The following is a 115343-nucleotide window of genomic DNA, read 5'->3' as shown; positions in this document are numbered from 1 at the left end:
GTGGTCGGGCTGCGCCATCCCCTCGTCACCGCCAAGCAGTACGCGACCCTGGACCACCTCAGTGGCGGCCGGCTGATCCTCGGGGTCGGGGCCGGGCACGTACGGGAGGAGTTCGAGGCGGTCGGGGCCGACTTCGAGCGCCGGGGGCCCGTCCTGGACGAGACCATCGACGCGCTGCGGGCCGCGCTCGGGCCGGAGGAGTACCCGTCCTTCCAGGGGGAGCGGTTCGCGTTCGAGGGGCTGGGGCAGCGCCCCCGGCCCGCACAGCGGCGCGTCCCGATCTGGGTCGGCGGATCGTCCCCGGCGGCGGTCCGGCGAGCCGCGCTGCGCGGCGACGGCTGGCTGCCGCAGGGCGACCCGAGAGATCAACTCCCGCAGCGGATAGCCAGACTGAAGGAACTGCGCGAACAGGCCGGGGTGGACGAGCCCATCGTGGTGGGCGCGATCACCGAGCCGCTGTACGTCGGTGAGCCCGGCTGGGACACCGGCCGACGCACCCTCACCGGCAAGCCGGAGGCCCTCGCCGAGTCGCTGCGCGCGTACCGCGCGATGGGCGTGGACCAGATCCAGATCCGGTTCCGCTCGCGCGGCCGGGTCGAACTGACCGACCAGATGGCCGCGTTCGGGGCCGAGGTCGCACCGCACCTCCATGACTGATACCCCCGATCACCAGGAGTCCGGTATGGGCAAGCTCGATGGGCGCGTCGTCTTCATCACCGGCGGCGCGCGGGGCCAGGGCGAGCAGGAGGCCCGGCTGTTCGCGGCCGAAGGGGCGAAGGTCGTCGTCGCCGATGTGCTGGACGAGCAAGGAGAGGCGCTGGCCAAGGAGTTGGGCGAGGACGCCGCCCGCTTCGTCCATCTGGACGTGAGCCGGGAGGAGGAGTGGGTGGCCGCGGTCGCGGCCGCCAAGGACGCCTTCGGGAGGATCGACGGGCTGGTCAACAACGCGGGGATCCTGCGGTTCAACGCGCTGGTCGACACGCCCCTCGACGAGTTCATGGCGGTCGTGCGGGTCAACCAGGTCGGCTGCTTCCTGGGGATCAAGACCGTGGCGCCGGAGATCGGGGCCGCGGGTGGCGGCACCATCGTCAACACCGCCTCGTACACCGCGATGACCGGCATGAGCGCGGTGGGCACGTACGCGGCCACCAAGCACGCGATCCTCGGGCTCACCCGGGTCGCGTCGATGGAGCTCGCGCATCTGGGGATCCGGGTCAACGCCGTGTGCCCGGGGGCCATCGACACCGCGATGTCCAACCCGGCCCAGCTGGACCCGACGGCGGACGCCGCGGAGACCTCGGCGGCCCTCGACGAGCTCTACCGCAAGCTCGTGCCGCTCGGCCGGGTGGGCAGGCCGCAGGAGGTGGCCGCGCTCGCGCTGTTCCTGTCCTGCGAGGACTCCTCGTACATCACGGGCCAGCCGTTCGTCATCGACGGCGGCTGGCTGGCCGGGGTCTCGCTGTTCTGAGGGCGCGCGGGGCGGGCCGCCGGGGTTCCGAGGGTGCGTCTTGCCTGACTATGCGTCAGGTATTGACGGTCCTGGCGGCCGGTGGAACAGTCGAGCTCGTCACAATCTGACGATGCGTCAGAAACTCGTGATATCTCATGAAGGAGAAGTCCCTTGGAATTCGGACTCTTTGTGCAGGGATACGTGCCGGCAGCACGGTCCGCGGTCGACCCCATGGCGGAGCACAAGGCGCTCATGGAGGAGACGAAGTACGTCATCCAGGCCGACCAGTCCGGCTTCAAGTACGCCTGGGCCTCCGAGCACCACTTCCTGGAGGAGTACTCCCACCTCTCCGCCAACGAGGTCTTCCTCGGCTACCTCGCCCACGCCACCGAGCGCATCCACCTGGGCTCGGGCATCTTCAACCCGCTGGCCCAGGTCAACCACCCGGTGAAGGTCGCCGAGAAGGTGGCCATGCTCGACCACCTGTCGGAGGGGCGCTTCGAGTTCGGCAGCGGGCGGGGGGCGGGGTCGCACGAGATCCTGGGGTTCATACCGGGTGTCACCGACATGAACTACACCAAGGAGATCTGGGAAGAGACCATCGCCGAGTTCCCCAAGATGTGGCTCCAGGAGGAGTACCCGGGGTTCCAGGGCAAGCACTGGTCGCTCCCGCCCCGCAAGATCTTCCCCAAGCCGTACGGGAAGTCGCACCCGGCCATGTGGTACGCCGCCGGGTCGCCCTCCTCGTACGCCATGGCGGCGCGCAAGGGGCTGGGGGTGCTCGGCTTCTCCGTGCAGAAGGTCTCCGACATGGAGTGGGTCCTGGAGCAGTACAAGACGGCCATCCAGGAGGCCGAGCCGGTCGGTGACTTCGTGAACGACAACGTGATGGTGACGTCCACGGCGATCTGCGCGCCGACGCACGACGAGGCCGTGCGGATCGCGGTCGAGGGGGGTCTCAACCGGCTCCAGTCGCTGGTGTTCCGCTACCACGACACGTTTCCGCGGCCGGAGGGGATTCCGGAGTGGCCGGAGACGCTGCCGGAGTACAACGCGGAGATCATCGAGCTGCTCATCTCCGAGGAGCTGATGATCTGCGGTGATCCGGACGAGGTGACGGCGCAGTGCAAGCGGTGGGAGCAGGCGGGGGCCGACCAGTTGTCGTTCGGGCTGCCGATCGGGGTGCCGTTCGAGGACACGCTCCAGACGATTCGGCTGATCGGGGAGCATGTGATTCCGAAGATCGATACGGATCCTGTGCATCGGTCCTCGCGGTTCAGGGGGGTTGCGGGGGGTTGAGCGGGGCCCGGCCCAGGGTGGAGCCGCCCCCCAACCCCGCCTGTCGCAGGACGGGCTGAGGTTGCCCCTGCGGGCCAGCGCCATGCCGCCAAGGGGCGCGGGGGACTGCGCGAGTGACCCAGCACGGTCCGCGGGCGTCCTGGGGCTCTGCCCCAGACCCCGTTCGCGCCTGAACGGCGCTCGTCCTCAAACGCCGGACGGGCTGAGGTTGCCAGAGTGGTCCAGCACCGTGCTGCTGAGGATGTCCATGCTGGCCAGCATGACCCTGTCAGGGGCGCGGGGAACTGCGCGAGCGGCCCAGCACGGTCCGCAGGGACCCTGGGGCTCTGCCCCAGACCCCGTTCGCGCCTTGAGGGCGCTCGTCCTCAAACGCCGGACGGGCTGAGGTTGCTCATGCTGGCCAGCGTCATGCCGCTAAGGGGCGCGGGGAACTGCGCGAGCAACCACGCACGGTGGGCGGACGAGAACGGGTTCAGGGGCGCGGGGAACTGCGCGACAAGCCACGCACGGTCCGCGGGTGAAGGGCTCGCAACCGGACCCCCCAACCCCCGGAGGGTTTGGGGAAGGGGCGGGGAGGGGCCCCGGGGTCTGGGGCGCAGCCCCAGGAAGGCCCGAGCCACCCGATCCCGCGCATACGGGCGGTGGGTGGGAGAACACCCCCGGGGGCCACCCCAACCCAGGGGGCGCCGGGGGCAGAGGCCCCCGGGCAGAAAGACGCGGGGCGGTGTCTTCCCGGACCGCCGCCCCGTAACCGGCCCCGGCCGGAGGCCATTCGCGGCGGCCCCCGACCGGGGCGGACCCACTGGCGGGACCGGGGAGCCCCGGGCAGGGGGACCGGGTAGCACCAAGGCACCCCGGCCGGGGTGCACAGCGCACCCTGCACTGCGCCGACCGGGGCGGACCCACTGGGCGGGACCGGGGAGCCCCGGGCAGGGGGACCGGGTAGCACCAACGCCCCCCGGCCTGGCCGCACAGCGCACCACCCCCGGCCAGGCAGCCGCGGCGCACCCCGCACCCCCGCCCAGGGGACCGGGGCGCACCCCGCACCACCCCGGCCAGGGAGCCGGGGCGCACCCCGCACCACCCCGACCGGGGGACCGGGGCGCACCCCGAAACGCCCCCGCGGCAGCGACCCCGCACCATGACAAGGAAAGGGATCCCATGCTCGACCACCTGATCAAGGGCGCCACCCTCGTGGACGGGACCGGTGAACCCGCGCGGAGCGCCGACGTGGGGATCCGGGACGGCCGGATCGCCGTCGTGGCCGCCCCCGGCACCGTCACCGAGGGGGCCGCGACCAGCGAGGACGCCACGGGGCTCGTACTCGCCCCCGGGTTCGTCGACCCGCACACCCACTACGACGCCCAGCTCTTCTGGGACCCGTACGCCACCCCGTCCATGAACCACGGCGTCACCACCGTCGCCGGCGGCAACTGCGGCTTCACGCTCGCCCCGCTCAACCCCGCGCGCCCCGAGGACGCCGACTACACCCGCCGCATGATGTCCAAGGTCGAGGGCATGTCCCTCAAGGCCCTTGAGGACGGGGTGAGTTGGGGGTGGTCCGGTTTCGCGGAGTACCTCGGGGCGCTCGACGGGCGCATCGCCGTCAATGCCGGGTTCATGGTCGGGCACTGCGCCCTGCGGCGCCACGTCATGGGCCCGGACGCGGTCGGCGGGCAGCCGAGCCCCGAGCAGATGGACGCCATGCTCGCCCTGCTCCACGACGCGATGGACGCCGGGGCCTGGGGGCTCTCCACCACCCAGTCCTCCACGCACTCCGACGGCGACGGCAGGCCCGTCGCCTCCCGGCACGCCCTGCCCGCCGAACTCCTCGCGCTCAGCCGGGCGGTGGGCGAGCACGAGGGCACCCAGCTCGAAGCGATCGTCGCCGGGTGCCTCGACCAGTTCGCGGACGAGGAGATCGACCTCCTGGTCGAGATGAGCGCCGCCGCCGGGCGTCCCCTCAACTGGAACGTCCTCACCATCGACGCCGCCGTACCCGAACGCGTACCCCGCCAGCTCGTCCCCAGCGAGCGCGCCCGCAAGGCCGGAGGCCGGATCGTCGCCCTGACCATGCCGATCCTCACGCCCATGAACATGTCCCTCGGCACCTTCTGCGCCCTCAACCTCATCCCGGGCTGGGGCGAGATCCTCGGCCTGCCCGTGCCCGAGCGCATCGACCGACTGCGCGACGCGGGCGTACGGGCCGAGATGCTGCGCCGCGCCGACAGCAAGGAGGCTGGGATCTTCCGGCGCCTCGCCGACTTCGGGCGGTACGTCATCGGCGACACCTACAGCCCCGAGAACGAGGGGCTCTCCGGCCGGGTCGTCCGCGACATCGCCGCCGAGCGCGGGCTCGACCCGTTCCACTGCCTCGTCGAGATCTGCGCCAACGACCGGCTGCGTACGGTGCTCTGGCCCATGCCGACCGACAACGACCCCGCCACCTGGGCGCTGCGGCGCGAGACCTGGGAGCACGAGGACGTGCTGCTCGGCGGGTCCGACGCGGGGGCGCACCTCGACCGGATGTGCGGCGCCCCGTACACCACCCGCTTCCTCGGGGACTGTCTGCGCGGCCGCAGGCTCGTCCCCCTTGAGCGCGCCGTGCGGATGCTCACCGACGATCCCGCCCGGCTGTTCGGGCTGCGCGAGCGCGGCCGCGTCGAGGTGGGCTTCCACGCCGACCTCGTCCTCTTCGACCCCGAACGCATCGAGGCCGGGCCCGCCACCCTCGTCCACGACCTGCCGGGGAACAGCCCCCGGCTCGACTCCAAGGCGATCGGCGTCGTCTCGGTCCGGGTCAACGGCGTCGAGACGCTCCGCGACGACCGGGTGACGGGTGCCGTGCCCGGCACGGTGCTCCGCTCCGGACGCGACACCAGGACGGTGAGCACCAGGTGAACGTGCCTCAACTGCCCTATGGTGAACGGAAGTTGTTCATCGGCGGTGAGTGGGTCGAGCCCGACGGCGGGCACTGGCCCGTGCTCGACCCCGCCACCGAGGAGGAGGTCGGGCTCGCGCCGGAGGCCAGCCGCGAGCAGGTGTACCGGGCGGCCGCCGCCGCGAGGGAGGCCTTCGGCTCCTGGTCGCGTACGCGTCCCGAGGAGCGGGCCGCGATCCTGGACCGGGCGGCCGACCTCATGCAGCGCGACTTCGCTCCCAACGCCGAGCTCGCCCGCGCCGAGACCGGCGCCACCGCCGCCACCGCGCGCGGCATGCAGGTCGGGGTCGCCATCGCGCGGTTCCGCCGGTACGCCAAGGGCGCCCTGGAGCCGGTGGAGCAGGCGCTGGTGCCGCAGGTGAACGAGGCGGGGCCGATGGGGCGGGCCGGGGTCTTCGGTGCGCTCGCGGTGCGCCAGCCGGTCGGGGTGGTCACCTGTATCACCTCGTACAACAACCCCTGGGCCAACCCGGCGGGCAAGGTGGCGCCCGCGCTCGCGATGGGCAACACGGTCGTGGTGAAGCCCGCGCCGCAGGACCCGCTGTCGGTGTTCAAGATGGCCGAGGCGCTTCAGGAGGCCGGGGTGCCGCGCGGGGCGGTGAACGTCGTCACCGGGTCCGCGCCCGCGGTGGGCGAGGCGGCCGTCGACTCGCCCGACGTCGACATGGTCAGCTTCACCGGCAGCACGGCCGTGGGGCAGCGCATCGCGGAGGTGTGCGGGCGTGCCATGAAGCGGCAGCTGATGGAGCTGGGCGGCAAGGGGGCCGCGGTCGTCTTCGCCGACGCCGACCTCGACTCGGCGGTGCAGGGCATCGGCACGACCTTCTCCTTCTACAGCGGCCAGATCTGCACCGCGCCGACCCGCGTCCTGGTCCAGCGCGCGGTCCACGACCAGCTGGTCGAGAGGCTCGCGGGGTACGCGGGCTTCCTGAAGGTGGGCGATCCGACGGCGCCGGACACGGTGGTGGGGCCGGTGATCTCGGCCGCCCACCGGGACCGCGTCGAGTCGTACGTGGAGCTGGGCCGCAAGGAGGGGGCGACCGTGGTGGCAGGAGGCGAACGCCCCGCGTGCGACCGGGGTTTCTACGTCGCCCCCACGCTCCTCGCGGACTGCACCAACGACATGCGGGTGGCCCGCGAGGAGATCTTCGGGCCGGTGGTCGTGGTGATCCCCTTCGACGACGAGGAGGAAGGAGTCGCGCTGGCCAACGACAGCGACTACGGCCTGCTCGACTACGTGTGGTCCGGGGACGTGGCCCGCGCCTTCCGGGTCGCGCGGCGGCTGCGCGCGGGCGGGGTCGGCGTGAACACGATCGGCCGGAACATGGAGGCGCCGTTCGGCGGCTTCAAGAAGAGCGGGGTGGGCCGCGACGTCGGCTCGTACGCGCTGCACGCGTACAGCGAGCTCCAGTCGATCGTCTGGCCCGGGTGACCGCTACTTCGGCGACAGCTCGGCCATCCGTCCCCAACCCTGGCCGGGCACCTCGACGTTGATGATCTCGGGCGTGGTGGCGATGGCACCGGCCATCGACTCCATGCCCGCGCGGAAGTGGTCGGAGTCGACGTGCGCCGCACCCGCGGCCGCGTCGGCGAAGGCTTCGAGCAGGGTGTACTGGGTGGGGTCGTCCACGCTGCGGGACCAGTCGTAGAACAGGTTGCCGGGCTCCGCGCGGGTGGCGCGGGTGAAGTCGTCGACGATGGTGAGCCAGTTGTCGGCGTGCTCGGGGCGGACGGTGAAGCGGACGGCGATGAAGATCATGCCTCCACCGTGCCGGGCGGGACGCGCTGGTGCAAATCGCGGATTTCGCCCCCGCCGGCCACTGGCACCCCGGCGCCGGGCGCGACCCGCGGCCCCGGCCGTCTCCGCCCGCGCTCGGCCGCGCGGTACGGCGATGAGCGCGGTGACGGGGACGCGCCCATTGACGGGGACGCGCCCGGCTCGCGTCGGGCGCGGCCGACGCGAGCCGGGGCGGGCTCGCGTCAGCGGCCCAGGAAGACCGGATTGGTGAACGCCGTCAGCGGCCCCGGCAGACCCGGGACGAGCGGGGGGTGGCGGAGCTCGGCCCGGATGTACGTCGCGTACGCCGGGGTCGTCTGCCAGGTGGCCGTGCCGGTGCCCGAGGCGGGGAGCTGGGTCGTGTACAGGGTGCCCTGGTCCGTCACGAAGGCGGCCGAGCAGCCGGGGGCGCCCCGCACCTCCAGGCGGGCCGTCACCGGCTCGTCCGGGGCGGCCCGCAGGCGGTCGCCGATGCCCGCGTGCTGGCCGTGGCCGCCGGAGACGGTGAAGGACAGGGACACCGCCGCGGACTCCGCCACGTAGGAGTGGCCCGCCCTCAGGCCCGCCTGGATCGCCTCGCGCGTCAGGTCGTCGGCCAGGACCACCGTCTGGGGGCCGCCGACGCGGTCCGGGTCGCGGTGGGCGTCGCTGTTGCCCATCGCCGGAGTCCACGGTCTGCCCGAACGGGCCGCCACCGCAAGGGAGTTGTCCCACTCCTGGAGGGTCACCTCGTCGTCCGGGGTGTACGGGCCGTTCCACACCTCCACCGCGTCCGCCTCGCCGAAGCCGAACTTCCAGCCGCAGCCGACGCAGGTCGCGTGCGGGTGGGCCGGGACCACGAGGCCGCCCGCCGCGCGGACCTCGCGCGCGAAGTGGCCGAAACGGTTGTCCCGGGCCCGGTAGCGCCAGTCGATGAACGTGCCCGGGTCCGTGCCGAGGGCCACCACATGGCCGTTGCGGGTGGTGATCTCCTCGCCCGTCATGATCAGCAGGTCGTCGCCCCACAGGCCCTGCCACGCCCGGTGCGCCGCATTGGTGTTGTGCTCCGAGGTGTTGATGAAGTCCAGGCCCGCCGCCCGGGCCAGTGCCGCGATCTGGGCCGGGGTGCGCCCGCCGTCCGAGTACACCGAGTGCAGGTGGCAGTCGCCCCGGTACCAGGCCCGTCCGCGCCCCTTGGCCCGGGTCGGCGGATGGACCGGCGCCGGGGTGGTGCCGGGCTCGCCGTACTTCAGGGTGATCGTCACGGTGTACGGCAGACCCTGCGGGGCCACCGTGTACGGGCCGAGCGCCACGTGCCAGGTCCCGGCGCGCACCGGGCCGGGCAGATAGCCCGGGGTCGCGTCGTCGGCGCGGAGGAAGAACTCCTTGCGCGCCCCGCCGGACCAGCCCCGGAAGCCCTCCCCGCCGAGCGCCGTGCCCCGCTCGTCGAAGATGCCGATGTCGAGCGCGTTGTTCTGGGTGCCCGCGGGCACGGTCTGCTTCTCGTACGCGTACGAGACCGCCAACTCCCGTACGCCGTGCGGAACTTCGACCGGCAAGTACACGAAGTCGGGCGAGCCGGGCGGCAGGGTGCCGCGCACCACTCTGGTCTCGTCGGGGCGGGCGCCGGCGCCGCCGGCGGGGGCCGCGTTCGCGAAGCTCACGGTTCCCAAGGTAAGGGCGGTGGCCGCGCCCGTCACGATGAGTCCTCGCCTGCCGATGGATCCGGATCCGTTCTCGGTCATGAGCGGAGCTCCCAGGGTGTGGGGGATGGGTACGGGTGGTTCGGGAGGGGCGGCGCGGGGCGCCCGGCCCCGGCCGGGCGTGTGCCCACTGTCGTACCCGCGTGTGAACGCCGGGAGTCCGGGAGTTGAGGGGACGTGTCCGATTCCCTCGGTCCCCGGACACCGGCCCCGGACGGCTCTTGCGGCCGCGCGGTGCTGGGGATAGGAAGTGATCCCCACCGCAGACCGACCGGAAGGTATGCCGATGCGCATCGCCGTCACCATCTTCCTGACCGACCAGACGATCACCCCGGTACGCCTGGCCCGCGAACTGGAGGGGCGCGGGTTCTCCGGGCTCTGCCTGCCCGAGCACACCCACATTCCGGTGGAGCGGGTCACGCCGTACCCGGCGGGCGGCGAGCTGCCGCCGGAGTACGGGCGCACCCTCGACCCGTTCGTCGCGCTCGGGCAGGCCGCGGCGGTCACCGACAACCTGCACCTCGGCACCGGGATCACGCTGATCGCCCAGCACGACCCGATCGACCTCGCCAAGCAGATCGCCACCCTCGACCACCTCTCCGGCGGCCGCTTCACGCTCGGGCTCGGCTTCGGCTGGAACAAGGAGGAGGCCGCCGACCACGGCGTCGAGTGGACGACCCGGCGCGAGCTCGGCCGGGACCGCATGGCCCTCATGCGCGCCTTGTGGGCCGAGCAACCGACCTCCTACGACGGCGAGTTCGGCTCGGTGCGGGCCTCGTACGCCTTCCCCAAGCCCGTCCGCGGCGGCGCTCCCCGCACCCTGATCGGCGGGGCCGCGGGGCCGAAGCTGTTCGCGCACATCGCCGAGTACGCCGACGGCTGGCTGCCCATCGGCGGGCGCGGCCTGACCGAATCGCTGCCGGTGCTCCGCGCGGCGTGGGAGGCGGCCGGGCGCGACGCGCGGGAACTCCAGGTCGTCCCGTACGCCGTGCTGCCCGCCCCCGGCAAGCTCGCGCACTACGCGGAGCTCGGCATCGACGAGGTCGTCCTCCAGCTGCCGCCCGCCGACGAGGCCGGGGTGCTCAAGGTGCTCGACGATTACGCCTCGTACCTCTAGCCGACGGGACGCGGGGGCGCCCGGTCCGGCCGCCCCCGCGCCTTGCGTCAGCTGAGCGGGACCTCCAGGTAGGAGGGGTCCTCGTCGGGCGAGGTGACGGTGATCGTGCCGGGCGTCTCGGCGGCCGGGCCGTAGAACGGGTCCACCGAGTCCAGGACCAGCATCAGACGGTGCCCGGCCCGCACGTCGTACCCGGTGACCTGGAGCGCGATGTCGACCGTCACGGGCTCTTCCGGAGCGCTCCCCAGCAAGGTGTACGGCGCGTGCGTGACGATGCGGGCGAGGCCGTGCGCGTTGACGTCGAAGAGGTACGCCACGAACGTCGTGTCCGCCTCGCTTGCCGCGACCGTCACCCGCAGCCGCGGCACGCCGCGCAGCTGGTGCCGGGAGGGCAGGGGCGCGCTCGTCCACACCCCGGCCACGGCCCGGTCGATCCTCCCGGTCCGGTACACCTTGGGCAGCCCGGCCAGCTCCGCGTACCCGGTGAGCAGGATCCGGTCCGCGACGGTGGCCGGGGTGTCGGTCCCCGTGGTGAACGTGGTGTGCCAGCCGTTGGTCGGCTTGTCGAGGAGGCCGCCGTCCGCGCCGCCCTCGGCGGGCCCGGCGAGGTAGAAGCGCTCCGGGTTGCCGGTGGCCGCGTGCCAGCTGGGCCGGGACTCCAGGGCCCGGCCCCACATGACCTCGCTGACGACCTGGTCCTCGGCGCCGGACTCGGTGTCGAAGGCGGCGGCCGCGGCCTCGTCCCCGTCCGCTTCGAGCAGGTGCCGGTCGAACCACCGGTGCGCGTCCTGCCAGATCCGGTTGGGCAGTCCGACCAGGCCGGTCATCTCGGGGCCCGAGTGGTCCCCGATCGACCAGAGCAGCCGCTTGGGTCCGCTCAGCGCGTTGAACATCTTCAGCGTCTGGTTGCCCGGGAACAGCGTCTCGTGCCAGGCCTGCGCGAAGAGCACCGGCACCTGACGGTCATTCAGCTTCTGGGCGCGGTGGTACGGCGAGCGCTCGGCGGCCCACTCCAGCGTCTCCTCGATGTTCCGGTTGGCCAGGACGTCGTCGAAGGCCTGCTGGGTGCGCGCGCTGAGCCGGGCCGTGGCGGCCGCGCCCAGCAGGGTCTGCACGGAGGCCACGTGCCGGGTGCCGTTCTCGTAGAACGCCTCGCCCAGGTCGCCCCAGGTGCTGAGCGCGACCACGGCGTGCACCCGCCGGTCCTCGGCGGCGACGAGCTGGCTGATGCCGGAGCCGTAGGAGTCCCCGAGGAAGCCGATCCGGCCGATCGAACCCGGGCCGCCCGCCTGGGAGATGAGATGGTCAAGGGCCTTGACGCCGTCGGCGACGTCGGCCTCGCCGGCCACCTCGACCTCGCCGCCGGACTCGCCGAAGCCGCGCGCGGTGTAGGCCAGTACGTGGTAGCCGCGGCGCGCGAAGCGCATGGCCTGCACGGTGTAGAGCGTCCAGCCCTGCTTGGCCCACGGCGAGGGCATCACGATCAGCGGGTGCGGCCCTTCCCCCTGGTGCAGCCACAGCGCGGCGTCGAGCTCCACGCCCTCGCCGACCGGCACCTTCACGCCGTCCAGGAAGGTGGCCACCTCGCGCGTCTCGGCGACCTCGGCCGCCCGTGCGGGGGAGAGCCTCGATGTGTCGCCGGTGCGCAGCGCCCGCGCGACCTGGTCGAGCGCCTCTTCGTCCAGCTCCGGGTAGAGGCTCACCACGGCGTCCGGTCGCGTTCCCTGTGAAGTCGTCACGTCGGTCCCATCCGTTCGTCGAACGTGCACGGGTGTCGCCGCTCGGGCCCGGAGCGACCCCCAGTATCGACGCGGACGCGCAGCGTGGTACCGCCCTTTCGCGCAGATCGGCCGGAAATGCGCGGCTGGTGCCGGGGGCGGTGCCCGCCGCCCGGGTGCGAGCCCCCGCGCTCGTATCCTCGGAGGATGACTTCCAGCGCGCAGCCCCCGCAGGCAGAAGGACCGGACCCTGCCTCGCAGCAGTCCGCCGCACCGACCGCCAACTCGATGCGGCGCGCGCTGAAACGCGCCAGGGACGGTGTCGCGCTCGACGTCGCCGAGGCGGCCGTGCTGCTCCAGGCCCGCGGCGCCGACCTCGACGACCTCACCCGCTCCGCCGCCCGGGTCCGCGACGCGGGCCTGGACGCCGCGGGCCGGCCGGGCGTCATCACGTACTCCAAGAGCGTCTTCATCCCGCTCACCCGGCTGTGCCGGGACAAGTGCCACTACTGCACCTTCGTCACCGTGCCCGGCAAGCTGCGCCGGGCCGGGCACGGGATGTTCATGTCGCCCGACGAGGTGCTCGACATCGCCCGCAAGGGGGCCGAACTCGGCTGCAAGGAAGCCCTGATCACGCTCGGCGACAAGCCCGAGGACCGCTGGCCCGAGGCCCGCGAGTGGCTGGACGCGCACGGCTACGACGACACCATCGCGTACGTGCGCGCCATGGCGATCCGCATCCTGGAGGAGACGGGCCTGCTCCCGCACCTCAACCCGGGCGTCCTGTCGTGGACCGACTTCCAGCGGCTCAAGCCGGTCGCGCCCTCCATGGGCATGATGCTGGAGACGACCGCGACCCGGCTCTGGTCCGAGCCCGGCGGCCCGCACCACGGCTCCCCGGACAAGGAACCGGCGGTGCGGCTGCGGGTCCTGGAGGACGCGGGCCGCTCGTCGGTGCCGTTCACCAGCGGCCTGCTCATCGGCATCGGCGAGACGTACGAGGAGCGGGCCGACTCGCTGTTCGCGCTGCGCCGCATCTCGCGCGCCTACCACGGCATCCAGGAGCTGATCATCCAGAACTTCCGCGCCAAGCCGGACACGGCGATGCGCGGCATGCCCGACGCGGACCTCGACGAGCTGGTGGCGACGGTCGCCGTGGCCCGGCACATCATGGGCCCCGCCGCCTGCCTCCAGGCGCCGCCGAACCTGGTCGCGGGCGAGTACGAGCGGCTGATCGGCGCGGGCATCGACGACTGGGGCGGCGTCTCGCCGGTCACCATCGACCACGTCAACCCCGAGCGGCCGTGGCCGCAGATCGACGAGCTGGCCGCCCGCTCCGGTGCGGCCGGGTTCTCGCTGCGCGAACGGCTGTGCATCTACCCGGAGTTCGTCCAGCGCGGCGAGCCGTGGCTGGACCCCCGGCTGCTGCCGCACGTGCGCGCGCTCGCGGACGGCGCGACCGGCCTCGCGAACGAGAGCGCCGAGGTGCGCGGGCTCCCCTGGCAGGAGCCCGACGAGGGATTCACCGCGAGCGGCCGCACCGATCTGCACCGCACCATCGACACCGAGGGCCGCACCGGCGACCGCCGCGACGACTTCGACTCGGTGTACGGCGACTGGGCCGAGCTGCGCGAGGCGGCCGCCCCGGGCATGGTGCCGTCCCGCATCGACGCGGACGTGCGCCAGGCGCTGGCGACGGCCGCCGACGACCCGACGAAGCTCACCGACGACGAGGCGCTCGCCCTGCTGCACGCGGACGGCGAGGCGCTGGACGCGCTGTGCCGGGTCGCGGACGACGTCCGCAGGTCGATGGTGGGGGACGACGTCACGTACATCGTCACCCGGAACATCAACTTCACCAACGTCTGCTACACCGGCTGCCGCTTCTGCGCCTTCGCGCAGCGCCGCACCGACGCGGACGCCTACACGCTCTCGCTGTCCCAGGTGGCCGACCGGGCCGAACAGGCCTGGGACGTCGGCGCGGTCGAGGTCTGCATGCAGGGCGGCATCCACCCCGACCTGCCGGGTACGGCCTACTTCGACATCGCGCGGGCGGTGAAGGAGCGGGTGCCGGGCATGCACGTCCACGCGTTCTCGCCGATGGAGGTCGTGAACGGCGCCACCCGCACCGGCATGTCGATCCGGGAGTGGCTGAGCGAGGCGAAGGCGGCGGGCCTGGACTCGATCCCGGGCACGGCGGCGGAGATCCTGGACGACGAGGTCCGCTGGATCCTCACCAAGGGCAAGCTGCCGACGGCCACCTGGATCGAGGTCGTCAGGACCGCCCACGAGCTGGGCATCCGCTCGTCCTCCACGATGATGTACGGCCATGTCGACCAGCCCCGCCACTGGCTCGGCCACTTCCGCACGCTGGCCCGCATCCAGCAGGAGACCGGCGGCTTCACGGAGTTCGTGACCCTCCCCTTCATCCACACCAACGCCCCGGTGTACCTGGCGGGCATCGCGCGCCCCGGCCCCACGGCCCGGGACAACCGCGCGGTGACGGCGATGGCCCGCCTCCTGCTGCACCCGCACATCCCCAACATCCAGACCAGCTGGGTGAAGCTGGGTCAGGAGGGCGCCGCCGAGATGCTGCGCTCGGGCGCGAACGACCTGGGCGGCACCCTCATGGAGGAGACCATCTCCCGCATGGCGGGCTCCAGTTACGGCTCGTACCGCTCCATCAAGGACCTGGTGGCCATCGCGGACGCGGCGGGCCGCCCGTCCCGCCCGCGCACCACGCTGTACGGCGAGGTCCCGCAGGAACGAGTCCACGCGGCCCGCACCTCGGACGGCCACCTGCCGGAGCTGCTGCCGGTGCTGGGCGACTAGTCGAGCGCCATCGTCCCCCGCGTGTACCGCATCCCGTACCGCTCCCCGACAGCGCTGGCCCGGCCCGGGCCAGCGTGCCCCCGGGGGCGCGGACGGCCGATCCCGCGTGCGCCACACCGCTGCGCCTGTACTGTGCGAAGCCCGTGTCGGCCAACCGTCTGTTCCGGAGGTCTTGTGAGCGCCCAGCCCGATGGTCCGTACGGGCCGCTGATCCCGATGCCCGAGCTCACGCCCGACGCCTTGCGGGCCGCGGTGGGGCGCATCGCGCCGAGCCGGGTCCCCGCGCTCACCCAGCATCTGTTCGAGGCGACCACGAACGCACAGCAGACGCAGAGCCTCGCCCCCCTGAGGGCGTTCGTTCACTCCTGGGGAGTGTTCGTGGCCATCGAGCGGCACCCCGCGCGCGCGGCACGGCTGCGGGATCTCGAACACATCGTGGACGCGGGGGAGGAGGACCCCACGGAGGCCATCGCCGAGATCCGTGGCATCCGGCAAGCGGCCGAGGACGAGGCGGGGCTGTGACGGACTGGGCCTGGGACTACAACCCGAGCGCGGAGTACATCACCGACGGCCTGCCCGCGGGCGTCGTGGCCGAGGTGGAGCGGCTGGCCACCGAGCTCGCGGCGCTCGGCAGGGACGCGGTGAAGGTCGGAAGGCCGCTCGACCGGGAGGGCGGGCTGCGAGAGTTCGACCTGCTGGGCGGGCGGGGGTTCATCAGCTTCCTCGCCGTCCCGCGTCATGCGTGCGTATACGTCTGCAACGTCACCTGGTACGGCTGACTCCGGCCGGATGGCCGATCGGCGGCCCCGTGGTGCGCGACCCCCGGGTGCGCGGGCTTCAGCGGGCGATCATCGCCGCGCTGGACGAGGGGCGGGCCGAGGGGGTCGTGCGGGCCGACATCACGGCGTTCGACCTGATCGGGGCGGCGGCGATGGCCTGCCGCCCCATGCCGCACCTGCCGCGCGAGGCGGCCGGGGCGCTCGCCGCGCGCCATGTCGCCGTCTACCTCCACGGCCTGCGGCCCCAAGGCGCCCTGGCGCTCCCCGCTATGGTCGAGGTGGGGGAGCATCTCGGGCTCGACTGACGGGGAGTGGTGGGGGCGTGCAGCCTTCGATGCAGGAGCTCATCCGGCGCCGCAAGCGGGCCGGGTTCGTGGGGCGGCGGGATGAACTCGCCGTCTACCGGCGCAACTTCGACGTCCCCGTCGACGACGAGCGCCACCGCTTCGTCTTCCGCGTGCACGGCAACGCCGGGGTCGGGAAGACCTCGCTGGTACGGGAGTTGGAGCAGGCGGCCCTGGAGCGCGGGGCGCTGACGGCCTACACCGACGAGGGCGTGGACAGCGTCCCGGAGGCGCTGGGCGCGATCAGCGCGCGGTTCGCCCGGCAGGGCTTCCCGCTCAAGGCGCTCGACCGGATACTGGCCACCTACCGCCAGCGCCGGTACGAGGCCGAGGCGGCCGGTGCCGGGACCGGCTCGGGCCCCTCGGTCGGCGCGGTCGTCGCGGCGCGGGCGAGCCTGGCCGGGGTGGGCCTCGTGCCCGGCGTCGGGGCGATCGCCGCCGCCGTCGACCCGGCCCAACTCGCCGAGGGAGCCGACCGGTTGAGGGCCGCGCTCAGCGCCCGGCTCGGCCGCCAGGAGGACGTGCAGCTCGTCCTCGACCCGCTGCGGGTGCTCACCCCCGTGTTCGTGGAGGAGCTGGGCCGGGTCGCCGCCCAGGCCCCGTGGGTGGCCCTCTTCTTCGACACCTACGAACGCACCGGGGCCTTCCTGGACGACTGGCTGCGCGACCTGATCACCACCGACCGCTACGGCGGGCTCCCGGCCAACGCGGTGGTCACGCTGTCCGGCCAGGGCAGGCCCGATGCCACGCGCTGGCCCGCCGCCGCGGACTACGTGGCCGACCTCCCGCTGGAACCCTTCACCGAGGACGAGGCCCGCCAACTCCTGGCCGGAAAGGGGGTGGTGGACGAGGACGTCGTACGCGACGTGCTGCGCCTCTCGGGCCGGCTCCCGGTGCTCGTGAGCACCCTCGCGGGCAGCCGTCCGGCGACCCCCGGCGACATCGGCGACCCGAGCGCCACGGCGGTGGAACGGTTCCTGAAGTGGGAGCCCGACCCGGTGCGCCGGTCCGCCGCGCTCGAAGGCGCGCTGCCGCGCCGCCTGGACGAGGACACCTTCCGCGCGGCCGTCAGCGGGGACGCGGCCGGGATGTTCGAGTGGCTGCGCTCGCTGCCGTTCGTACGGGACCAGGGCGGCCGGATCAAGTACCACGACGTCGTCCGCGCCCCGATGCAGCGCCTCCAGCGCACCGCGTCGCCGCAGCGCTGGCGGGCCGGACACGAACGGCTCGCCGCCTGGTACGCCCAGGAGCGTGCCGCGGCCGGAACCGGCGCGCACTGGCGCGACGAGACCTGGCGCGAGCCGCGCCTCGAAGAGCTCTACCACCGGCTGTGCGCCGACGCCGCGGGCGCCTTCGGGGAGGTGCTGCGCGACGGCATCGAGGCCTGCCGGCAGGGCACCGTCACCGCCCGCCGCTGGGCACGGGTGATCGCCGAGGCCGGGGAGGACGCCAACCGCGAGCCCCTGCGCAAGTGGGGCGCCGCCTGCCTGGCCGCGCTCGCCGCCGAGGACCGCCACGGCGTCGACGTCCTCGGCATGATGCTCGCGCGCCCCGAACTCACCGACGAGGACCGGGTCGCCGTGCACACCGCCCGCGCCTGGGGCCACTTCAGGAGCGAGGCGTACGAGGAGGCGCTCGCCGACTACCGGCGCGCGCTCACCCTGGACCCCGCCAGTGCGGACGCCCTCCACGGGCGGGCCGTGGCCCACCGGGCCCTCGGCGACCACGCGGCCGCCCTCGCCGACCTGGACCGGCTGGAGGAGCTGGAGCCGGGCCGCCCGCGTGCGTCCCGCGAGCGCGGTGAGACCCACCGGCGCGCGGGCCGCTACGAGGAAGCCGTCGCCGAACTGGGCCGGGCCCTCGCGCTCGACCCGGGCGACGCCCTGATCCTGGGCAGCCGGGGCCAGGCCCAGGCCCAACTGGGCCGTCCTGCCGAGGCGTTGGAAGACTTCGACCGGGCCCTGCTCATCGACCCCGACTACGGCTGGGCACTGGTGCGGCGGGCCCATGTGCGCGGGCTCCTCGGGGACACCGAGGGCGCGCTCGGCGACCTCGACCGGGCCGAGCGGCTCTCGCCGTCGTGGGCGTGGGTGCTCGGCGAGCGCGGCGACGTGTACCGCTTCGCGGGGCGCTACGAGGAGGCCGTCGCCGCGTACGGGCGGGCCCTCGCGCTCGACCCGGGGTACGCGTGGGCGCTGGGCAGCCGGGCGGTGGCGCTCGCCGAGCTGGGGCGCGGCGCCGAGGCCCTGGCCGATCTGGACCGGGCGGTGGCCCTGGTGCCGGGCTATGTGTGGGCGTACCGGCAGCGGGCCCGGCTGCACCGGGCCGAGGGGCGAGAACAGGCCGCGCTCGCGGACCTCGCGCGGGCCGAGCAGGCGGGCGCGGCCCAGGGCATCCCGCCCGGTCCGCTGCCCGCCGACGAGGGCGACCCCGCCTACCCGGGCAGCCCGCCCGAGCCGGGGCCCGCCCCCCGAGCCTGAGCCGCGGGCGCCCAGGGTCGGTCAATTTGCCCCCTTAAACGGGCGCATCCGTTCAGGTACCGTGCTGCCGCATGAGCGCAGCAGCCGGAGCCACCGCACCCGTCTGGGGCCGTGCCGAACAGCAGGACTTCCGCAGCCGGGTGCGGGGCTGCCTGCTGGGCGGGGCGATCGGGGACGCGCTCGGCGCGGGCGTCGCGGGCCTCGCCTTGAGCGAGATCCGCGCGCGGCACGGCATGGACGCGCTGGGCGACCTCGTCCCCGCGTACGGCCGCGTGGGCGCGGTGAGCGCGGCCACCCAGCTCACCCTGTTCACGGTCGACGGGCTCATACGGGCCCAGGTGCGCCGCGACACCGGGGCCTGGCACCCGCCCACCGATGTGCACCGGGCGCATCTGCGCTGGGCGGCGACCCAGCGCGACTGGGGGCCCGACGAGCGCCGCGAGGACAACGGCTGGCTGGCCCGCGAGGAGTGGCTCTACGCCCGGCGCGACCCCGCGAAGGCGTGCCTGGTGGGGCTCGGCGACGACGTCATGGGGACCCTGGAGCAGCCGAAGAACCCGGGGGCGGACGACCCGGCCGCACTGACCCGGTCCGCGCCGTTCGGTCTCCTGGTCGGCTGGGAGCCGCAGTTGGTGCTCCAGCTCGCCGTGGAGTGCGCGGCGCAGACCCACGGCGACCCGGCGGCCTACCTCTCGGCCGGCGCGCTCGCCGTCATCGTGCACGGGCTCGCACGCGGCGAGTCCATGGACGGCGCGGTCCAGCGGGCCCTCGCGCAGCTCGCCGTGCGCCCCGGGCACCAGCGCGTCACCGAGGCGCTCAAGCACGCGCTCGGTGCCGTGCGGCAGGGCATGCCGAGCCCGAGCCTGGTCGCCACGCTCGGCACCGGGCACACCGCGCCCGAGGCGCTCGCGATCGGCGTGTACTGCGCGCTGGTCGGCGAGGACATCCGGCACGGCCTGCTGCTCTCGGTCAACCACGACGGACCCTCGGACGCCACCGGCACCGTCTGCGGCAGCCTGCTCGGCGCGATGCACGGCGAGACCGCGCTGCCGCCCGCCTGGCTCGCCCAACTCGAAGGCCGGGCGACCGTGCTCGAACTCGCCGACGACTTCGCGATGGAGATGACCCAGGGCCCCGCCCTGCACGGACCCGCCGTCAACACGGCAGGCTGGCTGCTGCGCTATCCGAGGGGCTGAAACCACCCCTGCGGGCGGATGACCGGCCCCGGCGCCGCGTGTCCCTCGCGCGCGCACGCGGGAGTTCGCCAGGGTCGTCGTCATGACCCCCCTTCCCGTGGCCCGCACCGTGGCCGCCCGCACCGCGTCGGCCCGCTGGTTCACGGCCCCGCTGGTCGCCCTCGCCCTGCTCGGCACCGGCGCGGGCAGCTCCGTCGCCGCCCCGGCCGACGACGCCGACCATCCGCAGTACGTCCAGAACGAGGACGAGCCCGCCTTCACCGACCCCTCGGCCCGCGAGGGCGAACTCCCCCCGTACGACGCGAGGGACGCCCAGCACGCCGTCGACCAGATGGTGATGGAGGAGGACGAGGACGCCGGCGGCCAGCACTGCCCGCCGGGCGGCGGCGACGACTCCAAGGGCCGCCGTCCCCGCCTGGGCCCGCACCGCGACGGCGCCTACCCGGCCCCGGGCGGCGACGGCTTCGCGCCGGGCGAGACGGGCGACCCGCAGGTCGTCGGCTGAGGCAGCGGGCCCGAGCGGCCCGCGAGCCCGCGCACCCCGTGGGCGCGCCGTACGCACCGACGTCAGTCGGCCGTCGCCACCTTCGTCTCCCCGGCTTCGGAGGGAGCCGGTACGGAGGCGGCCGCCGAGGCCGAACCGGGCCCGCCGTCATCGGAGTTGATACGGGCGAGCAGCGCGTCCCGCTCGGGGGTGTCCTCCGGCCTGAGGAGGCCGATCAGGACGTACAGGACGAGCGAGATCGCGAGCGGCACCGACACCTGCCACTGGAGGGCCACCCCGGTCCTCTGCGAGCCGTCCAGGTCGTAGTTCACGAAGAAGAACGCGAGCAGCCCGGCCGCCCAGCTGGTGAGCGCCGCCGTCGGGCCGGACCTCCGGAACGTCGTGAGCATGCCCAGCATGAACGGGATCGCGATCGGGCCCATCAGCCCGGCCACCCACTTGATCACGACGGTGATGATGTCCTTGAACGCGGGCGAGTCGACCTGCGTCGCGATCGTCATCGACAGGCCGAGGAAGACCAGCGTCGACAGGCGCGCGGCGACGAGCCCGGCGCGCGCGTTCCAGCCCCGGGCCGACTTCGACAGGACCGGCATGATGTCGCGGGTGAAGACCGCCGAGATGGCGTTGGCGTCGGAGGAGCACATGGCCATCGTGTGCGAGAAGAAGCCGACGACGACCAGGCCGAGCATGCCGTGCGGCAGCAGCGTCTCGGTCATCAGGGCGTACGAGTCCGAACCGTCCGGCTTCTTCGCGTGGACCAGGAGCGGCGCGCACCACATGGGGAAGAACAGCACGGTCGGCCACACGGCCCACAGGATCGCCGAGAGCCAGGCCGACCGCGTGGCCGAGCGGGCCGAGTCGGTGGCCATGTAGCGCTGGGCCTGGTTCCACATGCCGCCGTTGTACTCGAAGGTCTTGATGAACAGGAACGCCATCAGGAACGTGACGGTGTACGGGCCCGCGGTGGCGTGCGCGTGGCCGCTGGGCAGCTTGTCCCACACCGTCCACAGCGTGCTGAAGCCGTCCAGCCTGCCCATCACGGCGATCAGCATCGCGAGTCCGGCCGCCAACTGGATGACGAATTGGCCGAGTTCGGTGAGCGCGTCCGCCCACAGCCCGCCGACCGTGCAGTACACGGCGGTGACGCAGCCCGTGATGAAGATGCCCTGGGTGATGGTGATCCCGGTGAACACCGACAGCAGGGTCGCGATGGCGGCCCACTTGGCGCCCACGTCGACGATCTTCAGCAGCAGCCCGGACCAGGCGAGGGCCTGCTGGGTCGGGATGTCGTAGCGGTTCTTGAGGTATTCGAGCGGGGAGGCCACGTGGAGCCCGGAGCGCAGCCGGTTGAGCCGGGGCGCGAAGAGCCGGGCGCCGATGCCGATGCCCACCGCGATGGGGAAGGACCAGGTCACGAAGGACGTGACGCCGTACCGGTAGGCGATGCCCGCGTAGCCGGTGAACATCACCGCGCTGTAGCCGGACATGTGGTGCGAGATGCCGGACAGCCACCAGGGCATCCTGCCCCCGGCGGTGAAGAAGTCGGAGACGTCGTCGACCCGCTTGTGGGACCAGAGGCCGATCGCGACCATCACGCCGAAGTAGCCGATGAGCACGGCCCAGTCGAGACTGTTCATGCCCCCTCCAAGGGGTCCGCCCTGTGAACGTCGCCGAACGACGTCGGTGAACTCGGATGCCCTTCGTCGGCTCGCCCGGTTCAGCGGCGCCCCGTGCGGGAGCGGGGACTTCGGGGATTGAACCCCTTGTCGGAGCGGGTGGTCAAGACATGTGGCGGTCACGGATATGAACGAGGGTCACAAAGTCGAACGATTTTGCTCGTGCTTTACCCCTGGAGGTGTTGTCGTGCGTGTGGCCGGGGCCACACGATGAGCGGGCACTTCGTCAGGCTCGGCCCAGCAGGCTCCCCTGCACACGCGAACGGCCGCACGGGATGCGGGTCCCATGCGGCCGAGAGGGTCAGGTCCAACTGCCTTTTGTCGCGCGTGAGTTGATGACCGCGCCACGGGGGCGCGGCTCGCGCCCACGCCACGCGAGCGCGTCTCACGTCGGCGGGCTCACCTCATCAGCTCCCCTGCGTTCACCAGCAGCGACTGGCCCGTGATCGCGCGGGCCCGGTCGGAGGCCAGGAAGATCACGGCCTCCGCCACGTCGGCGTCCGTCGCGAGATCCGGCAGCGCCATCCGCTCCGTGAGCCGCCCCAGCACCTCCTGCTCTGGCACGCCCTCGGTGTGCGCGGTGAACTGGACGTACGCCTGCACCGGCGGCCCCCACATCCAGCCCGGCAGCACCGTGTTGACCCGGATGCGGTCGGGTCCGAGCTCCCGTGCCATGGAGTACATGGCCGAGGTCAGCGCCCCCTTCGAGGCCGCGTACGCCGCCTGCCGCACCTGTGAGGGCGCCGCCACCGACGACTGCGTGCCGATCACGACCACGGAGCCACCGCGCGCCTTGAGCGCGGGCAGGCAGGCCCGCGTCATGCGCAGCGTGCCGAGCAGGTTCACGTCGATGACCTGCTGCCAGGTGGCGAAGTCCGCGTCCTGGAGGCCGCCGAAGTGGCTGTCCCAGGCGGCCACATGCACGACCGCGTCGAGCCCCCCGAAGCGCTCCACGGCGAGCGCGGCGAGCGCCTCGCACTGCGGCTCGTCGGTGATGTCGGTCGCCGCGTACGCCGTGCGGGTGCCGTCGGGGTCGATCTCGGCGGCGGACTTGGCGAGGTTGGCCCCGGTGCGCGCGCCGAGCACCGCGTTGCCGCCGTCGCGCACCACGGCCGCGGCCACCTGGTGTCCGAGCCCGGCCCCGACCCCGGAGACGACGACGGTCTTCCCACTCAGCAACATCCGGTCGCCTCCCGGCTCTGGCACATTTTCTGACGGGGCGTCAGAGTAAGTCCGTCCGGTGGCCAAGGGAAGGGACGCGGCATGACGGAGGACACACGGCCCGAGGCGTACGCGGAGCTGGCGTCGGTCGGGCCCTACGGGGTGCGCCCGGGGCACGCGCTGATCACCATGGTGGAGCCGCACCCGGGCCACGAGTACGCCTACAACCGCTGGTACGAGGACGACCACTACTACGCCGGTGCGATGGCCATGCCCTGGATGTTCGCGGGGCGCCGCTGGGTCGCCACCCGCGCGCTCCAGGAGCTGCGCTACCCGGAGAAGTCCGCCGTCGCCCAGCCGGTCGGCGCGGGCTGCTACCTCTCCACGTACTGGATCACCGACGGGCGCTACGACGAGCACATGAAGTGGACCGTCGGCATCAACAAGCGGCTCAACCGCGACGGACGGGTCTACCAGGACCGTACCCATGTCTTCACCTCGTTCCAGGACCACGAGGCCACCGTCTACCGGGACGGCGCCGCCGGGCCGCGCGACCACCACGCGCTCGACCACCCGTACGCCGGGCTCGTCCTGGAGGTCATCGACGCCGAAAGCGCCGGGGCGCGGGCCGAGTTGCTGGAGTGGCTGCGCTCGCGCCATCTGCCCGAGCGGCTGGCCGGGGGGCCCGCCGCGATGGTGACGGTGTTCCGCCCGACGCCGCTGCCGGGCGACCGCATGACGTACGTGAAGCAGGTGGAGGGGGTCGGCACACGGCTCACCCTGCTGTGGTTCCTGGAGCGGCACCCGGGGGAGGTCTGGGCGGACCGCTTCACGGGGCTCGACACCGCCGTGGCCGAAACGGGCCTCGCGAGGCTGGAGTTGGCGGCGCCGTTCATCCCGACCGTGCCGGGCACCGACCGCTACGTGGACGAACTGCGGTAGTCGGGCGCGACGCCCCGGACATGGCCGAGCCCCCTCGGCCGGGACGGCGGACCAGTCGAGAGGGCTCTTGTCGGTACTGCGGGTATCACGATGGCCGGCGAGGTCGTCAGCTGAGGGAATCCCGGGTCACCTCGGCCACGAACGCGTTCCACGCGCCGGGGGCGAAGGAGATCGAGGGGCCCTCGGTGACTTTCGAGTCCCGCACGGCGATGGCGTGCGTCTGGGGGGACTTGACTTCGACACATGCGCCGTTTCCGGTGGAGTACGAGGACTTGGTCCAGGTGTCCGTGGCGCCCTGAAGAATTGCCATGTTCGCTCCGGTTCTTGCGAGTTGGTCGTTCTCGGCCAACGTTTTTCGTTGGCGTGATCGACGCTACTCGCAGGTCCCCGGGTGCGCGGCGGCCATTCACTCAACCGGATGGCATATTCCGGCCGGGCCTTCCATCGCGGCGTGTGGGGGGTGTACGGTGCCGCGCTTCAGGCTCTCACCCGGCTGTGCCGCGTGCGTAGTCCTTCGCGATCGCGGTAATGAATTCCCGGGTCTGGTCGACATTCAGGGCCTGCGCGCGCAGGTGCTCGTACATCACGCTGTATTTCTGGACATCATTGGCCTTTTCCAGGTAAAGGTCACTGGTGACGCCCTCGATGTAGACGACACTGGAGTCCGAGGCGTCCGGAAATTCCAGAATCGCGTACTGGCCGTTGATTCCCGGATGCGCGCCCATGCTGAACGGCAGTACCTGCACGGTGACATGGGGCAGCTGCGACTGCTCGATGAGGAACTCCAGCTGGTCGATCATGAGCTGTTTGTCGCCGACCCGGCGACGCAGCGCCGCCTCGTCGATGACCACCCACAGCCGCAGGGGATTCTCCGCCGCCCGTACCCGCTCCTGCCGTCGCAACCGGACGTTCACCCGTTTCTCGACGTCGGTCGGGGCTGTCTCCGGGAGCGCCCCCGCGATGAGGGCCTCGGCGTACTGACGGGTCTGGAGCAGGCCCGGCACGACCTGCGGATCGTAGACGCGCAGGCTCGCCGCGTCCGTCTCCAGACCGATGTAGACGCTGTACGGGATGTCGCCGAAGGCGTGCCACCAGCCCTGCTGGCGGGAGTCCTTGGCCATCTGCATCAGCGAGTCGACGATGCGGTGGTCGTCGACCTCGTACACCCCGCACAGATCGCGGACGTCGCGCTGACTGATGGAACGGCGGCCGTTCTCCAGGCGGCTGATCTTCGACTGGGACACCAGCAGGCGCTCGGCGACCTCTTCGGCCGTCATGCCTTTCAGCTCGCGGAGCCTGCGCAACTCCTGGCCCAATCGGCGCCGCCTGACGGTGGGATTCACATTGGACGCCACGGGTAACGCACCTCCGGCTCACGGCTTTTCTGTTCTTCTGCTCAGCAGACTGCCACCAATATCCGGGCGCGCGCTGGAAAATGGCCACACACAGCGACTACGCGAACGCGCGGGGCTGTTGGAACAGCCCCGCGCGTCATGTGCGGTTCCCGAACCGGGTCATGGGGACGTCGGTGCGGCGGTGGTGCGGTCCTGCCGGTGGTGCTAGTGGTGGGCCACGGCCCGCGCCATCGCCCCGTGATGCGGCTGCATCGGAACGCCGGCCGCCGCGGCGTGGCGGCCTCCGTTGTCGGGGGCGGTGGGGTTCTGGCCGTTGCGGCGTGGCTGAGCGGCCACCCCGTTCTGCACGTCCATCACGGCGTGCGCGACGAGCCCACCCATGGGGTCGTGCCTGATCAGGTCCCTGAGACGGGAGCGCGATGACCGCCCCTCGTTGCCGGGGTAGAGGTGCTTGCCGAGCCCGACTGCGTGGGCCAGCGCGGCGAGCGCCGCGGTCCGCGGGTCCGGCGGTACGCCGGTGCGGATCGCACTGTCCAGCCGGGCCCTGATGTCCCGGCTGATCGCCGTGTCCGTCGCTTGGTAGCGAGTCGTCGGCAGCACCCCGCACATCTGGCCCGCCACGGCATGGACCATGCCGCACCGCTCCAGGTGCGCGAGGTAAATCTGGCGGAGCCCGAGGCGGGGCCCGCCGATCCAGTGGACGGCCCGTACCGGACTGCCGCGCCTGCGCAGCAGTTCCAGTGCGGAGTCCAGTGTCGGATCTCCTGTCGGCCGTGCCATCACCACGGCGATACGATCCCCGTCTGGGGCTATCCGTCCTGCCAGAGCCAGCTCCACTAGCTGAGCTCCGGCGAGGCCGAGGTCGAGCGACTGCGGCTGCGCTGTGGTACCCGTGGCCGGGTCCAGAGCGAGCAGCAACAGCTCTTCCGGAATAGTTCTGCGGCTCCTGCCCATCCATGCCTCCCCGCGTGGATGAATGACAGGGTGACCCCTCTCACATTCATCTGTCGAGAGCGCCTGGGTGGTTCGTACGGGAACCGACAGGTATGTCGTTCTCGTCTAGCCGGGGGGTCCTACCCGGCACACGGGACACTGGTACATGGTTCGGACAGTTTCGGATGACGCCACCCGGCGTCTGGAGGAGGCATCGGTGGCGGGCGAGTCCCCCGACAAGTCGGAGCAGAAGCAGTCGTCGGGGGAGACGACTACGAGCGAACGCGATCCGCGTCTCGCGGTCTCCCACTCCCCGTCCCCGTCCGGCAAGGGGGAGGACGGCGCCAGGGCGGCGAATGGTTCCGGCACCTCCGCGGCGGGCTCCGCCTCCGGTTCCGCCTCCGCTTCGGCTCCGGCCGGTTCCGTGGACCAGGCGACCGCCGTCTTCCGCGCCCCGCGCCGGGAGGACGGCGACTCCCGGCTCCGCGCGGCGGTCGCGGCGTGGGTCGACCAGGAGGCCGAGTCGGACCCGGAGTCGGGTGCGTCCGGTGGCTCGGGCGGCTCGGGTGGTTCCAGCGCCTCCGGCGCGAAGGGTGCCGCCGAGTCGCGGGGTGCGGCCAAGAGCGAGGCTCCTGGTGGTGCGGCTGACACGTCCGACGCGGCCGGGGTTTCCCGGGGCGCGGCGGATGTCGGTGAGTCGGAGGCCGCTGAGCCGGACGCCGTGAAGTCGAGTGCCGCGGGTTCGAGTGCCGCGAAGTCGGCGGAGCCCGAGTCGGGTGACCCCGAGTCCGACGTGGCGGAGGCCCGCGACGCCGACGCCCACGCTGACGCTGACGCCAAGGACAGCGGGGTCGCGCCCAGCACTGACGCCAAGCCGACGTCCACCGGGACCGAGCCGACGTCTGGCGACGCCAAGCCGGAGAGCAGCAGCAAGCCTGCGTCCACCGGGACCGAGCCGGCGTCTGGCGACGCCAAGCAGGAGTCCAGCAGCAAGCCTGCGTCCACCGAGTCGGACCCGGAGACCAGCGACAGCAAGCCCGTGTCCGCCGGGACCAAGCCCGAGGCCGTCGACAACGCTGCCACCGCCACCACCGGCGACAACAAGGCCTCCGCCTCCGCCACCGCCACCACCGGCGACAACAAGGCCTCCGCCGACGCCGACGCCGACGCCGACGACAAGGCTTCCGCCAACAAGGCCACGGCCGACAAGGCTCAGCCGAGCAAGGCCAAGCCCGAGCCCGTAGCCGCGGGCAGCACCAAGCCCGAGCCCGCAGCCGTGAGCGGCACCAAGCCCGAGCCCAGCGCCGAGTCCGGCACCGAGCCCGACGGAGGCGACGACGCCTCGGCAGCCCGCACCACCTCATGGGGCGCCAAGCCCAACGCCTCCGACCCGAAGGCGACCCCCTCCGACCCGAAGGCGCAGGCCGCCGAGGCCAAGGGGCAGGCCTCCGGGGGCGAGGGTGGTCGGGCCGAGGGGATCGATCAGCCGACCACCGTCTTCAAGGCCGTCGCGCCGCCCGCCGTCGATCAGCCGACGGCGATGCTGAAGCTGCCCTCGCCGCAGCGGGAGTCTGCCGGGCGGACCGAGGAAGAGGCGGGCGAGCGGACGAGCCGGTTCGTACCGTTGCGGCCGGACGACGCGAGCGCCGCGAACGGCGCCCCGGCCAAGAAGCTCGACGCCCCCGCCCGCAGGCCCGAGGCGCCGAAGGTCACCCCGCCGCCCGCCACCGGCCCCGGTTTCGGCGCCCCGAGCGGGGCCGTCCCCGAGCGGGCCGAGCGCACCAGACAGCAGCCGCTGCCGCCGAAGCCCCCGCTCGACCTGCTCGCCGAGCTGACGAACACTCCGCCCCCGCCGCAGACCCCGGTCCGCACCACGGTGCGGCGGTTCAAGATCTGGACCCCGCTGGTCCTGCTGCTCCTGATCGTCTTTGCGGTCGTACAGATCCTGCGCCCGCTTCCGGCGCCGAAGCTGACCCTCACCTCGTCGGCCACGTACACCTTCAATGGAGGCGAGCTCAGCCTGCCGTGGCCCGCCGAGGGGCAGTCCGCGGTAGCCGTGGACGGGGTGGGCAGCCTCGGTACGCATGGGGAGCAGAAGCCCGCGCCGCTGGCGAGCGTCGCCAAGACGATGACGGCGTACGTGATCCTCAAGGGCCACCCGATCACCGGGAAGCAGGAGGGCGAGAAGATCACGGTCGACCAGCAGGCCGAGGACGACGCCAGGAAGCCGGACGAGTCGACGGCGCCGATCCGCAAGGACCAGCAGTTCACCGAGAAGCAGATGCTCGAACTGCTGATGATCCCGTCCGGCAACAACGCCGCGCGGCTGCTGGCCCGTTGGGACGCCGGGAGCGAGGACGCGTTCATCGCGAAGATGAACGACGCCGCCAAGGGACTCGGCATGACCAGCACCACGTACACCGACCCGAGCGGGCTGAAGGAGACCACGGTCTCCACGCCGACCGACCAGCTCAAGCTGGCCCAGGCCGTGATGCAGAACGACATCTTCCGGGAGATCGTCAACACGCCCCAGATCAAGATCCCGGGCATCGACACGATGATCTACAACAACAACACGATCCTGCTCAAGCCGGGTGTGAGCGGCATCAAGACCGGCTCCTCGACCCCGGCCGGCGGCAATCTGCTGTGGGCGGCCGACACCGTCGTCGACGGCAAGAACCAGCGGATCTACGGCATCGTCATGGGCCAGCGCACCGGCACCACGCTCGACAACAAGCTGAAGTCCGCGATCAGCAACAGCTACACCCTGATCCAGGCGGTGCAGAAGGCCGTGACCTCGGCGACCGTCGTCAAGAAGGGTGAGGTCGTCGGCTACGTCGACGACGGGCTCGGCGGCAAGACCCCGCTCGTGGCTGCCAAGGACCTGAAGGCGGTCGGCTGGCCGGGCCTGAAGGTCGACGTGACCCTGGGCGACGCGGGCAAGCCCGTCCTGCACTCGGCGAAGCCGGGCACCGTGGTCGGCGAGCTGTCGATCGGTACGGGCAACGGCAGGCTGACCGCCCCGGTCGAGCTGGGCCGCGCCCTGGCCGAGCCGGGCGTGGGCGACAAGCTCACCCGACTGGGCTGACCGCCCCCGACCGCTTCGAGGGCGCCCCGACCTGCGGGGCGTCCTCGTGCTAGCTTCGGGCAACTGGGGACGCGGGGACGGCGTCCCCTGAGTCGGGGGACAATCTCGGGGGAGCACCCCGGGAAGCATCGACTTCGTCCGGAGCGCTCCGGACACAAGCAGTACGGGCCGCATGGGCGGCCCCCGCGCGGGCCGTGTGCGGATGCACACGCTCGCGCATGCCAGGTGAGACAGCGTGAGGCGGGAGAGCCGCAGTGACCACCGCTGAGCCGACGCCCACCCGCGCCGACAGCAGCCCCAGTACGACCACGAGCACCACCGGGACCGGGACCCCGTCCTGGACGTCCCGGGCCCAGCGGCGAATACGCCTGGGCCCGGACTCCTGGCCGAGACGCCACCCCGTCGCCTTCGTGACGGCGGCCGCGGCCGTGACCCACATCCTCTGGTTCCTCGTGTTCGCCAACAGCGGCGGCGACCTCGCCGCGCAGGACGCCTGGACCGAGTTCGTCGGCCGCCACCCGGAGTCCGCGTACAACCTGGCCTGGTACGGCGGCATGCACCCGGTGTCGTACAGCGTCGTCTCGCCGTATCTGATGTCGGTGCTCGGCGTCCGGACGACGATGATGATCGCGGGGACCGCGTCGGCCGGGCTCACCGCGCTGATCCTGGTCCGCGTCAAGGCGGTCCGCAACCCGCTGGCCTGCTCCTTCGCCGCGCTCTTCGCCTTCCTGTGCAACGCCGTGTCGGGCCGTGTGACCTTCGGGCTCGGCACGATGTTCGCGCTCGGCGCCGTGGCCGCGGTGTTCTGCTGGCCGCACAACCGGCGCGAGAACCGCTGGCAGAAGGCGGCCGTCGCCGCGCCGTGCGCCGCGCTCGCCACCGCGAGCAGCCCGGTCGCGGGACTGTTCCTCGGCATCGTCGCGGCCGCGCTCTTCCTGAACAAGCGCCGCCCCGGTGCGTACACGATCGGCCTGCCGCCGGTCGTAGTGGTCGCCCTCTCGGCGTGGCTGTTCCCCTTCTCGGGCACACAGCCGATGGCGCTGATGACGGCCTCGGGCCCGTTCCTCTTCGCGGCCCTCATCTTCTTCCTGGTGCCGAAGGACTGGCGGACGGTCCGCACGGCCGCGCTGGTGTACGGCGTCGGGGTGCTGCTGTGCTTCGCGATCCACTCGCAGATCGGGTCGAACATCACGCGCCTGGCGATGCTGTTCGCCGGTGTGGTGCTGCTCGCGGCCCTGCCGTACGCGGTGCCGAAGTCCCGCAAGTGGTACGTCCTCGTGCTGGCCTTCGTGGGCCTCAACGTCTGGATCGGCTTCAAGTCGGCGGACGACATCGTGCGCACCGCCCCCGCGGCGACCTGGGCGCGCGATCTGGCGCCGCTGGTCGCCCAGTTGCAGCAGGTCGACGCGGAGACCGGCCGGGTCGAGGTGGTCCCCGCCTCCAGCCACCGCGAGGCCTCGGCGTTCACCCCGTACGTGAACCTCGCCCGCGGCTGGAACCGCCAGGCGGACATGCAGCGCAACCCGCTCTTCTACGACGACACCCTGAACTCGGAGAACTACCACGCCTGGCTGGACCGCTGGGCGGTGCGCTACGTGGTGCTGCCGATGGGCCCGGCGGACTCCAGCGGCGACATCAAGGAGGCCAAGCTCCTCCAGGAGGGCCAGCCGTACCTGAAGCAGATCTGGTCGAACGAGCACTGGCGCCTGTACGCCGTCGACAACCCGACCCCGCTCGCGGACCCGCCCGCCACGGTCAAGCACGCCGGCGAGGGCGAGGTCACGGTCGAGGTGGGCTCGCCGGGCAAGGTCCTCATCCGCATCCCGTACTCGCCCTGGCTGAAGCTGGTCGACGCCAAGGGCAAGGGTGTGGTGCCGCCGCAGGAGACGCCGGAGTCCAAGCTCCGCGGCCACGGCCCGAAGACGTACACCAACCCCAACGGCTGCCTGCGCAAGGCTCCCCAGACGGCCGCGGGCGACGAATGGACCGAACTCGTCGCCCCGAAACCGGGCACCTACCGGGTGGCGGCGCCCTACAGCATCCCCCGAGGCACAGGCTGCCCAGAGGGCCTGACCCCCTGAGGCAGGCCAGCCCCTGCCGCCCCCACGTGAAAGGCCTCCCGTTCTCACGAACGGGAGGCCTCTTACGTTGCTGCGCCGCCGCACCGGCGTCGGGAGCACGCCTGCCGGGTTACCACGATGGGGTGAACCCAGCTGGTAGGCGGCAACCGGCCGCCATCTATCACATGTCCCACATTTTGCTTGCGACAGCAGACATCTTGGGGGTCCCGTGAGTAACCAGCAGCCTCAGCATCCCGGATGGGCCGGCCCGCAGCAGCCCTACGGCCAGCAGCCGTACGGGCCGCCGTTTCCGCCGCAGCCGCCGCGAAAGGGACCCGGCGCGGGGAAGGTCATTGGCCTTGGGTGCCTCGGCCTCGTCGGTGTGGCCGTCGCGCTCGGCATCGTCGCCGCGGCCGTCAGCGGCAGCGGCTCGAACGACTCCGGCAGGAGCGCCTCGAAGTCCCCGACCGGCAACAAGCCGGCCGCCGGTGCCAAGGACGACAGCAAGAAGGCAGACGCGCCGAAGACCGTCGTCTTCAAAGTCTGGGGGAGCGCCCCCGCCGGAATGCTGGGCGGTCTCGACATCTCCTACGGCTCCGACAGCGACACCCGCAAGGGCGTGTTCGAGAACGGCACGTTCGAGGCCACCCTGCCCCTCAAGAAGGGCGCGATGTACTACACGCTGAACGCCCAGTTGCAGGGCTCGGGCGACGTCAATTGCAGCGTGACCGTGGACGGGCAGACGAAGGCCGGGCACGCGTCGGGCGGCTACAACATCTGCGACGCCCAGCTCAACAGCGACTTCACCGGGGGCTGGCAGTAAAGGAGCCCGAATTCCCCGCCGTACATCCCGACCTCACCGGTGAAGACGGCGGCGCCCACGCCGTCGTACGGAGAGGCCCCGGTCCCTCCCTGGCCTGGGAGTTCCGGGGCCCTCGTCCTGCTCACCACTGTGCCCCCGGCAGGATTCGAACCTGCGACACCCGCTTTAGGAGAGCGGTGCTCTATCCCCTGAGCTACGGAGGCGTGCTGCCGATGGCAGACCTGGACAGGGTAGCGGATGCGGGGAGGGGGTTGTTGGCGGGGCGGGGGAGTGGGGGCGGGGCCGCGGCTCTTCCTGGCCGCCCGGCCCGGGGAGGGGGCGGGGCCGCATCGGGGATCAGGTGGTTGCGCTGCCCGCCGTCCAGGTGGGCCAGGGCATGTTCCAGCCGCTCAGGCCGTTGTCGGGGGCCACTGTGCCGCCGCCCGTCGAGTTGGTCACGATCACCACGTCGCCGGGCATCGAGTTCGCGAAGAACCAGGCGGCGGGGGAGCCGGGGTCGCCGCCGCCCTGGGTGTCCTGGAGGCCGATGCAGCCGTGGCTGGTGGCCTGGGCGCCGAAGGTGGAGGGCGCGGCCCAGTAGTTGCCGTGGATGAAGGTGCCGGAGTTGGTGAGGCGCTGGGCGTGCGGAACGTCGGGGATGTCGTACTCGTCGCCGAGGCCCACCGTGGTGCTGTTCATCTTCGTCTGCCGGTACTGCTCGCTGATGACCATCGTGCCGTCGTACGTGGCGAACTTCGGTGAGCCGGTGGAGACGGGCACCGTCTTGACCGTGGCGCCGTTCTGCCGGACGGTCATCTCCTGGTGGGCCGCGTCCACCGTGGAGATCTGCTCGCGCCCCACGGTGAAGGAGAAGGACTTGTCCTGAACTCCATAGATTCCCTTGCCCAGTTGGAGCCCGTCGAAGTCGAAGGCCACGGTCACCTTGGAGGCGGGCTTCCAGAACTCCTGCGGGCGGAAGTCGACGCGCCGGTCGCCGAACCAGTGGCCCACCGCCTGCTGGCCGCCGGTCGAGGTGATCTTCACGGCGGACTCGGCGGCCTTCCGGTCGGTCACCGGCTTGTCGAACCGGAAGGAGACCTCCATGCCCACGCCCACCGTGGAGGTGTCCTCGGGGGTGTAGAAGGCGATCACCGAGTTGCTCTCGGAGACCGTGGTGAAGCGCGCGGTCCTGGTCGCCGTCCGGCCGTCCGGGTCCTTCGCCTCGGCGGTCAGCGTGTACGCCGTGCCGCGGACCAGGTTCGCGGAGGGGTGCCAGGCGGTGCGGGCCGGGGTCAGCGCTCCGGCGACGGTCTTGCCGCCTTGGGCCGTGAGGGTGACCGAGGTGAAGGTGCCGTCCGCCACGCTCGCGCCGACGTCCTTGACGGTGATGCCGACGTGCCCCGCGCCGTCCTGCGGCGTGGTGGTGATCCGCGCCTTGGACACCGTCGGGCTCGGGCTGGGGGAGTCCTTGCCGCCGCCCGACGAGCAGGCGCCCAGTGCCAGGACGGCCACGGCGAGCAGGGCCAGGATCACCGCGCCGCCGGGGCGGCCGGTCCGCGCGCGCTTCGTACGGTTGCCTGTCACCGTGGACGCTCCCCTCCAAGAGGCTGCCGGCCTGATGTGCCCGTTATGCGGGGGTATGAACCTTTCTTGTAGTGTGCGGTAACGCCCTGTGCGTGCGCATGCGGGGCTTCTGGGTTCTGGGTCGGGCTACGGACGGAGTCGAGGGATGACGTACGGACCCCGTTGGGGGCGGATACCCCGGATGGGCCGGCCCACCCGTCTGCGTCTCGTACTCTGCTCGCTCGCCGGGCTGCTGCTGCTCGTGGGCGGCGCGGCCGCGTACACCTGGCACCGGCTGAGCCACAACATCAGCAGCGTCGAGCTCGGCTCGCTGCTCACCCCCGCCGCCTCGGCCACCTCCGACCTCAACATCCTGATCGTCGGCTCCGATTCGCGGGCCGGGAAGAACGCGGCGCGGGCGGGCGGCGGCGGCGACGACACCGGGCGCTCCGACACCACCCTGCTGCTCCATGTGTACGGCGGCCGCAGGAAGGCGGCGGTCGTCAGCATCCCGCGCGACACCATCGTCGACCGCCCGGCCTGCACCACCGCTTCCGGCCAGAAGCTGCCGGAGCGCGAAGGGGTCATGTTCAACTCCGTCTACGAGACGGGCGGCGCCCCCTGCACGGTGGCGGCGGTCGAGTCCCTGGGCGGCGGGCTGCGGATCAACCACTACGTCGAGGTCGGCTTCAACGGCTTCGCCGAGCTGATGGACGCCCTCGGCGGGACCACCATCACCCTGGTCAAGCCCATCGACGACAAGGACAGCGGGGTCCATCTGCGGCCCGGCCGGCACCACTTGAACGGCCAGCAGTCCCTCGACCTCGTCCGCACCCGTCACGGCGTCGGCAACGGCAGCGACCTCGGACGCATCCAGCTCCAGCACCAGTTCCTGACGGCCCTGCTCAGCCGGCTCACGGGGCAGAACCTGCTCGCCGACCCGGCCAGGCTCTTCGCCGTCGCCGACACCGCGACGAAGTCCCTCACCACGGACTCCTCGCTCGCCCACGTCGGCAACCTCGCCTCCCTCGCGTACTCGATGCGGGGGCTCGGGGCGCCGGACGTCCAGATGGTCACCCTGCCGGCCCAATTGGAGCAGGGTGACGAGGACCGCCTGGTGCCGGACACCGCCCGGGGTGCGAAGGTCTGGGCCGCCCTCAAGGCCGACCGGCCCGTCCCGCAGGACGCCCTCACCGGCACGGCCTCGGGACCGAACGGAATCGGCCAAGTGGTACGGCCGGGCTGACCTCCAGAGCAGTTGTGTTCTACACCGACCTTGACCGGGGCGGAGCCGCGGCATAGCGTCGTGCACCACTGGGACTGAGCAGGCGCTTAGGAGGCTTCCCGTGGCGACGACAGAGCCGGACCCGAACGGGCCCCATGCGAGCGGGCCGGATGCGATGGGGCTCAGCCCGGCGGGAGCACGCGCGGCCGGGACCGAGGCGTCCGGGCCGGGCTTCGAACCGGCGCGGGCGGAGGCGCTGCTCACCGCGCCGGGCGCGCCCTTCGCGGCCGTCCGCACCGAGTCCGGCGGCCTCGTGTACGCGACCGGGCCGCGCACCCTGCGCGAGTTCGCCGAGACGGTCTGGGCCTTCGGGGACCGGCCGTTCCTGGTCGCCGAGACCGGCACGTACAGCTACGCCGAGTTCTTCGCCGCCGCCTGCGCGCTGGCCCGCCGCCTCACCGACGTCCACGGGCTGCGGCCCGGCGACCGCGCCGCCATCGCCATGCGCAACCACCCCGAATGGCAGATCGCCTTCTGGGGAGCCCAGTTGGCGGGCCTGGTGACGGTGCCGCTGAACGCCTGGTGGACCGGCGAGGAGTGCGCGTACGCCCTCGACGACTGCGCGCCGCGCGTGCTGCTCGTCGACGGGGAGCGCCTGGAGCGGGTGGCGGCCTGGGCCGCCGCGCACGGCGTGCCCGGTCTGGTCTTCCACCACACCGGCGGACTGCCCGACGGATTCGAGCGGTACGAGGACCTCGACGAGCTCACCTCGCCCGACCCGGGGGCCGGGCCACCCGACGTCGAGGTCGCGCCGGACGCGGACGCCACCATCATCTACACCTCCGGCACCACCGGCCGCCCCAAGGGGGCCGTCGCCACCCAGCTCGCCCAGGCCGGAGCGGCGATGAACCCCCGCTTCCAGGCCGCCATGTCCCTGCTCGGCCGCGGCCTCGTCCCCGGGCAAGGGCCCGCCCCGGTCACCCTCATGACCTTCCCCTTCTTCCACGTCGCCGCCTTCACCTCGGTGTACGCGGCGATGTCGGCGGGCGGCACGCTGGTCCTGATGCGCAAGTGGGACGCGGGCCGCGCCCTCGCGCTGATCCGCGAGCACCGGGTCACGCACTACGCCGGGGTGCCCGCGACCGCCCTCCAACTCCTCGCCGCAGCCTCGGAGTCAGGGGATCCGCTGGAGAGCCTGACCGCGCTCAACACCGGCGGCGCCGCGGCCCCGCCCGGCCTCGTGGGCCGCCTCACCGCGCGGTTCGGCTCGCGCATCGAGCCGCGCAACGGGTACGGGCTGACCGAGACCAGCGGCGGGGTGATGGCCAACTTCGGCGCGGAGTACCGCGGTTGGCCCGACAGCGTGGGGCGGCCCACCCCCGTCACCGAGGTGCGGATCGCCGGGGCCGACGGCGCGCCGCTGCCGGACGGGGAGGTGGGCGAGCTGTGGCTGCGCGGGCAGTCGCTGATCCGGGGGTACTGGAATGATCCCGGCGCCACTCGACTCGCCTTCCAGGACGGGTGGTTCAGGACCGGGGACCTCGCGGTGCTGCACGAGGGGCGGGTCTCGATCGTCGACCGGATCAAGGACATGGTGATCCGGGGCGGCGAGAACGTGTACTGCGTGGAGGTCGAGGCCGTCCTCCACGACCACCCCGCGGTGCTGGACGCGGCGGTGCTCGGGGTGCCGCATCCGGTGCTGGGGGAGGAGGTGGCGGCGGTGGTGCAGGTGCGTCCGGGCGCCGGGGTGTCCGTGGACGAGCTGCGGGCGCATGTCGGGGCGGTGCTGGCGGGGTTCAAGGTGCCGGGGCGGGTGGTTCTGCGGGAGGGGGTGCTGCCGCGGAACGCGACGGGGAAGGTGCTCAAGCGTGAGCTCCGGGAGGTTTTCCCCACCCCGCCCCTTCCCTAAAGCCTCCGGCGGTTGTGGCGCTGGGAAAGGTCCGTCCCCCGGGGCTCCGCCCCGGACCCCGGCGGGGGCTCCGCCCCCTGCACCCCTCGGGGCTCCGCCCCGGACCCCGGGGAGTTTGCCCACCCACCCGCCCGTGCGGCGGGTGGGATGAGCTGAGCCCTGGGGGCTACGCCCCCAGACCCCCTGCGGGGGCTTCGCCCCCTGCACCCCTCGGGGCTGCGCCCCCTGCACCCCTCGGGGCTTCGCCCCGGGCCCCGGCGGGGGCTGCGCCCCCTGTGCCCCGGGGCGTCGGCCCTCACGTGTTGGAGAGGTGGAGGGCGCTTAACCTCCGTTCAAGCAGCCAGAGTTGAGGGGAGGTAAGGCTCAGGATCTCGTCACCTTCACGTGATAGTTACCCATCCCGTCCACCCCCGTCACCGCGATCCGCACCCCGCTCGTGCGGTCCGCGAACGTTTCTCCCGTGGTGTAGGGGGCGTCCGAGAGTTCCGCGTTCACGTTCGGGCGGCGGGTGCAGCCGCCGCTGGTGGGCTGGCTGTCGGAGACGTTGACCGGGCCTCGGCCGGTGTCCACGTTCGCGTCCACGCGGTAGATCAGGACGCCGGGCTTGCAGACCGCCTCGTCGTTGCCCGCGCGGGTGCGGACCTCCACTGCGTACCCGCTCTCCTTCGACACCGGCACGAAGACCAGCTTGGGGCCGCCCTCGGTGGCCAGGGGGCTCAGGACGTACTGGCTCACGCCCGTGCCCGTCGCGCACGACACCTGGCTGTTGTCGAGCCAGCCCAGCTTCCACTTGTGCCAGCCCAGCATGTCGTTGTTGGCGCCCCAGTCCTCGGACATGATGTCCCAGTGCCCGACGGCCCCGCCGCCCTGCGCGGTGTAGAGGTCGGGCAGTCCGAAGACGTGGCCGTTCTCGTGCGGCAGCACCCGGTAGCCGGTCTCCCCGTAGGAGCCGGAGCCGTCGTCCTGGCGGCTGTAGACGAACGAGGTGTTGGACAGCGGGACGCCGTCCGCGTAGGGCGCGTCCTCGTTCCCGGAGAACGTCACCGAGAGGACCGTGTCCAGGGCGGACGGGCCCGCGTTCGGGGTCACCAGCACGTTCACCAGGTCGTACTTCGAGAAGTTCACCCGCGGGCCGGCCGCCGCGATCATGTCCTGGACCAGGCGGTGGTAGCCGGGCTCATAAGGGGAGCCGCGCTCGATCCCGTACGCCGTGAAGGACTTCGGCATCCTCAGCCAGTTCGGGATCGGGGCCTCGGCGCGGTAGTCGAGGCGGCCGTAGGAGGCGTTGCGGAACCAGTCGCTGGTCTGCGGGAAGAACTCCTTGTACCGGCTGAGCGCGGAGCCGGGGCCCGGGGCGTCCGGGAAGTCGATCATCAGGGTGAGGGCCCGGACGATGCCGGTGGAGTGCGCGTACCCGGGCGGGGTCGGCATGCCCTCCGACATCTGCACGCCCAGCACCGCCGGGATGCGGCAGGGGGCGAGCGGGGACTCGCCGGGGGCGGCCACCGGTCCAGCGGAGGCGCGGCTGGCGATCGACAGGGTGGTGGAGCCGGTGGTCAGCGCCGCGAACGCGACCGAGGCGAGGGCGGCGCCGAGGATGGGGCTGCGCCGCCGGGGGGATATGCGGCGACCGGGTGCCCGAGCCGGGCGGGACTGGCTGTCGTCCTGCATGCGCACGCGCTCGCCTTCGGGACCGGCAGCAGGCCGGTTCCTGACTGCGCTCGTCTGCTCACCCTGTGGCGGGTGTGACGGGGGCGCGCGCTGGGTGGCCCGAATGTGGGTTTTTCGGGATATGGGGGTGTGTGACTCAGGTCACACGCTCTGCGGGAAATAACCGGGGAAGGTTTCCCCGTTTGAACTCACGTCCCCGCGAAACGGGGAGTGCTTCCCCGCTTGGGTCAAGTCCCGGGCGGACAACCCGGGCCCGACCGGCCCCCAAGACCCGATCACCTTCCAGAAGGAGCAGAGTCGTGCAGACCGCCGCCGCCCCCGTCGCCGCAGTGCCGCGTCGCGCCCCGCGCCCGCGGGCCGACGCCCTGCGCAACCGGGAGCGGATCATCGCCGCGGCGCGGGAGATGTTCGTCGAGTACGGGGCCGAGCGCCCGCTGGACGAGATCGCCCGCCGGGCCGGTGTCGGCAACGCCACGATCTACCGCCACTTCGCCGACCGCACCGAGCTCATCACCAGCGTGGTGCTCTCGGTCATGGACCGCGTCTCGGCCCAGGCCGAGGCGGCCGCGGCCGAGGAGGCCGATCCCTTCGACGCGCTGCGCCGCTTCGTGCACGCCGCGGCCGACGAGCGGATCGGCGCACTCTGCCCGATGCTCTCCGACACCTTCGACCAGGACCACGCGGAGCTGAACGCGGCGCGCGAGCGCCTCGAACGCGACGTCGAGGGGCTCATGGCACGGGCCCGCGCGGCCGGCCGGCTCCGCGACGACGTCGCCGTCGGCGACCTCATGGTGGCCCTCTCCCAGCTGACCAGGCCGCTGCCCGGCACGCCCTGCCCGAACATCGACCAGTTCGTCCACCGTCATCTGCAGCTGTTCCTCGACGGGCTTCAGGCCCCGGCGCGGTCCGAGCTGCCCGGCAGTGCGGCGACCCTCGACGACCTCCGCAAGAGCTGATCGCCTCCCGCCCTCAACTCCCCTTTCCCTCACAGCAGTTCAGACGCAGTTCAGACGTATTCCAGTCGCATTCCGGTCGGATTCCAGTCATGGTTTCCGTCGTGGTTTCAGCGTAGTTACGACACTTTTTCCGGTAATCCGCGTCCCAAGGTGGCTACCCCCATGTCAAAAACAGTCGGTCTCGACAAGTCGGACCAGTTCTCCCTCGCTCCCGATCCAAGTCGCTGGAAGGCGCTCGCCTTCATAGCCCTGGCCCAGCTGATGGTCGTGCTCGACGCGACGATCGTGAACATCGCGCTGCCCTCGGCCCAGCACGCGCTGCACATCAGTGACGCCAACAAGCAGTGGGTCATCACGGCCTACGCGCTCGCGTTCGGCGGGCTGCTCCTGTTCGGCGGGCGCATCGCCGACCTGTGGGGCCGCAAGCGGACCTTCGTCGTCGGTCTGCTCGGCTTCGCGGCCGCGTCCGCGCTCGGTGGCGCCGCCACCGGCGAGGCGATGCTGCTCGGCTCGCGCGCCCTCCAGGGCGCCTTCGGCGCACTGCTCGCGCCGGCCGCTCTGTCGCTGCTCGCGGTGATGTTCACCGACGCCAAGGAGCGCGCGAAGGCGTTCGGCATCTACGGTGCGATCGCCGGTGGCGGTGGCGCGGTGGGCCTCATCCTCGGCGGCTTCCTCACCGAGTACCTGAACTGGCGCTGGACCTTCTTCGTGAACATCCCGTTCGCGATCGTGGCCGCGCTCGGCGCCTACCTCGTCATCCGCGAGCCCGCCGGCACCCGCAACCGCTCGCCGCTCGACGTGCCCGGCGTGGTCCTGTCCACCACCGGTCTGGTCGCGCTCGTCTACGGCTTCACCCGCGCCGAGTCGGCCGGCTGGTCGGACACGCTGACCATCTCGATGTTCATCGCATCCGCGGTGCTGCTCGCCGCCTTCGTCACCCTTGAGGCCAAGGTGCGGCACCCGCTGCTGCCCCTGCGCGTCATCGCCAACCGCAACCGCGGTGGCGTCTACCTCTCGCTCGGCCTCGCGATCATCGCGATGTTCGGCCTCTTCCTCTTCCTCACCTACTACCTCCAGGTCGTGAAGGGCTTCTCGCCGGTCAAGACGGGCTTCGCGTTCCTGCCCATGATCGCGGGCATGATCACCGGCTCCACCCAGATCGGCGCCCGCCTGATGACCCGGGTCCCGCCGCGCCTGCTGATGGGCCCCGGCTTCCTGACCGCCGCCGTCGGCATGCTGCTGCTCACCCAGCTCGACATCGACACGTCGTACGCCGGTGTGATCCTGCCCGCGCAGATCCTGCTCGGCCTCGGCATGGGCACCGCCTTCATGCCCGCCATGTCGCTCGCCACCATCGGCGTCGAGCCGCGTGACGCGGGTGTCGCCTCCGCGATGGTCAACACCTCGCAGCAGGTCGGCGGAGCGATCGGCACGGCCCTGCTCAACACCATCGCCGCCTCCGCGACCACCGCGTACGTCAGCGGTCACCTGGCGCTCGGTGCCACCAACCCCGAGCTCCTGAAGCTCCAGGCCATGGTGCACGGCTTCACCGCCGCCATCTGGTGGGCGGTCGGCATCCTGGCGGCGGCCGCCACCATCGCCGTCACCCTCATCAACACCGGCCGCCCCGGCGGCAGTTCGTTCTCCCGGCCGGGCGCCGGTGAGGACGTCGAGGACGAGGTGCGCATCCCGGTGGTCGCCCACTGACCGCCCGGTAGCACCCCGGACGCACGGACCTGCCCTGGCCCCGCTGACTCAGCGGAGCCAGGGCAGGTCCGCTTTGGCGTCCGCGGGCTGGAGGCCCTGCGCCATCACGCGCATGATCTCGCCGAGCTGCTCCACCTGCGCCGGGGTCAGCCGGTCGAACATCGCCTGCCGTACGGCGCTCACGTGCCCCGGTGCGGTCCGCTCCAGGACCTCGAAGCCCGCCTCGGTCAGCGTGGCGAGCTGGCCGCGCTTGTCGGACGGGCAGTCCTCGCGCTTGACCCAGCCGTTGTTCTCCAGGCGCGCCACGGCGTGCGAGAGCCGGGAGCGGGTGATCTTCGAGTGCTTGGCCAGCTCGGTCATGCGCATCCGGCGCCGGGGCGCCTGGGAGAGCTGGACGAGCAACCCGTAATAGAGGTGCGGCATCCCGGCATCGCGCTGGAGCTGTCGGTCGAGGTGGTCTTCGAGGAGCCGGGTGGCGTGGAGGTAGGCGCGCCAGGTGCGCTGCTCCTCGTCGCTGAGCCAGTTGGGTGCCGAGGTCATACATCTACTGTACGGACGCTTCTTGAAAGTTGAACTAGCCAGCGTTACCGTGGAGCGGAGAGCTTGAGACTTCAAGTAATAATCCGGCCGGACCGTCGGCCGGGCCGTGAGTGAGCCGGAGTGTCCGCCATGACCGTCAGCAGCCCCGAGCGCATGCCCGCCCTGTACCTCTCGCACGGCGCCCCGCCGCTCGCCGACGACCCGCTGTGGCCCGGCGAGCTGGCGGCCTGGTCCGCGGAGCTGCCCCGGCCCACCTCGATCCTGATGGTCTCCGCCCACTGGGAAGAGGCCCCGCTCGCGCTCGCCGCCACCGAGACCGTGCCGCTGGTGTACGACTTCTGGGGGTTCCCCGAGCACTACTACCAGGTCCGCTACGCCGCGCCGGGCGCCCCCGGGCTCGCCGACTCCGTACGGAAGCTGCTGCGCGCGCCCGGCATGCCCGTACAGGACATCCCGGACCGCGGGCTCGACCACGGCGCGTACGTGCCGCTCGTCGAGATGTACCCCGCCGCCGACATCCCCGTCCTCCAGATCTCCCTGCCGACCCTCGACCCGCGCAGGCTGTACGACATCGGCCGCAAGCTGGCGCCGCTGCGCGACGAGGGCGTGCTGATCGTCGGCAGCGGCTTCTTCACCCACAACCTGGCCGCGCTGCGCCACACCGGCGGCCAAGTGCCCAGCTGGTCGGCCGAGTTCGACGACTGGGGCGCGCGGGCGCTGGCCGGCGGCGACCTCGACGCCCTGCTCGACTTCGAGCACAAGGCCCCGGCCGGGCAGCTCGCCCACCCCCGCACCGAGCACTTCGCCCCGCTGTTCGTGACGATGGGCGCGAGCGAGGGCGAGCCGGGCGGGGCGCGCAGCGTCATCGACGGATTCTGGATGGGCCTCGCCAAGCGGTCGGTGCAGTACGGCTGAACGGGCGCGCGGGGCACGGAGGTTGCGCACGCGGGGCGCCTGCCGCTGCTCGGGCGCCCTTGAGGGCTACGACGCCCCGAGCTCCTTCTCGTACCAGGCCACGTCCCAGTAGCGGCCGAACTTGCGGCCCACCTCGCGGTAGGTGCCCAGGTGCGCGAAGCCGAAGCGCTCGTGCAGCCGGACCGAGGCCTCGTTCGGCAGGGCGATCCCGGCGTACGCCCGGTGCACGTCCTCGGTGGCCAGCGCCTCGAAGAGGGAGCGGTACAGGAGCGTGCCCACGCCGCGGCCGAGCGCCCACGGCGCGCAGTACACGCTCACCTCGACGGACGTCGAGTACGCGGGCTTCGGGCGGAAGGGGCTGCTCGTCGCGTAGCCGAGAACGCCGACGGGGCCGACAAATCGGTCATCGTGAGCAACCAGAAGGCGGTGCGGGCCGTCTTCAGGGTGGGAGTGCAGCCACGGACGGCGCTGTTCGGCGGTGAAGGCGGTCGTGTCGAATGTGATGGCGGTCTCACGGATGAAGTGGTTGTAAAGGTCGGTGAGCGCCTCCAGATCGGCCTCCACACCAGGCCTGACCTGCACCTCTGTACGTCCCTGCGGCACCTGTCCCCCTCCCGTGGCGGCACAGGGTACTGCATGATCACGAAAATCGATGGGCGGGTCGGGAATTCTGTCCGGATTCCAGCCGTTGTTTCCATCGGATGCAGGGCACCCGGGAGGGTGTCGCGACCACTCAGTAAGGGAGCACGCATGGCAACCCGCGCCGTCGCCCGCCGACAGTCCGCCTCTGGCGGTTCGGAGTCGGAAAGCAGGGTCCGCGCAGTCAGCGGTGAGATCGCCGACCGAGACCTGGTCGGTATGTACCTCGACGAAATCGCGCGTACGCCGCTGCTCGACGCCGCCAAGGAGGTCGAACTCTCGCAGACCATCGAGGCCGGTGTGTACGCACGCCAGATCCTCGACGGAGAGGTCGAGAGCAAGGCCGCCGGGGCCTCGCGCGAGGAGCTGGAGGCGCTGTACGCCGCCGGTGAGCGCGCCAAGGACCTCTTCATCCGGTCCAACCTCCGCCTCGTCGTCGCCGTGGCCCGCCGCTACCCGAGGGCCGGTCTGCCCCTGCTCGACCTCATCCAGGAGGGCAACGCCGGCCTGGTGCGCGCGGTCGAGAAGTTCGACTACGCCAAGGGCTTCAAGTTCTCCACGTACGCCACCTGGTGGATCCGCCAGGCCATCACCCGCTCGATCGCCGACCAGTCCCGCACCATCCGCCTCCCCGTCCACCTGGTCGAGGAGCTGGGCCGCATCCGCCGGGTCCAGCGCGAGTTCAACCGGGAGAACGGGCGCGACCCCGAGCACACCGAGATCGCCGCCGAGCTGGGCTCCACGCCCGAGCGCGTCGGTGACGTGCTCGACTGGGCGCGCGACCCGGTCTCGCTGAACATGCCGGTCGACGACCAGGGCGAGACCCAGTTCGGCGACCTGCTCGAGGACACCTCCGCCGTCTCGCCCGAGCAGTCCGTGCTCACGCTGCTGCGCAGCGAGGAGCTCGACGACCTGATCGGCAAGCTCGACCAGCGCACCGCCTCGATCATCAAGATGCGCTACGGCATCGACGACGGCCGTGAGCGTACGCTGACAGAGGTGGGCAAGGAACACGGCCTGACCCGCGAGCGGATCCGTCAGATCGAGAAGCACGCGCTGCTCGAACTGAAGAAGATGGCCCGCGACACGGGCTTCGACGCGGCGGCCTAGGCCCCGCCCCCCAGACGAGCTCCGGCGCCCTCCCCCCCCTGGTGCCGGGGCTCCGGCCCCGGCACCTCTCCCCCCCCTGGTGTCGGGGCCCCTCCCTTTTTTCTCATTCCCCCGGGCCGCCCGCGGTTGCCCGGGTGAGGCGCTCGCCCAGCTCGTGCAGGTAACTGGTCATCGCCTGCGGCCCGTTGACGGTGAACTCGCAGTCCACCAGGGCGAGCCGCAGCGCCACCCACTCCATTGAGTCCGTGCACGAGGTGCGCAGCCGGCAGCGCCCGGCGTCCAGCGGCTCGGGCGCGCCGAGCGAGGCGGGCAGCCGGGCGGTCACGAAGTCCGCCGGAGCCTCGAAGGTGACGTCGACGTCCAGGACGGGCTGGAGCCGGTTCATGGAGGTGCGCACGAACTCCGCCGCGTTCGCCTCGGGCAGCTCGCGCGGCGCGAACCGGGCCCCGGTCGCGAACGGCTCGGCGACGCGGTCCACCCGGAAGGTACGCCAGTCGCCGCGCTCCACGTCGTACGCCACCAGGTACCAGCGGCGCCCCGTCGACACCAGGCGGTACGGCTCGACCAGGCGCTTGGTGGCCGTGCCGTCGCCCGAGACGTAGCCGAAGCGGAGCCGTTCCTGGCCGGTGACGGCCGAGGCGAGCGTGGTCAGGGTGCGCGGGTCCACCGTCGCGCCGTCTCCGCGCCAGGGCCCGGACAGCGGCATCGTGGCCGCCTGGAGGCTCGCGACCCGGTGGCGCAGGCGCGCGGGCAGCACCTGCTCCAGCTTGGCGAGGGCCCGCACCGAGGCCTCGTCCACCCCGTCCACGGCATGGCCCGCGCCCGCGCGCAGCCCCACCGCGATGGCCACCGCCTCCTCGTCGTCCAGGACCAGCGGGGGCATCGCCTTGCCCGCGACCAGCCGGTAGCCGCCGTCGGCGCCGCGCGCCGCCTGGACGGGATAGCCGAGCTCGCGCAGCCGGTCGATGTCGCGCCGGACCGTGCGCCGGGAGACCCCGAGCCGGTCGGCGAGCTCCCCGCCGGGCCACTCGCGCGGGGTCTGGAGCAGGGAGAGCAGTTGCAGCAGCCGTGCCGGAGTGTCGGTCATGCCGTCCAGGATGCCCCGCCAAAGAGGACACACCCTGACCTATAGGGGGTCTAACTTTCTTCCCATGACCTCCACCACGACCAGTAGCACCCCAGAGTCCGCGGCCACGGCCGCAGCAGACCGCCGCCGGTGGTTCGCCCTGGCCATCGTGATGACCGCGGCCTTCATGGACCTGGTCGACGTCACGATCGTCAACATCGCCATACCGTCCATCCAGAAGGACACCGGGGCGAGCTTCTCCTCGATCCAGTGGATAACCGCCGGCTACGCGCTCGCGTTCGCCGCGGGCCTGATCACCGGCGGCCGCCTCGGCGACATCCACGGCCGCAAGAAGCTCTTCCTGCTCGGCATCGGCGGCTTCACCCTCGCCTCCGCGCTGTGCGGCTTCGCCGCCAACCCCGAGATGCTGGTCGCCTCCCGCATCCTCCAGGGCGCCATGGCCGCCATGATGGTGCCGCAGGTCCTCTCGATCGTCCACGCCACCTTCCCCGCGCACGAGCGCGGCAAGGTCTTCGGCCTGTTCGGCGCGGTCGTCGGGCTCGGCGCGGTCTCCGGACCGCTGCTCGGCGCGCTGCTCACCGAGTGGAACCTGTTCGGTCTTGAATGGCGCCCCATCTTCCTGATCAACCTGCCGGTCGGCATCGCGGGCCTGGTCCTCGGCACCAAGTTCATCAGCGAGTCCAAGGCCCCCAAGGCCCTCCGGCTCGACCTCGTCGGCGTGGTCCTGGTGACGCTCGGCCTGCTCATGCTGCTCTACCCGCTGACCCGCGGCCGCGAGCTCGGCTGGCCGCTGTGGGGCTACCTCTCGATGGCGGGCAGCGTCCTGGTCTTCGCCGGTCTGATCGCGTACGAGCGCATGAAGGCGCGCCGCGACGGCTCCCCGCTCATCGAGCTGTCGCTGTTCAAGGTGAAGAGCTTCGCCGCGGGCATCGCCGTCCAGGCCACGTTCGGCGTCGGCCTCGGCATCTTCTTCCTGGTGTGGACGCTCTACATGCAGATAGGCCTCGGCTGGAGCGCGCTGCGCGCGGGCCTGACCGGCGTGCCGTTCTCGATCGCGGTCTCGGTGGCGGCCGGAATGTCCGTGCAGAAGCTGGTGCCGCGCTTCGGCCGCAAGGTCCTCCAGGCGGGCGCCCTGACGATGGTGGCCGGGCTGCTCATCTACATCTGGGAGGCCGACCACTACGGCACGGCCATCGCCTCCTGGCAGATGGCGCTCCCGCTGGTCGTGATGGGCCTCGGCATGGGGCTCATCGTCGCCCCGCTCACCGACGCGGTGCTCTCGGAGGTCCCCAAGGAACACTCGGGCTCGGCGTCCGGGCTCATCAACACCGTGCAGCAGATGGGCAACGCGCTGGGCCTCGGTCTCGTCTCGGTCGTCTTCTTCGGCTCGATCGGCGACGATCTGGTGCCGCCGCAGCTGAACCAGGCGTTCGTGGACGGCTTCCAGCACTCGCTCTGGTACGTGGCCGGGGTCCTCGTGGTGATCTTCCTGGTCATGTTCGCGCTGCCTGCGCGGCCGCGGCAGCATGTGGAGGGGGCGGTGGGGGAGGACGAGCTGGTCTCCCTCCCCAGGGAGGCGGAGCGGGTCGGCTGACGCCGCGCCGCGCCGGAGGTGCCCGGTCTTGTGTGGTCCGATGGCCCGCGCCGTTCGAGGTGCGGGCCATCGGCCGTCCCGGCCCGGCCCTCGGGGCTCCGCCCCGGGCCCCCGATTTCGTCCGCGGGCCGTGGTCGCTTTTTGCGCAGTTCCTCGCGCCCCTGAACCCGTTTCGATCCTGCGGGTCGTGCGTGGTTGTTCGCGCAGTTCCCCGCGCCCCTAGCCGTGTCGTCGGCTGCGGGCCCGTGGTCGCTTTTTGCGCAGTTCCCCGCGCCCCTAGCGGGTTCGTGCCCTAGCGGGTTCTCGTGTCGCTGGGAGGGCCATTGGTCGGTCGCGGCTGGGGTCGGGGGGCCGGGGGTGGTGGGACCGAAGTCTGTTTGTGTCTGGTTAGTGCCCGAGTTGGTTTACTTGGAGGGTGCCTGGTCGTACTCTGGCGGTGTAACCACAGGTACGGGCAGGGAAACGGACGTAAACAGACATGTATGCACCGGAGCGGCAGCAGGAGATCCTGCGGATCGCGCGGGAGAGCGGGCGGGTGGACGTGCTCTCGCTCGCCGAGGCCTTCCAGGTCACCGCCGAGACCGTACGGCGCGATCTCAAGGCGCTCGACCGGGCGGGGCTCGTGCGTCGCGTGCACGGCGGGGCCATCCCGGCCGGGCGGCTCGACTTCGAGCCCGACCTCGCCGAGCGGGAGTCCACCGCCGCCGACGAGAAGGACCGCATCGCCCGGGCCGCGCTCGCCGAACTGCCCGCCGAGGGCAGCGCCATCCTGGACGCCGGGTCGACCATCGCCCGGCTCGCCGCGGTCCTCCCCCTGGAGAGCGGGCTGACCCTCGTCACGCACGCCTTGCCCGTCGCCGCCCGGCTCGCCGACCACCCCGCCATCGACCTCCACCTCGTGGGCGGCCGGGTCCGGCACCGCACCCGGGCCGCCGTGGACGCCTGGGCGCTGCGCGCCTACGGCGAGATCCGCGCCGACGTCGTCTTCCTCGGCACCAACGGCTTCTCCGCCGCCCACGGCCTCACCACCCCCGACCTCGCCGAGGCCGCCGTCAAGCGCGCCGCGATCGGCGCCGCCCGGCGGGTGGTGCTGCTCGCCGACTCCGCCAAGCACGGCCAGGAGCACTTCGCCCGCTTCGGTGACATGGCCGACGTCGACGTCCTCGTCACCGACGGCGGGCTCGCCCCCGACGACCGCGCCGCCATCGAGGCCGCGGGCACGGACGTGATCACCGTATGAACATCCTCACCGTCACCCCCAACCCCAGCCTCGACCGCACCTACGAGGTCCCCGGCCTCGCCCGGGGCGAGGTGCTGCGCGCGACCGGCGAGCGCGTGGACCCCGGCGGCAAGGGCGTCAACGTCTCGCGCGCCGTCGCCGCCGCCGGACACCACACGGTGGCCGTCATGCCGCTCGGCGGCGCACCCGGCGCCCTGGTCGCCGAACTGCTCGGAGCCGAGGGCATCGAGGTGGCCCCCGTCCCCGTCGCGGGCCACACCCGGTCCAACATCGCGGTCGCCGAGCCGGACGGCACCCTGACGAAGATCAACGCGCCGGGGCCCGAACTGACCGCCGCCGAGAGCGAATCGCTGCTCGGCACCGTGCGCGAGCACTCCGGCCGGGCCGACTGGATCGCCTGCTGCGGCAGCCTGCCGCGCGGCCTCGCCCCCCAGTGGTACGCGGACCTCGTCGCGCGCGCCCATGCCGCCGGGGCCAAGGTCGCCCTCGACACCTCGGGGCCCTCCCTCCTCGCCGCGCTGCGCGAGCGCCCCGACGTGGTCAAGCCCAACGCCGAAGAGCTCGCCCAGGCCGTCGGCCGCCCCCTCGCCACCGTCGGCGACGCCGTCAAGGCGGCCGAAGAAGTACGGGAGTTGGGGGCGGGCGCCGTGCTGGCCAGCCTCGGCGCGGACGGGCAGCTCCTGGTCACCGCCTCCGGGACGTACTTCGCCTCGGCGCCCGTCGCGACCGTACGCAGCAACGTCGGGGCCGGGGACGCCTCGCTCGCCGGGTTCCTCGCGGCGGGCGGCGAAGGCCCGGCGGCGCTCGCCGCCGCCGTCGCGCACGGAGCGGCCGCCGTCCAACTGCCCGGCAGCGTGATGCCCACGCCCGGCGACCTCGACCCGGCAGCCGTCACCGTCACCGACGCCGTCCCGCTGGACCGCCCCCTGACGGAATCGGCGTCATGAGCTCCCGTCCCGCCGCTGGACCGTCCGCTGACGGAATCGGCGTCATGAGTCCCCGTCCCGCCGCTGGACCGCCTGCTGACGGAATCGGCGTCATGAGTCCCCGTCCCGCCGCTGGACCGTCCGCTGACGGAATCGGCGTCATGAGTCCCCGTCCCGCCGCTGGACCGCCTCCTGACGGAACCGGCGTCATGAGCTCCCGTCCCGCCGCTGGACCGTCCGCTGACGGAATCGGCGTCATGAGCTCCCGTCCCGCCGCTGGACCGTCCGCTGACGGAATCGGCGTCATGAGCCCCCGCCCCGCCGCTGGACCGTCCCCGGGCGCAACCGGCGTCATGAGTCCCGCCCCGTCCGCCCCTCACCGCTCGCAAAGGAGCCCGCGATGAGCCAGATGATCAGCGCGGAACTGGTCGACCTCGAACTCGACCTGGCCGCCGACTCCAAGGAAGCCGCCGCCCGTTCGCTCGCCGAGCGGATGGTCGCGCTCGGCCTCGTCACCGACCTCGACGGCTTCCTCGCCGACGTGGCCGCGCGCGAGGCCCAGATGCCGACCGGGCTCGACGGCGGCATCGGCATCCCGCACTGCCGCAGCGCCCACGTCACCGAGCCGACCCTGGCGTTCGGGCGCAGCGCCGCCGGGATCGACTTCGGGGCGCCGGACGGCCCGGCCGACCTGATCTTCCTCATCGCGGCCCCGGCGGGCGCGGACGACGCCCACCTGTCCATCCTGTCGAGCCTGGCCCGGCAGCTGATGGACGCCGAGTTCACCGCCGCGCTGCGGGCCGCGGCCACCCCCGCGCAAGCGGCCGCGCTGATCCGCGGCGAGGAGGCGGAGGAGCCGGAGCCCGTCACCGAGGAGCCCGCCTCCGACCCCGCGGCCGGGACGTTCCGGATCGTGGCGGTCACCTCCTGCCCCACCGGCATCGCCCACACCTACATGGCGGCGGAGTCCCTGGAGCGGGCCGGACGCGCCGAGGGCGTCGAGATCACCGTCGAGACGCAGGGCTCCTCCGGGTTCACCCGCCTGGACCCGGCCGTCATCGCCGCCGCCGACGGCGTGATCCTCGCGCACGACGTGCCCGTACGCGACAAGGAGCGCTTCGCCGGGAAGCCCACCGTGGACGTCGGCGTGAAGGCGGGCGTCAACCGGCCCGCCGAGCTGATCGCCGAGGTGCGCGACAAGGCCGCCCGCGGCGAGATCACCGAGCCGGGCGCCAAGCCGTCCCCCGTCGAGGCGGGCGGTGAGGCGGGCGAGGGCTACGGCACCAAGCTCCGCAAGTGGCTGATGTCCGGCGTCAGTTACATGGTCCCGTTCGTCGCCGCGGGCGGTCTGCTCATCGCGCTCGGCTTCGCCATCGGCGGCTACAAGGTCAGCGAGGCGCCCTCCGTGATGGAGCACTTCGCCTGGGCCGACGCCACCAGCTGGGCCGCCCTGCTCTTCCAGATCGGCGGCGTCGCCTTCAAGTTCCTCGTCCCGGTCCTCGCGGGCTACATCGCGTACGGGATGGCCGACCGGCCGGGGCTGGTGCCCGGGTTCGTCGGCGGCGCGATCGCCCTCGACATCAAGGCGGGCTTCCTCGGCGGTCTCGCGGCGGGCCTGATCGCGGGCGCCGTGGTCATGGCGATCCAGAAGGTGCGGATCCCGGCACCGCTGCGCGGCATCATGCCGGTGGTGGTGATCCCGCTGATCTCCTCGGCGGTCGTCGGCTTCCTGATGTTCCTGGTCGTCGGCGAGCCGATCTCCAAGCTCCAGTCTGCGCTGACCAGTTGGCTCAACGGCCTCTCCGGCGCCAACGTGATCGTCCTCGGGGTGATCCTGGGCCTGATGATGTGCTTCGACCTGGGAGGCCCGCTCAACAAGGTGGCCTACACCTTCGCGATCGGCGGGCTCGCCGACGGGAGCGACGGCAGCTTCAAGGTGATGGCGGCCGTGATGGCCGCGGGCATGGTCCCGCCGCTGGCGATGGCCCTGGCCACGACCGTACGGGGCCGCCTGTTCACCCGTGCCGAGCGCGAGAACGGCAAGGCGGCCTGGGTGCTCGGGGCCTCGTTCGTCACCGAGGGCGCGATCCCGTTCGCCGCGGCCGACCCGCTGCGGGTCATCCCCTCCGCGATGGCGGGCGGCGCGGTCACCGGCGCTCTGTCGATGGCCTTCGGCTGCACCCTGCGGGCGCCGCACGGCGGGATCTTCGTGGTCCCGCTGATCGGCAACGCCTTCCTGTACCTGCTGGCCATCGCGGCGGGCACCGCCGTGAGCGCGGCGCTGGTCGTCCTCCTCAAGGGCCTGCGCAAGCAGCGGCCCGAGGCCGAGGCGAGCGCCGAGAACCTCGACGGGGCGAAGGTGGCCGTCGCCGCCTGAGCGATTCCGGCCGATACGCCCGGCCCCCGCCCCGGGGGCCGGGCGTCTTCGGGCGCCATGACGTGACATGTACCACTTGGGGACCAAAGTCCCGGCACACCCTGCCGTAAGTCCCGGCCGGTGTTGTCTACTGGGGCGCGTGGCTCAGAACATCACGATCATTCAGCAGATAGGCCTCTCCGTCCTCGCTGCGGCGAGTGTCGCCTGGGTCGTCGGACTGGTCCGCGTCCTGCGCCGGGAGCGTGCCGACCGCGCCGAGTGGCGCGCCATGCGCCCCCTGCGGGCGGTGGGCCGCCAGGCGGGGCCGCCCGCCCGGGAGGCCGTGGCGCTCACCGAGGCCGAGCGGGACGCCTTCGCCGGGCTGATGCGCCAGCTCGATCCGCGCAGTTCCTGACGCGCCTCGTCGGCGTGTACGTGCCCTGAGCCGACCGCACGTCTCCCGGGGGGCCGCGCCTGCCGCGGCCCTCAACTCACGCGTGCCCGGCGCTCCATGGCGGCCCGGGCCGCCTGCTCCGTCGCGTACACCTCGCACATGTGGCGCCCGTCCGGAGTCGCCGTGTGCTCGACCTCCCACAGACTCACCTCGCCGCCGTCGCGCAGCCGGAAAGCGTGCTCGTACAGGGTGAACGCGGCGTCCCGGCCCGCCGGGCGGCAGTGGCTGCCGAACGCCTGGGTGATCCGGTGGGCATGCGCGGACCGCAGCCGCAGCGCGGTGCGCTTGTCCGGCCGGTCCGGGTTCTCGGCGCGGCGCAGCAGCCGCCGCGCGTGGTCCGCCGCGTCCTCGGGTGCGTACGGGACCGGGGCGGGCGGGGCGGCGCGGTGCTCCGCCAGGACGTCCGGGCCGAGCCCGGCCTCCCAGCAGTCGTCGAAGTCCTGGAGCGGATCCCAGGCGCCGCCCCCGTATCCGCTCAACTCGGCTTCCAGCACGCCCAGTTCCTCCTCGGGGCCGGGTGCCGGCTCCGTCGGCAGGGCCTTGCGGCGCAGCCGGACGGCGGCGATGCGGGCGTCCTCCTCGGACCCGTACACCTCGTAGGCGTACTCGCGGCCGTCGTGGTGGGCCAGCTCCCACAGGGTGACCGTGGAGCCGTCCAGGAGCAGATAGGAGTGCCGGTACGTCTCGCGGCTCAGGCGGGGGCCGCCGGGGCCCGCCGCCGAGGTGTGCAGCGAGGAGTGCAGGGACGTGGTGTGCGCCATCGCGAGATCGAGGCGCTCGACGAGCTCGTCGGGCAGGTCGAAGGAGTTCAGGGCCCGCCCCAGGAGGGCGGCCAGCTGTTCCTGGACCGAGTCCTCGCCGGGGCCGCGCTCGCCGTCGAGCGGGTGGGGCACATGGAGCACCAAGGCTTCTCCTGGCCGTCGCTGTTGGTCACGTAGAAGGTGCTCAACGTAGCCCCTGTGTGCGGATCGCGCAGCGGGGATGGCCGAAACTTTTCCGGCCGGCACCCCACGGAGGAGGTGCCGGCCGGTCAAGTAGCCCTGGATGAAGGGGAGTTGGTCAGGAGGTGGAGTCCGCCGTCCACTGCGACCACGCCATGTTCCAGCCGTTGAGGCCGTTCTCGGGGGCGATGGTCTTGTCCGGCGAGCCCTTCACCACGACGACGTCACCGATCAGGCTGTGGTCGAACATCCACTTGGCCGGAGTGTCCCCCGCGGCGCCCTGGACGTCCTTCATGCCGACGCAGCCGTGGCTGGTGCCGTCGTTGCCGAACGGGTCGCCCTTGTACCAGTAGTTGCCGTGGATGAAGGTGCCCGACTGGGACAGGCGCATCGCGTGCGGCACGTCCTTGATGTCGTACTCGCCGCCGAAGCCCACGCTGTCGCCGTTCATGCGGGTCTGCGTGAACTTCTCCGAGATCACCATCTGCCCGTTGTAGGTGGGGTGTTCGGAGCTGCCGGTGGAGACCGGGATCGTCTTGATGGTCTTGCCGTCCTGCTGGACGGTCATCTCCTGCGTCTTCACGTCCACGGTGGAGACCTGGTTGCGGCCGATGGTGAAGGTGACCTCCTTCGACTGCACGCCGTAGATGCCCTTCGAGCCCTCCACCTTGTCCAGGTCGATCTTCATGGTGACCTTGGACCCGGCCTTCCAGTAGTCCTGGGGACGGAAGTCGAGGCGGTCCGAGCCGAACCAGTGGCCGACGACCTGCTGGCCGCTGCTGCTGGTCACCGTGATGTGCGAGAGGACGTCCTTCTTGTTGGTGATCGCCTTGTTGAAGTTGAAGGACACCGGCATGCCGACGCCGACCGTGGAGCCGTCGTCGGGGGTGTAGTTGGCGATGAAGCTGTCCTTGGCCGAGACGGTGGAGAACTGCGAGTTCTCCGTCGCGGGCCGGCCCTTGTCGTCCTTGCCGTTGGCGGTGATCTTGTACTGGGTGCCGCGCTCGACCTTGCCGGTCGGCTTCCAGGAGAGCCCGTCCGCGGCGAGCTGGCCGGGCACGGCCTTGCCGCCCTGCACCTCGGTCATCGTCACGTCGGACAGCTTGCCGCCCTCGGCCTTGACGGTGACGTCGTTGATGGAGGCGTTGGTGGAGCCGTCCTTCGCCGAGATGGTGATCTTCAGCGTGGAGGCGTCCTTGGCGGCCGCGGCGTCGGTGCCCTTGCCGTCCTTGGCGTCGTCGCTCGCCTTCGCGTCGCCGCCGCAGGCGGTCAGCGCGAGCGCGCCGACCAGGAGGCCCGCCGCTCCCGCGATCAGCCGGACACGACGCCGGGCGAACGGACGCGCGGGGCGCGGGGTGCTGAACTGCTGAGGCTGCGCTGCGTTGTCCGACGCCGGCGGTGTCACGGGCTGCTCCATGTCTGCGTGATGTACTGCGAAATGAATCCAGTACGGGCATAGAGAACCCAAATGGGTCAACGGTTGCGAGAGCGGGCTGTGACGCCGGTCACAAACAGGGGGTTCGCGGCTCTCAACTGCCGTACAAATCCCCGTAAGCGGGGAAACTTCCCCCCGGTCCCTCGACGCTCACCGCGGCCCGCATGCCGCGCACGATGGCCCGCGCGACCACGTCCGCCCCGGCGGCGAGAACGAAGTTGAACTCCTCGGGCGTCAGGGCGCCGGGCGTACCGGACTGGTGGGTTCCGGTGGCCAGGGCGAACACCGCGTCCCCGTCGTGCATCAGGTGGACGGGCCGGATGGCGCGGGCCAGGCCGTCGTGCGAGGTCCCGGCGAGCTTCTGCGCCTGCGGCCGGGTGAGCCGGGCGTCGGTCGCCACCACGGCGAGGGTCGTGTTGAGCGGCGGAAGCCCGGCCCCCGCGCGGGCCTCGGCGAGCCTCGCGGCTGCCGCCAAGTGGGTTTCGGGGGAGGGGACGTGGAGCGGGTCGGCCGTCCCGTACTCGCCGTACAGCACGCCATTGTGCGGGTCGATGGCGGACCCGGCGGCGTTGACGACGGCCAGGGCGGCCACCGTCACCCCCGACGCGAGCCGGACGCTCGCCGTGCCGACCCCGCCCTTCACGCCGCCGACCACCGCGCCGGTCCCGGCCCCCACGTTCCCCTCCGCGACCTCGACCCCGGCGGCCCCGGCCGCCTCGGCCGCGGCCCGGCCCACCGAGGCGTCCGGCCTGGCCCGCCAGTCGCCGCCGCGGCCCAGGTCGAACACGCAGGCCGCGGGCACCACCGGCACCACGTGGTGCGGCTCGGGCCCCACCCGCACGCCGCGCCCCTGCTCCTCCAGCCAGGCCATCACACCGCTCGCCGCGTCGAGCCCGTACGCGCTGCCGCCGGTCAGCACGACCGCGTCGATCCGCTCGACGACGTTCTTCGGGTCGAGGGCGTCGGTCTCCCGGGTGCCGGGGCCGCCCCCGCGCACCGCGACACCCGCGACGGCGCCGCCGGGCGGAGCGAGCACGACGGTGGTGCCGCTCAGGGCGCCGGGTCCGGCAACGGCGGCGTGGCCGACCCGGAAGCCGGTCACGTCGGTGAGGGAGTCATTCATAGCGTCCATCCCTACCACGGGGGTGGGGGGCGGGGGTTGGGCTTTGGCCGCGGGGCCCCGGCCCTCGGAGCCGTTCGGCCTGCGGGCCGCGCGTGGCTCGTCGCGCAGTTCCCCGCGCCCCCTGGCGGGGTCGTGCTTGGCGGGGTGCCCATGCAGGCATACCCAGCCCGTCCGGCGATTGAGGACGAGCGCCGTTTAGGCGCGATACGGGGTCTGGGGCGGAGCCCCAGGGCCTCTGCGGACCGTGCTCGCTTCTCGCGCAGTTCCCCGCGCCCCTGGCAGTACTGGTGCGGGCCAGTGCTGGCATCTTTAGCCTGTCATGGGGGTCCCCCCTGGCCCTTAAGGCCTTGGGGGAGTTTGAGGACGAGCGCCGTTCAGGCGCGAACGGGGGTCTGGGGGCGGAGCCCCCGGGAGCACCCTCCCCCGGCGGGGGGAGTCCAATGGCCCCCCGTCAGGGGACTTTGGCGGGGCCCAGGGCCGGTTGCACCGGGTTAGCGTGAGGGACGCCGGGGTGCCACGACACCACCCCGGCACCCACCCCCACCCCGGGAGGCCACGATGCTGGTGCTCGCCGTGCACGGCAGCTCCGCCCCCGAGGCGGGCGAGAGGATCGCCCGCCTCGTGAGGACGCTGCCGCTCCCCACCCTCGTGGCACACCTGGACGTCCAGCGCCCGACCCTCGCCGACGTCCTCGCCAGGAACCCCGGCGCCATCGTCGTCCCCCTGCTCCTGGGCGACGGCTACCACCGCCGCGTCGACATCCCCTCCGTCGCCCGCCGCCACCACTGCACCGTCACCGACGGGCTCGCGGGCGAGCCGGACGTGGCCCGCGCCGTGCACGAGCGGCTGCTCGCGGCCGGTGGCCCCGGGGACGCGATCGTCGTGGCGGGCGCCGGATCGACCCGGCCGCACGGAAACGACGGAACCCGAGCCGTGGCACGGGAGTTGAGCGCCGCCCACCCCGACATCCCCGTACTCGACGCGTACTGCGCCGCAGCGTCCCCCACCGTCCCGGAACGGGTCGCGCACCTCCGCGCCGCCGGGTTCCGGCGGATCACCATCGCCACCCACCTGCTCGCGCCCGGCCGCTTCACCCGCGCGCTGGAGGCGACCCCCGGCGTGCACGCCGTGTCCGCGCCGATCGCCGACCACCCCCTCCTCGCGCACCTTGTGCTGAACCGGTACGAATCCATACGCCCTGAAGTGTTGGCGGCTTAGCCCACCGGCCGGTCTGATGTGCTGTGCGCATGCCACGCATGACCGCACGCAGCCGCCACGAGGCGCACCGCGCCTCGACCCCGCTGGAGCTGTTCTTCGACCTCTGTTTCGTCGTCGCCGTCGCCCAGGCGGGCGCCCGGCTGGTCCACGCCCTCGCGGAGGGCCACGTGGGCGCGGGCCTCGCCGGATACGCGGCGGTGTTCTTCGCCATCTGGTGGGCGTGGATGAACTTCACGTGGTTCGCCTCGGCGTACGACACCGACGACGCCCTGTACCGGGTCGTGACCCTCGTCCAGATCACCGGCGTGCTGATCCTCGCCGCGGGAGTGCCGCGCGCGTTCGACGACGGGGACTTCACGATCAGCGTCATCGGCTACATCGTGATGCGGCTCGCGCTGACCAGCCAGTGGCTGCGGGCGGCGGTGAGCTCCGAGAACCCGGACGAACGCCAGGTGTGCCTGCGGTACGCGGCCGGACTCGTGGTGTGCCAGCTCGGCTGGGTCGGCATGCTCTTCGTGCCCGACTCCGTCCGCACCTGGGCCTTCCCCCTGCTCGCCCTCGCCGAACTGTCCGTGCCGATGATCGCCGAACACCGCCACACCACCACCTGGCATCCGCACCACATCGCCGAGCGGTACGGCCTGTTCACGCTCATCGTGCTCGGCGAGACGGTGTCGGCCGCCACCATCGCCGTACAGGAGGCCCTCGACGAGCACGACGAACTCGGCGACCTGCTGCCGCTGGCGGCGGGCGGGCTGCTCATCGTGTTCGCCGCCTGGTGGATCTACTTCGCGGTCCCCATCCACGACCACCTCACCTCCAACCGGCAGGGTTTCGTGTGGGGCTACGGCCACTACGTGGTGCTCGCCTCGGCGGCGGCGATCGGGGCGGGCATGGAGGTGGCGATCGAGCAGACGGTCGGCAAGGCCCACATCTCGACGGCGGCGGCCGCGGCGGCCGTGACGGTTCCGGCGGCGCTGTTCATGCTGACGGTGTGGCTGCTGCATTCGCGGCACTTCAAGCGGGGGCCCGCGCAGCAACTGACCCTGCCGGTCTCGGCGTTGGTGATTCTGGGGTGTACGTTCGCGGGGCGGGGGGCGGTGCCGCTCGCCGGGGGTGTGGCGGCCCTGACCGTCGCGGTCGGCTGGACGCTGAACCGTCGCCGCCCGGAGACCCCGACGCCCTGAGCCTTCCCCACCCCGCCCCTTCCCCAGACCCTCCGGGGGTGAAGGTGCTTCTGGGGGCTCCGCCCCCAGACCCCCCGTTCGCGCCTGAACGGCGCTCGTCCTCAATCGCCGGACGGGCTAAAGATGCCAACACTGGCCCGCACCAGTACTGACAGGGGCGCGGGGAACTGCGCGACCAGCCACGCACGGTGGGCGGGCGAAAGGGACGGGCCGCCAGGCGCACGACACGCGCAGCCACGCAGGGAGCCCGGCCGAAAGCGGGGTTCGGGGGCGCCAAGTTCCCCGGGGTTGGGTGCGGGGCGGGGTTTTCCGCCGGGGCCCCGACCCGCAGAGTGGTGTTCATGACCACACCCGCCGCACTGCTCCGCGACTTCGCCCGTACCCGTGCCTCCCTCGACGGGGAGGAGGTCACCTACTGGTGGTCCGGGGACGTGTACTCCTGGGCCCCCGACGAGCCCTACCAGCGTCTCTTCGGGTTCGAGGGCGTCAACGTCGCCCGTCTCGTGCGGGACGAGGAGGCCGGGCCCGACGCCTATCAGCTGCTCACCCGTGAGGCCGCCTTCTATCTGGACCCCGGCACCCGCGAGATCCTGGAGACCTGGCAGGACCTGCCCGTGGTGCACATCTGGAACGACCCCGCCAACCAGAAGTGGCGCCCCTTCCCGATCCCGACGACCGAGCTGGGCGGGCAGGTCTGCTTCAGCCTGGAGATCCCGCTCGCCTACCCGTCGCCGCTCCCGGTGGCCGAGTATCCGCTGCACTCGGCGGGCGACACGTACAAGGCCCTGGAACTCTTCCAGTTCTTCGCCGACCGCGCCGATCTGGCGGGCCCGGCGGCCGGTGTCCCGGCCAGCATGTCGTGGACCCGGATGTCCCCGTGGCTTCCCTGGATGGCGCGCGGGCAGCGGCCCGGCGGGCTCACCTACCACTGCCGGGGCCGCAAGCTCGGCTCGTACGCCGAGGTTCCCGAGCGCACCCGCGCCTACATAGCGGACCACCATCCCGAGTTCGCGCAGGCTCCCGAGAAGTGGAGCGAGCCGAACGAGACCAGCTGGACCTACTTCCGCAAGCTCAACCCCCCGGCCTAGCCGGGACCCGGGGCCGGGCCCAAGTGCCCGGCCCCGGGGGCCGCAAGGCCCTGGTGGACAGGGCTTTCACGGCGGCTGCGGCGGGCTCGGCCGGTCTAGCGTCGAAGGGGCACACCCCCCAGCCCCGGAGCGAAGTCATGTCGCAGCCCGCGCAGAACCTCGTGCTGATCGGCCACGGCATGGTCGGCCACCGCCTCCTGGAGGCCCTCGCCGAACGCGGCGCCCTCGCCCGGCCGGGCGCCCCCGGCTGGCACGTCACCGTGCTCGCCGAGGAGGACGTCCCCGCCTACGACCGCGTCCACCTCTCGTCCGCCTTCACCGGGGCCACGCCCGAGCAACTCGCGCTCACGGACGCCGCGTTCCTCCAGGAGCACGGCATCGACCTGCGGCTCGGCGACCCCGCCGAAACCGTCGACCCGGCGGCCCGCACCGTCACCACCACCTCCGGCGCCGTCGTCCCGTACGACACCCTCGTCCTCGCCACCGGCTCCTACCCCTTCGTGCCGCCCGTCCCCGGCGCTGACGCCACCGGCTGCTTCACCTACCGCACCCTCTACGACGTCGAACAGCTCACCGCGTACGTCCGCGAGGGCGCCCGCAGCGGCGTCGTCGTCGGAGGCGGGCTGCTCGGCCTGGAGGCGGCGGGGGCGCTGCGCACGCTCGGGCTGCGGACCCACGTCGTCGAGTTCGCGCCGCGCCTCATGCCGCTCCAGGTCGACGACGGCGGCGCGGCCGCCCTGCGCACCACCATCGAGTCCATGGGCGTGGACGTGCACACCGGCGTCGGGGCCCACGAGGTCGAGCTCGACGACACGGGCCGGGTGTGCGGACTCCGGCTCGGCGACGGCCGCCGCATCGACGCCGAGGTCGTGGTCTTCTCCGCCGGAGTGCGCCCCCGCGACCGGCTCGCCCGGACCTGCGGGCTCGCCGTCGGCGACCGGGGCGGCGTGGCCGTGGACGCGTACTGCCGCACCACCGACCCGTACATCTACGCCATCGGCGAGTGCGCCCAGACCGTCGACGGCCGGGTCTACGGCCTGGTCGCCCCCGGCTACCAGATGGCCGAGACCGTCGCCGAGCGGCTCGCGGGCGACGGCGCGCTCACCTTCACCGGCGCCGACACCTCCACCAAACTGAAGCTGATGGGCGCCGACGTCGCCTCCTTCGGCGATCCCTTCGCCACCTCCGAGAGCGGCGCCGTCGAGGTGCTCTTCTCCGACGGGCGCGAGGGCGTCTACAAGAAGCTGCTCCTCGGTCCCGACGGGCGCCTCCTCGGCGGCATCCTGGTCGGCGACGCCGAAGCCTACGGCTCCCTCATGCCGCACACCGGACGCCAACTGCCTGCCCCGGCGGAGGCGTTCATCGCTCCGGCGGGCGGGGACGTGCCCGGCGCCGACGCGCTGCCGGACGACGCCGTCATCTGCTCCTGCCACAACGTCACCACGGGCCAGGTGCGCTCCGCCGTCGCCGAGCACGGGCTCACCGACCTCGGCGGCGTCAAGCGCCACACCAAGGCCGGCACCGGCTGCGGCGGCTGCGTCGGCGCCCTCCAGTCCGTCCTCGACGCCGGACTCGCCGCGTCGGGCGTGACCAAGGCGCGGGGGATCTGCGAGCACTTCGCCCTGTCCCGGTCCGAGATCTACGGCATCGTCAAGGACCAACGCATCCGCTCCTTCAGCGAGTTGATGGACCGTCATGGGCTCGGCGGTGAGGGCTGCGCGGTCTGCAAGCCCGTCGTCGCCAACGTGCTCGGCACGCTCGCCCCCGAGCTCGGCATCGGGCACGTCCTCGACGGCGAGCAGGCCGGCCTCCAGGACTCCAACGACCTCTTCCTCGCCAACCTTCAGAAGGACGGCACCTACTCCGTCATCCCGCGCGTCCCCGGCGGCGAGGTCACGCCCGACCAGGTCATCGTGCTCGGCGAGGTCGCCCGCGACTACGGCCTCTACACCAAGATCACCGGCGCCCAGCGGATCGGCCTGTTCGGTGCCCGCGCCGACCAGCTCCCCGACATCTGGCGCCGCCTCGGCACGGCGGGCTTCGAGTCCGGGCAGGCGTACGGAAAGTCGCTGCGGGCCGTCAAGTCCTGTGTGGGCGCCCGGTTCTGCCGCTTCGGCCAGGGCGACTCCATCCAGCTCGCCATCGACCTGGAGACCCGCTACCGGGGCCTGCGCACCCCGCACAAGTTCAAGGGCGGCGTCTCGGGCTGCCTGCGCGAATGCGCCGAGGCGCGCGGCAAGGACATCGGCGTCATCGCGACGGCGGGCGGCTGGAACCTGTACGTCTGCGGCAACGGCGGCGCCCGGCCCCGCCACGCCGACCTGCTCGCCCGCGACCTCTCGACGGCCGAGCTCTTCCGCACCGTCGACCGCTTCCTCATGTACTACGTGCGCACCGCCGAACGCCTGGAGCGCACCGCCGCCTGGATCGAGCGCATCGACGGGGGCCTGGAGCATCTGAAGGACGTGCTCCTCGAAGACTCCCTCGGGATCTGCGCCGAGCTCGAAGCGCAGATGGACCGCCACGTCGCCGCCTACCAGGACGAATGGCAGGCCGTCCTCGCCGACCCGGCCGCCCTCGATCGCTTCGGGCACGTCGACTTCGGCGCCCTCGACGACCTGGAGCCCGGCCGCGGCCGCCCCGCCCGGCTCCCCGGCGGCGGCGAGGCAGCCCTGTTCAGGTCCCGTACGGGAGAGGTGTACGCGGTCTCCAACCGCGACCCGTTCTCCGGCGCCGACGTCATCGCGGGCGGCATCATGGGCAGCCGCGACGGCGTCCCCGTGGTCACCTCGCCCCTGCACAAGCAGGACTTCGACCTGCGCACCGGCCAGTGCCTCGACGACCCGGACGTCAGCCTCCCCGTCGTCGACCTCGCCGACCTCCCCGCCACCCGCTTCTAGGCCCCCCTCTTGCGGGCCCGCCGCAGGCCCTACGGCGGCTCCACCGGGACCAACGGCAGCCCGGAGTCGTGGCATTCGCCTCTCACCTCCACCCCGGCCGGAGGCGCAACGTGGATATGTCAGGACTCGTCTCAACCCCCTGGGAAGCACCATGAGTTCCGCGCTCCAGCCGTCCACCCGGCCCCCGGCAGGCCCCGACGCCACCGTCTCGTACGACCCCGAGGACTACCGGCCCGGCCGCACCATCACGGCATGGGAGCCGGAGAACGAGGTCTTCTGGCGCTCGGTCGGCCGCAAGGTCGCCACCCGGAACCTGTGGATCGCCGTCCCCGCCCTGCTCGTCGCCTTCGTGGTCTGGCAGGTGTGGTCCGTCACCGCGACGAACCTCAAGGACGTCGGCTTCTCCTTCTCCACCTCGCAGCTGTTCTGGCTCACCGCCATCCCGGGCCTGACCGGCGGCACGGCCCGCGTCTTCTACACCTTCCTCGGCCCGATGATCGGCCAGCGCCGCTTCACCGCGCTGTCGACGGTCGTGCTGATCGTGCCGCTGATCTGGCTCGGCATCGCCATCCAGGACACCTCGACCCCGTACGGCGTCATGGTGATCATCGCGGCGCTGTGCGGCATCGGCGGCGCCAACTTCGCCTCCTCGCTCGCCAACATCGGTTTCTTCTTCCCGAAGAAGGAGAAGGGCAACGCCACCGGCATCAACGGCGGGCTCGGCAACCTCGGCGTCTCCGTCGTCCAGCTGCTCACCCCGATCGTGATCACCTTCTCGACCATCGCGATCGGCACCGCCCAGCACAAGAAGGACGGCACCCCGGTCTACCTTCAGAACGCCGCGTTCCTGTGGGTCCCGGTCCTCATCGTCCTCGCGCTGATCGCCTGGTTCGGCCAGAACGACCTGAAGGTGGCCTCCACCCCGTTCAGCAAGCAGAAGGTGATCTTCCGCCGCAAGCACAACTGGCTGATGACCTGGCTGTACGTCGGCACCTTCGGCTCCTTCATCGGCTTCGCCGCCGCCCTTCCGCTGCTCATCAAGACGACCTTCCCCGCCTACTCGGTGGCCACCTACGCCTGGATGGGCCCGGCGCTCGGCGCGCTGGCCCGCTGGGCCGGCGGCTGGATCGCGGACAAGCTCGGCGGGGCGAAGGTCACCATCATCTCGTTCGTCGGCATGGCCCTCGCCATCATCGGAGTCATCAACTTCCTTCCGGTGGGCGGCGGTTCGGGCAACTTCTACGGCTTCTTCGGCTGCTTCCTGGCCGCGTTCTTCTTCTCCGGCGTCGGCAACGGCTCCACCTTCCGGCAGATCCCGGTGATCTTCCGCAACCAGCACCTGAAGGGGCTGACCGAGGGCACGCCGGAGTACGCCAAGGCGCTCAAGCAGGCCGAGATGGAGGCGGGCGCGGTCACCGGCTTCACCTCCGCGATCGCCGCGTACGGCTTCTTCTTCATCCCGGCGATGTTCGCCAACTTCGCGGTGACCAGCGCGATGTGGGGCTTCGTGGCCTTCTACGTCAGCTGCATCGTGGTCGCCTGGTGGTTCTACGCCCGCAAGTCGGCGGAGGCCCCGAGCTAGACCGGATGCGTTCCGGGAAAAGGGCCCGCGCGCCGGATCGAACCGGCTGCGCGGGCCCTTTCGGTGCCTGGAATCGGAGACCTGGCCCGGGAAAGGGAAATTCTTGTGAATGCATTCACAAGCGAACTAGGGCCCAAGGTCCTGGAGAAAATTGCAGGTCAGTGTGGGTGTCAAGCGAGAGGGGGAGGGGAGGGCAGGACTTCTGGCCCGATTCTGGTGACCTATGCCGAGCCCTCTGATCGATCAAAAGGAGTGGAATGGAAACAGGCCAGAGAGCCCCGGCTCCACGGCCCAAGTGCCACGCCAACGGTGATTCGGAAGGGTGTCTGCCATGACCGCGACTCCTGCAGAGGCAACGAAGAACGGCGGAGCCTGGGACGGCTTCAAGGGCGGACTGTGGCGCGACGCCATCGACGTCCGCGACTTCGTCCAGCAGAACTACACGCCGTACGAGGGCGACGCCGACTTCCTCGCCGGCCCCACCCAGCGCACCACCGCCGTGTGGAACAAGCTCCTGTCGATGTTCCCGCAGGAGATCGAGCAGGGCATCCACGACGTGGACGTGAAGACCCCGTCCCGCATCGACGCCTTCCGGCCCGGCTACATCGACGGCACCGCCGCCGACCACAGCGACCTCATCGTCGGCCTCCAGACCGACGCCCCGCTCAAGCGCGCCATCATGCCCAACGGCGGCTGGCGCATGGTCGAAGGCGCCCTCAACGCCTACGGCTACGAAGCCGACCCCGAGGTGCGCGAGGTCTACACCCATCTCCGCAAGACCCACAACGAAGGCGTCTTCGACGCGTATACCCCCGAGATCCGCGCCTGCCGCTCCTCCGGCATCATCACCGGCCTCCCCGACGCCTACGGACGCGGCCGCATCATCGGCGACTACCGGCGCGTCGCCCTCTACGGCGTCGACCGCCTCATCCAGGCCAAGGAGGCCGACAAGGCGCGCCTCGGCGAGGCCTGGGCCACCGAGACGGTCATCCGCGACCGCGAAGAGATCTCCGAGCAGATCAAGGCCCTGAACGAACTCAAGGCCATGGCGCTCTCCTACGGCTACGACATCTCCGGGCCCGCCACCACCGGCCGCGAAGCCGTCCAGTGGCTGTACTTCGCCTACCTCGCCGCCGTGAAGGAGCAGAACGGCGCGGCCATGTCGATCGGCCGCATCGACAACTTCCTCGACATCTACCTCCAGCGCGACATCGAGGCCGGACGCCTCACCGAGGAGCAGGCCCAGGAGTTCATCGACGACTTCGTCATCAAGCTCCGCATCGTCCGCTTCCTGCGCACCCCCGAATACAACGAGCTGTACTCCGGCGACCCCACCTGGGTCACCTGGTCCATGGCCGGAATCGGCGAGGACGGGCGCCCCCTCGTCTCCCGCACGACCTTCCGCGCCCTCCAGACCCTCTACAACCTCGGCCCCGCGCCCGAGCCGAACCTGACCGTCTTCTGGTCCCGCCGACTCCCCGCCGGATTCAAGGACTTCGCCGCCAAGGTCGCCATCGACACCTCGGCCATCCAGTTCGAGTCCGACGAGCTGATGCGCCCCAAGTACGGCGACGACACCGCCATCGCCTGCTGCGTCTCGGCCATGGCCACCGGCAAGCAGATGCAGTTCTTCGGCGCCCGCGTCAACGTCGCCAAGGCCCTGCTCTACGCCATCAACGGCGGCCGAGACGAGAAGAGCGGCAAGCTCGTCGTCGAGGGCTTCACGCCCATCGAGGGCGAGTACCTCGACTACGAGAGCGTCGCCGCCCAGTACGACGCGATGCTGGACTGGCTGGCCAAGACGTACGTCCACGCACTCAACGTCATCCACTACATGCACGACAAGTACGCCTACGAGCGCATCGAGATGGCGCTCCACGACCAGCAGATCCTGCGCACCATGGCCTGCGGCATCGCGGGGCTCTCGGTCGCCGCCGACTCGCTGTCCGCCATCAAGCACGCCAAGGTCAAGGTGGTCCGCGACGAGACCGGACTGGCCGTGGACTACGAGATCGAGGGCGACTACCCGGCGTACGGCAACAACGACGACCGCGCCGACGAACTGGCCACCCGGATCGTGCACGACTTCATGGAGAAGGTGCGCAAGCACCCCACCTACCGCGACGCCGTCCACACCCAGTCCGTGCTGACCATCACCTCCAACGTCGTCTACGGCAAGAAGACCGGCAACACCCCCGACGGCCGCCGCGCGGGCACCCCGTTCGCGCCCGGCGCCAACCCTATGAACGGCCGCGACGAGCACGGCTACATCGCCTCCGCCCTGTCCGTCGCCAAGCTGCCCTACGACGACGCCGAGGACGGCATCTCGCTCACCAACACCATCACCCCCGACGCGCTCGGCCGCACCCCGCAGGAGCGCATCGACAACCTGTCCGGCGTCCTCGACGGCTTCATGGCCAGCGACGGCTTCCACATGAACGTCAACGTCCTCGACAAGGCCACCCTGGAAGACGCCATGCGGCACCCGGAGAACTACCCCCAGCTGACCATCCGGGTCTCCGGCTACGCCGTCAACTTCGTCCGCCTCACCCGCGAACAGCAGCTGGACGTCATCAACCGGACGTTCCACGGGGCGCTTTGAGGGGGCGGGGGTGGGGGGGGTCTCCCCCTCCCCCCCCACCCCCCTCGCCCACCCACCCCACCCCACCCCCACCTCCGGCCGCCCCCCCCAAGAGCCCAGCCCAGCCGACCCACCCCGAGCAGCCCAACCAGCCTCAGCCGCCCCCGATCAGCTCCGGCCCCCCGAACAGCCTCCGCCAGCCCCCCGCCGGCCCCAGTCCAGGAAGGTCCTGCCATGGCCGTTCTGCTCAGCTCCCAGATCCCCGTCGGCCGCCCGGCGCACGCCGACCGCGACGAGGACGCCAGCACGCTCGCCGGGGCGGCCACCCGCCGGCCGATCGTCGGTTCGGTGCACTCCTGGGACCTGTCGACCGGCGTCGACGGGCCGGGCACGCGCTTCGTCACCTTCCTCTCGGGCTGCCCGCTGACCTGCCTGTACTGCCACAACCCCGACACCTGGCGGATGCGCAACGGCAAGCGCACCACCGCCGACGACGTGGTCGCCGAGGCCGCGAAGTACACGACCTTCATCCGCGCGGCGGGCGGCGGCGCCACCGTCAGCGGCGGCGAACCGCTGCTCCAGCCCGTGTTCGCGGGTGAGCTGCTGCACCGCTACAAGCACGAACTCGGCCTGCACACCGCCCTGGACACCTCCGGTTTCCTCGGCACCCGGGCCACCGACGCGCTGCTGCGCGACGTGGACCTGGTGCTCCTCGACATCAAGTCCTGGGACCGCGAGACGTACCGCAAGGTCACGGGTCGGCCGTTGCAGCCCACGCTGGACTTCGCGCGGCGCCTCGCGGACCTCGGCAAGGAGGTCCATGTCCGCTTCGTTCTGGTGCCGGGTCTCACGGACGACCCCGCCAACATCGAGGGCGTCGCCTCCTTCGCCGCCTCACTCGGCAATGTGTCCCGCGTCGACGTCCTCCCCTTCCACAAGCTGGGCGAGGGCAAGTGGCAGGCCCTCGACATGAACTTCACCCTCCACGACACCCCGTCACCCACCCCGGACCAAGCGGCCACCGTCCGCGAGCACTTCACCGCCCACGGCCTGCACGCGGTCTGAGGCAGCGGCCACGCCCCTCGCAGCCGCGAGTGGCCATCAAATGGCCTTCTATAAACGGGAGTTGGGGTGACGCCCCCGTTCTCCCTGCGCACCCCCGTCCCTTCCCCCTCCCCGTTAATGCTTTGCGGGGTGGGGACGGCCGCGCGTACGGTGCTGGGCATGGGTTCCCTGTGACAGTCCCCGTACGGCCGCGTTGAGCTTCGCTCCGCAGCCGTACGTTCTCATCCGCGTTCCGCCCCTCCCGTGCCGCCGCCTGCCCGGCCCCGTCGCGGAGTGTTCCGGCCTGCGCGGATGCGTCCATCCGCCCGTTCCTTCCGGCCCGGCCGAGAACAGGGGACTGCCCATGCCTGCCGCACAACTCTCGCTCCACCACGTCACCCGCCGATACGACGACCGCCTCGTGCTCGACGATGTCTCGTTCACCGTCAAACCCGGAGAGAAGGCCGGCGTCATCGGCGACAACGGGGCCGGAAAGACGACCCTGTTGCGTCTGCTCTCGGGGCAGGACCGCCCCGACAACGGCGAGCTGACCGTGACCGCGCCCGGCGGCACCGGTTATCTCGCCCAGTCGCTCGCGCTGCCTCCCGGGGCCACGGTCCAGGACGCGGTGGACGTGTCCCTGGCGGACCTGCGCGACCTCGAAGCCCGGATCCGCCACGCCGAAGCCGCGCTGGACGGCCCGGCCGGACCCGAACTCACGGCCGCGCTGGACGCATATGCCCGCCTTGTCGCCCGCTACGAGGCGCGCGGCGGGTACGGGGCCGAGGCCCGGGTCGACATCGCCCTGCACGGGCTCGGCCTGCCCCACCTCGAACGGGACCGGCCGCTCGGCAGTCTCTCCGGCGGCGAGCGTTCCCGTCTTGCGCTGGCCGCCACGCTCGCGTCCCAGCCGGAACTGCTCCTGCTCGACGAGCCGACCAACGACCTCGACGACCAGGCCGTGGCCTGGCTGGAGACGCGTCTTCGGTCCCACCGCGGCACGCTCCTGGCGGTCACCCACGACCGCGTGTTCCTGGAGCGGGTCACCACCACGATCCTGGAGGTCGCCGAGGGCAAGGTGTCCCGCTACGGCGACGGCTACGGCGGATACCTGTCCGCCAAGGCCGCCGAGCGCCGCGGGCGGCTGCGGCAGTACCACGACTGGTGCGCCGAACTGGCCCGCAGCAAACGGCTCGCCGCCACCAACGCATCCCGCCTGGAGGCGATCCCGCAGAAGCTGCCGTTCGCCGTGTTCGGCCACGGTGGCTTCCGTGCCCGCACCCGGGGCCACGGAGCGATGGGCCGGATCCGCAACGCCAAGGAGCGCGTCGTACGCCTCACGGACAACCCCGTGGCCGCCCCGCCCGACCCGCTGGTCTTCACCGCCCGGCTCGCCACCGCCACGTCGGACGAGCCGCGGACCGCCGCCGAACTCACCGGAGTCCGGGTCGCGGGCCGGCTGTCCGTACCGGAGCTGCGGATCGGGTCCCGCGAACGCCTGCTGGTCACCGGCCCCAACGGCGCGGGCAAGACCACCCTCATGCGGATCCTGGCCCACGAACTCGTCCCCGACGAGGGCACCGTCCGCACCCGCGGCCGGGTCGGCCACCTGCGCCAGGAGGAAACGCCCTGGCCCGCGGCCCTCACCCTTCCGCAGGCCTTCGCCCACGGGCGGGCCGGAGACCTTGACGCCCACACCGACCACCTCCTCTCTCTTGGTCTGTTCAGCCCCGCCGACCTGCGCCTCAAGGTCGGCGAACTCTCCTACGGACAACGCCGACGTATCGAACTGGCCCGCCTGGTCAGCGACCCCGTCGACCTGTTGCTCCTGGACGAGCCCACCAACCACCTCTCCCCGGCCCTGGTCGAGGAACTGGAAGGAGCCCTCGCCGACTACCCGGGCGCCGTGGTGGTCGTCACCCACGACCGCCGTCTGCGCGCCCGCTTCTCCGGCACCCACATCGAACTCGCCGACGGCCGGATCACCCCGGAGCCCTGTGACTCACCCCGTTGAGCGCTAAAACAGGTAAAAAGGGATGAAATCTCCCTACCGTGGCAGGGTGAGCGAGCCACCCGCACCTCCCGCCGCAGCACCGGACGCGTCCGCCCGGGGAGTGCCGCCCCCCGGGGCGGCCGCCCCCGCCGGGCGCGCCCCGCGTCCGGTGGCACCGCGCGCTGCGCTGGCCGGTACCGCCGTCTCCGTCCTGTTGATCCTGGCCATCGTGTTCGGCAGCCGCCTGCTCAAGGACTTCGACTCCGCGCTCCTTCCCTACGCGGTCGCCACCGTGTTCCTGGCCTTCGGTGTCGCCTACCGCTACACCGTGTGGATCTCCTCTCCCGGCGCCCGCCGGCTGTTCAGGCAGGGCTGGCGCAGCCTGTTCTCGGCGGCCAACTTCCGCCGGGCACCCACCGCCCTGCCGAAGATGATCGCCACGTATCTGGGCTTCCAGAAGTTCCTCGGCGCCCGCTCGCACGCACGCTGGGCGGCCCACCAGCTGATCTTCTGGGGCTGTGTCCTGGCCGCGGCCATCACCTTTCCGCTGACCTGGGGCTGGTTCACCTTCACCTCCGCGTCCGGCTCGGGCCCCGGCTATGAGATGCGGATCTGGGGGCTGAAGGTCCTCGGCTTCGACTCGCTGAGCTTCGTCGGCTGGCTGATGTTCCACGGCCTGGACATCGCCGCCGTCCTGGTGATCCCCGGAGCCTCGTACTTCCTGTGGCGGCGGATGAAGGACCGCGGGGCCATCACGGGCCAGCGCTTCGCCTACGACCTCGTCCCGCTGATCGCGCTGATCGTCATCTCCGTGACGGGCCTCCTCCTCACCTTCTCGTCGATCTTCCTGCACGGCGGCGGCTACCAGTTCCTCGCGGTGCTGCACATGGTGTCGGTGGTGTTCACCCTCATCTACATCCCGTTCGGGAAGTTCTTCCACATCGTGCAGCGGCCCGCCGCGGTCGGCATGCAGCTCTTCAAGTACACGGCCCGCCAGGACGAACGGGTCTTCGCGTGCAAGCGCTGCGGCGAGCCGATCGACACCGCCCCGTACGTCGAGAACCTCCAGGGCACCATGCGCGACCTGAAGCTCGACTTCGACGCCTGGGCCGCGTACTGCCCGCGCTGCAAGCGGGTCCTGCGCGGCGCCGCCTACCTCAGCCACGTCAAGAAGGGCTTCAAGTGAGCAGCGCCCCCCTCCCGCTCGACCCTTCGATCGCGCCGCCCGGCACCCGCAACTTCCGGGACGCGGGCGGCATCCCGGCCGACCAGTGGCACGCCGACCAGAACGGCGAGACCCTCGTGCCCACCCACTGCTGCTTCTGCGGGGTGCAGTGCGGCATGTATCTCCGGGTCGACCGCGCGGGCAAGGTGTTCGGCGTCGAGCCCCGCAACCACGACATCAACCGGATGCGGCTCTGCCCCAAGGGCATCAACGCCTACCAGCAGGTCAACCACCCCGACCGGCTGACCGCCCCGCTGATGCGCCGCACCCGCGACGAGCCGTTCCGCGAGGTCTCCTGGGAGGAGGCCCTCGACTTCACGGTCGCCGAGATCCGCCGCATCCAGGGAGACCACGGCAACGACGCCTTCGGGCTGCTCGGCGGGGCGAGCCTGTTCTCCGAGAAGACGTACCTGGTCGGCAAGTTCGGCCGGGTCGCGCTCAAGACGCGGCACGTCGACTACAACGGCCGTCTGTGCATGGTGTCCGCCGCCGGTGCCAACAAGCTCGCCTTCGGCATCGACCGGGCGGGCAACCCGTTCTCCGACATCCTGCTCACCGACTGCCTGCTGATCGCCGGTTCCAACGTCGGGGAGTGCTTCCCCGTGATGACCCAGTACCTGTGGGGCGCGCGGGACCGGGGCGCGAGCCTGATCGTGGTCGACCCGCGCGAGACGGCCATCGCCCGCACCGCCGACATCCACGTCGCGCTGCGGCCCGGCACCGACGCCGCGTTCTTCAACGCCGTACTGAACGTGGTCATCGAGGAGAACCTCGTCGACCAGGAGTTCGTCGCCGAGCACACCACCGGCTGGGACGAGGTGTGCGCCGCCGTCGCCTCCTGCACCCCCGAGGTGGCCGCCGAGATCTGCGGGATCCCCGCCTCCCAGGTCGTCCAGGTGGCCCGGGCCTTCGCGGGCGCCCGCCGGGCGATGGCCTGGCACGCCCGGGGCATCGAGCACCATTCGCAGGGCGTCGAGAACTGCCTGACCGTCATCAACCTCTGCGCGGCCACCGGCCACCTCGGCAAGCCCGGCGCCGGGTACGGCACCATCACCGGGCAGGGCAACGGGCAGGGCGGACGGGAGCACGGGCAGAAGTCCGACCTGCTGCCCGGCGGGCGGTCCATCTCGAACCCCGAACACCGGCGGCAGATCTGCGAGATCTGGGGCATCGAGGAGTCCGAACTGCCGCCCGCGGGCACCTCGATGATGGAAATGGTCTGGCAGATGCAACGCCGCGAGATCCGCGGCCTGATCGGCGTCTGCAACAACCCGTTCGTCTCCCTTCCCAACTACGCGACGGTGAAGGACGGTTACGACACCCTGGAGTTCCACGCTCAATTCGACTTCTTCCTCTCCGAGACCGCGGCCAACGCGCATGTCGTGTTTCCGGTCACCACCTGGGCCGAGGACGAGGGCGTGATGGCCAACGCCGAGGCCCGGGTGGTCAAGCACAACAAGGCGCAGGAGCCGCCCGCCGGTGTGCGCACCGACACGTGGGTGATGTGCCAGCTCGCCCAACGCCTCGGCGTGGGCGACAAGTTCGCGTATCCGGGCTCGCGCGAGGTGTTCGAGGAGCTGCGGATCGCGTCGGCCGGAACGGTCAACGACTACTACGGCATCACGTACGAGCGCCTGGAGGAGACCGGCGGTATCGCCTGGCCCTGCCCCTCCACCGACCATCCGGGCACGCCCCGCCTGTTCGAGGGCGGCCGCACCTTCCATCCGGACGGCAAGGTCCATCTGCAGGCCGTCGAGTGGCATCCGCCGATGGACCCGTACGACGAGGAGCATCCGATGTCGCTGACCACGGGCCGCACCGTGGCGCACTTCCTGTCCGGCAACCAGACCCGCCGGCTCGGCGCGCTCGTCGAGCAGACCCCGCGCCCGTGGGTGGAGGTCCACCCCTCGCACGGGTTCCGCAACGGCGACCCGGTCCGGGTGGTGACCCGGCGCGGCAGCGAGGTCTTCCCCGCCCTGGTCACCGCGGCCATCCGCCCCGACACGGTGTTCATCCCGTACCACTGGCCGGTCCCGACGGCCGCCAACGCGCTCACCATCGACGCCCTCGACCCCCGCTCCAAGATCCCCGAGTACAAGGTGTGTGCCTGCCGTATCGAGGCCGCCGAGCGCATCGACGAGGTGCCTGCGCCGCCGACCGCGCCGGGCCACGAGGCGTACCCGGCGACGCAGGTCTCGCGCACCGACCCGCTGCCGCCCACCTCCCCGCAGGGCCGGGGCACCGCGGAGAGGGGCTGAGCACCCATGATGGGCAGAACGATCTTCATCGACCCGGGGCGCTGCATCGGCTGCCAGGCCTGTGTGTCCGCCTGCCGCGAGTGCGACTCGCACCGCGGCAAGTCCATGATCCATCTCGATTATCCCGACGAGGGTCATTCCGTCGCCTCCCTTCCGACCGTCTGCATGCACTGCGAGGACCCGGTCGCCCCGTGTGCCGAGGTGTGTCCCGCCGACGCGATCCTGGTGACCGCGGACGGCGTGGTGCAGCAGGCCGACACCACCCGCTGCATCGGCTGTGCGAACTGCGTCAACGCCTGCCCCTTCGGCGTACCGAAGATCGACCTCCAGGCGAAGCTCCAAATGAAGTGCAACCTCTGCTACGACCGCACCGCCTACGGCCTGGCTCCCATGTGCGCCACGGTCTGCCCGACCGGAGCGCTGTTCTACGGAACGGTCGAGGAGCTCCGTGCCGAGCGCCCCGGCGTCCAGGTCGCCGACTCCTTCACGTTCGGCGACGTCGTCGTCTCCACCGGCGTGGCCATGGTCGTCCCCGCCGACAAGGTCGAGTGGCCGGTGCCGGGCGGCCTCCCGATCGTCGAGGTGAACGGAAGAGCCGTGAACGAAGCCAACTCCGACCAGGGCGGTGCTCGACGGGCGGGCGGGAAGGACGACACCCGATGAGCGTCACCGACCAGCACCCCGCTCCCGACCCCGGCGCGGACGCCGCCCAGGCCGCCCTCCACGACCGCATCGCCGCCGGCTCCCTCACCACCCGCCGCGACTACCTCCGCATCGTCGCGACCGTCTCGGGCGGCCTCGCCGTCGGCGGGGTCGCGGTGGCCGGGGGAGTGCTGCACCGGCACGGCGACAGCGACGCCCCGCCCGACGCCAAGCGCGTGGCGGCCGCGCTCGCTCCCGGCGAGTCCCTCGCCTTCCGCTTCCCGGGCGAGGACGACCGCGCGGTCGCCGTCCGCCTCAAGGACGGCACCCTCGTCGGCTACTCCGCGGTCTGTACGCACCTGGCCTGCGGGGTGCTGTGGCGCGAGGACCGCGGCGCCGAGGGCGAGCTGTACTGCCCCTGCCACGAAGGGGTCTTCGACGCCCGCACCGGCGAGGTGACCGCCGGGCCGCCGCCGCGACCGCTGCCCAAGGTGCTCCTTGTCGAGGAGCCCGACGGCAGCGTCTGGGCGGTGGCCACGGCGCGCTCCGGCGAGAGCGTCAAGGACGCCATGTGCCGCCAGTTCGCCGACACCCGCCCCGACCTGGCGGCCCGCCTCGGCTGCCCCGGCGCGAACGCCAAGCCGAATGCCGAGACCAACGCGGGGGCCAAGGGCGAGTCCAACGCCGCGAGGGGCGACGTGAGGGCCGAGGGGAGTGAGCGGACATGAGCACGGAAGGGAACGCGTTCCCCGGCGGCTCGGGCGGAACCTCGGGGCCGCGCGGCACCCAGGGCGGTGCTGCGGCTCCGGGGCCCGGCGGCACCCAGGGCGGCGGTGCGGCTCCGCGATACGGCGAGGGTCCCGGGGCGTCCCCGCGGCCCTCGTACACTCCCGGCTCCGCCCAGCCCCGGCTCAACCGGCCGGTCCACGAGCGCTACCCGCAGATCCGCGCGACGAGCGGCTACGGCGACCCCCGGATCCGGCACACCGGGCCCGGCCCCGGCGCGGGCAGCGAGCAGGAGCCGGAGCGCTCCTCGAAACTGACGGCCCGCCTCACCCTGGCGATCACCGTGGTCATCGGCCAGCTCTGGGGTCTGACGGTGGTGGTCAACGAGTGGATGCGGGGCGACACCGGCACCGCCTGGTGGGGTGCGGGCTTCCTCGTCCTGTCGTTCTTGGTCGTCCTGGGCCTCTGGCTGCTGGACGCGAAGGACCGCTGATCCCCCGGAACCGGACGCGGGCTCGCGTCCCGAGCCCGCGAGGGCCTCTGGTCCCCCGGAACCGAACGCGGGGCCAGCGCCCCGTGCCCGGCGCACGAGCGCCGCTGATGCCCCCGTACCGGAGCCCGGCACCCGGTCCGCGAGGACCGCTGGTCCCCCGGCGCGAGCGCCCCGCGCCCGAGCCGTGAGGGCCGTTGTCGCTCGCCGTACCCTGGACGTATGAGTACCGCCCCCGCCCCCGGACCGCGCGACCGGGAACCGGCGCCCCAGCAGCAGGCCAAGCCGACGCTGGTCTTCGACGATCCGCTGGACCAGCAGTCGGCGGACGACACGGATCGCGGGTGGGGCGAGCGGCCCGCGTCCGCGGGCAGCGCCGCCGACCTGGCGCGCTTCCTCGACGAGAAGCCGCCCCACCACATCTGAGCGGCGCGCGGCGGAGCTAGGGCTGTGCGGGCCCCGAGCCGCGCTGGGCGACCAGCACGTCGCGGATCTCCTTGAGCACTTCCAGCTCGCTGATCTCCATCGTCTCGCGCACGCCCTCCTTCGCCTTGTCCTGCCGGGCCCGCCGGGCCAGGAACTTGGCCATCGGCAGCACCATCAGGAAGTACACGACGGCCGCCGTGATGAGGAAGCTCAGCAGCGCGCTCAGCACTCCGCCCCAGGCGATCTGGATGCCGGAGTCGGCCGTGCAGGGGCCCTTCAGGCAGGAGGTGTAGCTCTCCAGGTCCTTGGTGCCGAACGCGCCGACCAGAGGGTTGATCACGCCCTTCACGACCGAGTTCACGACGCTGGTGAACGCGGCGCCGATCACCACGGCCACGGCCAGGTCGATCACGTTCCCGCGCATCAGGAAGGCCTTGAAGCCGGCCATGACGCCTGTCTTCTCCTCGGTCACCAATGAACCCTTCTTCGCGTGTGCAGGGGGTGGAGCGAACTCCTGCGCCACCTTGGACAGCGCGGGGTCGCACTGTCCAATCCGCGCACGCGAATTGGGTACGCGCCCGTTCGCCCGTGCGAATCAGCACAGCGTCACCGCCAGCCGGGAGGTCGTGCCCGCCCCGGCCAGCACCCTGGCGGTCTCGCGCGGCACGGCGAGGACGACGAGCGCGCCGGACTCCGGAGAGACTCCCCGCGTGTCCGGAACTCCCGTGACCCGGGCGTCCGTTGCCACCACACGGGCCTCGTCGCCGTGCGCCGAGGGCGAGTTGGCGGAGGCGATCACATCGATCCGGTCGCCGGGCTTCAACAGGCGTACGGTCTCCGCGTCCGCGATCCGTACCGGCGCCGACACCACGGCGGGCGGCCGCGCGGGCCCGCGTTCCCGCGGTGCCGGGGCCGCGACCGGGTGCGGACGCTCCGCCGCCTGCGGGCTGGAGACGGCGAGGGCCGCCGCCGTGACGGCGAGGCCCGCGGCCATGGCGCGCCGCCGCTTGCGCAGGGTGCGCCGCAGTCCGTGCTTGCCGCCGCGCACCCGCAGCGGCGGGAAGACCGGCACCGCGCCGGGCTCCGGAGCGGGCACGGGCGGCAGGAAGGGGAGCGGACGGGGAGCGGGGGAGGCGGCTGACGCGGGGGCTGCTGACATGGGATCACTGCCGATCGTGAGGAGCCTGTGCTGCTCGGACGCTCCTCACGATCCCGTGTCCCGCCGAATCGCGTCGGGGCCTGTGGACCATCCCCCGCCTGTGAACAACTCGCTCACCCGCAAGGGTTGTTCAGCCCTCCCTACCCCGGCGGCCTGCGGGCCCCGGCGAGGCCGAAAGGCTCCTGCCCCGGCGGCCTGCGGGCTCCGCCGAGGGCGAAAGGCTCCTGCCCCGGCGGCCTGCGGACCCCGGCGAGGCCGAAAGGCTCCCGCCCCGGCGGCCTGCGGGCCCCGGCAAGGCGAAAGGCTCCCACCCGCGGCCTGCGGACCCCGGCGAGGCCGAAAGGCTCCGGCCCCCGCGGGGCGCGGGCCCCGGCAAGGCGAAAGGCTCCTGCCCCGGCAGGGCGCGGGCCCAGGCCGAAAGGGCCGGAGGCCCGCCGGTCACGGCAGTTCGATGCCGAGGTCCCAGCCGTCGTGCGCGTGGGTGCACAGGCAGTCCCGGTCCTCGCCCGCCGGAAGGGCCGCGATCGCGTCGAAGAGCACCTCGCGCAGGCGCGCCACGTTCTCCCCGAAGACCCGCAGGACCTCGGTGTGCGAGACGCCCTCGCCCGTCTCCGCGCCCGCGTCCAGGTCGGTGACCAGGGACAACGACGTGTAGCAGAGCCCCAGTTCGCGGGCGAGGACGGCCTCGGGGTGACCGGTCATGCCGACCACCGACCAGCCCATCGCCGCGTGCCACGCCGACTCGGCACGGGTGGAGAAGCGGGGGCCCTCGATCACGACCATCGTGCCGCCGTCGACGGCCTGCCAGCCGCGCCCGTCGGCCGCGGTCAGCGCGGCCTTGCGGCCGTTGGGGCAGTACGGGTCGGCGAACGTGGTGTGCACGACGTTGGGAACCGTGCCGTCCGGCAGGGGCAGCCCGTCGAAGAAGGTCTGGACGCGCGCCTTCGTACGGTCCACCAGCTGGTCCGGCACGAGCAGCGTGCCCGGCCCGTACTCCTGGCGCAGCCCGCCCACCGCGCACGGCCCGAGCACCTGGCGCACGCCGACCGAGCGCAGCGCCCACAGGTTGGCCCGGTAGTTGATGCGGTGCGGGGGCAGGTGGTGGCCGCGGCCGTGGCGGGGCAGGAAGGCCACCTCGCGGCCCGCGACCTCGCCCAGGAAGAGGGAGTCGCTGGGGGAGCCGTAGGGGGTGTCCACCTGGACCTCGGTGACGTCCTCGAGGAACGAGTAGAACCCCGAGCCGCCGATGACGCCGATCTCTGCGTTAACCATGCCGGTCACACTAACCGGGGGCGGGTACGCCGGAACCCCCGCCGTCGGGGGCGGGGGTTCGGGGTGAAATCGGGTCAGGCGGCCGGGCTGGCGCTCGACGAGGCCGAGCCGGAGCTCGACGCCGACGCGGCGGGCTTGGCGTCCGAGCTCGACGAGCCGGTCGACTTCGGCGCCGAGGACGACGACGCGGGCGAGCTGCTCGACGACGCGCCGCGGCTGTCATTGCGGTAGAAGCCGGAGCCCTTGAAGACGATGCCGACCGCCGAGAACACCTTCTTCAGGCGTCCGTCGCAGTTCGGGCATACGGTCAGGGCGTCATCGGTGAACTTCTGCACCGCCTCGAGGCCCTCGCCGCACTCGGTGCACTGGTACTGGTAGGTCGGCACTTGTCTTCCTCCTGGCACTCTCACTCGATGAGTGCTAACGACGGTCCATAGTGACGTATTCCCCGGGATCAGTCCACCGTGACGGGGACACGGTGACCGACGCCACGCGCCACGGTACGTGTCGCCGGGCGCGGGGCGAGCCGGGAGCGCAGGGCGAGCAGCGTGACCAGGGCCAGCGCCGTGCCCGCCATCGGCACCAGGAATCCGGCGGTCGAACCGTGGGCGTCGGTCAGCCGGCCGGCGACCGTGACGGCGGCGGCCTGGCCCAGCGCGACCGCGCCCGTCAGCCAGGTGAACGCCTCGGTGCGGGAGGTGGCCGGGACCAGCGTCTCGACCAGCGTGTAGCCGGTGATCAGGGCCGGGGCGATGCACAGGCCGACGATCAGGCCGAGGCCGCCGAGCAGCAGCGCGGAGTGCGCGGCCCACAGTCCGGAGGCCGCCAGGGTCAGCGCCGCGTAGCCGGCGATCAGCCGGGTGCGAGGCGCGGACTTCCAGGCGATGGCGCCGCAGGCGATGCCCGCCAGCATGTTGCCGGCGGCGAAGATGCCGTAGAGGACGCCGTTGATGCCGGGGTTGCCGATCTCTTCGGCGAACGCGGTGAGCGAGACCTGCATGCCGCCGAAGACCGCGCCGATGCCGAGGAAGGCCATCGCCAGGACGCGTACGCCCGGGATGGACAGCGCGGAGGTGTGCTCGCCCTGCTCGCGTTCGGCGGCGCTGCGGACCGGCGGCTGGGTGCCGCGCCGGGCCGCGAACAGGAGGCCGCCGACGAGGGTCAGCGACGCCTCGGCGATCAGTCCGGCCGCCGGGTGCACGCTGGTGCACAGGGCGGTCGCGAGGACCGGGCCGATGACGAAGGTGAACTCGTCCGTCACGGACTCGAAGGCCGCGGCGGTCGCCATCAGGGGCGAGCCGTCGAGCTTGCTGGCCCAGCGGGCCCGCACCATGGGGCCGACCTGCGGCACCGAGGCGCCGGTGGGCACGGCCGCGAGGAACAGCGCCCACAGGGGGGCGCCGGCCAGCGCGAGGGCGGTCAGCGCGGAGACGGAGGCCGCGTGCACGAGGACGCCGGGCACCAGCACCGCGCGCTGCCCGAAGCGGTCGGCGAGCTTGCCGCTCTGCGGGGCGAACAGCGCCATGGACACGCCGGTGAAGGCGGCCACCGCGCCGGCGCCGCCGTAGGAGCCGGTGGTGTGCTGGACGAGCAGGAGGATGCCGATGGTGAGCATCGCGAAGGGCTGCCGGGCCGCGAAGCCGGGCAGGAGGAAGGACAGTGCGCCGGGTGTGCGCAGAAGCTGCCCGTAACCGGGCCGCTTGTCAGAAGTGACCGTGGATGCCACGGCCCCTTGCCTTTCTGCCGCCTGGTAGCGCGCCCCATGCACAGATCTGTGGGTGCGGGCGTTGCCGAGAGCTGTCCTCTTGCGCGGAACTGCGGTAGATGCCGGGGGCTGCTGCGGGGAGCTCCCGACCGCCATACGGTCGCGCCAGCTCTGCGTCAGGCAGAGTTGGTCGATCAGTGGTGTGCCTTCATGATACAGAGCTTTGGCACTCCGTGCCTATGAATCCGCACGGAGTGCCGAGTTTAGGCCTCTGTTTATTCGGCCGTCATGCGGCTTAACACGGGCGCCACCAGGGTTAACCCGCCGTTCGTCCGGTCTTCGCCTTGCGGGGCGCCTCGTTCGCCGCTCCACCGGTGCCCAGCCAGCCCGCGAGCTTGCCGCCCTGGCCGACCGCCCGCAGCCGGGACTCGGCCGCGTCGCGCACCGGATCGGTGGCGACCACCAGGAGCTCGTCGCCCTGGCGCAGCACGGTGGTGGGTCCCGGCACGAAGCTCTTGCCGTCACGCACGACCAGGGTGACGGCGGCGCCGGACGGCATCCTGAGCTCGTGCACCTCGACGCCGTGCATCTTCGACTTCGGCGGTATGGCCACGGACAGCAGATGGCCGCGCAGCCGCTCCAGGGGAGCCGATTCGACGCCCAGGTCGGCGGCCTCGTCGGCATCGGAGAGCTGGAGCTTGCGGGCCAGCCACGGCAGCGTCGGGCCCTGGATGAGGGTGTAGACGACGACCAGGATGAAGACGATGTTGAAGACCTTCTCGCTGCCCTCGATCCCGGAGACCATAGGGATCGTGGCGAGGATGATGGGCACCGCGCCACGCAGGCCCGCCCACGACATCAGGGCCTTCTCCTGCCACGGCATCCTGAACGGCAGCAGGCTGAGCAGCACCTCCAGGGGCCGCGCGACCATCGTCAGGACGAGGCCGATGATCACGGCGGGCCAGAAGTCGACGCCCAGGTTGTGCGGGGTGACCAGCAGGCCGAGCAGGACGAACATGCCGATCTGGGCGATCCAGCCGAGCCCGTCCGCGAAGCCCCGGGTGGCGGGCCAGTGCGGCAGCTTGGCGTTGCCGAGCACCATGGAGGCGAGGTAGACGGCGAGGAATCCGGAGCCGTGGGCCATCGCGCCGGCCGCGTAGGCGGACACGGCGATCGCCATGACCGCGATCGGGTAGAGGCCGGAGGCGGGCAGCGCCACGTGGCGCAGTCCGAACGCGCCGAGCCAGCCCACCGCGAGCCCGATCGAGGCGCCGATGGCGAGCTCCAGGGCTATCTTCCCGACCAGCAGGTACCAGGAGTCGACCGGTCCCGGCGTGGAGAAGGCGACGACCAGGATCACCACGGGGGCGTCGTTGAAGCCGGACTCGGCCTCCAGGACGCCGGTGACGCGCGAGGGCAGCGGCACCTTGCGCAGCACCGAGAAGACGGCCGCGGCATCGGTGGAGGACACCACCGCGCCGATGATGAGCGCCTGCCGCCATTCCAGGCCCACCAGATAGTGCGCGCCCGCCGCCGTGACGCCCACGCTCACCGCGACGCCGGCGAGCGACAGCACGACGGCCGCCGGCAACGCCGGTTTGATCTCCTTCCACTTGGTGCCCAGGCCGCCTTCGGCCAGGATCACCACGAGTGCGGCATAGCCGATCACCTGCGTCAGTTCCGCATCGCTGAACTTGACGTGGAAGATGCCGTCCTGCCCGATCGCGATCCCGATGCCGAGATACAGGAGCAGGCTGGGGAGCCCGCTGCGCGAGGAGATGCGCACCGCCGCGACGGCGATGAGCAGGACGAGCGAGCAGATGAGCAGGAGTTCGTTGAGCTGGTGGACAGTCAGTGGCCGATCCTTCCCCTCAGGCACCGTCGAGGCACCCCATGAAAATCGTGCATCCCTTTGCGCCGGGTGCGCATCCGGGGACCCCTGGGGCAGACCTGGTGAAACGTTCCGTCGCCCAAGGTACTTCGTTACCTTACCTAATCTTTGACGCTTTCTTTACGCGCGGGCTCCTGTGGGCGACGTCCCGGCGGGCGAACGGCGACACCGCGTCAGGGGCTGTCAGCGGCTGCGCCTATGGTTGCTCCCAGCACTCCTGGACCACCCTGCCCCTCGAAGGACAGCGATGCCCGCCACCACAACCGCCCCTTCCGCCGGTACGACGGCCGGCAAGACGAGCAGGAAGAGGGGACGCCGCCTGAGGCTGTTCGTCCTCGTCCTGGTGCTGGCGCTGGTCGCGGGCGTCGCCTACGGCGCGTACTGGGGAGTGAGCACCGTGCGCGCCTCCTTCCCGCAGACCACCGGCACCATCAAGCTGCCGGGCCTGCACGGTCAGGTCGAGGTCAAGCGCGACGACTACGGCGTCCCGCAGATCTACGCCGACAACGACGCCGACCTCTTCATGGCCCAGGGCTACGTCCAGGCGCAGGACCGGTTCTACGAGATGGACGTCCGGCGCCACATGACGTCGGGCCGGCTCTCGGAGATGTTCGGCAGCGGCCAGGTCGACACCGACGCCTTCCTGCGCACCCTGGGCTGGCGCAAGGTCGCGCAGCAGGAGTACGACACCAAGCTGACGCCCGCCACGAAGAAGTACCTCCAGTCGTACGCGGCGGGCGTGAACGCGTACCTGAAGGGCAAGGACGGCAAGGACATCTCCGTCGAGTACGCGGCCCTCGGCTTCACCAACGACTACAAGCCGGAGGCCTGGTCGCCGGTCGACTCGGTGGCCTGGCTCAAGGCGATGGCCTGGGACCTGCGCGGCAACATGCAGGACGAGATCGACCGGTCGCTGATGACCAGCCGGCTCAGCCCGAAGCAGATCAACGACCTGTACCCGGCCTACCCGTCCGCGACCCACCGCCCCATCGTCGACGAGGGCTCGTACAACAAGGCGACCGGCAAGTTCGACCCCACGCGCGCCGCCACGAGCTCCGACGGGACCTCGGGCACCGCCCTGGGCGCGGTCCAGGGCATGCAGAGCCAGCTCTCGGCGCTCTCCGACACCCTGGACAAGATCCCGGCGCTGCTCGGCCCGAACGGCAGCGGGATCGGCTCCAACTCCTGGGTGGTGTCGGGCCAGTACACGACGACCGGCATGCCGCTGCTCGCCAACGACCCGCACCTCGCGCCGATGATGCCCTCGCTCTGGTACCAGATGGGCCTGCACTGCCGGACGGTCTCCAGCGCGTGCTCCTACGACGTGGCGGGTTACACCTTCTCCGGGATGCCCGGCGTGGTCATCGGCCACAACCAGGACGTCTCCTGGGGCTTCACCAACCTCGGCGCCGACGTGACCGACCTTTACCTGGAGAAGATCTCCGGCTCCAACTACCTGTACGACGACAAGGAGACGCCGCTCGCCACGCGCGAGGAGGTCATCAAGGTGGCCGGCGGATCCAGCAAGACCATCACGATCCGCGAGACCAACAACGGCCCGCTGATCTCCGACCGCGACGACGAGCTGGAGAAGGTCGGCCAGAAGGCGCCCGTCAACTCCGCGGCCCCCGACCGGGGCAGCGGCTACGCGGTCGCCCTGAGGTGGACGGCGCTCGACCCCGGCAAGTCCATGGACGCCGTCTTCGAGCTGAACCGCGCCAACGACTTCAAGTCGTTCCGGGCCGCCGCCAAGGACTTCGAGGTCCCCTCCCAGAACCTGATCTACGCCGACACCAAGGGCAACATCGGCTACCAGGCCCCGGGCAGGATCCCGGTGCGCGCCGAGGGCGTCGACGGCACCATGCCCGCCCCGGGCTGGGACTCGAAGTACACGTGGAAGAAGAACTACGTTCCCTTCGACGCGCTGCCCTACGAGTACAACCCCAAGCGCGGCTTCATCGTCACCGCCAACCAGGCCGTGATCGACGAGAAGAAGTACCCGTACCTGATCACCAAGGACTGGGGCTACGGCACCCGCAGCCAGCGGATCAACGACCTCATCGAGTCGAAGATCAAGGGCGGCGGGAAGATCTCCACCGAGGACATGCAGAAGATGCAGATGGACAACAGCAGCGAGATCGCCGCGCTGCTGACGCCCGCTCTGCTGAAGATCGACGTGACGGACCCCTCCGTCCGCGAGGCGCAGAAGCTCCTCGAGGGCTGGGACTACACCCAGGAGAACGACTCGGCGGCCGCCGCCTACTTCAACTCGGTGTGGCGCAACGTCCTGAAGCTGGCGTTCGGCAACAAGCTGCCCAAGGAGCTGCGGCCCAAGGGCGAGTGCCTGTACGTGACGCCGCCGGCCGGCACGGGTCCGGTCGACGACCCGAACCAGAAGGTCCAGGAGTGCGGCGAGCGCGACGGCGACTCGGCGCAGCCCGACGGCGGCGACCGCTGGTTCGAGGTCGTCCGCAAGATCTTCAACGACCAGAACAACACCTGGTGGCAGTCGCCCGCGACGCGTCTGGACAAGGCGACCACCACCCGCGACCAGCTGCTCGCCCGGGCCATGAAGGACGCCCGCTGGGAGCTGACCGCCAAGCTCGGCAAGGACACCACGACCTGGAGCTGGGGCCGGCTGCACCAGCTGATGCTGAAGAACCAGACCCTCGGCAAGGAGGGCCCCGGTTTCCTCCAGTACGTCCTCAACCGCGGCCCGTGGAACCTGGGCGGCGGCGAGGCCGCGGTCAACGCCACCGGCTGGAACGCGGCGAGCGGCGACTACGGCGTCACCTGGGTCCCCTCGATGCGGATGGTCGTCAACCTCAAGGACTTCGACAAGTCCAAGTGGATCAACCTCACCGGCGCCTCGGGCCACGCCTACAGCGCGCACTACTCCGACCAGACGGAGAAGTGGGCCAAGGGCGACCTGCTCGACTGGTCGTTCAGCGGCAAGGCGGTCGACGGGGCGACCGTCGACACGCTGAAGCTCACGCCGTAGAGCGGGCCTTCACACGCCGAAGCGCGTCACCCCGTAGGGGGTGACGACAGCCTGCACGGGGTGGTCGTGCGGTTCCTCCGGGACCCGCGCGACCACCTCGTTCGCGTACAGGAGCACCACCAGGGCGGGCGCGTTCCCCGACGCCTCCACCCGGGCCAGCACCCGGTCGTAGGAGCCGCCGCCCCGGCCGAGCCGCATCCCGCGCGCGTCCACGGCGAGGCCCGGCAGCAGCACCGCGTCGGCTGCGGTCACGGCGTCCGGGCCGAGCCGTTCGCCGTCCGGTTCGAGCAGCCCGCGCCCGGCCGGAACCAGGTGCCCGGGGCCCGCGTAGAGGGCCCAGTCCAGGTCGTTGTCCGCGAGCAGCACCGGCAGCAGCACCCGTACGCCCCGTGCGTGCAGGGCGTGGACGAGGGCGCGGGTGCCGGGCTCGCCGCCCACCGAGATGTACGCGGCCACCGTGCGGGCCGCCGCGAGTTCGGGCAGGGCGAGGGCCCGGTCGGCGAGCGCCAGGGCCGCCGCGCGCCGCTCCTCGTCCGGCCGCCGCCTCCTGGCGTCGAGCAGGCTGCGCCGCAAGAGGGCCTTTTCGGCCGCGTGATCACTCACCGTGTCTCTGCAATCCCCATCAAATGCGCGGGTAAGAGAGCGAATTCACCGGCGGAACATCCTCCGCACATACGCAGCGGATAGGGTGCCCCGCATGACTCAGTCGCCCCCACGGATCACCAAGGCTGTCATCCCCGCGGCCGGGCTCGGTACCCGGTTCCTTCCGGCCACCAAGGCCACGCCGAAGGAAATGCTGCCGGTGGTGGACAAGCCGGCCATTCAGTACGTGGTGGAGGAGGCGGTGGCGGCGGGCCTCTCCGACGTCCTGATGGTGACCGGCCGCAACAAGCGTCCTCTGGAGGACCACTTCGACCGGAACTACGAGCTGGAGTCGGCGCTGACCCGCAAGGGCGACGCCAACCGGCTCGCCAAGGTCCAGGAGTCCAGCGACCTGGCGACCATGCACTACGTACGCCAGGGCGACCCGCGGGGCCTCGGCCACGCGGTGCTGTGCGCGGCCCCGCACGTGGGCAGCCAGCCCTTCGCGGTGCTCCTCGGCGACGACCTGATCGACGCCCGTGACCAGCTCCTCTCGCGGATGGTGGAGATCCAGGAGCACGAGGGCGGCAGCGTCATCGCGCTCATGGAGGTCGATCCCGAGCAGATCCACCTCTACGGCTGCGCGGCCGTCGAAACCACCGCCGAGAGTGACGTCGTGCGCGTCACCGGGCTGGTCGAGAAGCCCGAGGCCGCCGAGGCCCCGTCCAACCTCGCCGTGATCGGCCGCTACGTCCTGGACCCGGCGGTCTTCGACGTGCTGCGCACCACCGAGCCCGGCCGCGGTGGCGAGATCCAGCTCACCGACGCCCTCCAGCAGCTGGCCGCGGACGAGACGATCGGCGGCCCGGTGCACGGCGTCGTCTTCAAGGGCCGCCGCTATGACACCGGTGATCGCGGAGACTATCTGCGAGCCATTGTCAGACTGGCGTGCGAACGTGAGGATCTGGGCCCGGACTTCAAGGCCTGGCTTCGCCGGTACGTCACCGAGGAGATGTAGGCACCCGTGAGCAACACGATCTGGTCGGTGGACGAGCACCTGGACGACATCCTCGCCGCCGTCAGGCCGCTCGAACCGATCGAGCTGCAACTGCCGGACGCCCAGGGCTGCGTCCTCGTCGAGGACGTCACGGTCGCCGTCGCCCTGCCGCCCTTCGACAACAGCTCGATGGACGGCTACGCGGTGCGGGTCGCCGACGTCGCGGGCGCCGGCGAGGAGTTCCCGGCCGTGCTCACCGTCATCGGTGACGTCGCGGCGGGCAGCGGCGAGCTGCCCACCGTGGGACCCGGCCAGGCCGCCCGGATCATGACCGGCGCCCCGCTGCCGCCCGGCGCCGAAGCCGTCGTCCCGGTCGAGTGGACCGACGGCGGGACGGGCCGGGGGGCCGCCACCACCATGCGCCCGGCGGGCGACGCCCCGGAGGGGGCGAGCGGCGAGGTGCGGGTGTACCGCTCCGCCGAGGCCCGCGCCCACGTCCGGGCCCGCGGCAGCGACGTCCAGGTGGGCGACCTCGCCCTCCGGGCGGGCACCGTGCTCGGCCCGCCCCAGATCGGCCTGCTCGCCGCGATCGGCCGCGGCACCGTGACCGTACGGCCGCGCCCGCGCGTGGTGGTGCTCTCCACCGGGAGCGAACTGGTCCAGCCCGGCGAGGCGTTGGGCGAGGGCCAGATCTACGATTCCAACAGCTTCGCGCTCGCCGCGGCCGCCCGGGACGCGGGCGCCATCGCCTACCGGGTCGGCGCGGTCACCGACGACGCGGCGGTCCTGCGCGACACCATCGACGACCAGCTGATCCGCGCCGACCTCCTGGTGACCACCGGCGGGGTCAGCGTCGGGGCGTACGACGTCGTCAAGGAGGCCCTGTCCTCCGTGGGGGACGAGGACGAGCCGGGCAGCGGCATCGACTTCCGCAAGCTGAAGATGCAGCCCGGCAAGCCCCAGGGCTTCGGCTCGATCGGCCCCGACCACACCCCGCTGCTGGCCCTGCCCGGCAACCCGGTCTCCTCCTACGTCTCCTTCGAGCTGTTCGTACGCCCCGCGATCCGCACCCTGATGGGCCTCGACGAGGTGCACCGGCCCACCGTGCGCGCCGTCCTGAAGGCCGACAAGGCGCTGTCCTCGCCCGCCGACCGGCGCCAGTTCCTGCGCGGCAGCCACGACGCGGACGCGGGCACCGTCAGCCCGGTCGGCGGCTCCGGTTCGCACCTGATCGCGGCGCTCGCGCTCGCCGACTGCCTCATCGTGATCCCCGAGGACACCACGTCGGCGGAGCCCGGCAGCGAGGTGGAGGTGATCCTGCTCGGCTGAACGCCGACCGGTGGGGGTACGGTGTCTGCCCACAGAAGCCGTACCGGGAGCGCCACCGAATGAGTACGACGCAAGGCAGGCTCACGCACATCGACGAGGCGGGTGCGGCCCGCATGGTCGACGTCTCGGAGAAGGACGTCACCGCACGCACCGCCCGCGCGAGCGGCCGGGTGCTCGTCTCGCCGCGCGTGGTGGAACTCCTGCGCGGCGAGGGCGTCCCCAAGGGCGACGCCCTGGCCACCGCCCGCATCGCCGGGATCATGGGCGCCAAGCGCACCCCCGACCTCATCCCGCTCTGCCACCCGCTGGCCGTCTCCGGGGTGAAGCTCGACCTGGCGGTCGCCGACGACGCGGTGGAGATCCTCGCGACGGTGCGGACCACCGACCGCACGGGCGTCGAGATGGAGGCGCTGACCGCGGTGTCCGTGGCCGCGCTCACCGTCGTCGACATGGTCAAGGCGGTCGACAAGGCCGCCGTCATCACCGACATCCGGGTCGAGGAGAAGACCGGCGGCAAGTCCGGCGACTGGAACCGGACCGAGGCGGCCGGAGCGTGACGCCCCCTCAGCAGGAACCCGCCGCCGCCCGGCCCCGCCCCGGCCCGCAGGCCGCCACCCCCTTCCCGCGCGGCGGCGAGGGGCTCGGCGAGGCGCTGCTCGCGCCGTACGCCGCGCTGGTCGTCACGGCCTCCAACCGGGCGGCCGCCGGGGTGTACGCGGACAAGGGCGGCCCGCTGCTCGCCGAGGGCCTCACCAGGATCGGCTTCGCGGTGGACGGGCCGCTGGTCGTGCCGGACGGCGACCCGGTCGGGCAGGCGCTGCGGGCCGGGGCGGCCGCCGGGTACGACGTGATCGTCACGACCGGCGGCACCGGCATCTCGCCCACCGACCGGACCCCCGACGCGACCCGGGCCGTCATCGACTACGAGGTCCCCGGCATCCCGGAGGCCATCCGCGCCGAGGGCCTGGCCAAGGTGCCCACCGCCGCCCTCTCGCGGGGTCTGGCCGGGGTCGCGGGCGGCCGCACCCTGATCGTGAACCTGCCGGGCTCCACCGGCGGGGTGCGCGACGGACTGGCCGTTTTGGAGCGGATCCTGACGCACGCCGTCGACCAGCTCCGCGGCGGCGACCACCCGAGACCCGCGGGGAGCCCGAGCTGAACGTTCCTTCCTGGCCGGTCGAGCTGGCGGAGGGCGATGTGGTCCTCCGCCCCATAAAGCTGCGCGACCAACGGGCCTGGCGCGAGGTCAACCGGCGCAACCGCGACTGGCTGCGGCCCTGGGAGGCGACGATCCCGCCGCCCGCGCCCGGCGCCCCGTTCGCGCAGCGCCCCACTTACCGGCAGATGGTCCGCCACCTGCGCGCCGAGGCCAACGCGGGCCGCATGCTGCCGTTCGTCATCGAGTACCAGGGCCGTCTGGTGGGCCAGTTGACGGTCGCCGGGATCACCTGGGGCTCGATGTGCTCGGGCCACGTGGGGTACTGGGTGGACCGCGAGGTGGCGGGCCGGGGCGTCATGCCGACCGCCGTCGCGCTCGCCGTCGACCACTGCTTCCGCGCGGTCGGGCTGCACCGCATGGAGGTGTGCATCCGCCCGGAGAACGCGCCGAGCCGCCGGGTCGTGGAAAAGCTCGGATTCCGCGAGGAGGGGCTGCGCCCGCGCTATCTCCACATCGACGGCGCATGGCGTGATCACCTGGTCTACGCGCTCACCGCCGAGGAAGTCCCCGAGGGGCTCCTCGCCAGGTGGCGGCGGGGGCGCCAGTCCCATCCCGGAAAATGAAATAAACGTTCGAATTCCATCGCGGCCCGGTAGCTCTCTCTCGTCGAACGATCCGAGAAATCACAAAAAAAGCCGGTGATATCAGCCAGATCGTGCGACACACCGGCTCAATTGGCGTATCCCCGCGCGCCCGCCCCTCTACGGTGTGGTGTGTGAGCAGCAGCGGCCTCATCTACGCAGTCATCGTCGGGGCCTGGGCCGCCTACTTGGTGCCGATGTGGCTCCGCAGGCAGGACGAACTCAACGAGGCCCGTCCGACGGAACGCTTCAGCACCGCCATCCGGCTGCTGTCCGGACGGTCGGCCATGGAGCGCCGGTACGCCAAGGAGCTGCGTCAGCGGGCCACCGAGGAGGCAGCGCCCGAGGCGGAACCTGGGACCCCTCCGGACGCCCCGACGGAACCCCTGGCCACCCCCGGGGAGTCCACGGGCGCCCGGCACGTCGTCGTGCCCCCGGCCCGCTCCCAGCGCCCGCCGCGCCAGGAGCCGCAGAGCGAACGCCAGGAGCGTCCGCGCCCCCGCAGCGCCGCCTCCGCGGAGCGGGCCCGGCGCGCCCAGCGCAGCGCGGTGCTCGCCCGGCGCCGGCGCACCACGGTCGTCCTCTTCCTCGCCTTCAGCCTGGGCGCGGTCGTCGCGGCGGTCGGCGGCCTCGGCTTCCTGTGGGCGCCGGCCGTCCCGGCCGCGCTGCTGAGCGCCTACATCGTGCACTTGCGGATCCAGGAGCGGCGGCGCTTCGCCTTCACCATGGACCGCCGGCGCGCCGAGGCCGCGGCCCAGCGGCTGCGCGAGAGCCGGCCGCGCGCCCGGGCCACCGCGCCGGGCATCGAGGCCGACGACGAAGCGGAGTCCCACCAGTGCGCCCCGGTGCCGGAGCCCGCCCCCGCCCCGGCCCTCTCCCCGCAGGAGGCCGGACGGCGCGCGCTGGTCGAGCAGACCGACCACGCCGAGTGGGTCGACCAGCAGCGCGAGCGCGGCCCCGAGCGCGGCGCGAGCTGGGAGCCGGTGCCGGTCCCGCTGCCGACGTACGTCACCGCTCCGGTCGCCCCGCGCGCCACCGGCAGCATCGACCTCGGCGCCCCCGACACCTGGTCCTCGGCCCGCTCCTCCACGGCCGACCCCACGCCCGCCCCGGCCCCCGTCGCCGACCCGCCCCCGCGCCAGCGCACGGGCTCAAGTCGCCGCCGGACCCCGCTCTTCGACCAGTACGCGGACGAGGACCGGCCCCGCGCCGCCAACGAATGACCCCGCTCTCGCTGACCAGCGGGGAACGGATTTCCAAGCACTCCGATCGGGGTGCTAAGGTTTCACTCGTTGCAAGGGCCTGTGGCGCAGTCCGGTAGCGCACCTCGTTCGCATCGAGGGGGTCAGGGGTTCGAATCCCCTCAGGTCCACAACAACGACGGAATCCCGTCCGATCATCACGATCGGGCGGGATTCCCTCGTTTCCGGGGCAGTTGGAGCGGCCGCCGCCGCGGGGGTCAGGAGTTCCCGAGCGGCTTCGCGAAGCAGCGGCTGGTGTCGTACGCGCGGTAGAGGCCGAACTTCTCGCAGGGTTCGTAGCCCGTCGAGGCGTACAGGGTGATGGCCTCGGGCTGCTTGGTGCCGGTCTCCAGGACCATGCGGGTGCGGCCGGCCGCGCGGGCGTCGGCCTCCAGGGCGGCGAGTATGCGGCGGGCCAGGCCCAGGCCCCGGGCCTCGGGGACGACGTACATGCGCTTCAGCTCCGCGTCGCCGTCGCGGTAGTTCTCCTCGTTGGCGTCCTGGGTGCGCCAGCCGCCGGTCGCCACCGGGCGGCCCTCGGCGTCGTACGCGATCAGGTACAGGCCGCGCGGGGGCACGAACATCGCGGCGTCCAGGAACGTGGCGTCGCCCTCGTCCCCGTAGCGCTCGGCGTATTCGAGCTGGACCTGGTCGTTGAGCTTGACGGCGTCGGGGTGGTCGTAGCCCAGTTGGCGAATAAACATGCGAGATAGCGTACTTCTATGCGTCGGCTGGATGGGGCCGGATGGGTAGGGTGCCGGGATGCTCACTGTTACCTCTGTGAATGTAAACGGGCTGCGGGCCGCCGCCAAGAAGGGCTTCGTGGAGTGGCTCGGGGGCAGCGAGGCGGACGTCGTCTGCCTGCAGGAAGTGCGGGCCGAGCCCCACCAGCTGCCTGCCGAGGCGGGCGCCCCGGAGGGCTGGTTCGCCGTGCACGCCCCGGCCGCCGCCAAGGGCCGGGCCGGTGTGTCGCTGCTCACCCGGCGCGAGCCGGACCGGGTGCGGACCGGCTTCGGGAGCGCGGAGTTCGACGGCAGCGGGCGCTACGTCGAGGCGGACCTGCCCGGCGTGACCGTGGCCTCGCTCTACCTTCCCTCCGGCGAGGTCGGCACCGAGCGGCAGGACGAGAAGATCCGCTTCATGACTGAGTTCCTGGAGTACCTGAAGGAGCTGAGGGTGCGGGCCGCCGCCGACGGCCGCGAGGTCGTCGTCTGCGGCGACTGGAACATCGCCCACCAGGAGGCCGACCTCAAGAACTGGAAGGGCAACAAGAAGAACTCCGGGTTCCTGCCCGAGGAGCGCGCCTGGATGTCGCGCGTCTTCGACGCCGCCGACGGCGGTTACGTCGACGTGGTGCGCGCGCTGCACCCGGACGTCGAGGGCCCGTACTCGTGGTGGTCCTACCGGGGCCGCGCCTTCGACAACGACACGGGCTGGCGGATCGACTACCAGGTCACCACGCCCGGCCTCGCCGAGCGGGCCGTGAAGGGGTTCGTGGAGCGGGCCGCGACCCACGGCGAGCGGTGGTCCGACCATGCTCCGGTCACCGTCGTGTACGAGCTCTAGCCGCGCGGGTCGTCCCGCTCAGGGTTCCTGTGTCAGGCGCCGGTCCAGGGCGAGCGACAGTTCCGCGTCCACCACCGCCTTGGCCAGCGGGCGCAGGCGTTCGGTGTCCTGCGCGGAGGCGTGCGTGCGCAGGAGGTCGGTGAACAGGGCGGCCAGCGCGTCGGCGTGCTCGCGCACCTCGCGGCCCGCCGCGAGCACCGCCGCCAGCGGGACGCCCTCGCGGACCAGGGAGGCCGAGACGTCCAGGAGGCGGCGGCTGATGTGGACGATCTCCTCGCCGGAGACGGCCAGGTAGCCGAGGTCCAGCGCCGCCGCCAGGTTCTCGGGCGTCACCTCGCCCGCGAAGTGGTCGGCCAGCGCCTCGGGGGTCAGTCGCACCGGGGTCTCCTCGGTGGGCTCCACCAGGCCGAGCGCCTCGCCCGCGTCGCGGCCGGACTCGAAGGCCGAGGTGAGGTCGGCGATGCCGGACAGCGTGTGGCCGCGCTCCAGGAGCGCCGAGATGGTGCGCAGGCGGGCCAGGTGGTGGTCGTCGTACCAGGCGATGCGGCCCTCGCGGCGCGGCGGCGGGATCAGGCCGCGCTCGCGGTAGAAGCGCAGGGTGCGTTCGGTGATGCCGGCCTTCCGGGCCAGCTCCGACATGCGGTACTCGCGGACACCGCCCGCGGGCTCGCCCCGCCCCGGCGTACCGTTCGCGCGGGCACCCTCACTTGCCTGGTCTTCTGCCACCCCGTCAGCCTATGCGGTGCCCGGCGTCCCGCCGGAGCGAGTTGTACCGCCGGTAACTTTCCCCGCCCGCACCCCTACCGCTCGGTATGTGACTGCTCTACCCTCCCAACAGTGCCAGTGATTGCTGGCAACATTGCGGGACCGATCGTGGAGGCGGGTGGCATGGCCCAGCGCGAGCATGTACGTGTGGCGGTGGTCGGGTCGGGGTTCGGCGGGCTCGGGGCGGCGGTCCGGCTGCGCCGCGAGGGGATCACCGACTTCGTCGTCCTGGAGCGGGCAGGCTCCGTCGGCGGCACCTGGCGCGACAACAGCTACCCCGGGTGCGCCTGCGACGTACCCTCCCACCTCTACTCCTTCTCCTTCGCGCCCAACCCCGACTGGCCCCGCACCTTCTCCGGGCAGGAGCACATCCGCGCCTATCTGGAGCACGTCGCCGACGTCTTCGGGCTGCGGCCCCACATCCGCCTCGACCACGAGGTGATGATGATGCGCTGGGACGCCGAGCGGCTGTGGTGGGAGATCGAGGTCGGCAACGGGGCCACGCTCACCGCCGACGTCGTCGTCTCGGCCACCGGGCCGCTCTCCGATCCCAAGATGCCCCAGATCCCCGGGCTCGCCTCCTTCCCCGGCAAGGTGTTCCACTCCGCGCGCTGGGACCACGACTACGACCTGCGCGGCAAGCGCGTCGCCATGGTCGGCACGGGCGCCTCGGCGATCCAGATCGTGCCCTCCATCCAGCCCGAGGTCGGGCGGCTCACTCTCTTCCAGCGGACGCCGCCCTGGGTCATGCCGCGCATGGACCGCGCGATCACCCCGGTCGAGCGCTGGCTGCACCGACAGCTCCCCTTCACCGGCGCCGCCCGGCGCGGACTCCTGTGGGGGATAAGGGAGTTGCAGGTCAGCGCGTTCACCAAGCGGCCCAACGAGCTCGGGCTCGTCGAGTCCATCGCCAAGTCCAACATGGCCCGCGCCATCAAGGACCCGCAGCTGCGGGCCCGGCTGACACCCGACTACCGGATCGGCTGCAAGCGGATCCTGCTGTCCAGCTCGTACTATCCGGCGCTCGCCGAGCCCAACGTGGACGTCGTCGCCTCCGGCCTCGCCGAGGTGCGCGGCTCCACGGTCGTGGCCGCCGACGGCACCGAGGCCGAGGTCGACGCGATCATCTTCGGCACCGGGTTCCACGTCACGGACATGCCGATCGCCGACCGCGTCGTCGGCGCGGAGGGGCACACGCTCGCCGAGTCGTGGAAGGACGGCATGCGGTCGCTGCGCGGGGCGACCGCGGCCGGGTTCCCCAACTGGATGACCATCATCGGGCCCAACACCGGCCTCGGGAACTCCTCCATGATCTTGATGATCGAGTCCCAGCTCAATTACCTGGCCGACTACCTGCGCCAGCTGAACGTGCTCGGCGGCCGGGTCGCGCTCGCCGCCCGGCCCTCCGCCGTCGGCGCCTGGAACCGGCGGGTGCAGGAACGCATGAAGCGCACCGTGTGGAACACCGGCGGCTGCACCAGCTGGTACCTCGACGCGGCCGGCCGCAACACCACGGTCTGGCCGGGCACCACCGGCGAGTTCCGCCGCGCGACCCGCGAGGTGGACCTGGCGGAGTACGAGGTCGTACGCGCCCGGGCGGCCGGGGCCGAGTCCGCCCTCGACGCCGCGGGCGAGGAAGCGGCGGTGTCCGCGTGAGCCGGGCCGGGGCCGCACGGCACGGGGCGTACGCGCCGCCCGCGGGCGGGCGCGAGCTGAGCGCCGTGTCCGCCGACGGCACCGCGCTGCACGTCGAGGTGCACGGGCCCGCGGACGCGCCCGCCGTCGTCCTCGCGCACGGCTGGACCTGCTCGACCGCGTTCTGGGCCGCCCAGATCCGGGCGCTGGCCGGTCAGTGCCGGGTCATCGCCTACGACCAGCGCGGCCACGGGCGTACGGCCGCCTTCGAGGTCTGCTCCACCGAGGTGCTCGCCGACGACCTCGAAGCGGTGCTCGGCGCGACGCTCGCGCCCGGGGAGCGGGCGGTGCTCGCCGGGCACTCCATGGGCGGCATGACCCTCATGGCGGCCGCCGGGCGGCCCGCTCTGCGCGAGCACGCGGCGGCCGTCCTGCTGTGCAGCACGGGCGCCTCGCGCCTGGTCGCCGAGTCCCGGGTGGTGCCGCTGCGGGCCGGGCGGCTGCGGACCGGTCTCACCCGGCGCGTCCTGGGATCGGGGGCCCCGCTCGGCCCCGTCACCCCGCTCGCCCGGAAGGTCCTGCGGTACGCGACGATGGGACCCGGGGCGGCTCCCGACAAGGTCGACGCGTGCGCCCGCATCGTGCACGCGTGCCCGCGCGGGGTGCGCCAGGCCTGGTCGCACGTGCTCGCCGAGCTCGAACTCGGCCTGCTGGTACGGAAGTTGGACATGCCCACCGCCGTCGTGGCGGGCAGCGCGGACCGGCTCACCCCGCCGGTGCACGCCCGCCGGATCGCGGCCGGACTGCCCGACTGCCGCTCGCTCGACGTGCTCACCGGCGTCGGGCACATGACGCCCATCGAGGCGCCCGAGTTCATCACCGAGAAGATCCGCGCGCTGGTGGCCACGCATCTCGTCGCCCCGGCCGCCGCCACCGCCACCGCAGCCGAGGAGCGTGCCGTATGAGCAGGGTCAGTCTGGAAGGGCAGGTCGCGGTCGTCACCGGCGCCGCGCGGGGCGTCGGGGAACTCCTCGCCCGCAAGCTGTCGGCGCGCGGCGCCAAGGTCGCCCTCGTCGGCCTCGAACCCGACGAGCTGAAGCAGGTCGCGGCCCGGCTGCACAGCGAGGCCGAGTCCTGGTACGCGGACGTCACCGACCACGCGGCGATGGCGCGGGTCGCGGGCGAGGTCAAGGAGCGGTTCGGGAAGGTCGACATCGTCGTCGCCAACGCGGGCGTCGCCTCCGGCGGGCCCTTCGTCGACTCCGACCCCGACGCCTGGCGCCGGGTCATCGAGGTCAACCTGATCGGCGGGGCCGTCACCGCGCGCGCCTTCCTGCCCGTCCTGATGGAGTCGCGCGGGTACTTCCTCCAGATCGCCTCCCTCGCCGCGATCACGCCCGCGCCGATGATGACGGCGTACTGCGCCTCCAAGTCCGGGGTCGAGGCGTTCGCGCACAGCCTGCGCGCGGAGGTGGGCTACAAGGGGGTGCGGGTCGGGGTCGGGTACCTGTCGTGGACCGACACGGACATGGTGCGGGGGGCGGACCAGGACGACGTCATGCGCGAGCTGCGCTCGCGGCTGCCCTGGCCCTCCAACCGGACGTATCCGCTCGGGCCGGCCGTCGACCGGATCGTCGCCGGGATCGAGCGGCGGTCGTCGCACGTGTACGCGCAGTGGTGGTTGCGGGGGATGCAGTCCGTGCGGGGGTACCTGCCGGGGGTCATCGGAGCGGTGGGGGCGCGGGAGATGCGGCGGTTCGAGCCGCGGCTCTCCGGGGTGGGGCGGGGGCTTGTGGGGGCGGGGGGTGCGGCCGATGAGGCGGCCCGGTCTCTCCCCACCCCGCCCCTTCCCTAGACCCTCCGGGGGTGAAGGGCGTTCCTGGGGCTCCGCCCCAGACCCCGTATCGCGCCTGAACGGCGCTCGTCCTCAAACGCCGGACGGGCTGAGGGTGCCTGTGCGGGCCAGCACGACCCTGCTAGGGCCCCTGGGGCTCCGCCCCAGACCCCGGTTCGCGCCTGAACGGTGTTCGTCCTCAGACGCCGGACGGGCTGAGGGTGCCCATGCCGGGCAGGGTTACAAGGGCTGCTCCCTCGGGGGCAGTTTGGGGCGTTGGCGGTTGGGGGTGGTGGTGTAGCCGGGGGGGAGGGAGGCGGGGTGGAGGTGGAGGAGGTCCAGGGCGAGGCGGACCGCGTCGTCGAGCTGGGCGTGGCGGCCCTCCGCCCAGTCCAGCGGCGTGCGCAGGATCTCCAGGTCCGGCTCGACCCCGTGGTTCTCCACGGACCACCCGTACTCGTCGAACCACGCCGCGTTCATCGGCACGGTGATCACCGTGCCGTCGCCCAGGGTGTGACGGCCCGTCATGCCGACCACGCCGCCCCAGGTGCGCTGGCCCACCACCGGGCCCAGCTTCAGGAGCCGGAAGGCCGCGGTGATCATGTCACCGTCCGAGGAGGTCGCCTCGTCGGCGAGGGCGACCACCGGGCCCCGGGGGGCGTTGGAGGCGTACGAGACCGGCTGCGCGTTGCGGGTGAGGTCCCAGCCGAGGATGCGGCGGGTCAGCTTCTCCACCACCAGCTCGCTGATGTGGCCGCCCGCGTTGCCGCGTACGTCCACGATCAGCGCCGGGCGGCTCACCTCAAGGCGCAGGTCGCGGTTGAACTGGGCCCAGCCCGAGCCGCCCATGTCGGGGATGTGGAGATAGCCGCACTTGCCGCCGCTCAACTCCCGTACCACCTCGCGGCGTTTGGCCACCCAGTCCTGGTAGCGCAGGGGCCGCTCGTCCACCAGCGGGACCACCGCCACCCGGCGCGCCCGGCCCTCGCCCTCGGCGGGCTGGAAGGTCAGCTCGACCGTGGTGCCGCCCGCGCCCGCGAGGAGCGGGTAGGGGCCCGTGACCGGGTCGACGGGGCGGCCGTCGACGTGGGTGAGGACCGCGCCCTCGCGGATGCCCGCGCCCGCCAGGGGTGAGCGCGCCTTGGAGTCGGAGGAGTCGCCGGGCAGGATGCGCCGGATCTGCCAACTCCCGTCCCGGCAGACCAGGTTGGCGCCGAGCAGGCCCTGGGCGCGCTGGTAGTGCGGGGGTCCCTCGTTGCGGCGGGCGGCGGTGACATAGGCGTGCGAGGTGCCCAGTTCGCCGAGGACCTCGCGCAGCAGGTCCGCGAACTCGTCGGGGGACGCGACCCGTTCGACCAGCGGCCGGTACTGGTCGAGGACCGCCGACCAGTCGATGCCGCACATCTGCGGTTCCCAGAAGTAGGAGCGGATGATGCGGCCCGCCTCGTCGTAGGCCTGGCGCCACTCCAGGGCCGGGTCGACGTCGTGCAGGATGCGGCGCAGGTCGAGGTAGACCGTCGAGTCGTTGTCGCCCGACTCGGTGGAGGGGACCGCGCGCAGCTCCCCCTCGTCCACGACCACCAGGCGGCTGCCGTCGCCGCTGACCGCGAAGTAGTCGAGGTGCTCGACCAGTTCGGTCCTGCGGGCCTTGGAGATGTTGAAGTGCTCCAGGGTGGGGCGGCCCGAGGTGTCGGCCGGGTTGGCGAAGGTCTCGCCGAGGGCGCCCGAGATGGGCCAGCGCAGCCAGACCAGACCGCCGCCGGAGACCGGGTACAGGGCGGAGTACTTGGAGGCCGAGACCGGGAACGGGGTGACCCGGCTCTCCAGGCCCTCCACCTCGACCGTCACCGTGCCGTCGGCCGAGTCGTCCAGCGGGTCAAGGCCGCCCGCCGCGGGCCGCCCGTCCGGGGAGAGCGCGAACGGGGACGGCGTCGCCGAGTTGAGCGGTACGAGGTAGGGGCGGCAGCCCAGCGGGAAGGAGAGGTCGCCGGTGTGCACGTCGTACACCGGGTCGAAGCCGCGCCAGGACAGGAACGCCAGATAGCGGCCGTCGCTGGTGAACACCGGGTTCTCGTCCTCGAAGCGGCCGTTGGTGACGTCCACGACGGTGCGGGCGCCGGGCCCCGCGATGCGGGCCATCTTGATCTGCCGCAGCGAGCGGCCGATGCCCGGGTGCGACCAGGTCAGCCAGGCCCCGTCGGGGGAGAAGGCGAGGTCGCGGACCGGTCCGTTGAGCGAGGTGATGAGCTCGGTGACCTCGCCGGTGGACTCCTCCGTCACGTCGAGGAGCAGCAGGCGGCCGTCGTTCGAGGCGATCGCCAGCCGTTCGCCGTCGGGGTCGGACACCATCTCCTGCACCCGGCCGAGCTCGCCCGCCGCCAGCCGCCGCGGCGCGCGCTCACCGCTGGCGCGCGGCAGGAAGGCGATCTCGACCGCGTCCTCGCCGTCCGCGTCCGTGATGTAGGCGACCTGGCCGCCGCTGCCCAGCATCTCGGGCAGCCGGACCCGGACCCCCGGGGTGTCGGCGATGGTGCGGGCCGGGCCGTCGCGGTGGGTGAGCCAGTACAGGCTGCCGCGCACCACGACGGCGCTGGCCCGGCCGGTGGTGTCGACGGACAGCGCGTCCACGTGGTTGGCGGCCGGGACCTGGTAGCTGCGCCGCCCCGCGCGCGGCCCGCCCAGGCGTACGTCCAGCTTGCGCGGGACCGAGTCGGGGGTGAGGGCGTCGACGATCCACAGGTCGCCCGCGCACTGGTAGACGACCCGGCGGCCGTCGCTGGAGGCGTGCCGGGCGTAGAAGGAGTCGTGGTCGGTGTGCCGGGTCAGGTCGCCGCCGTCGGGCCGGCAGGAGTACAGGTTGCCGACGCCCTCGTGGTCGGAGAGGAAGGCGATGCGGCCGTCCACGAACATCGGCGAGTCCAGGTGGCCGCCGATGTCGGCGAGCAGCCGTTCGCCGTGCAGCCACAGCCGGCCGGTGGCCCCGCCCCGGTAGCGCTTCCAGGCGGCCGGCTCGTGCGGCGGCTTTCCGGTGAGCAGCAGGGTGCGCCGCTCGCCGTCCACATCGGTGACGGCGATGTCGGAGACCGGGCCCCAGGGGAGCTTTCCGCCGGGGGAGCCGTCGGTGGGCACGCTGTAGGCCCAGGAGAAGTACGAGAACGGCTGCCCGTGCGAGGACACCGCGAGGATGTGGCCGTCGGGCGTCCAGCCGCACACCCGGGTGTCGGAGGACCCCCAGTACCCGATCCGGCGGGCCGGGCCGCCGCTCACCGGGGCCAGATGGATCTCCGGGTCGAGGCTGCGCCAGGTCGTGTACGCGATCTGGCTGCCGTCGGGCGAGAAGCGGGGGTGGCCGACCTTGGTGCGGTCGACGGTGACCCGCCAGGCGCGCGAGGGGCTGTGCCCGGCGGGCACCAGCGGGGCGACCCAGAGGTCGTCCTCGGCGGCGAAGCAGAGCAAGTCGTCGTGCAGATGCGGGAACCGGAGGTACGCGGCGTCGTCACTCACCCCCCAATGCTTTCCGCGCGAGGGGGCCGCGGCAACTCGTAGGAGCGCTTTATTCCGTTCCGACACCTGTGGTCGACGACACAAGCGAAACGATTTCGTTTCGCTTGTGGGCGGGGTTACCTTCGTACGGTACGCACAGGAAAGGAGGTCGATCATGGCAGGCAGGCTCACCCCGGAACGCGAGGCCGAGCTCCACGAAGCCGTGCTCGACCTGCTGCGCGAGGTCGGTTACGACGCCCTCACCATGGACGCCGTCGCCACCCGCACCCGATCCAGCAAGGCCACCCTCTACCGCCAGTGGGGGAGCAAGCCGGAGCTGGTGGCGCGCGCCCTGCGGCACAACAAGCCGGTCTCTCTCGCCGAGATCGACACCGGCTCGTTGCGCGGCGACTTCCAGGCGATGGTCGCCCGTGAGGACGACTGTCAGATGGAGAAGGACTCCGCGCTGATGCGGGGTCTGATGCGGGCCGTCCACGACCATCCCGAACTCCACCAGGCGCTGCGCGAAGTGCTGATCGAGCCGGAGATCACCGGCCTCGACACGGTGCTGCGGCGCGCGGTGGAACGCGGCGAGGTCAGAGCGGACAACCGCGCGCTCCCCTATGTCGTACACATGATGGTCGGCGCCTTCGCCGCCCGGCAGTTCATCGAGGACCGGCCGGTCGACCAGGCCTTCCTCGCCGACTACTTCGACGCCGTGGTCCTCCCCGCCCTCGGCGACCCCCGCTAGGCACCCCGCCCGGCCTCCCCGCGCAGTACCCGCCCCACCTGACGCACGCCGCTCTCGTCGTCGGGCTGATTCCCCATGCCCTGCTGGTTCCATACGACTTGACCGGGAGTACGCCCTCGTGGCCACGTTCCTCTACCGCCTAGGCAGGTTCGCCTTCCGGCGCCGCCGCTACGTCGCCCTGGTGTGGGTGGCGCTGCTCGCCCTCGCCGGGTTCGGCGCAGCCTCCGCCACCACCGCCACCTCCTCCTCGTTCTCGATCCCGGGCACCGAGGCGCAGCGCGCCTTCGACCTGCTCAAGGAGCGGTTCCCGAACGCGACCGCGGACGGCGCCACCGCCCGGATCGTCTTCAAGGCGCCCGAAGGCCAGAAGATGGCCGACCCCGCCAACAAGGCCGCGGTCGAGAAGACCGTCGCGGGCCTGAAGGCGGGCTCCGACCAGATCGCCTCGGTGACCGACCCGTTCACCGCCCACGCCGTCTCGCAGAACGGCCAGGGTCCCATCGCGTACGTCCAGGTGTCGTACAAGGCCAACGCGATGCAGCTCACCGACGACACCCGCGACGCGCTCAAGAAGAGCGGTGACGCGGCGAAGGCGTCCGGGCTCACGGTGGAGATCGGCGGTGACGCGCTCCAGGCCATGCCGGAGACCGGCTCGGGCGAGATCATCGGCGTGGTCATCGCGGGCCTCGTCCTGGTGATCACCTTCGGCTCGCTGGTGGCGGCGGGGCTTCCGCTGCTCACCGCGCTCATCGGCGTCGGCATCGGCGTCTCCACCATCACGGCGCTGGCCAACGTGCTCGACCTCGGGTCCACCACGTCCACGCTCGCGATGATGATCGGGCTCGCGGTCGGCATCGACTACGCGCTGTTCATCGTCTCCCGCTACCGGGCCGAGCTCGCCGAGGGCCGGGAGCGCGAGGAGGCCGCCGGACGGGCCGTGGGCACGGCCGGATCCGCCGTGGTGTTCGCCGGTCTGACCGTGGTCATCGCGCTGGTCGGCCTCGCCGTCGTCAACATCCCGATGCTCACCAAGATGGGCGCGGCCGCGGCCGGCACGGTCGTCATCGCCGTCCTCATCGCGCTCACCCTCATCCCCGCGCTGCTCGGCTTCGCCGGCAAGCGCGTGCTCGGCCGCAAGGCGCGCAAGACGCATGTGCAGGGCGAGAAGACCGCCGAGGGCAAGCCGAACATGGGCACCCGCTGGGCGAGCTTCGTGCTGCGCAAGCCGGTGTGGGTGCTGCTCGTCGGCGTCATCGGCCTGGGCGCGATCGCGCTGCCCGCGAGCTCGCTCCAGATGGGCCTGCCCGACGACGGCTCGCAGCCCACCTCCACCACCCAGCGCCGCGCCTACGACACGCTGTCGGAGGGCTTCGGTCCCGGCTTCAACGGGCCGCTCATGGTTGTCGTCGACGGCAAGGGCAGCAAGGACCCGCAGGCCGCGGCCGACAAGACGGTCGACGCGATCAAGAAGCTGCCGGACGTCGGTCCGGTGATGCCCCCGATGTTCAACAAGGACACCGGCAACGACACCGCGACCATCACGGTCATACCGAAGTCCAAGCCGTCCTCCACCCAGACCGAGGACCTGGTCCACTCGATCCGGGACACCGGCAGCACGCTCAAGGCCGACACCGGGGCCAAGCTCCTGGTGACCGGTTCCACCGCGATGAACATCGACTTCTCGCAGAAGATGAACGACGCCCTGCTGCCCTACCTGGCCCTGGTCGTCGGTCTCGCCTTCCTGCTCCTGATGGTGGTCTTCCGCTCGGTCCTGGTCCCGCTGAAGGCGGCCCTCGGCTTCCTGCTCTCGGTGGTCGCGGCCCTCGGCGCGGTCGTCGCGGTCTTCCAGTGGGGCTGGCTCGGCTCGCTGTTCGGCGTGCAGCAGACCGGCCCGATCATGTCCATGATGCCGATCTTCATGGTGGGCGTGGTCTTCGGTCTCGCGATGGACTACGAGGTCTTCCTGGTCACGCGGATGCGCGAGGCGTACGTCCACGGCGAGCGGCCGGGGCAGGCGATCGTCACCGGGTTCAAGCACGGCGCCCGGGTGGTGACGGCCGCCGCCGTCATCATGATCGCGGTCTTCTCCGGCTTCATCGGCTCCAGCGAGCAAATGATCAAGATGATCGGCTTCGGCCTCGCGATCGCGGTCTTCTTCGACGCGTTCATCGTCCGCATGGCGATCGTGCCCGCGGTGCTGGCGCTGCTCGGCGCGAAGGCCTGGTGGCTGCCGCGCTGGCTGGACCGGGTGCTGCCGAACGTCGACGTCGAGGGCGAGGGCCTGCGCCGGCACCAGGACGCCGAGCGCGACGGCGACCTGGACGACCGCCCCGAGCTGGCGCGGGTCTGACCCCGCCTCCCCGAACGCCGGGACCCGAGCTGAGCGGCCGAGGGTCCCGGCCCGACGCCAACGGCCTGTGGGGACGGGACCGCTGGCGCCCCCCGGCCCCCCGTGCGCACCGCGCACGGGGGGCCGGCGCGTGTGCGGGGGCGCGGGCGGCGGGCCTCAGCGGTGGCGGCCCGCAGGGGACGGGGCCGCCCGGGCGTCGGTCGCGTACGTGTGGCGCAGGAAGCGGACCAGGGGCGAGCTGTCGAACTGCACCACCGCGACCCCCTGGGGCGAGTGGAACTCCAGGACCGTCTGGGCCCGGCCGCAGGGCCACACCTCCACGTCGCCGCGGCGGGCGGGGGCCCGCAGGCCCGACTCCAGGAGGTCGCGCGGGAAGAGCCACTCGTTGCCGCCGGGGAAGGCGAAGCAGACCGTGCCGGGGGCGTCGGCCGGGTCGTAGCGCAGGGCCACCGGGACGGGGTTGGAGAGCGGGGCGTCAGTGACGACCCGGGCCCGGGCGTGGTCCTCGACGGAGCGGCGGTCGGCGTGGTCCTCGGCGTGGTCCTCATCGGCGGCGGACATCGGTCGCTCCTCACGCTGGGTGCTGAATGAATACCGGGTCGCGCTATTTGCTATCAAATGTCCCATATTTTTCAGGTAAACCCCCAGTGAGTCGGCTTGCCATCTGATGCTTGACCGCTCTTGCAAGGAGTTCGCAACAGGGCACTATCATCAAACGGTTCTGCGCATGCCGCGCAGGGAAGAGGGCGCCACGGGAAAACGGAGTCCACCCATGCACGTACCCGATGGATTCATCAACGCACCTGTATCGGCCGTCACAGGCGTCGTCGCCGCGGCGGCCGTCGCCGTCAGCCTGCGCGGGGCGCGCCGCGAGCTGGACGAGAAGACGGCGCCGCTCGCCGGGCTCGTCGCCGCGTTCATCTTCGCCGTGCAGATGCTGAACTTCCCCGTCGCGGCCGGCACCAGCGGGCATCTGCTCGGCGGCGCGCTCGCCGCGATCCTGGTCGGGCCGTACACCGGCGTGCTGTGCGTGTCCGTGGTCCTGCTCATGCAGGGCATCCTCTTCGCCGACGGCGGCCTCACCGCGCTCGGCGTCAACATCACCGACATGGCGATCACCACGACCGTCGTCGCCCACGTCCTGTTCCGCACCCTGGTGAAGGTGCTGCCCCGCACCCGCCGCTCGGTGACCGCCGCCTCCTTCGTGGCCGCGCTCCTCTCCGTCCCGGCCGCCGCCCTCGTCTTCACCGCGATCTACGCGCTCGGCGGCACCACCGACGTGCCGATCACCAAGGTGCTCACCGCGATGGTCGGCGTGCACCTCCTCATCGGCATCGGCGAGGCCGTCATCACCGCGCTCACCGTGGGCGCCGTCATCGCCGTACGCCCCGACCTCGTGCACGGGGCCCGCGGCCTGACCGCGCCGCTCAAGCTGCGGGTCGGCGGCGCGCTCGTCGATGCCCCGGCCGCCCCGGCCGCGGCCCGCGCCAAGACGCGCACCGGGTCGACGAAGAAGGTGTGGGGCATCGGCATCGTCACCGCGCTGGTGCTCGCCGGATTCGTCTCCTTCTACGCCTCCGCCAGCCCCGACGGCCTGGAGAAGGTCGCCCACGACAAGGGCATCGACGCCAAGACCACGCAGCACGCCAGCTCCGACTCGCCGCTCGCCGACTACTCCGTCAAGGACGTGCGCGACGCGCGCCTGTCCGGCGGCCTGGCCGGAGTGATCGGCGTGGGCGTCACGGTGGCCGTGGGCAGCGGCGTGTTCTGGGCGGTGCGCCGCCGCCGTACGCAGGAGCCCGCACCCGAGCGCTCCCCGGAAGCCGTCTGACATGGGCGCGGGCCACTCCCACCGGCTCTACCGGCACGGCCGCTCGCCCGTCCACGAGCTGCCCCCGCACTGCAAGCTCGCCGCGGTGTTCCTGTTCGTGGTCGTCGTGGTGTCCACGCCCCGCGAGGCGATGTGGGCCTTCGCGCTGTACGCGGTGCTGCTGGGCCTCGTCGCGCGCGCGGCCCGCCTCCCGGCCGGGTACCTGCTCAAGCGGCTGCTCATCGAGGTCCCGTTCGTGGCGTTCGCCGTGCTCATGCCGTTCGTCGTGCCCGGCGAGCAGGTGCACGCGCTCGGACTCTCCCTCAGCGAGAACGGGCTCTGGGGCGCCTGGAACGTCCTGGCCAAGGGCACCCTCGGCGTGGCCGCCTCCGTGATCCTCGCCTCCACCACCGAACTGCGCGCCCTGCTGCTCGGCCTCCAGCGCCTCAAGCTGCCGCCGCTCCTCGTCCAGATCGCGTCCTTCATGATCCGGTACGGGGACGTGATCACCGACGAGATGCGGCGGATGTCCATCGCCCGCCGCTCGCGCGGTTTCGAGGCGCGCGGGGTGCGCTCCTGGGGGGTCCTCGCCAAGTCGGCCGGGGCGCTGTTCATCCGCTCCTACGAACGCGGCGAACGCGTCCATCTCGCGATGGTCAGCCGCGGCTACGCCGGGGCCATGCCGGTGATCGACGAGGTGACGGCGACCCGCGCGCAGTGGACGCGGGCCGTCGCCCTCCCCGTGACGGCGCTCGCCGTCTGTCTGCTTGGGTGGATCCTGTGACTGCCGTGAACGTCCCCTCGCTCGAAGTGTCCGGGCTCGCCTTCGCCTACCCCGACGGCCACCAGGCGCTGTTCGGCGTCGACCTGACCGTGGCGCGCGGCGAGCGGGTCGCGCTGCTCGGACCCAACGGCGCGGGCAAGACCACGCTGGTGCTCCACCTCAACGGCATCCTCGAAGGCGGCGCCGGCTCCGTGACGGTCGCCGGGCTGCCGGTCGCCAAGCGCAACCTCGCCGAGATCCGGCGCCGGGTCGGCATCGTCTTCCAGGACCCCGACGACCAGCTCTTCATGCCGACCGTCCGCGAGGACGTCGCCTTCGGCCCGGCGGCGTCCGGGGTGCGCGGGGCGGAACTGGAGGAGCGGGTGCGCGACGCGCTCGCCCGGGTCGGGATGGCCGAGTACGCCGACCGGCCGCCGCACCACCTGTCCTTCGGGCAGCGGCGCCGGGTCGCCGTCGCGACGGTGCTCGCGATGTCGCCGGAGATCCTCGTCCTGGACGAGCCCTCCTCCAACCTCGACCCCGCCTCGCGGCGCGAACTCGCGGACATTCTGCGGGGGTTGGACGTCACGGTGCTCATGGTCACGCATGATCTGCCGTACGCGCTGGAGTTGTGCGGGCGGGCGGTGATCCTCAGTGAGGGGGTCATCTCGGCGGACGGGCCCACGGTGGACATCCTGTCCGACGAGGCCCTCATGCGTGCGCACCGCCTTGAACTGCCGTTCGGCTTCGACCCGTCGTCGGCCCCGCTCCCCACCCCCAACTGACCCAGCACCCTTTTCGCGCAGTTCCCCGCGCCCCTGACCCCGCTTTCGGCTCGCGGCCGTGCGGGGTTGCTCGCGCAGTTCCCCGCGCCCCTTGAACCCCCTTCGATCCGCGGACCGTGCTCGCTTCTCGCGCAGTTCCCCGCGCCCCTAAGCAGCACCGGTGCTGGTCAGCATCAGCATCCTCAGCCCGTCCGGCGATTGAGGACGAGCGCCGTTCAGGCGCGATCGGGGTCTGGGGCGGAGCCCCAGGGGCTTCACGGGGGTCCCGGGGCTGGGGCGGAGCCCCAGGGGATGGGGGTCGGGCACCATGGTGGGGGGCGTCAGGGTGGCGCCCGGGCAGCGTGGGGAGACGGATCGTGGTCGACGTACAGGGCGCCGTGGCACCGGGCTACGAACCGGTGAAGGACGCCTTCGTGCGCAACTTCGAGCAGCGGGGCGAACACGGCGCGGCCGTGGCCGTCTACCGGGACGGGCACAAGGTCGTCGACCTGTGGGCCGGCACGAAGGACGTGGACGGCCCCGCCCCCTGGGCGCTGGACACCGCCCAGATCGTCCGCTCGGCCACCAAGGGCGTGGCCGCCGCCGTCCCCCTCCTCCTGCACCAGCGCGGCCGCCTGGACCTGGACGCCCCCGTGTCGACGTACTGGCCCGAGTTCAAGGCCCGCGGCAAGGAGCGCACCCTGGTGCGGCACCTGCTCGCGCACCGGGCCGGGGTGCCCGCCCTGGACGCCCTGCTGACCCCCGCCCAGGCCGCCGACGGCGAGTCGGGCCCGGCCGCGGTGGCCGCGCAGGCGCCGTTCTGGGAGCCCGGCACCGCGCACGGCTACCACGCGCAGACCTACAGCTGGCTGCTCGGCGAGCTGGTGCGGCGGGTCACCGGACGCACCATCGGCCGCTGGGTCGCCGAGGAGATGGCCGGGCCGCTCGGCCTGGACTTCTGGCTGGGCGTGCCGGACACCGAGGCGCACCGGGTGGGCCGGGTCGGCCCGGTGGAGGCGCCCGAGGGCGAGGGCGGGCTGCGGCTCCGGCCCAAGCGCGCCGTCGCGCAGGCCTACCAGGACCCGCACTCGCTGACCCGGCGCGCGTTCGGCGCGATCGACCCGCTGCCGGACGAGAACGACCCCGCCTACCGCCGCGCCGAACTCCCCGCCTCCGCGGGCGTCTCCACCGCCCGCGCGCTGGCCCGCTTCTACGCCTCGACCATCGGTGAAGTGGACGGCGGGAAGCGGCTGTTCGCGCCCGCCACGCTCACCCTGGCCCGTACCGAGGAGAGCGCGGGCCCGGACCGGGTGCTGGTCGTGAACACCCGCTTCGGGCTCGGCTACATGCTGCACGGCCCGGCGTCGCCGCTGCTCGCACCCGGATCCTTCGGCCACCCCGGCCGCGGCGGCTCGCTGGGCTTCGCCGATCCCGAGTCGGGGATCGCGTTCGGCTACGTGACCAACGGGCTCCAGAAGGGCGTCACCGCCGATCCCCGTACCCAGGCCCTGGTGCGGGCGCTACGTTCGACCGTATGACGCAACCTCAGACGGCCACGACCGCGGCGCGCTTCGCGGGACACACGGCACTGATCACCGGAGCGGGACGCGGCATCGGCGCCGCCGTCGCGCGCAGACTGACCGCCGAGGGGGCCCAAGTCCTGGTCGCCGACGTCGACTTGGAGCGCGCGAAGGCCACCGCCGCTGAGCTGGAGGGCGCCGTCGCCCGGCACTGCGACGTGTCCGACCGGGCTTCGGTGGAGTCCGCGGTCGCCTGCGCCGTCGAGGAGTTCGGCCGGCTCGACGTCCTGGTCAACAACGCCTACTCGTGCAGCCCGGACGCCGAGCGCTTCGAGGACGAGGACGACGAGGAGTGGGCCCGCGACCTCGACATCAGCCTCACCGGCGCCTTCCGGTGCGCCCGCGCCGCCCTTCCGCACCTGGCCGCCTCCGGCCGGGGCGCGATCGTCAGCATCGGCTCGGTCAACGGCGCCCAGGACTTCGGCAACCACGCCTACAGCGCCGCCAAGGCGGGCCTCGCCTCGCTGACCCGTACGCTCGCCGGGGACGCGGCACCGCGCGGGGTCCGGGTCAACCTCGTACAGCCCGGCACCGTCCGCACCCCCGCCTGGGACGGCCGCGAGGACCGGCTGGACCGGTTCGCCGAGGTGTATCCGCTCGGCCGGGTCGGCGAGCCCGAGGACATCGCGGCGGCCGTCGCCTTCCTCGCCTCCGCCGACGCGTCCTGGATCACCGGCACCACCCTGCGCGTGGACGGCGGGCTGCTCGCCGTGAACACGGCGTTCCAGCGACTGGCCCACGGCGAGTGAGGCCCGCGGCCGCGTGAGGGGCGGCCCTCACTCCCCGTGGCCCCGGGAGCCAGGGGTCATCCCCTGCGGCCCCGGGGGCCGGGGGTCAACCCGCCCGCAGCATCAGGCCGATGCCCACCACCAGGAGGCCCGCCGCGGCGATCCGCGGGGCGCCGAAGCGCTCCTTGAAGAAGACGGCGCCGATCGCCGCGCCCACGATGATCGACGATTCGCGCAGCGCCGCGACCGGGGCCAGCGGCGCCCTGGTCTGCGCCCACAGGACGAGCCCGTACGCGGCGACCGAGAGCGCCGCCCCGAGCAGCCCGCGGACCGCGAACGGGCGCAGCTGAGCGGCCAGTCGGGGGCCCAGGCGGTACAGGGCGTAGGCGGGAACGGCCAGGCCCTCCAGGAGCATCAGCCAGGCGATGTAGCCGAAGGAGGAGCCCGAGGCGCGCACCCCGACGCCGTCCACGACGGTGTACCCGGCGATCGCGAGGCCGGTGGCGAGCGCGGCGAGGATGGCCGGCCAGTTCGGCCGCGAGCCGCGGATGCCCCACAGGGCGACCCCGACCAGGCCCGCGCAGGCGACCGCCACCCCCGCCGCCTGCCAGGCGTTCGGCGTCTCGTGCACGAACACGGCGGCGAGCACGGTGACCACCAGCGGGGCCGTGCCGCGCGCGATCGGGTACATCTGCCCGAAGTCGCCCAGCGTGAACGACCGCATGAGCAGCAGCATGTAGCCGACGTGCAGCGCCGCCGAGACCAGCAGATACGGCCAGGCCCCGGCGGCGGGCACCGGCACGAACGGCAGCGCGAGCAGCCCCATCAGCGCGCCGCCGCCCGATATCAGGGTGAACGAGAGCAGCTGGTCCTTGAGGTGGTGGGCGAGCGCGTTCCAGCCGGCGTGCGTAAGAGCCGCGAGCAGCACGGCGCAGGTGACGGTCAGGGTCACGGGCGCCGCCCCCTCGGGCCGTACGGGCCGTGCGGGTCGGACGGGTCGTACGGAGTGTTCATGGCCCGCACGCTAGTGGTAGGTGTACGGGCCATGCGAGACGGTTTCAGCCGGCGCGCAGGACCTGCGCGACGATGGGCCCGGCCGCGGTGCCGCCGTGACCGCCGGACTGCACCAGGGCGGCGGCCGCGAGGTCGTCGCTGTACCCGGTGAACCAGCTGTCCGACTTGTTCTGTCCGTCCCTCTCCGCGGAGCCGGTCTTGGCGCCCTTGGCGCCGCCGACGCCCGCCATGGCCTCGGTCGCCGTCCCGTAGGAGGCGGTCGCGGTGATGTGCATCATCTCGCGCAGCTGGGCGGCGATGCCCGACGGCAGCGGCGCGGCCTGGGCGAGCGCGCGGCCGTCCAGCGACTGCGGCACCAGGACGGGCTGGCGGAAGCGGCCCGACTGCGCGGTCGCCGCGATCGAGGCCATGTCGAGCGGGCTCATCTGCACCTTGCCCTGACCGATGTACGCCGCCGCCGTCTCGGCGCCGGCCGAGGCGGGCACGCTGCCGTCGAAGGACGGAACGCCGATCTTCCAGTCCTGGCCGATGCCGAAGTAGTTGGCCGCGACGCGCCCCAGCGCGCCGTCGTCGTTCACGTCGTCGACGAGCTTGATGAAGGCGGTGTTGCAGGAGCGGGCGAAGCTCTTGGAGAAGGGCTGGCCGTCCATCGAGAAGTTGTCCAGGTTGTGGAAGGTGACGCCCTGCCACATCGCGTTCGCCGGGCACTCGGCCGGCTTGTCCGCGGCGGCCTTGCCCTTCTCGATCAGCATCGCCGAGGTGACGATCTTCATCGTGGAGCCGGGCGCGACCCGGCCCTGGAGCGAGGCCGGGAACTTGTCGGCGCGGTTGTCCGCCACCGCCCGGATCTCGCCGGTGCTCGGCCTGACGGCGACCACCGACGACTCCCCGAAGCCCTTGACCGCCTTCTCCGCGGCGGCCTGCACGTCCGCGTCGAGCGTCGTCCTCAGCTTGCCCGGGGTGCCCTTCTGGAGCGTGAGCAGGGTGCGGGCCGGGGTGCCGTTGCCCTGGATCTGGAGCTCGACGCCCGGCGTGCCGTCCACCTTGGCGCCGTACTTCTCGCGCAGCCCGTCCAGGATCGCGCCCAGCGAGGGGTACTGCTCCTTGGTCAGCGGGCGGTCCTTGTGGTCGACGGCCTGGATCTCGGGATTCTGCGCCTTGTCGGTCACCAGGCGCTCGTCCTTCTTCAGCTGCGGGTACAGCACCGCGGGCTGCCAGTCGACCAGCGCCTTGTGCGTGGACTGGCCGCGTACGACGGTCAGTTGGGAGGCGTAGGACAGCGGAGCCGTCTTTCCCTCGAAGGAGACGTCGGCCTTCACCGTGTACGGGACGACCGCCCCGTTCGGCGCGCCCGCGGTGGCGGTCACGTTGGTGATGTGGGCCTGGTCGCGGAAGCCGGTCAGCGCGGTCGACGCAGCCTGCTGGTTGTTGGTCAGGGCGGCGGCCCCCGCCGCGTCGCCCTTCGCCCACGCCGCGAGGAAGCCGGTGGCGGTCTCCTTGATCTCGTCCGTGCCCGGCGGTCCGGTGCGCGCGGGCGCGCCCTGCGTGTGCGTACCGCCGGGCCCCTTGTCGTCACCCCCGCCCAGCAGCGTGTAGCCCCCGTACGCGACGCCTCCGGCGGCCACCACGAACACCCCGCCCACGATGGCGACCTTCGCTCCACTGCGCATCCCGCAGTTCCCCTCCCCAGGAGTCCCCCGAACCCTTTGAACGTGTTCAAGGAGTTACTTGGGAGGGACTCTACGGGACGGCAGTGACAGGGGGGCCGGCAGTTGTCCGAACGGTTACCGGAACGCGACCGGCGTCACACCCAGGTGTCCAGCCACATCCGGTTGCGCCAGGAGTCCAGCGGAATCGCCGTGCCCGTGTAGATCGGCCAGAAGTACACGAAGTTCCACACGATCAGCAGGACGAGCACACCCGCCGCGATGGCGCCCACCGCACGGCGCCGCTCCCCTTGGGCGAGCCCCGGCTCCCCGGGTGCGGCCGCGCCGCCCGCCGGTTGCGGCGGCCCGATGATCGCGCCGATCATCATCGCCACCGCCAGACACAGGAACGGCACGAACACGACCGCGTAGAAGAAGAAGATCGTCCGCTCCTGGTACAGGAACCAGGGCAGGTACCCGGCCGCGATGCCGCACGCGATGGCGCCCGCCCGCCAGTCGCGCCGGAAGATCCAGCGCCACAGGACGTACCCGATCGCGAAGCAGGCGGCCCACCACAGCAGCGGGGTCCCGAGCGCGAGGACCTCGGCGGCGCACTTGCCGCTCGTGTTCGCGGGGCACCCGGCGGTGCCGGGGCTCGGGCTCTCGTAGTAGTACGAGACGGGCCGGCCCAGGACCAGCCAGCTCCACGGGTTCGACTGGTAGGTGTGGCCCTCGGTCAGGCCCACGTGGAAGCTGTAGACCTCGGTCTCGTAGTGCCAGAAGCTGCGCAGCGAGGCCGGCACCCAGCTCAGGTCGAACTGCGGCAGGTGGTTGACGGTGCCGATGACCGGCAGCTTGACGTGGTCGGGGGACAGGCCCGCCCGGCCGTCCGCCCAGTGCCGCCCGTACCCCTTGTCGGTGACGAACCAGCCCGTCCACGACACCATGTACGTGACGATCGCGACCGGCACCGTGGACAGGAACGCCCAGAACGCGTCCCGGCGCAGCACCGCCCGGTAGGGGCTGACCGCGCCCGCGGTGCGCCGGGCGCCCGCGTCCCACAGCACGGCCATCACGCAGAAGAAGACCAGGATGTAGAGGCCGTTCCACTTGGTGCCGCAGGCCAGGCCCAGCATGATCCCGGCCCCGATCCGCCAGGGCCGCAGGCCGAACCGCAAGGTGGCCGCGATCTGCGCGTCCGGCCGCAGCTGCCCGTCCTCGCCCTCGGGCAGCGCGGCGGCCAGCTTCGCCCGCGTACGGTCGCGGTCGACCAGCAGGCAGCCGAAGGCGGCCAGGACGAAGAACATCAGGACCGTGTCGAGCAGCGCGGTGCGGCTCATCACGAAGTGCAGCCCGTCGACCGCGAGCAGCGCGCCCGCCAGGCACCCCAGGAACGTGGAGCGGAACAACCGGCGCCCGATCCGGCAGAGCAGCAGCACCGACAGGGTGCCGAGCACCGCGACCATGAACCGCCAGCCGAACGGCGTGAAGCCGAACATCTTCTCGCCGATGCCGATGAGGTACTTGCCGACCGGCGGATGCACCACATAGCCCGGCGCGGTCGGCACCGCGATGAGGTCCGGGTTGGCCAGGATCGACTTGTCGATGTCCTTGGGCCAGTCGCCCTCGTAGCCGTGGTTGATGAGCGCCCAGGCGTCCTTGGCGTAGTACGTCTCGTCGAATATCACCGCGTGCGGGGCGCCCAGGTGCCAGAACCGCATGAGCCCGGCGACCAGCGTCACCAGGAGCGGTCCCGCCCACGCCGACCAGCGCACGATCCGCGCCGCCCACAGCGGGGGGATGCCGAGCACCGTCCACAGCTGCCCGGACGGCCGGGTGAACGGAGGCACCAGGCGCTCGCGCAGCCCGGTTCTCGGCCGCGCGACATGGCCGAACCGGCGCATGCGGTGCTGCCAGGAGGGCGGCTCGTCCCCGGCTTCGTGGCCCGGCAGGGTCTGTGGCGCAGTACTGGTCACCGCGCCATCGTAGGGAACTCCCCCATGGGAGTCCCGTGGCCGGGCCCGGCGGCCGGGGCCTCGGCGGGCTGCGAGGATGGTTCGTGTGACCGGAACACTCGTACTCGCAGGCACCCCCATCGGCGACACCGCGGACGCCCCGCCCCGGCTCGCCGCCGAACTGGAGCGGGCCGACGTCGTCGCCGCCGAGGACACCCGGCGCCTTCGCCGGCTCACCCAGGCGCTCGGCGTGCACACCCAGGGCCGGGTCGTGTCCTACTTCGAGGGCAACGAGTCGGCGCGCACCCCCGAACTCGTCGAGGCCCTCGAAGGCGGCGCCCGGGTGCTGCTCGTGACCGACGCGGGCATGCCCTCGGTCTCCGACCCCGGCTACCGCCTGGTCGCGGCCTGCGTCGAGAAGGACATCAAGGTCACGGCGGTGCCGGGCCCCTCCGCGGTACTCACCGCGCTCGCCCTGTCCGGGCTGCCCGTGGACCGCTTCTGCTTCGAGGGCTTCCTGCCGCGCAAGGCCGGCGAGCGCCTGGGCCGCCTGCGCGAGGTCGCCGACGAGCGGCGCACGCTGGTCTACTTCGAGGCCCCGCACCGGCTCGACGACACCCTGGCCGCGATGGCCGAGGTGTTCGGCGCCGAGCGGCGGGCGGCGGTGTGCCGGGAGCTGACCAAGACGTACGAGGAGGTCAAGCGCGGGCCGCTGAAGGACCTCGCGGTGTGGGCGGCCGAGGGCGTGCGCGGCGAGATCACCGTGGTGGTCGAGGGGGCGCCCGAGACCGGACCGGCCGATCTCGACGCGGCCGAGCTGGTCAGGCGCGTACAGGTGCGCGAGGAGGCGGGGGAGCGGCGCAAGGAGGCCATCGCGGCCGTCGCCGCCGAGACCGGTCTACCCAAGCGCGAGGTCTTCGACGCGGTGGTCGCGGCAAAGAACGCGGCACGTCAGGGCTCCGCGGACAGTAAAGGACTATCGTAAAAAGTAAAACGCAGGCCGCGCACCGGGGCAGGGAAAAGCACGCAGCCCTAGGAAAGGCCAAGACCACGCCAACTCTCGACAGCCCCTGATGCGTTTTGGCAGCGAAAGGCGTCTCCTGGATCGGGGACCTTTCGCCCCCGCTCGCAAGAGCGCTCGCAAGAGCTTGTCCAGCGGACAAGAGGAGCCGGCACATGAGTGAGATCGCTGAGACCACGGCACACGAGGCGTATGCCTTCGCGTGCATGAGGTGTGGATATGGCTGGGAGCAGGCGTACGAGATAGAGCACCACGTAGACGCCACGGGCCAGGCATTCGTCGTCTACAAGGCCAATGGCGACCGGGTGCCCTCCCCGCTGTCCTCGCCCACCTGCCTCAACTGCGGCGGACACGTGGTGCGCATCATGCGCGCCGGGCGGGTGTCGTCCGCGCAGCAGGGGATGATCCAGCACCGCGCGCCCGCGCCCACGCAGCCCGCTCCCCGGGACGGGGCCGACGGGGCCGACGCCACCGTGAAGCCGGAGCACCACTGGCACCTGTCGGATCTCCTGCACCCCTTCCACCGCAAGTGACCGGGGGCGCGTGACCGGGCCGCCCACGGTCCGGCACGCGCGCCTTTCGTAGGATCTGCGGTATGAGTGCCAAGGATGCCCCGCCGCCCCTGCCCGAGCCGCTCGCGGTGGCCGTGGCCGATTCGCACACCCACCTCGACATGCAGGACGGCACGGTCGAACAGGCCCTGGAGAAGGCCGCGGCCGTCGGCGTCACCACCGTGGTCCAGGTGGGCTGCGACGTGAAGGGCTCCCGGTGGGCGGCGGACACCGCCGAGGCGCACGCCGACGTCCACGCCGCCGTCGCGCTGCACCCCAACGAGGCCCCGCGGATCGTGCACGGGGACCCCGACGGCTGGTCGCGCCAGGGAGCGCGCGGCCCCGGCGGCGACGGCGCGCTCGACGAGGCGCTCGCCGAGATCGACCGGCTCGCGGCGCTGCCCTGGGTCAGGGCCGTCGGCGAGACCGGCCTCGACTATTTCCGCACCGGGCCCGAGGGCAAGGCCGCCCAGGAGAGGTCCTTCCGGGCACACATCGAGATCGCCAAACGCCAGGGCAAAGCGCTCGTCATTCACGATCGCGAGGCGCACGCCGATGTGCTGCGCATCCTGCGTGAGGAAGGCGCCCCCGAACGGACCGTGTTCCACTGTTATTCCGGTGACGCGGAAATGGCCGAAATCTGCGCCGAATCCGGGTACTTCATGTCCTTCGCGGGAAACGTGACCTTCAAAAACGCCCAGCCCCTGCGCGACGCTCTCGCGGTCGCCCCGCTGGAACTCGTTCTCGTCGAGACCGACGCGCCGTTCCTCACGCCGGCGCCGTACCGCGGACGGCCCAATGCGCCGTATCTCATTCCGGTCACGGTGCGCGCCATGGCGGCCGTGAAGGGCCTCGGCGAAGACGTGCTGGCCGCGGCGATCGCGGACAACACCGCGCGCGCGTTTGATTACTGAGCGATAACGGGAACGCGCCTCCCTCCGGGTGGCGCGCAGGGTAGTGCCACGACACTGCGTAGTCGAGTTGCTTTGGAGAGTGACCGTCGCTCCGCTAGTCTCCCGGCCCGCACCATCGGACCGGACCCTGGAGCGTCGTGAGCAATTCACAGGGCAGTCACCGTGCCGCACGCGGCGGCCACCGCGCCGCGACCGCCACGGCCACGCCGCCTTACGGGGTGGCAGCGCCCGCCGGCCCGGCTCCCGCGCCCCCCGCAGGACCCCCCGCGCCCCGCTACGGGGGCCACCCGGCCGCGTACGCCGACCACGAGACCCAGATCGCCCCGCTCCCCGTCCCCGAACCCCGCG

The 115343-nt window shown here is 72.2% G+C and carries 94 protein-coding genes and 2 tRNA genes (2 of these 96 running past the window's edge); 65 read left to right on the top strand and 31 right to left on the bottom strand.

Features of this window, described 5'->3' with window-relative positions:
* From AC07F3_RS30220 to AC07F3_RS30200, 5 genes are all read left to right on the top strand, one after another.
* Positions 1 to 657, top strand: the 3' portion of a protein-coding gene (locus AC07F3_RS30220; protein WP_479117580.1) for an LLM class F420-dependent oxidoreductase. It extends 288 nt beyond the left edge of the window; the window shows 657 of its 945 coding nt (coding positions 289-945); the start codon falls outside the window, past its left edge; its stop codon occupies positions 655 to 657.
* Positions 658 to 682: 25 nt separating this feature from the next.
* Positions 683 to 1468: an SDR family NAD(P)-dependent oxidoreductase gene (locus tag AC07F3_RS30215; protein WP_479117579.1), complete on the top strand. Its 786-nt coding sequence runs from the start codon at positions 683 to 685 to the stop codon at positions 1466 to 1468.
* Positions 1469 to 1621: 153 nt separating this feature from the next.
* On the top strand, positions 1622 to 2749 hold the full coding sequence (locus tag AC07F3_RS30210) for an LLM class flavin-dependent oxidoreductase (protein WP_479117578.1): 1128 nt from the start codon (positions 1622 to 1624) through the stop codon (positions 2747 to 2749).
* A 1161-nt stretch (positions 2750 to 3910) separates the two neighbouring features.
* Positions 3911 to 5650, top strand: coding sequence for an N-acyl-D-amino-acid deacylase family protein (locus AC07F3_RS30205; protein ID WP_479117577.1), 1740 nt, complete (start codon positions 3911 to 3913; stop codon positions 5648 to 5650).
* The gene (locus AC07F3_RS30200; protein WP_479117576.1) at positions 5647 to 7122 is read left to right on the top strand and encodes an aldehyde dehydrogenase family protein; all 1476 of its coding nucleotides are present in this window, start codon (positions 5647 to 5649) and stop codon (positions 7120 to 7122) included. Before AC07F3_RS30205 ends, AC07F3_RS30200 begins: the two co-directional genes overlap by 4 nt.
* A 3-nt stretch (positions 7123 to 7125) precedes the next feature.
* On the opposite strand, the gene AC07F3_RS30195 is transcribed toward AC07F3_RS30200, so the two are convergent.
* Together AC07F3_RS30195 and AC07F3_RS30190 are read right to left on the bottom strand one after the other, a co-directional pair.
* Positions 7126 to 7449, bottom strand: coding sequence for a putative quinol monooxygenase (locus tag AC07F3_RS30195; RefSeq protein WP_479117575.1), 324 nt, complete (start codon positions 7447 to 7449; stop codon positions 7126 to 7128).
* A gap of 221 nt (positions 7450 to 7670) precedes the next feature.
* Entirely contained in the window at positions 7671 to 9191 is a 1521-nt protein-coding gene (locus tag AC07F3_RS30190) for a CehA/McbA family metallohydrolase (RefSeq protein WP_479117574.1), read from the bottom strand.
* Positions 9192 to 9435: 244 nt separating this feature from the next.
* Here AC07F3_RS30190 and AC07F3_RS30185 point away from each other — a divergent pair, with 244 nt between their 5' ends.
* The gene (locus AC07F3_RS30185) at positions 9436 to 10266 is read left to right on the top strand and encodes an LLM class F420-dependent oxidoreductase (RefSeq protein WP_479117573.1); all 831 of its coding nucleotides are present in this window, start codon (positions 9436 to 9438) and stop codon (positions 10264 to 10266) included.
* Between the two features lie 47 nt (positions 10267 to 10313).
* On the opposite strand, the gene AC07F3_RS30180 is transcribed toward AC07F3_RS30185, so the two are convergent.
* Positions 10314 to 12005 (bottom strand): CocE/NonD family hydrolase, encoded by a 1692-nt coding sequence (locus tag AC07F3_RS30180; protein ID WP_479117572.1) that lies wholly within the window; start codon positions 12003 to 12005, stop codon positions 10314 to 10316.
* Between the two features lie 186 nt (positions 12006 to 12191).
* On the opposite strand from AC07F3_RS30180, the gene AC07F3_RS30175 reads away from it, so the two are divergent.
* The 7 genes from AC07F3_RS30175 (at position 12192) to AC07F3_RS30145 (ending at position 20120) form a co-directional block, all read left to right on the top strand.
* Entirely contained in the window at positions 12192 to 14816 is a 2625-nt protein-coding gene (locus tag AC07F3_RS30175; protein ID WP_479117571.1) for a bifunctional FO biosynthesis protein CofGH, read from the top strand.
* 174 nt (positions 14817 to 14990) lie between these two features.
* On the top strand, positions 14991 to 15338 hold the full coding sequence (locus AC07F3_RS30170) for a DUF6247 family protein (protein ID WP_479117570.1): 348 nt from the start codon (positions 14991 to 14993) through the stop codon (positions 15336 to 15338).
* The gene (locus tag AC07F3_RS30165; RefSeq protein ID WP_469486155.1) at positions 15335 to 15595 is read left to right on the top strand and encodes a hypothetical protein; all 261 of its coding nucleotides are present in this window, start codon (positions 15335 to 15337) and stop codon (positions 15593 to 15595) included. Before AC07F3_RS30170 ends, AC07F3_RS30165 begins: the two co-directional genes overlap by 4 nt.
* Positions 15559 to 15900: a hypothetical protein gene (locus AC07F3_RS30160; protein ID WP_479117569.1), complete on the top strand. Its 342-nt coding sequence runs from the start codon at positions 15559 to 15561 to the stop codon at positions 15898 to 15900. Before AC07F3_RS30165 ends, AC07F3_RS30160 begins: the two co-directional genes overlap by 37 nt.
* Before the next feature lie 17 nt (positions 15901 to 15917).
* Positions 15918 to 18419, top strand: a complete 2502-nt coding sequence (locus tag AC07F3_RS30155) for a tetratricopeptide repeat protein (protein WP_479117568.1) — start codon at positions 15918 to 15920, stop codon at positions 18417 to 18419.
* Between the two features lie 71 nt (positions 18420 to 18490).
* Positions 18491 to 19615 (top strand): ADP-ribosylglycohydrolase family protein, encoded by a 1125-nt coding sequence (locus AC07F3_RS30150; RefSeq protein WP_479117567.1) that lies wholly within the window; start codon positions 18491 to 18493, stop codon positions 19613 to 19615.
* Between the two features lie 82 nt (positions 19616 to 19697).
* Positions 19698 to 20120 carry a hypothetical protein gene (locus AC07F3_RS30145; RefSeq protein WP_479117566.1) on the top strand — a complete coding sequence of 141 codons (423 nt, stop codon included), beginning with the start codon at positions 19698 to 19700 and terminating at the stop codon, positions 20118 to 20120.
* A gap of 62 nt (positions 20121 to 20182) precedes the next feature.
* On the opposite strand, the gene AC07F3_RS30140 is transcribed toward AC07F3_RS30145, so the two are convergent.
* The gene (locus AC07F3_RS30140) at positions 20183 to 21757 is read right to left on the bottom strand and encodes a sodium:solute symporter family protein (protein ID WP_479117565.1); all 1575 of its coding nucleotides are present in this window, start codon (positions 21755 to 21757) and stop codon (positions 20183 to 20185) included.
* A 438-nt stretch (positions 21758 to 22195) separates the two neighbouring features.
* Complete coding sequence (locus tag AC07F3_RS30135; protein WP_479117564.1) at positions 22196 to 22978, bottom strand: SDR family oxidoreductase; 783 nt, start codon at positions 22976 to 22978, stop codon at positions 22196 to 22198.
* 81 nt (positions 22979 to 23059) lie between these two features.
* Between AC07F3_RS30135 and AC07F3_RS30130 the strand changes: the two genes are divergently transcribed.
* Positions 23060 to 23899, top strand: a complete 840-nt coding sequence (locus AC07F3_RS30130; protein WP_479117563.1) for a hypothetical protein — start codon at positions 23060 to 23062, stop codon at positions 23897 to 23899.
* 106 nt (positions 23900 to 24005) lie between these two features.
* On the opposite strand, the gene AC07F3_RS30125 is transcribed toward AC07F3_RS30130, so the two are convergent.
* The 3 genes from AC07F3_RS30125 to AC07F3_RS30115 form a co-directional block, all read right to left on the bottom strand.
* Complete coding sequence (locus tag AC07F3_RS30125; protein WP_114040550.1) at positions 24006 to 24209, bottom strand: DUF397 domain-containing protein; 204 nt, start codon at positions 24207 to 24209, stop codon at positions 24006 to 24008.
* Between the two features lie 175 nt (positions 24210 to 24384).
* Positions 24385 to 25254, bottom strand: coding sequence for a helix-turn-helix domain-containing protein (locus tag AC07F3_RS30120; RefSeq protein WP_114040551.1), 870 nt, complete (start codon positions 25252 to 25254; stop codon positions 24385 to 24387).
* Positions 25255 to 25458: 204 nt separating this feature from the next.
* Positions 25459 to 26208: a GOLPH3/VPS74 family protein gene (locus AC07F3_RS30115; RefSeq protein WP_479117562.1), complete on the bottom strand. Its 750-nt coding sequence runs from the start codon at positions 26206 to 26208 to the stop codon at positions 25459 to 25461.
* 196 nt (positions 26209 to 26404) lie between these two features.
* Between AC07F3_RS30115 and AC07F3_RS30110 the strand changes: the two genes are divergently transcribed.
* The 3 genes from AC07F3_RS30110 (at position 26405) to AC07F3_RS30100 (ending at position 32158) form a co-directional block, all read left to right on the top strand.
* Positions 26405 to 29275 (top strand): D-alanyl-D-alanine carboxypeptidase, encoded by a 2871-nt coding sequence (locus AC07F3_RS30110; protein ID WP_479117561.1) that lies wholly within the window; start codon positions 26405 to 26407, stop codon positions 29273 to 29275.
* A 254-nt stretch (positions 29276 to 29529) separates the two neighbouring features.
* Complete coding sequence (locus tag AC07F3_RS30105) at positions 29530 to 31356, top strand: MFS transporter (RefSeq protein ID WP_479117560.1); 1827 nt, start codon at positions 29530 to 29532, stop codon at positions 31354 to 31356.
* Between the two features lie 361 nt (positions 31357 to 31717).
* A complete protein-coding gene (locus AC07F3_RS30100) occupies positions 31718 to 32158 on the top strand; it encodes a hypothetical protein (RefSeq protein WP_479117559.1) in 441 nt (146 codons plus the stop codon).
* 130 nt (positions 32159 to 32288) lie between these two features.
* Here AC07F3_RS30100 and AC07F3_RS30095 read toward each other — a convergent pair.
* A tRNA-Arg gene (locus AC07F3_RS30095) sits at positions 32289 to 32361 on the bottom strand.
* Between the two features lie 133 nt (positions 32362 to 32494).
* Positions 32495 to 33721: a L,D-transpeptidase gene (locus AC07F3_RS30090; protein ID WP_479117558.1), complete on the bottom strand. Its 1227-nt coding sequence runs from the start codon at positions 33719 to 33721 to the stop codon at positions 32495 to 32497.
* A 145-nt stretch (positions 33722 to 33866) separates the two neighbouring features.
* Here AC07F3_RS30090 and AC07F3_RS30085 point away from each other — a divergent pair, with 145 nt between their 5' ends.
* Positions 33867 to 34946 carry an LCP family protein gene (locus AC07F3_RS30085; protein WP_479117557.1) on the top strand — a complete coding sequence of 360 codons (1080 nt, stop codon included), beginning with the start codon at positions 33867 to 33869 and terminating at the stop codon, positions 34944 to 34946.
* Between the two features lie 154 nt (positions 34947 to 35100).
* Positions 35101 to 36834: a class I adenylate-forming enzyme family protein gene (locus AC07F3_RS30080; RefSeq protein ID WP_479117643.1), complete on the top strand. Its 1734-nt coding sequence runs from the start codon at positions 35101 to 35103 to the stop codon at positions 36832 to 36834.
* Positions 36835 to 37197: 363 nt separating this feature from the next.
* Here AC07F3_RS30080 and AC07F3_RS30075 read toward each other — a convergent pair whose 3' ends face one another.
* A complete protein-coding gene (locus tag AC07F3_RS30075; protein ID WP_479117642.1) occupies positions 37198 to 38505 on the bottom strand; it encodes a M6 family metalloprotease domain-containing protein in 1308 nt (435 codons plus the stop codon).
* A 299-nt stretch (positions 38506 to 38804) separates the two neighbouring features.
* Here AC07F3_RS30075 and AC07F3_RS30070 point away from each other — a divergent pair, with 299 nt between their 5' ends.
* Together AC07F3_RS30070 and AC07F3_RS30065 are read left to right on the top strand one after the other, a co-directional pair.
* Positions 38805 to 39461 carry a TetR/AcrR family transcriptional regulator gene (locus AC07F3_RS30070; protein WP_479117556.1) on the top strand — a complete coding sequence of 219 codons (657 nt, stop codon included), beginning with the start codon at positions 38805 to 38807 and terminating at the stop codon, positions 39459 to 39461.
* Between the two features lie 162 nt (positions 39462 to 39623).
* Positions 39624 to 41168: an MFS transporter gene (locus AC07F3_RS30065; RefSeq protein ID WP_479117555.1), complete on the top strand. Its 1545-nt coding sequence runs from the start codon at positions 39624 to 39626 to the stop codon at positions 41166 to 41168.
* A 48-nt stretch (positions 41169 to 41216) separates the two neighbouring features.
* Here the strand turns inward: AC07F3_RS30065 and AC07F3_RS30060 are convergent, their stop codons facing one another.
* A complete protein-coding gene (locus tag AC07F3_RS30060; RefSeq protein ID WP_114040560.1) occupies positions 41217 to 41708 on the bottom strand; it encodes a MarR family winged helix-turn-helix transcriptional regulator in 492 nt (163 codons plus the stop codon).
* A 129-nt stretch (positions 41709 to 41837) separates the two neighbouring features.
* On the opposite strand from AC07F3_RS30060, the gene AC07F3_RS30055 reads away from it, so the two are divergent.
* Positions 41838 to 42623, top strand: coding sequence for a dioxygenase family protein (locus AC07F3_RS30055; protein WP_479117554.1), 786 nt, complete (start codon positions 41838 to 41840; stop codon positions 42621 to 42623).
* Positions 42624 to 42689: 66 nt separating this feature from the next.
* Here AC07F3_RS30055 and AC07F3_RS30050 read toward each other — a convergent pair whose 3' ends face one another.
* Complete coding sequence (locus AC07F3_RS30050) at positions 42690 to 43226, bottom strand: N-acetyltransferase family protein (protein ID WP_479117553.1); 537 nt, start codon at positions 43224 to 43226, stop codon at positions 42690 to 42692.
* A gap of 147 nt (positions 43227 to 43373) precedes the next feature.
* Here AC07F3_RS30050 and AC07F3_RS30045 point away from each other — a divergent pair, with 147 nt between their 5' ends.
* Positions 43374 to 44372: a sigma-70 family RNA polymerase sigma factor gene (locus AC07F3_RS30045; protein ID WP_114040563.1), complete on the top strand. Its 999-nt coding sequence runs from the start codon at positions 43374 to 43376 to the stop codon at positions 44370 to 44372.
* A 103-nt stretch (positions 44373 to 44475) separates the two neighbouring features.
* Here AC07F3_RS30045 and AC07F3_RS30040 read toward each other — a convergent pair whose 3' ends face one another.
* Positions 44476 to 45459, bottom strand: coding sequence for a helix-turn-helix transcriptional regulator (locus AC07F3_RS30040; protein WP_479117552.1), 984 nt, complete (start codon positions 45457 to 45459; stop codon positions 44476 to 44478).
* 64 nt (positions 45460 to 45523) lie between these two features.
* Here AC07F3_RS30040 and AC07F3_RS30035 point away from each other — a divergent pair, with 64 nt between their 5' ends.
* The 5 genes from AC07F3_RS30035 to AC07F3_RS30015 all read left to right on the top strand — a co-directional run bounded on the left by AC07F3_RS30035 (position 45524) and on the right by AC07F3_RS30015 (position 51990).
* Positions 45524 to 47053 carry an MFS transporter gene (locus AC07F3_RS30035; RefSeq protein WP_479117551.1) on the top strand — a complete coding sequence of 510 codons (1530 nt, stop codon included), beginning with the start codon at positions 45524 to 45526 and terminating at the stop codon, positions 47051 to 47053.
* Between the two features lie 478 nt (positions 47054 to 47531).
* Positions 47532 to 48293, top strand: a complete 762-nt coding sequence (locus AC07F3_RS30030) for a DeoR/GlpR family DNA-binding transcription regulator (RefSeq protein WP_479117550.1) — start codon at positions 47532 to 47534, stop codon at positions 48291 to 48293.
* The gene (gene pfkB / locus AC07F3_RS30025; protein ID WP_479117549.1) at positions 48290 to 49240 is read left to right on the top strand and encodes a 1-phosphofructokinase; all 951 of its coding nucleotides are present in this window, start codon (positions 48290 to 48292) and stop codon (positions 49238 to 49240) included. The genes AC07F3_RS30030 and pfkB overlap by 4 nt, the downstream gene beginning before the upstream one ends.
* A 379-nt stretch (positions 49241 to 49619) precedes the next feature.
* Positions 49620 to 51596, top strand: a complete 1977-nt coding sequence (locus AC07F3_RS30020) for a PTS fructose transporter subunit IIABC (protein ID WP_479117548.1) — start codon at positions 49620 to 49622, stop codon at positions 51594 to 51596.
* Between the two features lie 139 nt (positions 51597 to 51735).
* Positions 51736 to 51990: a hypothetical protein gene (locus AC07F3_RS30015; protein ID WP_479117547.1), complete on the top strand. Its 255-nt coding sequence runs from the start codon at positions 51736 to 51738 to the stop codon at positions 51988 to 51990.
* Positions 51991 to 52061: 71 nt separating this feature from the next.
* Here the strand turns inward: AC07F3_RS30015 and AC07F3_RS30010 are convergent, their stop codons facing one another.
* The 3 genes from AC07F3_RS30010 to AC07F3_RS30000 form a co-directional block, all read right to left on the bottom strand.
* Complete coding sequence (locus AC07F3_RS30010) at positions 52062 to 52922, bottom strand: DUF6227 family protein (RefSeq protein WP_479117641.1); 861 nt, start codon at positions 52920 to 52922, stop codon at positions 52062 to 52064.
* 166 nt (positions 52923 to 53088) lie between these two features.
* On the bottom strand, positions 53089 to 54387 hold the full coding sequence (locus AC07F3_RS30005) for a L,D-transpeptidase (RefSeq protein WP_479117546.1): 1299 nt from the start codon (positions 54385 to 54387) through the stop codon (positions 53089 to 53091).
* 112 nt (positions 54388 to 54499) lie between these two features.
* Positions 54500 to 55528, bottom strand: a complete 1029-nt coding sequence (locus AC07F3_RS30000; protein WP_479117545.1) for a P1 family peptidase — start codon at positions 55526 to 55528, stop codon at positions 54500 to 54502.
* A 558-nt stretch (positions 55529 to 56086) separates the two neighbouring features.
* On the opposite strand from AC07F3_RS30000, the gene AC07F3_RS29995 reads away from it, so the two are divergent.
* The 14 genes from AC07F3_RS29995 to AC07F3_RS29930 all read left to right on the top strand — a co-directional run bounded on the left by AC07F3_RS29995 (position 56087) and on the right by AC07F3_RS29930 (position 74888).
* Positions 56087 to 56746, top strand: a complete 660-nt coding sequence (locus tag AC07F3_RS29995; protein ID WP_479117544.1) for a sirohydrochlorin chelatase — start codon at positions 56087 to 56089, stop codon at positions 56744 to 56746.
* Between the two features lie 38 nt (positions 56747 to 56784).
* Positions 56785 to 57933 carry a low temperature requirement protein A gene (locus tag AC07F3_RS29990; protein ID WP_479117543.1) on the top strand — a complete coding sequence of 383 codons (1149 nt, stop codon included), beginning with the start codon at positions 56785 to 56787 and terminating at the stop codon, positions 57931 to 57933.
* A 341-nt stretch (positions 57934 to 58274) separates the two neighbouring features.
* Complete coding sequence (locus AC07F3_RS29985; RefSeq protein ID WP_479117542.1) at positions 58275 to 59021, top strand: DUF1838 family protein; 747 nt, start codon at positions 58275 to 58277, stop codon at positions 59019 to 59021.
* 137 nt (positions 59022 to 59158) lie between these two features.
* Positions 59159 to 61921 carry a nitrite reductase large subunit NirB gene (gene nirB, locus AC07F3_RS29980; protein ID WP_479117541.1) on the top strand — a complete coding sequence of 921 codons (2763 nt, stop codon included), beginning with the start codon at positions 59159 to 59161 and terminating at the stop codon, positions 61919 to 61921.
* A 151-nt stretch (positions 61922 to 62072) separates the two neighbouring features.
* On the top strand, positions 62073 to 63503 hold the full coding sequence (locus AC07F3_RS29975; protein ID WP_479117540.1) for an MFS transporter: 1431 nt from the start codon (positions 62073 to 62075) through the stop codon (positions 63501 to 63503).
* 331 nt (positions 63504 to 63834) lie between these two features.
* Entirely contained in the window at positions 63835 to 66105 is a 2271-nt protein-coding gene (gene pflB, locus AC07F3_RS29970) for a formate C-acetyltransferase (protein ID WP_479117539.1), read from the top strand.
* 213 nt (positions 66106 to 66318) lie between these two features.
* The gene (gene pflA, locus AC07F3_RS29965; protein WP_479117538.1) at positions 66319 to 67149 is read left to right on the top strand and encodes a pyruvate formate-lyase-activating protein; all 831 of its coding nucleotides are present in this window, start codon (positions 66319 to 66321) and stop codon (positions 67147 to 67149) included.
* 343 nt (positions 67150 to 67492) lie between these two features.
* On the top strand, positions 67493 to 69142 hold the full coding sequence (locus AC07F3_RS29960) for a TlrC/CarA/OleB/SrmB family ABC-F type ribosomal protection protein (RefSeq protein ID WP_479117537.1): 1650 nt from the start codon (positions 67493 to 67495) through the stop codon (positions 69140 to 69142).
* 46 nt (positions 69143 to 69188) lie between these two features.
* Positions 69189 to 70307: an MFS transporter gene (locus AC07F3_RS29955; RefSeq protein WP_479117536.1), complete on the top strand. Its 1119-nt coding sequence runs from the start codon at positions 69189 to 69191 to the stop codon at positions 70305 to 70307.
* Positions 70304 to 72604 (top strand): molybdopterin oxidoreductase family protein, encoded by a 2301-nt coding sequence (locus AC07F3_RS29950; RefSeq protein WP_479117535.1) that lies wholly within the window; start codon positions 70304 to 70306, stop codon positions 72602 to 72604. Before AC07F3_RS29955 ends, AC07F3_RS29950 begins: the two co-directional genes overlap by 4 nt.
* A 6-nt stretch (positions 72605 to 72610) precedes the next feature.
* Positions 72611 to 73267: a 4Fe-4S dicluster domain-containing protein gene (locus AC07F3_RS29945; RefSeq protein WP_479117534.1), complete on the top strand. Its 657-nt coding sequence runs from the start codon at positions 72611 to 72613 to the stop codon at positions 73265 to 73267.
* Entirely contained in the window at positions 73264 to 73974 is a 711-nt protein-coding gene (locus AC07F3_RS29940; protein WP_479117533.1) for a QcrA and Rieske domain-containing protein, read from the top strand. Before AC07F3_RS29945 ends, AC07F3_RS29940 begins: the two co-directional genes overlap by 4 nt.
* The gene (locus AC07F3_RS29935) at positions 73971 to 74465 is read left to right on the top strand and encodes a hypothetical protein (protein WP_479117532.1); all 495 of its coding nucleotides are present in this window, start codon (positions 73971 to 73973) and stop codon (positions 74463 to 74465) included. The genes AC07F3_RS29940 and AC07F3_RS29935 overlap by 4 nt, the downstream gene beginning before the upstream one ends.
* A 219-nt stretch (positions 74466 to 74684) precedes the next feature.
* Positions 74685 to 74888 (top strand): hypothetical protein, encoded by a 204-nt coding sequence (locus tag AC07F3_RS29930; protein ID WP_479117531.1) that lies wholly within the window; start codon positions 74685 to 74687, stop codon positions 74886 to 74888.
* A gap of 16 nt (positions 74889 to 74904) precedes the next feature.
* Here AC07F3_RS29930 and mscL read toward each other — a convergent pair whose 3' ends face one another.
* The 6 genes from mscL to AC07F3_RS29900 form a co-directional block, all read right to left on the bottom strand.
* A complete protein-coding gene (mscL, locus tag AC07F3_RS29925) occupies positions 74905 to 75336 on the bottom strand; it encodes a large conductance mechanosensitive channel protein MscL (protein ID WP_479117640.1) in 432 nt (143 codons plus the stop codon).
* A gap of 147 nt (positions 75337 to 75483) precedes the next feature.
* Positions 75484 to 76047: a hypothetical protein gene (locus AC07F3_RS29920; RefSeq protein WP_479117530.1), complete on the bottom strand. Its 564-nt coding sequence runs from the start codon at positions 76045 to 76047 to the stop codon at positions 75484 to 75486.
* A gap of 438 nt (positions 76048 to 76485) precedes the next feature.
* Positions 76486 to 77319: an S-methyl-5'-thioadenosine phosphorylase gene (locus AC07F3_RS29915; protein ID WP_479117529.1), complete on the bottom strand. Its 834-nt coding sequence runs from the start codon at positions 77317 to 77319 to the stop codon at positions 76486 to 76488.
* 74 nt (positions 77320 to 77393) lie between these two features.
* The gene (locus tag AC07F3_RS29910) at positions 77394 to 77705 is read right to left on the bottom strand and encodes an FmdB family zinc ribbon protein (RefSeq protein ID WP_479117528.1); all 312 of its coding nucleotides are present in this window, start codon (positions 77703 to 77705) and stop codon (positions 77394 to 77396) included.
* Between the two features lie 68 nt (positions 77706 to 77773).
* Positions 77774 to 79045 (bottom strand): MFS transporter, encoded by a 1272-nt coding sequence (locus AC07F3_RS29905; RefSeq protein WP_479117527.1) that lies wholly within the window; start codon positions 79043 to 79045, stop codon positions 77774 to 77776.
* Between the two features lie 295 nt (positions 79046 to 79340).
* The gene (locus tag AC07F3_RS29900; RefSeq protein ID WP_479117526.1) at positions 79341 to 80903 is read right to left on the bottom strand and encodes a potassium/proton antiporter; all 1563 of its coding nucleotides are present in this window, start codon (positions 80901 to 80903) and stop codon (positions 79341 to 79343) included.
* A gap of 259 nt (positions 80904 to 81162) precedes the next feature.
* Between AC07F3_RS29900 and AC07F3_RS29895 the strand changes: the two genes are divergently transcribed.
* A complete protein-coding gene (locus tag AC07F3_RS29895; protein WP_479117525.1) occupies positions 81163 to 83916 on the top strand; it encodes a penicillin acylase family protein in 2754 nt (917 codons plus the stop codon).
* Between the two features lie 9 nt (positions 83917 to 83925).
* Here AC07F3_RS29895 and AC07F3_RS29890 read toward each other — a convergent pair whose 3' ends face one another.
* Complete coding sequence (locus tag AC07F3_RS29890; RefSeq protein ID WP_479117524.1) at positions 83926 to 84519, bottom strand: 5-formyltetrahydrofolate cyclo-ligase; 594 nt, start codon at positions 84517 to 84519, stop codon at positions 83926 to 83928.
* A 94-nt stretch (positions 84520 to 84613) separates the two neighbouring features.
* On the opposite strand from AC07F3_RS29890, the gene galU reads away from it, so the two are divergent.
* The 7 genes from galU (at position 84614) to AC07F3_RS29855 (ending at position 89996) form a co-directional block, all read left to right on the top strand.
* Complete coding sequence (gene galU, locus AC07F3_RS29885) at positions 84614 to 85516, top strand: UTP--glucose-1-phosphate uridylyltransferase GalU (RefSeq protein WP_479117523.1); 903 nt, start codon at positions 84614 to 84616, stop codon at positions 85514 to 85516.
* A gap of 6 nt (positions 85517 to 85522) precedes the next feature.
* Complete coding sequence (gene glp / locus AC07F3_RS29880; RefSeq protein WP_479117522.1) at positions 85523 to 86824, top strand: molybdotransferase-like divisome protein Glp; 1302 nt, start codon at positions 85523 to 85525, stop codon at positions 86822 to 86824.
* Positions 86825 to 86883: 59 nt separating this feature from the next.
* Positions 86884 to 87381: a cyclic pyranopterin monophosphate synthase MoaC gene (gene moaC, locus AC07F3_RS29875; protein WP_479117521.1), complete on the top strand. Its 498-nt coding sequence runs from the start codon at positions 86884 to 86886 to the stop codon at positions 87379 to 87381.
* A 95-nt stretch (positions 87382 to 87476) separates the two neighbouring features.
* On the top strand, positions 87477 to 87983 hold the full coding sequence (locus tag AC07F3_RS29870; protein ID WP_479117639.1) for a MogA/MoaB family molybdenum cofactor biosynthesis protein: 507 nt from the start codon (positions 87477 to 87479) through the stop codon (positions 87981 to 87983).
* On the top strand, positions 87980 to 88606 hold the full coding sequence (locus tag AC07F3_RS29865; protein WP_114039236.1) for a GNAT family N-acetyltransferase: 627 nt from the start codon (positions 87980 to 87982) through the stop codon (positions 88604 to 88606). Before AC07F3_RS29870 ends, AC07F3_RS29865 begins: the two co-directional genes overlap by 4 nt.
* Positions 88607 to 88758: 152 nt before the next feature.
* Positions 88759 to 89847 carry a divisome protein SepX/GlpR gene (gene sepX, locus AC07F3_RS29860; RefSeq protein ID WP_479117520.1) on the top strand — a complete coding sequence of 363 codons (1089 nt, stop codon included), beginning with the start codon at positions 88759 to 88761 and terminating at the stop codon, positions 89845 to 89847.
* A gap of 75 nt (positions 89848 to 89922) precedes the next feature.
* Positions 89923 to 89996 (top strand) — tRNA-Ala (locus AC07F3_RS29855).
* 87 nt (positions 89997 to 90083) lie between these two features.
* Here AC07F3_RS29855 and AC07F3_RS29850 read toward each other — a convergent pair.
* Entirely contained in the window at positions 90084 to 90569 is a 486-nt protein-coding gene (locus AC07F3_RS29850) for a GNAT family N-acetyltransferase (protein WP_479117519.1), read from the bottom strand.
* Positions 90570 to 90627: 58 nt separating this feature from the next.
* On the opposite strand from AC07F3_RS29850, the gene AC07F3_RS29845 reads away from it, so the two are divergent.
* The gene (locus AC07F3_RS29845; RefSeq protein ID WP_479117518.1) at positions 90628 to 91431 is read left to right on the top strand and encodes an exodeoxyribonuclease III; all 804 of its coding nucleotides are present in this window, start codon (positions 90628 to 90630) and stop codon (positions 91429 to 91431) included.
* An 18-nt stretch (positions 91432 to 91449) separates the two neighbouring features.
* On the opposite strand, the gene AC07F3_RS29840 is transcribed toward AC07F3_RS29845, so the two are convergent.
* Positions 91450 to 92070, bottom strand: a complete 621-nt coding sequence (locus tag AC07F3_RS29840; protein ID WP_479117638.1) for a MerR family transcriptional regulator — start codon at positions 92068 to 92070, stop codon at positions 91450 to 91452.
* Positions 92071 to 92319: 249 nt separating this feature from the next.
* Between AC07F3_RS29840 and AC07F3_RS29835 the strand changes: the two genes are divergently transcribed.
* The 3 genes from AC07F3_RS29835 to AC07F3_RS29825 are packed head-to-tail and all read left to right on the top strand — an operon-like array spanning position 92320 to position 95686.
* Positions 92320 to 93852 carry a flavin-containing monooxygenase gene (locus AC07F3_RS29835; protein WP_479117517.1) on the top strand — a complete coding sequence of 511 codons (1533 nt, stop codon included), beginning with the start codon at positions 92320 to 92322 and terminating at the stop codon, positions 93850 to 93852.
* The gene (locus tag AC07F3_RS29830; protein ID WP_479117516.1) at positions 93849 to 94796 is read left to right on the top strand and encodes an alpha/beta fold hydrolase; all 948 of its coding nucleotides are present in this window, start codon (positions 93849 to 93851) and stop codon (positions 94794 to 94796) included. Before AC07F3_RS29835 ends, AC07F3_RS29830 begins: the two co-directional genes overlap by 4 nt.
* The gene (locus AC07F3_RS29825) at positions 94793 to 95686 is read left to right on the top strand and encodes an SDR family oxidoreductase (protein WP_479117515.1); all 894 of its coding nucleotides are present in this window, start codon (positions 94793 to 94795) and stop codon (positions 95684 to 95686) included. The genes AC07F3_RS29830 and AC07F3_RS29825 overlap by 4 nt, the downstream gene beginning before the upstream one ends.
* Before the next feature lie 219 nt (positions 95687 to 95905).
* Here AC07F3_RS29825 and AC07F3_RS29820 read toward each other — a convergent pair whose 3' ends face one another.
* Complete coding sequence (locus tag AC07F3_RS29820) at positions 95906 to 99169, bottom strand: S41 family peptidase (protein WP_479117514.1); 3264 nt, start codon at positions 99167 to 99169, stop codon at positions 95906 to 95908.
* Between the two features lie 154 nt (positions 99170 to 99323).
* On the opposite strand from AC07F3_RS29820, the gene AC07F3_RS29815 reads away from it, so the two are divergent.
* Together AC07F3_RS29815 and AC07F3_RS29810 are read left to right on the top strand one after the other, a co-directional pair.
* Positions 99324 to 99899, top strand: coding sequence for a TetR/AcrR family transcriptional regulator (locus tag AC07F3_RS29815; RefSeq protein WP_479117513.1), 576 nt, complete (start codon positions 99324 to 99326; stop codon positions 99897 to 99899).
* Between the two features lie 118 nt (positions 99900 to 100017).
* On the top strand, positions 100018 to 102249 hold the full coding sequence (locus tag AC07F3_RS29810; RefSeq protein WP_479117512.1) for an MMPL family transporter: 2232 nt from the start codon (positions 100018 to 100020) through the stop codon (positions 102247 to 102249).
* Positions 102250 to 102405: 156 nt separating this feature from the next.
* Here AC07F3_RS29810 and AC07F3_RS29805 read toward each other — a convergent pair whose 3' ends face one another.
* The gene (locus AC07F3_RS29805) at positions 102406 to 102810 is read right to left on the bottom strand and encodes an SsgA family sporulation/cell division regulator (protein ID WP_479117511.1); all 405 of its coding nucleotides are present in this window, start codon (positions 102808 to 102810) and stop codon (positions 102406 to 102408) included.
* Between the two features lie 211 nt (positions 102811 to 103021).
* On the opposite strand from AC07F3_RS29805, the gene AC07F3_RS29800 reads away from it, so the two are divergent.
* The 5 genes from AC07F3_RS29800 (at position 103022) to AC07F3_RS29780 (ending at position 107915) form a co-directional block, all read left to right on the top strand.
* Positions 103022 to 104080: an energy-coupling factor ABC transporter permease gene (locus AC07F3_RS29800; RefSeq protein ID WP_479117510.1), complete on the top strand. Its 1059-nt coding sequence runs from the start codon at positions 103022 to 103024 to the stop codon at positions 104078 to 104080.
* Position 104081: 1 nt separating this feature from the next.
* Entirely contained in the window at positions 104082 to 104843 is a 762-nt protein-coding gene (cbiQ, locus tag AC07F3_RS29795) for a cobalt ECF transporter T component CbiQ (RefSeq protein ID WP_479117509.1), read from the top strand.
* Positions 104840 to 105607 carry an energy-coupling factor ABC transporter ATP-binding protein gene (locus AC07F3_RS29790; RefSeq protein WP_479117508.1) on the top strand — a complete coding sequence of 256 codons (768 nt, stop codon included), beginning with the start codon at positions 104840 to 104842 and terminating at the stop codon, positions 105605 to 105607. The genes cbiQ and AC07F3_RS29790 overlap by 4 nt, the downstream gene beginning before the upstream one ends.
* Positions 105608 to 105960: 353 nt before the next feature.
* Entirely contained in the window at positions 105961 to 107124 is a 1164-nt protein-coding gene (locus tag AC07F3_RS29785) for a serine hydrolase domain-containing protein (protein WP_479117637.1), read from the top strand.
* Positions 107121 to 107915: an SDR family NAD(P)-dependent oxidoreductase gene (locus AC07F3_RS29780; RefSeq protein WP_479117507.1), complete on the top strand. Its 795-nt coding sequence runs from the start codon at positions 107121 to 107123 to the stop codon at positions 107913 to 107915. The genes AC07F3_RS29785 and AC07F3_RS29780 overlap by 4 nt, the downstream gene beginning before the upstream one ends.
* Positions 107916 to 108000: 85 nt before the next feature.
* Here AC07F3_RS29780 and AC07F3_RS29775 read toward each other — a convergent pair whose 3' ends face one another.
* The 3 genes from AC07F3_RS29775 to AC07F3_RS29765 form a co-directional block, all read right to left on the bottom strand.
* Positions 108001 to 108846, bottom strand: a complete 846-nt coding sequence (locus tag AC07F3_RS29775) for an EamA family transporter (RefSeq protein ID WP_479117506.1) — start codon at positions 108844 to 108846, stop codon at positions 108001 to 108003.
* Between the two features lie 106 nt (positions 108847 to 108952).
* Complete coding sequence (locus tag AC07F3_RS29770; protein WP_479117505.1) at positions 108953 to 110578, bottom strand: penicillin-binding transpeptidase domain-containing protein; 1626 nt, start codon at positions 110576 to 110578, stop codon at positions 108953 to 108955.
* A gap of 134 nt (positions 110579 to 110712) precedes the next feature.
* Positions 110713 to 112530, bottom strand: coding sequence for a dolichyl-phosphate-mannose--protein mannosyltransferase (locus tag AC07F3_RS29765; RefSeq protein WP_479117504.1), 1818 nt, complete (start codon positions 112528 to 112530; stop codon positions 110713 to 110715).
* A gap of 76 nt (positions 112531 to 112606) precedes the next feature.
* Between AC07F3_RS29765 and rsmI the strand changes: the two genes are divergently transcribed.
* The 4 genes from rsmI to AC07F3_RS29745 form a co-directional block, all read left to right on the top strand.
* Entirely contained in the window at positions 112607 to 113494 is an 888-nt protein-coding gene (gene rsmI / locus AC07F3_RS29760) for a 16S rRNA (cytidine(1402)-2'-O)-methyltransferase (protein ID WP_479117503.1), read from the top strand.
* A gap of 191 nt (positions 113495 to 113685) precedes the next feature.
* Positions 113686 to 114063 (top strand): hypothetical protein, encoded by a 378-nt coding sequence (locus AC07F3_RS29755; RefSeq protein WP_479117502.1) that lies wholly within the window; start codon positions 113686 to 113688, stop codon positions 114061 to 114063.
* A gap of 62 nt (positions 114064 to 114125) precedes the next feature.
* Positions 114126 to 114995 (top strand): TatD family hydrolase, encoded by an 870-nt coding sequence (locus AC07F3_RS29750; RefSeq protein ID WP_479117501.1) that lies wholly within the window; start codon positions 114126 to 114128, stop codon positions 114993 to 114995.
* A gap of 137 nt (positions 114996 to 115132) precedes the next feature.
* On the top strand, positions 115133 to 115343 hold the 5' portion of the coding sequence (locus tag AC07F3_RS29745) for a ubiquitin-like domain-containing protein (protein ID WP_479117500.1). Its footprint extends 1196 nt past the window's final position; 211 of the gene's 1407 nt are visible here — the first part of the coding sequence; the start codon lies at positions 115133 to 115135; its stop codon lies beyond the right edge, outside the window.

It is taken from the genome of Streptomyces sp. NPDC045846, assembly GCF_056431605.1.
This window is presented reverse-complemented; position numbering and strand designations above follow the sequence as displayed.

Bases quoted from the DNA above. Each gene is read 5' to 3' on its own strand.
- pfkB (WP_479117549.1), top strand. From the start codon at position 48,290: ATGAACATCCTCACCGTCACCCCCAACCCCAGCCTCGACCGCACCTAC.
- AC07F3_RS29935 (WP_479117532.1), top strand. From the start codon at position 73,971: ATGAGCACGGAAGGGAACGCGTTCCCCGGCGGCTCGGGCGGAACCTCG.
- mscL (WP_479117640.1), bottom strand. From the start codon at position 75,336: ATGGCCGGCTTCAAGGCCTTCCTGATGCGCGGGAACGTGATCGACCTG.
- AC07F3_RS30185 (WP_479117573.1), top strand. From the start codon at position 9,436: ATGCGCATCGCCGTCACCATCTTCCTGACCGACCAGACGATCACCCCG.
- AC07F3_RS29825 (WP_479117515.1), top strand. From the start codon at position 94,793: ATGAGCAGGGTCAGTCTGGAAGGGCAGGTCGCGGTCGTCACCGGCGCC.
- AC07F3_RS30040 (WP_479117552.1), bottom strand. From the start codon at position 45,459: ATGACCGACACTCCGGCACGGCTGCTGCAACTGCTCTCCCTGCTCCAG.
- AC07F3_RS29755 (WP_479117502.1), top strand. From the start codon at position 113,686: ATGAGTGAGATCGCTGAGACCACGGCACACGAGGCGTATGCCTTCGCG.
- AC07F3_RS29940 (WP_479117533.1), top strand. From the start codon at position 73,264: ATGAGCGTCACCGACCAGCACCCCGCTCCCGACCCCGGCGCGGACGCC.
- AC07F3_RS30135 (WP_479117564.1), bottom strand. From the start codon at position 22,978: ATGTTGCTGAGTGGGAAGACCGTCGTCGTCTCCGGGGTCGGGGCCGGG.
- AC07F3_RS30000 (WP_479117545.1), bottom strand. From the start codon at position 55,528: ATGAATGACTCCCTCACCGACGTGACCGGCTTCCGGGTCGGCCACGCC.
- AC07F3_RS29960 (WP_479117537.1), top strand. From the start codon at position 67,493: ATGCCTGCCGCACAACTCTCGCTCCACCACGTCACCCGCCGATACGAC.
- AC07F3_RS29770 (WP_479117505.1), bottom strand. From the start codon at position 110,578: ATGCGCAGTGGAGCGAAGGTCGCCATCGTGGGCGGGGTGTTCGTGGTG.
- AC07F3_RS29800 (WP_479117510.1), top strand. From the start codon at position 103,022: ATGCACGTACCCGATGGATTCATCAACGCACCTGTATCGGCCGTCACA.
- AC07F3_RS30060 (WP_114040560.1), bottom strand. From the start codon at position 41,708: ATGACCTCGGCACCCAACTGGCTCAGCGACGAGGAGCAGCGCACCTGG.
- AC07F3_RS30030 (WP_479117550.1), top strand. From the start codon at position 47,532: ATGTATGCACCGGAGCGGCAGCAGGAGATCCTGCGGATCGCGCGGGAG.
- AC07F3_RS29750 (WP_479117501.1), top strand. From the start codon at position 114,126: ATGAGTGCCAAGGATGCCCCGCCGCCCCTGCCCGAGCCGCTCGCGGTG.
- AC07F3_RS30205 (WP_479117577.1), top strand. From the start codon at position 3,911: ATGCTCGACCACCTGATCAAGGGCGCCACCCTCGTGGACGGGACCGGT.
- AC07F3_RS30085 (WP_479117557.1), top strand. From the start codon at position 33,867: ATGACGTACGGACCCCGTTGGGGGCGGATACCCCGGATGGGCCGGCCC.
- AC07F3_RS29845 (WP_479117518.1), top strand. From the start codon at position 90,628: ATGCTCACTGTTACCTCTGTGAATGTAAACGGGCTGCGGGCCGCCGCC.
- AC07F3_RS30175 (WP_479117571.1), top strand. From the start codon at position 12,192: ATGACTTCCAGCGCGCAGCCCCCGCAGGCAGAAGGACCGGACCCTGCC.
- AC07F3_RS29895 (WP_479117525.1), top strand. From the start codon at position 81,163: ATGCCCGCCACCACAACCGCCCCTTCCGCCGGTACGACGGCCGGCAAG.
- moaC (WP_479117521.1), top strand. From the start codon at position 86,884: ATGAGTACGACGCAAGGCAGGCTCACGCACATCGACGAGGCGGGTGCG.
- AC07F3_RS29915 (WP_479117529.1), bottom strand. From the start codon at position 77,319: ATGGTTAACGCAGAGATCGGCGTCATCGGCGGCTCGGGGTTCTACTCG.
- AC07F3_RS30115 (WP_479117562.1), bottom strand. From the start codon at position 26,208: ATGGGCAGGAGCCGCAGAACTATTCCGGAAGAGCTGTTGCTGCTCGCT.
- AC07F3_RS30125 (WP_114040550.1), bottom strand. From the start codon at position 24,209: ATGGCAATTCTTCAGGGCGCCACGGACACCTGGACCAAGTCCTCGTAC.
- AC07F3_RS30020 (WP_479117548.1), top strand. From the start codon at position 49,620: ATGAGCCAGATGATCAGCGCGGAACTGGTCGACCTCGAACTCGACCTG.
- AC07F3_RS29920 (WP_479117530.1), bottom strand. From the start codon at position 76,047: ATGTCAGCAGCCCCCGCGTCAGCCGCCTCCCCCGCTCCCCGTCCGCTC.
- AC07F3_RS29990 (WP_479117543.1), top strand. From the start codon at position 56,785: ATGACCGCACGCAGCCGCCACGAGGCGCACCGCGCCTCGACCCCGCTG.
- AC07F3_RS30005 (WP_479117546.1), bottom strand. From the start codon at position 54,387: ATGGAGCAGCCCGTGACACCGCCGGCGTCGGACAACGCAGCGCAGCCT.
- AC07F3_RS30215 (WP_479117579.1), top strand. From the start codon at position 683: ATGGGCAAGCTCGATGGGCGCGTCGTCTTCATCACCGGCGGCGCGCGG.
- AC07F3_RS30045 (WP_114040563.1), top strand. From the start codon at position 43,374: ATGGCAACCCGCGCCGTCGCCCGCCGACAGTCCGCCTCTGGCGGTTCG.
- AC07F3_RS29995 (WP_479117544.1), top strand. From the start codon at position 56,087: ATGCTGGTGCTCGCCGTGCACGGCAGCTCCGCCCCCGAGGCGGGCGAG.
- AC07F3_RS29835 (WP_479117517.1), top strand. From the start codon at position 92,320: ATGGCCCAGCGCGAGCATGTACGTGTGGCGGTGGTCGGGTCGGGGTTC.
- AC07F3_RS29945 (WP_479117534.1), top strand. From the start codon at position 72,611: ATGATGGGCAGAACGATCTTCATCGACCCGGGGCGCTGCATCGGCTGC.
- AC07F3_RS30195 (WP_479117575.1), bottom strand. From the start codon at position 7,449: ATGATCTTCATCGCCGTCCGCTTCACCGTCCGCCCCGAGCACGCCGAC.
- AC07F3_RS29780 (WP_479117507.1), top strand. From the start codon at position 107,121: ATGACGCAACCTCAGACGGCCACGACCGCGGCGCGCTTCGCGGGACAC.
- AC07F3_RS29840 (WP_479117638.1), bottom strand. From the start codon at position 92,070: ATGTCGGAGCTGGCCCGGAAGGCCGGCATCACCGAACGCACCCTGCGC.
- AC07F3_RS29985 (WP_479117542.1), top strand. From the start codon at position 58,275: ATGACCACACCCGCCGCACTGCTCCGCGACTTCGCCCGTACCCGTGCC.
- AC07F3_RS29850 (WP_479117519.1), bottom strand. From the start codon at position 90,569: ATGTTTATTCGCCAACTGGGCTACGACCACCCCGACGCCGTCAAGCTC.
- galU (WP_479117523.1), top strand. From the start codon at position 84,614: ATGACTCAGTCGCCCCCACGGATCACCAAGGCTGTCATCCCCGCGGCC.
- AC07F3_RS30130 (WP_479117563.1), top strand. From the start codon at position 23,060: ATGACGGAGGACACACGGCCCGAGGCGTACGCGGAGCTGGCGTCGGTC.
- AC07F3_RS30150 (WP_479117567.1), top strand. From the start codon at position 18,491: ATGAGCGCAGCAGCCGGAGCCACCGCACCCGTCTGGGGCCGTGCCGAA.
- AC07F3_RS29930 (WP_479117531.1), top strand. From the start codon at position 74,685: ATGAGTACCGCCCCCGCCCCCGGACCGCGCGACCGGGAACCGGCGCCC.
- cbiQ (WP_479117509.1), top strand. From the start codon at position 104,082: ATGGGCGCGGGCCACTCCCACCGGCTCTACCGGCACGGCCGCTCGCCC.
- pflA (WP_479117538.1), top strand. From the start codon at position 66,319: ATGGCCGTTCTGCTCAGCTCCCAGATCCCCGTCGGCCGCCCGGCGCAC.
- AC07F3_RS30065 (WP_479117555.1), top strand. From the start codon at position 39,624: ATGTCAAAAACAGTCGGTCTCGACAAGTCGGACCAGTTCTCCCTCGCT.
- AC07F3_RS30190 (WP_479117574.1), bottom strand. From the start codon at position 9,191: ATGACCGAGAACGGATCCGGATCCATCGGCAGGCGAGGACTCATCGTG.
- AC07F3_RS29815 (WP_479117513.1), top strand. From the start codon at position 99,324: ATGGCAGGCAGGCTCACCCCGGAACGCGAGGCCGAGCTCCACGAAGCC.
- AC07F3_RS29975 (WP_479117540.1), top strand. From the start codon at position 62,073: ATGAGTTCCGCGCTCCAGCCGTCCACCCGGCCCCCGGCAGGCCCCGAC.
- AC07F3_RS30075 (WP_479117642.1), bottom strand. From the start codon at position 38,505: ATGCAGGACGACAGCCAGTCCCGCCCGGCTCGGGCACCCGGTCGCCGC.
- nirB (WP_479117541.1), top strand. From the start codon at position 59,159: ATGTCGCAGCCCGCGCAGAACCTCGTGCTGATCGGCCACGGCATGGTC.
- AC07F3_RS30145 (WP_479117566.1), top strand. From the start codon at position 19,698: ATGACCCCCCTTCCCGTGGCCCGCACCGTGGCCGCCCGCACCGCGTCG.
- rsmI (WP_479117503.1), top strand. From the start codon at position 112,607: ATGGTTCGTGTGACCGGAACACTCGTACTCGCAGGCACCCCCATCGGC.
- AC07F3_RS30080 (WP_479117643.1), top strand. From the start codon at position 35,101: ATGGGGCTCAGCCCGGCGGGAGCACGCGCGGCCGGGACCGAGGCGTCC.
- AC07F3_RS30140 (WP_479117565.1), bottom strand. From the start codon at position 21,757: ATGAACAGTCTCGACTGGGCCGTGCTCATCGGCTACTTCGGCGTGATG.
- AC07F3_RS30035 (WP_479117551.1), top strand. From the start codon at position 45,524: ATGACCTCCACCACGACCAGTAGCACCCCAGAGTCCGCGGCCACGGCC.
- AC07F3_RS30055 (WP_479117554.1), top strand. From the start codon at position 41,838: ATGACCGTCAGCAGCCCCGAGCGCATGCCCGCCCTGTACCTCTCGCAC.
- AC07F3_RS29805 (WP_479117511.1), bottom strand. From the start codon at position 102,810: ATGTCCGCCGCCGATGAGGACCACGCCGAGGACCACGCCGACCGCCGC.
- pflB (WP_479117539.1), top strand. From the start codon at position 63,835: ATGACCGCGACTCCTGCAGAGGCAACGAAGAACGGCGGAGCCTGGGAC.